Source organism: Dyadobacter sp. CY326, from assembly GCF_021390515.1.
In the GTDB taxonomy this organism is placed as follows: domain Bacteria; phylum Bacteroidota; class Bacteroidia; order Cytophagales; family Spirosomataceae; genus Dyadobacter.
This window is the reverse complement of sequence record NZ_JAJUXI010000002.1, coordinates 461371-576713: the sequence shown is the minus strand read 5'-3', so window position 1 is coordinate 576713 and position 115343 is coordinate 461371. Positions and strand designations below refer to the sequence as shown.

100 protein-coding genes (2 of these 100 only partly in view) are annotated in these 115343 nt (G+C 44.9%); 72 read left to right on the top strand and 28 right to left on the bottom strand.

All coding sequences use genetic code 11. The annotated features are described in order from the left end of the window. The 24 genes from LZG73_RS03025 to LZG73_RS02910 all read left to right on the top strand — a co-directional run. Positions 1 to 226 carry the 3' portion of an acetate/propionate family kinase gene (locus tag LZG73_RS03025; protein WP_233846051.1) on the top strand. It extends 1004 nt beyond the left edge of the window, so 226 of the gene's 1230 nt are visible here — the last part of the coding sequence; its start codon lies off the left edge, out of view; the stop codon is at positions 224 to 226. 151 nt (positions 227 to 377) lie between these two features. Continuing rightward, a complete protein-coding gene (locus LZG73_RS03020; RefSeq protein ID WP_233846049.1) occupies positions 378 to 989 on the top strand; it encodes a TetR/AcrR family transcriptional regulator in 612 nt (203 codons plus the stop codon). 61 nt (positions 990 to 1050) lie between these two features. Continuing rightward, entirely contained in the window at positions 1051 to 2367 is a 1317-nt protein-coding gene (locus LZG73_RS03015; protein ID WP_233846047.1) for a TolC family protein, read from the top strand. 40 nt (positions 2368 to 2407) lie between these two features. After that, positions 2408 to 3457 (top strand): efflux RND transporter periplasmic adaptor subunit, encoded by a 1050-nt coding sequence (locus LZG73_RS03010; protein ID WP_233846045.1) that lies wholly within the window; start codon positions 2408 to 2410, stop codon positions 3455 to 3457. 21 nt (positions 3458 to 3478) lie between these two features. Further along, a complete protein-coding gene (locus tag LZG73_RS03005) occupies positions 3479 to 6625 on the top strand; it encodes an efflux RND transporter permease subunit (protein WP_233846043.1) in 3147 nt (1048 codons plus the stop codon). Between the two features lie 449 nt (positions 6626 to 7074). After that, positions 7075 to 8280 (top strand): serine palmitoyltransferase, encoded by a 1206-nt coding sequence (spt, locus tag LZG73_RS03000; RefSeq protein WP_233846042.1) that lies wholly within the window; start codon positions 7075 to 7077, stop codon positions 8278 to 8280. Then, positions 8277 to 9398: a hypothetical protein gene (locus LZG73_RS02995; protein WP_233846040.1), complete on the top strand. Its 1122-nt coding sequence runs from the start codon at positions 8277 to 8279 to the stop codon at positions 9396 to 9398. The genes spt and LZG73_RS02995 overlap by 4 nt, the downstream gene beginning before the upstream one ends. Next, on the top strand, positions 9395 to 10420 hold the full coding sequence (locus tag LZG73_RS02990; RefSeq protein WP_233846038.1) for an NAD(P)-dependent oxidoreductase: 1026 nt from the start codon (positions 9395 to 9397) through the stop codon (positions 10418 to 10420). Before LZG73_RS02995 ends, LZG73_RS02990 begins: the two co-directional genes overlap by 4 nt. Positions 10421 to 10531: 111 nt before the next feature. Beyond that, a complete protein-coding gene (locus LZG73_RS02985) occupies positions 10532 to 13099 on the top strand; it encodes a DUF5686 and carboxypeptidase-like regulatory domain-containing protein (protein WP_233846037.1) in 2568 nt (855 codons plus the stop codon). Between the two features lie 23 nt (positions 13100 to 13122). After that, entirely contained in the window at positions 13123 to 13836 is a 714-nt protein-coding gene (locus LZG73_RS02980; RefSeq protein ID WP_233846036.1) for a sugar phosphate nucleotidyltransferase, read from the top strand. Positions 13837 to 13899: 63 nt separating this feature from the next. After that, positions 13900 to 14769, top strand: a complete 870-nt coding sequence (locus LZG73_RS02975; RefSeq protein WP_233846035.1) for a hypothetical protein — start codon at positions 13900 to 13902, stop codon at positions 14767 to 14769. Continuing rightward, complete coding sequence (locus LZG73_RS02970) at positions 14769 to 15731, top strand: CDP-alcohol phosphatidyltransferase family protein (protein ID WP_233846034.1); 963 nt, start codon at positions 14769 to 14771, stop codon at positions 15729 to 15731. Before LZG73_RS02975 ends, LZG73_RS02970 begins: the two co-directional genes overlap by 1 nt. Then, a complete protein-coding gene (locus LZG73_RS02965) occupies positions 15712 to 16767 on the top strand; it encodes a lysylphosphatidylglycerol synthase transmembrane domain-containing protein (protein WP_233846033.1) in 1056 nt (351 codons plus the stop codon). Before LZG73_RS02970 ends, LZG73_RS02965 begins: the two co-directional genes overlap by 20 nt. Next, complete coding sequence (locus LZG73_RS02960) at positions 16764 to 17477, top strand: HAD family hydrolase (protein WP_233846032.1); 714 nt, start codon at positions 16764 to 16766, stop codon at positions 17475 to 17477. Before LZG73_RS02965 ends, LZG73_RS02960 begins: the two co-directional genes overlap by 4 nt. Positions 17478 to 17534: 57 nt before the next feature. Continuing rightward, entirely contained in the window at positions 17535 to 18443 is a 909-nt protein-coding gene (locus tag LZG73_RS02955; RefSeq protein ID WP_233846031.1) for a PfkB family carbohydrate kinase, read from the top strand. Positions 18444 to 18458: 15 nt separating this feature from the next. Next, positions 18459 to 19031 (top strand): DUF4833 domain-containing protein, encoded by a 573-nt coding sequence (locus LZG73_RS02950; protein ID WP_233846029.1) that lies wholly within the window; start codon positions 18459 to 18461, stop codon positions 19029 to 19031. Positions 19032 to 19188: 157 nt separating this feature from the next. Beyond that, positions 19189 to 19935, top strand: a complete 747-nt coding sequence (gene cmoA, locus LZG73_RS02945; protein ID WP_233846027.1) for a carboxy-S-adenosyl-L-methionine synthase CmoA — start codon at positions 19189 to 19191, stop codon at positions 19933 to 19935. Then, positions 19932 to 20660 (top strand): isoprenylcysteine carboxylmethyltransferase family protein, encoded by a 729-nt coding sequence (locus tag LZG73_RS02940; protein WP_233846025.1) that lies wholly within the window; start codon positions 19932 to 19934, stop codon positions 20658 to 20660. Before cmoA ends, LZG73_RS02940 begins: the two co-directional genes overlap by 4 nt. A gap of 100 nt (positions 20661 to 20760) precedes the next feature. Then, a complete protein-coding gene (locus LZG73_RS02935; protein WP_233846024.1) occupies positions 20761 to 22047 on the top strand; it encodes an NAD(P)/FAD-dependent oxidoreductase in 1287 nt (428 codons plus the stop codon). A gap of 88 nt (positions 22048 to 22135) precedes the next feature. Then, entirely contained in the window at positions 22136 to 24529 is a 2394-nt protein-coding gene (locus LZG73_RS02930) for a GAF domain-containing protein (RefSeq protein WP_233846023.1), read from the top strand. A 35-nt stretch (positions 24530 to 24564) separates the two neighbouring features. Beyond that, positions 24565 to 25791 (top strand): Pycsar system effector family protein, encoded by a 1227-nt coding sequence (locus tag LZG73_RS02925; protein ID WP_233846022.1) that lies wholly within the window; start codon positions 24565 to 24567, stop codon positions 25789 to 25791. A 6-nt stretch (positions 25792 to 25797) separates the two neighbouring features. Beyond that, positions 25798 to 27831: a polyphosphate kinase 1 gene (gene ppk1, locus LZG73_RS02920; RefSeq protein ID WP_233846021.1), complete on the top strand. Its 2034-nt coding sequence runs from the start codon at positions 25798 to 25800 to the stop codon at positions 27829 to 27831. A gap of 7 nt (positions 27832 to 27838) precedes the next feature. Further along, a complete protein-coding gene (locus LZG73_RS02915; protein WP_233846020.1) occupies positions 27839 to 28702 on the top strand; it encodes an SdiA-regulated domain-containing protein in 864 nt (287 codons plus the stop codon). Next, entirely contained in the window at positions 28699 to 32487 is a 3789-nt protein-coding gene (locus tag LZG73_RS02910) for a metallophosphoesterase (RefSeq protein WP_233846019.1), read from the top strand. Before LZG73_RS02915 ends, LZG73_RS02910 begins: the two co-directional genes overlap by 4 nt. 73 nt (positions 32488 to 32560) lie before the next feature. Here LZG73_RS02910 and LZG73_RS02905 read toward each other — a convergent pair whose 3' ends face one another. The 3 genes from LZG73_RS02905 to LZG73_RS02895 are packed head-to-tail and all read right to left on the bottom strand — an operon-like array spanning position 32561 to position 34551. After that, the gene (locus LZG73_RS02905) at positions 32561 to 33571 is read right to left on the bottom strand and encodes a YsnF/AvaK domain-containing protein (RefSeq protein WP_233846018.1); all 1011 of its coding nucleotides are present in this window, start codon (positions 33569 to 33571) and stop codon (positions 32561 to 32563) included. A 49-nt stretch (positions 33572 to 33620) separates the two neighbouring features. Further along, entirely contained in the window at positions 33621 to 34004 is a 384-nt protein-coding gene (locus tag LZG73_RS02900) for a YsnF/AvaK domain-containing protein (protein ID WP_233846016.1), read from the bottom strand. A 13-nt stretch (positions 34005 to 34017) separates the two neighbouring features. Next, positions 34018 to 34551, bottom strand: coding sequence for a DUF4142 domain-containing protein (locus tag LZG73_RS02895; RefSeq protein ID WP_233846015.1), 534 nt, complete (start codon positions 34549 to 34551; stop codon positions 34018 to 34020). Between the two features lie 201 nt (positions 34552 to 34752). On the opposite strand from LZG73_RS02895, the gene LZG73_RS02890 reads away from it, so the two are divergent. The 5 genes from LZG73_RS02890 to LZG73_RS02870 all read left to right on the top strand — a co-directional run bounded on the left by LZG73_RS02890 (position 34753) and on the right by LZG73_RS02870 (position 40794). Beyond that, on the top strand, positions 34753 to 36129 hold the full coding sequence (locus LZG73_RS02890; RefSeq protein WP_233846014.1) for a PAS domain S-box protein: 1377 nt from the start codon (positions 34753 to 34755) through the stop codon (positions 36127 to 36129). After that, positions 36119 to 36541: a response regulator gene (locus tag LZG73_RS02885; RefSeq protein ID WP_233846013.1), complete on the top strand. Its 423-nt coding sequence runs from the start codon at positions 36119 to 36121 to the stop codon at positions 36539 to 36541. The genes LZG73_RS02890 and LZG73_RS02885 overlap by 11 nt, the downstream gene beginning before the upstream one ends. A 120-nt stretch (positions 36542 to 36661) precedes the next feature. Then, positions 36662 to 38431, top strand: coding sequence for a response regulator (locus tag LZG73_RS02880; protein ID WP_233846012.1), 1770 nt, complete (start codon positions 36662 to 36664; stop codon positions 38429 to 38431). A 130-nt stretch (positions 38432 to 38561) separates the two neighbouring features. Then, the gene (locus LZG73_RS02875) at positions 38562 to 40211 is read left to right on the top strand and encodes a glycosyltransferase family 39 protein (RefSeq protein ID WP_233846011.1); all 1650 of its coding nucleotides are present in this window, start codon (positions 38562 to 38564) and stop codon (positions 40209 to 40211) included. Between the two features lie 88 nt (positions 40212 to 40299). Next, the gene (locus LZG73_RS02870) at positions 40300 to 40794 is read left to right on the top strand and encodes a hypothetical protein (RefSeq protein WP_233846010.1); all 495 of its coding nucleotides are present in this window, start codon (positions 40300 to 40302) and stop codon (positions 40792 to 40794) included. A 340-nt stretch (positions 40795 to 41134) separates the two neighbouring features. Here LZG73_RS02870 and LZG73_RS02865 read toward each other — a convergent pair whose 3' ends face one another. After that, entirely contained in the window at positions 41135 to 41431 is a 297-nt protein-coding gene (locus tag LZG73_RS02865) for a hypothetical protein (protein WP_233846008.1), read from the bottom strand. A 165-nt stretch (positions 41432 to 41596) separates the two neighbouring features. On the opposite strand from LZG73_RS02865, the gene LZG73_RS02860 reads away from it, so the two are divergent. After that, positions 41597 to 42640: an aldo/keto reductase gene (locus LZG73_RS02860; RefSeq protein ID WP_233846007.1), complete on the top strand. Its 1044-nt coding sequence runs from the start codon at positions 41597 to 41599 to the stop codon at positions 42638 to 42640. A gap of 48 nt (positions 42641 to 42688) precedes the next feature. Here LZG73_RS02860 and LZG73_RS02855 read toward each other — a convergent pair whose 3' ends face one another. After that, positions 42689 to 43396, bottom strand: coding sequence for a response regulator transcription factor (locus tag LZG73_RS02855; RefSeq protein WP_233846005.1), 708 nt, complete (start codon positions 43394 to 43396; stop codon positions 42689 to 42691). A 562-nt stretch (positions 43397 to 43958) separates the two neighbouring features. On the opposite strand from LZG73_RS02855, the gene LZG73_RS02850 reads away from it, so the two are divergent. From LZG73_RS02850 to LZG73_RS02830, 5 genes are all read left to right on the top strand, one after another. Beyond that, on the top strand, positions 43959 to 46331 hold the full coding sequence (locus tag LZG73_RS02850) for a putative Ig domain-containing protein (RefSeq protein ID WP_233846004.1): 2373 nt from the start codon (positions 43959 to 43961) through the stop codon (positions 46329 to 46331). A 167-nt stretch (positions 46332 to 46498) separates the two neighbouring features. Beyond that, entirely contained in the window at positions 46499 to 46999 is a 501-nt protein-coding gene (locus LZG73_RS02845) for a hypothetical protein (protein WP_233846003.1), read from the top strand. A gap of 98 nt (positions 47000 to 47097) precedes the next feature. Then, a complete protein-coding gene (locus LZG73_RS02840) occupies positions 47098 to 47472 on the top strand; it encodes a hypothetical protein (RefSeq protein ID WP_233846002.1) in 375 nt (124 codons plus the stop codon). A 158-nt stretch (positions 47473 to 47630) separates the two neighbouring features. Continuing rightward, a complete protein-coding gene (locus tag LZG73_RS02835) occupies positions 47631 to 47837 on the top strand; it encodes a hypothetical protein (RefSeq protein WP_233846001.1) in 207 nt (68 codons plus the stop codon). 289 nt (positions 47838 to 48126) lie between these two features. Beyond that, on the top strand, positions 48127 to 48357 hold the full coding sequence (locus LZG73_RS02830) for a hypothetical protein (RefSeq protein WP_233846000.1): 231 nt from the start codon (positions 48127 to 48129) through the stop codon (positions 48355 to 48357). Here LZG73_RS02830 and LZG73_RS02825 read toward each other — a convergent pair. The 4 genes from LZG73_RS02825 to LZG73_RS02810 form a co-directional block, all read right to left on the bottom strand. Beyond that, positions 48351 to 49622, bottom strand: coding sequence for a replication-associated recombination protein A (locus tag LZG73_RS02825; RefSeq protein ID WP_233845999.1), 1272 nt, complete (start codon positions 49620 to 49622; stop codon positions 48351 to 48353). The two genes, LZG73_RS02830 and LZG73_RS02825, sit on opposite strands and share 7 nt — an antisense overlap. 102 nt (positions 49623 to 49724) lie before the next feature. Next, complete coding sequence (locus tag LZG73_RS02820) at positions 49725 to 50306, bottom strand: RNA polymerase sigma factor (protein WP_015815162.1); 582 nt, start codon at positions 50304 to 50306, stop codon at positions 49725 to 49727. A 162-nt stretch (positions 50307 to 50468) separates the two neighbouring features. Next, positions 50469 to 52103, bottom strand: a complete 1635-nt coding sequence (gene ade / locus LZG73_RS02815) for an adenine deaminase (protein WP_233845997.1) — start codon at positions 52101 to 52103, stop codon at positions 50469 to 50471. Further along, positions 52100 to 52999 carry an AraC family transcriptional regulator gene (locus LZG73_RS02810; RefSeq protein ID WP_233845995.1) on the bottom strand — a complete coding sequence of 300 codons (900 nt, stop codon included), beginning with the start codon at positions 52997 to 52999 and terminating at the stop codon, positions 52100 to 52102. Before LZG73_RS02810 ends, ade begins: the two co-directional genes overlap by 4 nt. A 155-nt stretch (positions 53000 to 53154) precedes the next feature. Between LZG73_RS02810 and LZG73_RS02805 the strand changes: the two genes are divergently transcribed. From LZG73_RS02805 to LZG73_RS02775, 7 genes are all read left to right on the top strand, one after another. After that, entirely contained in the window at positions 53155 to 54807 is a 1653-nt protein-coding gene (locus tag LZG73_RS02805; RefSeq protein ID WP_233845993.1) for a UxaA family hydrolase, read from the top strand. A gap of 100 nt (positions 54808 to 54907) precedes the next feature. Further along, complete coding sequence (locus LZG73_RS02800; protein ID WP_233845992.1) at positions 54908 to 55681, top strand: SDR family NAD(P)-dependent oxidoreductase; 774 nt, start codon at positions 54908 to 54910, stop codon at positions 55679 to 55681. A gap of 40 nt (positions 55682 to 55721) precedes the next feature. Beyond that, positions 55722 to 56585, top strand: a complete 864-nt coding sequence (locus LZG73_RS02795) for a fumarylacetoacetate hydrolase family protein (RefSeq protein ID WP_233845990.1) — start codon at positions 55722 to 55724, stop codon at positions 56583 to 56585. Positions 56586 to 56587: 2 nt separating this feature from the next. After that, entirely contained in the window at positions 56588 to 57418 is an 831-nt protein-coding gene (locus LZG73_RS02790; RefSeq protein ID WP_233845988.1) for an amidohydrolase, read from the top strand. 9 nt (positions 57419 to 57427) lie between these two features. Next, a complete protein-coding gene (locus LZG73_RS02785; protein WP_233845986.1) occupies positions 57428 to 57763 on the top strand; it encodes an L-rhamnose mutarotase in 336 nt (111 codons plus the stop codon). Positions 57764 to 57796: 33 nt separating this feature from the next. Further along, positions 57797 to 58579, top strand: coding sequence for an endonuclease/exonuclease/phosphatase family protein (locus LZG73_RS02780; RefSeq protein ID WP_233845984.1), 783 nt, complete (start codon positions 57797 to 57799; stop codon positions 58577 to 58579). 1 nt (position 58580) lies between these two features. Continuing rightward, a complete protein-coding gene (locus tag LZG73_RS02775; RefSeq protein WP_233845983.1) occupies positions 58581 to 59354 on the top strand; it encodes a (Fe-S)-binding protein in 774 nt (257 codons plus the stop codon). Positions 59355 to 59409: 55 nt separating this feature from the next. On the opposite strand, the gene LZG73_RS02770 is transcribed toward LZG73_RS02775, so the two are convergent. After that, positions 59410 to 59802 carry a hypothetical protein gene (locus LZG73_RS02770; RefSeq protein WP_233845982.1) on the bottom strand — a complete coding sequence of 131 codons (393 nt, stop codon included), beginning with the start codon at positions 59800 to 59802 and terminating at the stop codon, positions 59410 to 59412. Between the two features lie 242 nt (positions 59803 to 60044). On the opposite strand from LZG73_RS02770, the gene LZG73_RS02765 reads away from it, so the two are divergent. The 8 genes from LZG73_RS02765 (at position 60045) to odhB (ending at position 72674) form a co-directional block, all read left to right on the top strand. Then, positions 60045 to 61421 (top strand): lactate utilization protein B, encoded by a 1377-nt coding sequence (locus tag LZG73_RS02765; RefSeq protein WP_233845981.1) that lies wholly within the window; start codon positions 60045 to 60047, stop codon positions 61419 to 61421. Positions 61422 to 61425: 4 nt separating this feature from the next. Beyond that, complete coding sequence (locus LZG73_RS02760) at positions 61426 to 62013, top strand: LUD domain-containing protein (protein WP_233845980.1); 588 nt, start codon at positions 61426 to 61428, stop codon at positions 62011 to 62013. 103 nt (positions 62014 to 62116) lie between these two features. Continuing rightward, the gene (gene cmk, locus LZG73_RS02755) at positions 62117 to 62824 is read left to right on the top strand and encodes a (d)CMP kinase (RefSeq protein ID WP_233845979.1); all 708 of its coding nucleotides are present in this window, start codon (positions 62117 to 62119) and stop codon (positions 62822 to 62824) included. A gap of 1 nt (position 62825) precedes the next feature. Next, positions 62826 to 63896, top strand: coding sequence for an FAD-binding oxidoreductase (locus LZG73_RS02750; RefSeq protein ID WP_233845978.1), 1071 nt, complete (start codon positions 62826 to 62828; stop codon positions 63894 to 63896). Positions 63897 to 63911: 15 nt separating this feature from the next. Further along, positions 63912 to 67133, top strand: coding sequence for a hypothetical protein (locus LZG73_RS02745; RefSeq protein WP_233845976.1), 3222 nt, complete (start codon positions 63912 to 63914; stop codon positions 67131 to 67133). 102 nt (positions 67134 to 67235) lie between these two features. Further along, complete coding sequence (locus LZG73_RS02740) at positions 67236 to 68159, top strand: PorP/SprF family type IX secretion system membrane protein (RefSeq protein WP_233845974.1); 924 nt, start codon at positions 67236 to 67238, stop codon at positions 68157 to 68159. Positions 68160 to 68270: 111 nt separating this feature from the next. Continuing rightward, positions 68271 to 71033, top strand: coding sequence for a 2-oxoglutarate dehydrogenase E1 component (locus tag LZG73_RS02735; protein ID WP_233845972.1), 2763 nt, complete (start codon positions 68271 to 68273; stop codon positions 71031 to 71033). 48 nt (positions 71034 to 71081) lie between these two features. Further along, on the top strand, positions 71082 to 72674 hold the full coding sequence (gene odhB / locus LZG73_RS02730; RefSeq protein ID WP_233845971.1) for a 2-oxoglutarate dehydrogenase complex dihydrolipoyllysine-residue succinyltransferase: 1593 nt from the start codon (positions 71082 to 71084) through the stop codon (positions 72672 to 72674). A 60-nt stretch (positions 72675 to 72734) separates the two neighbouring features. On the opposite strand, the gene LZG73_RS02725 is transcribed toward odhB, so the two are convergent. From LZG73_RS02725 to rsmA, 4 genes are all read right to left on the bottom strand, one after another. After that, positions 72735 to 73061 carry a nucleotide pyrophosphohydrolase gene (locus tag LZG73_RS02725; RefSeq protein ID WP_233845969.1) on the bottom strand — a complete coding sequence of 109 codons (327 nt, stop codon included), beginning with the start codon at positions 73059 to 73061 and terminating at the stop codon, positions 72735 to 72737. Between the two features lie 91 nt (positions 73062 to 73152). Next, a complete protein-coding gene (gene dtd, locus LZG73_RS02720; RefSeq protein ID WP_233845967.1) occupies positions 73153 to 73605 on the bottom strand; it encodes a D-aminoacyl-tRNA deacylase in 453 nt (150 codons plus the stop codon). Between the two features lie 100 nt (positions 73606 to 73705). Beyond that, positions 73706 to 75058, bottom strand: a complete 1353-nt coding sequence (gene mgtE, locus LZG73_RS02715; RefSeq protein WP_233845965.1) for a magnesium transporter — start codon at positions 75056 to 75058, stop codon at positions 73706 to 73708. A gap of 68 nt (positions 75059 to 75126) precedes the next feature. Continuing rightward, complete coding sequence (gene rsmA / locus LZG73_RS02710) at positions 75127 to 75933, bottom strand: 16S rRNA (adenine(1518)-N(6)/adenine(1519)-N(6))-dimethyltransferase RsmA (RefSeq protein ID WP_233845963.1); 807 nt, start codon at positions 75931 to 75933, stop codon at positions 75127 to 75129. An 80-nt stretch (positions 75934 to 76013) separates the two neighbouring features. On the opposite strand from rsmA, the gene LZG73_RS02705 reads away from it, so the two are divergent. Both LZG73_RS02705 and LZG73_RS02700 read left to right on the top strand, forming a co-directional pair. Beyond that, entirely contained in the window at positions 76014 to 79628 is a 3615-nt protein-coding gene (locus tag LZG73_RS02705) for a PAS domain S-box protein (protein WP_233846474.1), read from the top strand. A 136-nt stretch (positions 79629 to 79764) separates the two neighbouring features. Further along, positions 79765 to 82650: an outer membrane beta-barrel protein gene (locus LZG73_RS02700; RefSeq protein ID WP_233845961.1), complete on the top strand. Its 2886-nt coding sequence runs from the start codon at positions 79765 to 79767 to the stop codon at positions 82648 to 82650. 89 nt (positions 82651 to 82739) lie between these two features. Here the strand turns inward: LZG73_RS02700 and LZG73_RS02695 are convergent, their stop codons facing one another. The 6 genes from LZG73_RS02695 to LZG73_RS02670 form a co-directional block, all read right to left on the bottom strand. Continuing rightward, on the bottom strand, positions 82740 to 83372 hold the full coding sequence (locus tag LZG73_RS02695) for a LysM domain-containing protein (RefSeq protein WP_233845959.1): 633 nt from the start codon (positions 83370 to 83372) through the stop codon (positions 82740 to 82742). 55 nt (positions 83373 to 83427) lie between these two features. After that, the gene (gene purE / locus LZG73_RS02690) at positions 83428 to 83919 is read right to left on the bottom strand and encodes a 5-(carboxyamino)imidazole ribonucleotide mutase (RefSeq protein WP_233845957.1); all 492 of its coding nucleotides are present in this window, start codon (positions 83917 to 83919) and stop codon (positions 83428 to 83430) included. Between the two features lie 36 nt (positions 83920 to 83955). Beyond that, positions 83956 to 85098, bottom strand: coding sequence for a 5-(carboxyamino)imidazole ribonucleotide synthase (locus LZG73_RS02685; protein WP_233845955.1), 1143 nt, complete (start codon positions 85096 to 85098; stop codon positions 83956 to 83958). Between the two features lie 101 nt (positions 85099 to 85199). Continuing rightward, positions 85200 to 85586 carry a type II toxin-antitoxin system VapC family toxin gene (locus LZG73_RS02680; protein WP_233845953.1) on the bottom strand — a complete coding sequence of 129 codons (387 nt, stop codon included), beginning with the start codon at positions 85584 to 85586 and terminating at the stop codon, positions 85200 to 85202. Continuing rightward, entirely contained in the window at positions 85587 to 85850 is a 264-nt protein-coding gene (locus LZG73_RS02675; RefSeq protein ID WP_233845952.1) for a hypothetical protein, read from the bottom strand. Positions 85851 to 85919: 69 nt separating this feature from the next. After that, the gene (locus LZG73_RS02670) at positions 85920 to 87980 is read right to left on the bottom strand and encodes a BatA domain-containing protein (protein ID WP_233845951.1); all 2061 of its coding nucleotides are present in this window, start codon (positions 87978 to 87980) and stop codon (positions 85920 to 85922) included. Positions 87981 to 88180: 200 nt separating this feature from the next. On the opposite strand from LZG73_RS02670, the gene LZG73_RS02665 reads away from it, so the two are divergent. Continuing rightward, positions 88181 to 88732 carry a YcxB family protein gene (locus LZG73_RS02665; protein ID WP_233845950.1) on the top strand — a complete coding sequence of 184 codons (552 nt, stop codon included), beginning with the start codon at positions 88181 to 88183 and terminating at the stop codon, positions 88730 to 88732. A gap of 55 nt (positions 88733 to 88787) precedes the next feature. On the opposite strand, the gene LZG73_RS02660 is transcribed toward LZG73_RS02665, so the two are convergent. Together LZG73_RS02660 and LZG73_RS02655 are read right to left on the bottom strand one after the other, a co-directional pair. Continuing rightward, positions 88788 to 89408: a DUF1684 domain-containing protein gene (locus LZG73_RS02660; protein ID WP_233845949.1), complete on the bottom strand. Its 621-nt coding sequence runs from the start codon at positions 89406 to 89408 to the stop codon at positions 88788 to 88790. A gap of 85 nt (positions 89409 to 89493) precedes the next feature. Continuing rightward, the gene (locus LZG73_RS02655; protein ID WP_233845948.1) at positions 89494 to 90039 is read right to left on the bottom strand and encodes a hypothetical protein; all 546 of its coding nucleotides are present in this window, start codon (positions 90037 to 90039) and stop codon (positions 89494 to 89496) included. A gap of 273 nt (positions 90040 to 90312) precedes the next feature. Here LZG73_RS02655 and LZG73_RS02650 point away from each other — a divergent pair, with 273 nt between their 5' ends. After that, positions 90313 to 90732, top strand: coding sequence for an OsmC family protein (locus LZG73_RS02650; protein ID WP_233845947.1), 420 nt, complete (start codon positions 90313 to 90315; stop codon positions 90730 to 90732). A 50-nt stretch (positions 90733 to 90782) separates the two neighbouring features. Here the strand turns inward: LZG73_RS02650 and hemW are convergent, their stop codons facing one another. Together hemW and LZG73_RS02640 are read right to left on the bottom strand one after the other, a co-directional pair. Continuing rightward, positions 90783 to 91913 (bottom strand): radical SAM family heme chaperone HemW, encoded by a 1131-nt coding sequence (gene hemW, locus LZG73_RS02645; RefSeq protein WP_233845946.1) that lies wholly within the window; start codon positions 91911 to 91913, stop codon positions 90783 to 90785. Next, a complete protein-coding gene (locus LZG73_RS02640; protein WP_233845945.1) occupies positions 91913 to 93946 on the bottom strand; it encodes a TonB-dependent receptor in 2034 nt (677 codons plus the stop codon). Before LZG73_RS02640 ends, hemW begins: the two co-directional genes overlap by 1 nt. A 308-nt stretch (positions 93947 to 94254) precedes the next feature. Here LZG73_RS02640 and LZG73_RS02635 point away from each other — a divergent pair, with 308 nt between their 5' ends. Beyond that, a complete protein-coding gene (locus LZG73_RS02635) occupies positions 94255 to 94713 on the top strand; it encodes an Atg14 domain-containing protein (RefSeq protein WP_233845944.1) in 459 nt (152 codons plus the stop codon). Positions 94714 to 94781: 68 nt separating this feature from the next. Here LZG73_RS02635 and ctlX read toward each other — a convergent pair whose 3' ends face one another. Together ctlX and LZG73_RS02625 are read right to left on the bottom strand one after the other, a co-directional pair. Further along, a complete protein-coding gene (gene ctlX / locus LZG73_RS02630; protein WP_233845943.1) occupies positions 94782 to 95738 on the bottom strand; it encodes a citrulline utilization hydrolase CtlX in 957 nt (318 codons plus the stop codon). A gap of 54 nt (positions 95739 to 95792) precedes the next feature. Further along, a complete protein-coding gene (locus LZG73_RS02625; protein ID WP_233845942.1) occupies positions 95793 to 97247 on the bottom strand; it encodes an arginine deiminase family protein in 1455 nt (484 codons plus the stop codon). Positions 97248 to 97505: 258 nt separating this feature from the next. Here LZG73_RS02625 and sufC point away from each other — a divergent pair, with 258 nt between their 5' ends. The 8 genes from sufC to LZG73_RS02585 all read left to right on the top strand — a co-directional run bounded on the left by sufC (position 97506) and on the right by LZG73_RS02585 (position 103889). Next, a complete protein-coding gene (sufC, locus tag LZG73_RS02620) occupies positions 97506 to 98264 on the top strand; it encodes a Fe-S cluster assembly ATPase SufC (protein ID WP_233845941.1) in 759 nt (252 codons plus the stop codon). A 59-nt stretch (positions 98265 to 98323) separates the two neighbouring features. Further along, complete coding sequence (gene sufD / locus LZG73_RS02615) at positions 98324 to 99643, top strand: Fe-S cluster assembly protein SufD (protein ID WP_233845940.1); 1320 nt, start codon at positions 98324 to 98326, stop codon at positions 99641 to 99643. 87 nt (positions 99644 to 99730) lie between these two features. Then, complete coding sequence (locus tag LZG73_RS02610) at positions 99731 to 100957, top strand: cysteine desulfurase (RefSeq protein ID WP_233845939.1); 1227 nt, start codon at positions 99731 to 99733, stop codon at positions 100955 to 100957. A gap of 45 nt (positions 100958 to 101002) precedes the next feature. Further along, complete coding sequence (locus tag LZG73_RS02605) at positions 101003 to 101383, top strand: DUF5618 family protein (RefSeq protein ID WP_233845938.1); 381 nt, start codon at positions 101003 to 101005, stop codon at positions 101381 to 101383. A gap of 12 nt (positions 101384 to 101395) precedes the next feature. After that, on the top strand, positions 101396 to 101830 hold the full coding sequence (locus LZG73_RS02600; protein ID WP_233845937.1) for a SufE family protein: 435 nt from the start codon (positions 101396 to 101398) through the stop codon (positions 101828 to 101830). Between the two features lie 24 nt (positions 101831 to 101854). Continuing rightward, complete coding sequence (locus LZG73_RS02595; RefSeq protein ID WP_221393148.1) at positions 101855 to 102166, top strand: SUF system Fe-S cluster assembly protein; 312 nt, start codon at positions 101855 to 101857, stop codon at positions 102164 to 102166. A 93-nt stretch (positions 102167 to 102259) separates the two neighbouring features. After that, positions 102260 to 102688: a BrxA/BrxB family bacilliredoxin gene (locus tag LZG73_RS02590; protein WP_233845936.1), complete on the top strand. Its 429-nt coding sequence runs from the start codon at positions 102260 to 102262 to the stop codon at positions 102686 to 102688. A gap of 91 nt (positions 102689 to 102779) precedes the next feature. Beyond that, positions 102780 to 103889 carry a VWA domain-containing protein gene (locus tag LZG73_RS02585; RefSeq protein WP_233845935.1) on the top strand — a complete coding sequence of 370 codons (1110 nt, stop codon included), beginning with the start codon at positions 102780 to 102782 and terminating at the stop codon, positions 103887 to 103889. A gap of 4 nt (positions 103890 to 103893) precedes the next feature. On the opposite strand, the gene LZG73_RS02580 is transcribed toward LZG73_RS02585, so the two are convergent. Then, positions 103894 to 106371, bottom strand: coding sequence for a PIG-L family deacetylase (locus tag LZG73_RS02580; protein ID WP_233845934.1), 2478 nt, complete (start codon positions 106369 to 106371; stop codon positions 103894 to 103896). 22 nt (positions 106372 to 106393) lie between these two features. Next, positions 106394 to 107020 carry a 4'-phosphopantetheinyl transferase superfamily protein gene (locus LZG73_RS02575; protein WP_233845933.1) on the bottom strand — a complete coding sequence of 209 codons (627 nt, stop codon included), beginning with the start codon at positions 107018 to 107020 and terminating at the stop codon, positions 106394 to 106396. Positions 107021 to 107079: 59 nt separating this feature from the next. Here LZG73_RS02575 and LZG73_RS02570 point away from each other — a divergent pair, with 59 nt between their 5' ends. The 9 genes from LZG73_RS02570 to LZG73_RS02530 form a co-directional block, all read left to right on the top strand. Next, on the top strand, positions 107080 to 108795 hold the full coding sequence (locus LZG73_RS02570; protein ID WP_233845932.1) for a C45 family autoproteolytic acyltransferase/hydolase: 1716 nt from the start codon (positions 107080 to 107082) through the stop codon (positions 108793 to 108795). Continuing rightward, complete coding sequence (locus tag LZG73_RS02565; protein ID WP_233845931.1) at positions 108792 to 110054, top strand: phenylacetate--CoA ligase family protein; 1263 nt, start codon at positions 108792 to 108794, stop codon at positions 110052 to 110054. Before LZG73_RS02570 ends, LZG73_RS02565 begins: the two co-directional genes overlap by 4 nt. Positions 110055 to 110086: 32 nt before the next feature. Continuing rightward, positions 110087 to 110698 carry a hypothetical protein gene (locus LZG73_RS02560; RefSeq protein ID WP_233845930.1) on the top strand — a complete coding sequence of 204 codons (612 nt, stop codon included), beginning with the start codon at positions 110087 to 110089 and terminating at the stop codon, positions 110696 to 110698. A 35-nt stretch (positions 110699 to 110733) separates the two neighbouring features. Then, complete coding sequence (locus tag LZG73_RS02555; RefSeq protein WP_233845929.1) at positions 110734 to 111366, top strand: hypothetical protein; 633 nt, start codon at positions 110734 to 110736, stop codon at positions 111364 to 111366. Between the two features lie 166 nt (positions 111367 to 111532). Continuing rightward, a complete protein-coding gene (locus LZG73_RS02550) occupies positions 111533 to 112225 on the top strand; it encodes a YdcF family protein (protein WP_233845928.1) in 693 nt (230 codons plus the stop codon). Between the two features lie 9 nt (positions 112226 to 112234). Beyond that, a complete protein-coding gene (locus LZG73_RS02545; RefSeq protein WP_233845927.1) occupies positions 112235 to 113293 on the top strand; it encodes a methyltransferase in 1059 nt (352 codons plus the stop codon). 47 nt (positions 113294 to 113340) lie between these two features. Beyond that, positions 113341 to 113823: a hypothetical protein gene (locus tag LZG73_RS02540; RefSeq protein WP_233845926.1), complete on the top strand. Its 483-nt coding sequence runs from the start codon at positions 113341 to 113343 to the stop codon at positions 113821 to 113823. 24 nt (positions 113824 to 113847) lie between these two features. Next, positions 113848 to 114759 carry a hypothetical protein gene (locus LZG73_RS02535; protein WP_233845925.1) on the top strand — a complete coding sequence of 304 codons (912 nt, stop codon included), beginning with the start codon at positions 113848 to 113850 and terminating at the stop codon, positions 114757 to 114759. Further along, positions 114759 to 115343 carry the 5' portion of a beta-ketoacyl-ACP synthase III gene (locus tag LZG73_RS02530; RefSeq protein ID WP_233845924.1) on the top strand. The gene runs 558 nt beyond the window's last position, so 585 of the gene's 1143 nt are visible here — the first part of the coding sequence; its start codon is at positions 114759 to 114761; the stop codon falls past the right edge of the window. Before LZG73_RS02535 ends, LZG73_RS02530 begins: the two co-directional genes overlap by 1 nt.

Genomic DNA, 115343 nt, shown 5'->3' with positions numbered 1-115343 from the left:
TGATCCGCAAATGCGCGAGCGTGTTTGCAAAGACTTGGAATTCATCGGTTTGGAAATCGATTTTGACAAAAACCGTCTAAAATCCGACGAGCTCAGAGAAATCAGCAAGGATGGTGCTAAGGTGAAAATCCTGGTTGTGCCGACCAATGAGGAGCTTGAAATCGCAACACAAAGTTATGCTTTACTGCATGAGGAGCCGCCGTGTGAACAAATAGAATTGTATTAAAATGATAAATAATGCGTTTAAATTATAGTTTTAAACGGTTGTTTAAATTATTTATTTAAAACGCTTGTGTGCTGGAATTTTTTTCCAGACATTTGGTTTGTATTGATACAACAAGGAATAAGACCCTGACAAAATTAAATAAGACAAGCAAGTGAAGTGTATAGGAGAAAAGAGCGAGGATAAGATCAAGGAGGCGGCCAGGAGGGTTTTTCTGAAAAAAGGTTTTGATGGAACAACGTCGAGAGACATTGCCCGCGAAGCCGACATGAACATTGCATTGACCAATTATTATTTTAGAAGTAAAGAAAAGTTGTTTCTTGAAATTTTCAGGGACGTCTTGGAAATGTATTTCAACAGCACTATCGAGATCTTGAACAAGAAAATTGATATCAAGACCAAGATCTCGGAAATGATTGACAACGATTACAACATGATGAAAGCGGAACCGGATCTGGTTATTTTCATCATGAATGAGATTCACAAGGAGCCGGACCGCTTGTTTCCTGAAATGGCGCTTTTCAAGAAAATACAGTCCACTTATTTTATCAACCAGTTAAAAGAAGGAGTTGCAGACGGAACATTGCGGGATATCAGTCTCGAAAATCTGCTGCCGCTCATGAAATGCGCAATTGAGTTTATTTTTCTGGCAAAGCCAATTCACAAGCGCCTTTTCGATATGGACGATGCTGGATTTGACATTTACGCTGAAACGCAGAAGGAGCATATCAAGGCCATGATTTGCAACTATCTGGTGATAGGTTAGATATTTTTTTGCTCAACGTTTAAACAAACATTTAAAATAAACATTTATTCTGTTAAATGCCATGAAACTAAAATTTCATATCGTAACCCTATTGTCTTTTTTGAGCATTGGAGGCGCCAGTGCCCAGGAATACAATCTTCCGCAGCTGCTCGGTCTAGCCATGAAAAATGATTTTAGCATCCAGTCAGCACGTCTGGAAGAAAAGAAGACCAATGCGAAAATTGACGAAGTGAAGTCCGCATTATTGCCAAGTGTGAATGTGTCAGGAGATTACAAACGCTATTTCAAAATTCCCGGCCAAGTGGTGCCGGCGAGTGCATTTGGCGGTCCGGAAGGGCAATACAGCACATTGGCTTTCGGTTTGCCTTACAACTTGTCCACAACTGCGCAAGTGACTCAGAATCTGTACAATCCGTCTGTTCGTTACGCCTTGAAAGCCGCGAACCTGAACCGCGAGCTGACCTCGCTGAGCACTGTTAAAACGAAGGAAGATGTGGCTTACAATGTCACAGACGCATATTACAATCTCGTAACGGTGGTGCAGCAAATGTCCTTTTTGGATAGCAATCTCATTTCGCTGGATCGCATGTATAAAGTTTCAGACCTTCTCTATCAGAATAAATTAGGCCAGCGGGTGGATGTTGACCGCATTCGCATCAACATTACCACAACGGAAACGCAGCTCGCCACATTGAAAGACAACTATAGTCAGCTGGTCAATCTCCTGAAATATTACACCGGCACACCACAAGCTGATTCAATTCGTATAGTGGTTAACGTTAGCGATGTTTCATTGCCTGGACAGCCCTCAGATTCGGAAACTAGGCGCACGGATGTGGCTTTATTGCAAAAGCAGCGCGATTTGAACGAATTACAGGACAAAAACATCAAGGCAGGATTTATCCCGACTGTAAGTGCTTATGGGACAGCGAATATGGCGTTTTATGCTAAAACAGGTGACAATTCAACATTTCAGGATGTGCCGGGTTACTGGGCTGGCTTAACGCTCAATTGGAGTGTTTTTGACGGACTGGCCAGAAGGGCTAAAAGAAGTCAGAATCAGATCGATAACGAAAAATTGAATGTTCAGCTGCGCCAGGTGAAGGAGTCCATTGCCATGGAAGAAGCCAATGCAAGAAACAAGTTTGCCGTTGAGCAAAGGAACATTAATGCTAAGAAAGAGCAGGTTGCGCTTGCTTCAAAGGTTTATAATCAAATCCAGTTGCAGTTTAAAGAAGGAACAGTCTCCTTAACAGACGTCATTCAGGCAGAAAACAGTAATCTGGATGCGCAAAGCAACTATTTGACTTCGCTCGTTCAATTGCTTAAAGCCGAGTTGGAATGGAAAAAAGCAACAGGTTCTTTAATTCAAAAATAACAACACTCATTTACTCCCATACTCATATAACATTAAGATTATGAAACGCTTACTAATATTCCTCGCCGTGGTTGCCGTGATTGGACTGACTGCTGCCAAGCTGCTCGATAACAAAGAAAAAACGGCCGAGAAGGTTTACGTTCCGGAAGCAGATCCGAAAGTCGGCGTGAAAATTGCCGTTGCTGAAATGCGCAAATTGTCACAGGACGAGTCTTTCCTGGGCTCATTTACACCAAACAGAAAAGTGGAAATCAGGCCGCAGGCTGGCGGTGAAATTGTTCGTTTGAACATTCAGGAAGGCCAGTTTGTAAAAGCAGGACAGTTGATTGCAAAGCTGGACGATGAACAATTGCGCTATCAGATTGAGGCATTGCAGGTTACATTGGAAGGTTATCAAAATGATTTAAAACGTTACGAAGTGCTTGTTAAAGGCGACGCTGTTCCGGCTGTGAACTTGGAACGCACGCAGTTGAGCATCCGCAGCACAGAAGCGCAGATCAAACAGTTGAAAAAGCAGATCAGTAACACAAGCATTATTGCACCATTCTCGGGCATTGTTACTGCCAAAATGGTTGAAAAAGGCTCGGTTGTGAGCATAGGAACGCCTATGGCTGAAATTACGGACATTTCCTTGCTGAAACTGGTTGTTAACATTCCTGAAAAATCGGTAAATGAATTCCGTAACGGCAAATCCATAGCAATTAAAACGGACGTTTATCCAGATGCGAATTTCACTGGAAAAGTGACAATGGTTAGTGCAGAAGGCGACGACGCGCACAATTATCCGGTTGAGATAACGGTTCAGAATTCGCAGAAAAATCCTTTGAAAGCTGGCATGTATGGCTCCATCGCCAATGCTTCCGAAGTGAAAGGAGCAGCGCTTGCGGTGCCGCGCCAGGCCATCACTGGCTCAGCCAAACAGCCGCAGATTTATGTGGTTGAAAATGGCAAAGCGAATCTGCGTGACGTTGCCATTGGGGCGACGACGAATGAATACTATGAAATTACAAAAGGCCTGAAAGCAGGTGATAAAGTTGTCACAAGCGGTCAGATCAACTTGCAGAACGGGACTTCTGTTATTGCGCAATAACCCACATTAGCCTGAGAAATCATGAAATTTATCGAAACCATATTAAAGCGTCCGTCCCTGATCATCGTGATGTTTGCGGTGCTGGTCCTGGGAGGATTGTTATCCTACACGCAGCTGAATTACATGCTGTTACCGGAATTTTCGGTTCCCACGATCACCATTACGACGGTTTATCCGGGGGCAGCTCCCACGGAAGTGGAATCCGAGGTGAGTAAGAAAATAGAAGACGCCGTTTCAGGGTTGGACAACATTAAAGAGGTGACTTCCAAATCATTGGAAAGTGCGTCGCTTGTTATTGTAGAATTTAAAGCCGGAACGGACATTGATAAAGCATTGGAAGACGCGCAGCGCGATGTGAACAACATGCTGAGCGACTTGCCCGATGATGCTGAAACGCCGTCACTTTCCAAGATTTCGCCTAGTGATCAGCCCATTATGCAGTTGCTGGCAACTTCCGCCTTGCCCAATGAAGTTTTTTATCAGCAGGTTGAAGACAAATATTTACCCATTTTAACACAGATCGAAGGCGTTGCCGAAATCACAATGACCGGTGGCGATCAGCGCGAGATCCGTGTCAATGTTAACAATGATAAGCTGAATTTTTACGGTTTGTCCCTTTTGCAGGTTTCGCAGGCAATCAACCAGGCTAACCTTGATTTCCCAACAGGAAAAGTTAAAAGCACGAGTGAAAACATGACTTTGCGTCTCGCAGGAAAATTCACTTCGCTCGATGACATTCGCAACCTGGTCATTTCCTCGCCCGTAACCGGCAGCCCGATCAGGGTTGGAGACGTTGCGACAATTTCTGACGGATTGACTGATGCAGAGAGCATTAGCCGTTACAATGGTGTGAACGGGATTGGATTATTTGTCAAAAAACAATCGGATGCAAATGCAGTAGAGATCAGTAAATCGATTCAGGCCAAATTGTCGGAAATTGAAAAGACCAATGCGAAGGACAAAGTGAAATTTGCAATCGCTTATGACAGCAGCATTTTTACATTGGAATCCGTGGAAGCGGTTACGCATGACTTGATCATTGCCGTGATCCTGGTGGCGGCTGTAATGTTGCTTTTCCTGCACAGTTTCAGAAATGCATTTATTGTAATGGTTTCCGTTCCTGCGTCGCTGATTGCAGCATTCCTTTTCATGAATTTGATGGGTTATTCGCTGAACCTCATGACATTGCTCGCACTTTCGCTGGTGATCGGGATTCTGGTCGATGACTCCATTGTAATTCTCGAGAACATTCAGCGACATTTGGAAATGGGCAAAAATCGCTGGGACGCAACCATTGAAGGTGTGACCGAGATCGGATTTGCAGCGCTTGCGATCACGCTGGTGATCGTCGTGGTTTTTGTTCCGATTACGTTTGTCAACTCCGTTATCGCGGATTTGCTGCGCCAGTTCAGCTTAACGGTTGCATTTGCGACAATGGTCAGCTTGCTGGTGAGCTTCACGCTTACGCCGTGGATGACCGCTAATATGGCCCGCATTGAGCATCTTAACCCAAAAAATCCGGTTCAGGCCTTCCTATTATGGTTTGAAAATGGCCTTACCAAATTGACCAAATGGTATCACGGCAGTTTGCAATGGGTTTTGAGACACAAACTGGCATTCTCAGGCATGTTGATCGCCATTTTTGCGATGACCGCTTGGGTAATGAGCCTGGGCATCATTGGTTCTGAGTTCGTTGCAGAAGGCGATCAGGGCAAGTTTTTGCTAACCATGAAATTGGATAAAAGCGCTTCACTGCAACAGAACAACCTCACTTCCAGACAAATCGAAGACTATTTGAGGAAAAAGCCAGAGGTGAAAACGATCTTTGCTAACGTGGGCGGGGCCAGCACAGGACTTAACAGCTCCGGACAAGGCGAAACCAATCGCACAGAGCTTACCGTGGAGCTGATCCCCGTGTCGGAACGTGCTAACGCGCAACCCACAGAGGATTACATGCTTGCCGTGCGTAAGGAATTGGAGCGGAAATTTGCGGGTGTGGAGTTCAACTCAGCAGCGGTTGGAATGGTTAATTCAGGCACATCTCCCATTGAGATATTCCTTAGCGGTGATGATCTGGATAAAATCCTGGTTTCTGCCAATGATCTTGCCAACAGATTGAGAAAAACACCTGGTGCCAATGACGTCAATGTTTCCGTAGAAGCTGGGAATCCGGAAGTTAGGGTCGAAATAGACCGTGAGAAAATGGCGAAACTGGGACTGGACATCCAGACTGTGGGCGCAACAATGCAGAATGCATTCGCCGGAAATGACGATTCAAAATACCGCGATGGCGGCGAAGATTACGACATCCGCATCATGATGGACGCATTCGACCGCAAAAATCCGGATGATGTGAAGAACATCAGCTTTTACAGTCCGGCGGCAAAGCGTCCGGTGCATCTGGCTGAGTTCGCGAATGTTAGTCTTAGCAACGGACCTTCTATTGTTGAGCGTAAAAACCGTCGTTCATCCGTAACAGTGACCGCTAATACTTTAGGGATTGGATCGGGAACATTGGTGAGCAATATTCAGGCGGGCTTGGTGAAAGAGCCGCTGCCTTCTGACGTAATTTTAACTTGGGGCGGTGACGCAAAAAACCAAAGTGAAGGGTTTGGATCGCTGGGACTGGCAATGCTTGCAGGGCTCATCTTGGTTTACTTTATCATGGTGCTGCTTTACGACAGTTTCGTTTATCCGCTGGTCGTGCTGTTCTCGATTCCGGTTGCGGTGGTTGGAGCGCTTCTGGCACTTGCATTATCGTCGTCCAACATCGGTATTTTTGCTCTTTTGGGTATGCTGATGCTGATAGGGCTTGTAGTTAAAAATGCAATTCTGATCGTCGATTTTGCCAACCAGCAAAAGGAGGCAGGGGTGCCCTTCCGGAAGGCAATTTTGATCGCAGGCGAAGAGCGTTTGAGACCAATCCTGATGACAACAATTGCAATGGTCATTGGTATGATTCCAATCGCCACCGCAACCGGAGCGGGAGCAGAATGGAAAAACTCGCTGGCATGGGTTTTAATAGGTGGGCTAACTAGTTCTATGATTTTGACCATCTATCTGGTGCCAATGATGTATTATCTGGTTGACAGGGCCGGAGAAAAATGGGCGTCGTTCAGATCCCGGTCTGGCACGACATCCCGGCGGGTCGCAGTTGAGGAAGTCTAGCACCAATAAACGTTAACATGAAAAAATCCCTGTTTTGAGGCTGTGTGCTTTTCGGGATCTTGAAAACAAAGTTGGTCAAAACTTGACATTTCAGGGACTAAGCGGGTAAAAAGAGCAAAATATTTTTTTTCATTTTAACGGTAAAATACAAAATGAATAGGGGTTTTGATGAACTAGTAATGCGGGTATCGGGTTTACCTCTTAACTTTGGTTACCAGTTGATCAAATCCCACCTTTTTCTTAATTGGTAAAGTAGTTTAAGAACGGGGTAATTGAAGGCGCAGACGGCGAAAACTGACAATGTTATCAAACTCAAGGTTCTAAAAATATTAGCATGGAAAATAAATACTACAACACCAACTGATCATTCTGATCACCTCATCAAGCCCCGGCTTGAAGCCAACAGGCACCCCACTAAAAGAAGCTGTTGATTCTGACATTAATTACTTATGGGTAAAAAATTAAATAAGCGCATTGCCGAATTTAAAGACGCGGCCATCATTCGATCCAAAGGTCTTTATCCCTATTTCCGTCCCATCGAATCCGGGCAAGACACGGAAGTTATCATCAACGGTAAGCCGGTCCTTATGTTTGGATCAAACTCGTATTTGGGGCTTACCTCGCATCCATACGTCATCGAGTCTTCGCAGAAGGCGGTGCAAAAATATGGAAGCGGATGTGCAGGTTCACGTTTCCTAAACGGCACACTGGACATTCATGAAGAATTGGAAATAAGACTGGCGGCGTTCACCGGAAAAGAAGCCTCGGTGCTTTTCAGCACAGGTTACCAGGCTAATCTTGGCGCATTGTCAAGCCTGACCGGCCGGAATGATTACCTAATCCTGGACGAAAGCGATCATGCTTCCATCATCGATGGCAGCCGGTTGTCTTTCTCAAAAGTGATCAAGTATGCGCATAATGACATGAATGACCTCAGGAAGAAACTGAGCCTTTTACCAGAAGAAGCCGTTAAGCTGATTGCAACAGACGGGATTTTCAGCATGGAAGGCGACATTGTTAAACTTCCGGAATTGAATGCGATTGCAGCGGAATTTGACGCATCGGTTTTGGTGGACGACGCGCATAGTCTTGGCGTAATCGGCAAGAATGGCGCGGGAACAGCTTCCTACTTTGGACTGACCGAAACCACAGATCTGATCATGGGAACATTCAGTAAATCCCTTGCATCATTAGGCGGTTTCATTGCAGGAGACGCTGCAACGATTGATTATTTAAAACACCGCGCACGCTCATTGATGTTCAGCGCGAGCATGACGCCAGCAGCAGTTGGCAGCACGATCGCAGCATTGGATATCATTGAATCCGAACCACATCATATCGAACGCCTTTGGGCCAATACAAGATATGCGAAGGAATTATTGCTCGTAAATGGTTTTGATTTGGGCAACACTGAAAGCCCGATTTTGCCGGTTTACATCCGTGACAACGAAAAGACTTTCCTGATGACCAAGCTATTACAGGAAGATGGTGTTTTTGTGAATCCGGTTGTTTCGCCAGCTGTTCGTCCTGAACATTCATTGATCAGGTTCTCGCTGATGGCAACGCATACATTTGGACAGATTGAGGAAGCGGTTGATAAAATGACTAAAATCTATCGTCAGATATGCCCTGAGGCAGTTATCGAAAAATTATGAAGCGAATTGCCCACGTAAACTCTCCCAAAGAACTGGAATTATTCATTGATTTTCCTCACGAATTATATAAGGAAGATCCCAATTATGTTCCGGAACTGTTTATAGCACAAAGAGATATGCTTTCTCCAAAAAAGCATCCCTTTTATGAACATTCGGAAGTGAAGCTTTTTCTGGCTTATGACGGAGACAAGATCGTGGGACGCGTTGCGGCAATTGATAACCGCAATCACAATGCATTTACAGGCAGAAAAGATGGCTTTTTTGGTTTTTTTGATACAATTAATGACCAGGAAGTTGTCGATTTGCTGATTGGGCAAGCGGCTGAATGGGTTAAATCAAAAGGGGCTGACAACCTGATAGGGCCCGTGAACTTGTCAACCAATGACACAGTAGGCTTGCTGATTGAAGGTTATGATAGGCCGCCGATGGCTATGATGCCTTACAATGCGCCCTATTACGTTCCATTGCTTGAAAAAACAGGGCTTGTTAAGAAGACGGACCTGCTGGCTTACGAGATCAATGTGAACACGGCCAACGACAAGTCGGTGAGGCTCATTGAAGCGCTCGAAGGAAGGTTACAAAGGAGCGGCATTACCATTCGCAAGATCAATTTGAAGGATTTTAAGAATGAAGTGATCAAGATCCGGGAGATTTACAACAGTGCCTGGGACAAGAATCTGGGCTTTGTTCCAATGACCGAAAAGGAATTCGATTACCTGGCCAACGATTTGAAACTGGTTCTCGATCCGAACTTTTGCCTCGTTGCAGAAAAGGATAACAAGCTGGTAGGCTTCGTGTTAGGGATTCCGGACGTGAACCAGATACAGATAAAGATCAAGCGCGGACGTTTGCTGCCAACCGGAATTTTTAAACTTTTGTTTGGCAAAAAAAATATTACCCGCATCCGCGTGCTCACATTGGGTGTGCTTGAAGGATATCGGAAAATGGGTATTGAAGCCTGTTTATACGGCCATATTATCAAAAACACTTACGGCACAAAAGTCACAGGTGGCGAATGTTCTTGGATGCTGGAAGGAAATTACTTAATGAACCACGCCATTGAGCAGATCAATGGAAAGCTGTACAAGCGGTACAGACTGTTGGAAAAAGAAATATGAAAGAGCGGGTTTTCATCACGGGCGCGAGCGGCTTTATAGGGTTTCACCTCGTAGAAGCAGCATTGGAAGCAGGCATGGAAGTGCAAGCGGCAGTGAGGCCAACCAGCGACCTGACGTTACTCAAAAAGCTCCAAAGCGACTCCGGAAAGAAAGGATTAGGTCCGCTTTCATTTGTGAATACCAATTTTGAATCAAGAGATGCATTAACAGAGTTGCTGGAAGATGGAAATTACACTTTCATCATCCACGCAGCAGGAATAACAAAGGCGAAGAAATCGGCGGTCTACAACAAGGTGAATGCAGAATACACATTGCATTTGGCGCAAGCATCAATGTCGGCAAACATTCCTTTGAAGCGATTTGTTTTTCTGAGCAGTCTGGCCGCTATTGGTCCGCTTGCTTATGCTGAACAACAGCCGATTACAGAAACAACATTGCCAATTCCGGTGACGGATTACGGCAGAAGCAAGCTGCTTGCAGAGCAATATCTGGAAACAGTTAGCGGCTTGCCCCTGACAATTATCCGTCCCACGGCGGTTTACGGACCGGGTGAAAAGGATCTTTTCATTCTTTTCAAAACATTGAGCAAAGGATTGGATGCATACATAGGCAATGGCCCGCAGCGGTTGAGTTTTGTTTATGTGAAAGACCTCGTGGCAGTTACAATGGCTGCAATGCTTGAAAATCAGCGCGAAACGGCGATTTATAATATTTCGGACGGACAGGCTTACGACCGTTATGCATTTGCAGACCGGTTCCGGGAAATCAGCGGGAAACAGATATTCAGGGCACATTTGCCGCTGTCTCTGGTGAAAATGATGGCGACCGCTCTTGACTTCATCTACGGATTTACCTCAGCAACCCCGGTTTTAAACAAGGAAAAACTGAAAGAACTCACAGCTTCAAACTGGATCTGCAGCATAGACGCTGCCCGAAACAGCTTGCACTACAAGCCGCAATACGACCTTAGGCAAGGAATGCAGGAAACGCTGATTTGGTATAAGGAAAACAAGTGGCTTTAAAAATTAGGTTGACGAATTGATCATTATGCGTTTGCCGGGCTTCGGCATCCGGGTTTCCGGCGCAAATGATGCATTGAAAAGTCATGAAAAAACACGTTATGATGTCCAAAAATGAAAACAATAACTAAGTCGATATGGTCAAAAGTTTTGCTGATCATCTGTCTTGTACAGGTTGCATCAGTAACTGCCATAGCGCAAAGCACCACGATTAAAGGAACAATTACAGATGCAAAAACGGGCGAAACACTGCCTTTTGTATCGATCCTCATTCCCGGGACTACAATGGGAACTGCCTCGGATGCAGACGGAAAATATGCACTAACATTGCGTGAAGAATATAAAACTGTCAAATTCACTTACGTAGGATATCTCAGCATTGAAAAACCGATCACACCCGGCATTGAGCAGGTGATCAACATTAAGATGGCGGTTGACGCCTCCATGCTGAAAGAAGTAACCATCAAGGGAAGAGGTCGTTACAGAAACAAAGACAATCCGGCTGTTCAGCTGATCCGCGAGGTGATCGCACATAAGGATCAGAACAAAATGGCGGCCAACAACTTTGTCGAGTATGAGCAATATGAAAAGATCTCGTTTGCGCTGAGCAACCTTTCAGATAACTTCAAAGAGAAACGCATTTTCAGGAATTACCAGTTTTTGTTCCAGGACCAGGATTCAACGGCCATGGGCGGCAAAAACTTGTTGCCAGCTTATATTCAGGAAAAACTGTCGCAGATTTATTTCCGCAAAAATCCATACACCATAAAACAATGGGTGCTTGCGAACAGAAGAGCAGAGTTTGATGCGAAATTTATAGATAATGATGGGTTAAGCGCTTATTTCAACAGACTTTATGAAGATGTCAACCTTTATGAAAATGATATTTCCATTGCAACAAACCTGTTGCTAAGCCCGATTGCAAACTCCGCGCCGACTTTTTACAAATTCTTCATTCGCGACACGATCAAAACAAACACGCCGTGGCTGGTTGAGCTTGGGTTTGTTCCAAGAAACAAAACAGATATGCTTTTTGAAGGCAAGCTGTTTATCACTTTGGATGGAAATTATGGCGTGCAAAACGCTTATCTTACTGTCAATAAAGACATTAATCTCAATTTCATGCGTGACCTGGAAGCGCGTTTGGAATATGAAAAAGGACCGGACGGACGTTACCACCCGGTTAAGACAACACTGGGAATGGAGTTTGCGCTCGGTGAGAAGAATGCAGGTTTTTACGGCCAGCGCGTTGTCAATTTCAAAAATTATACGCTTAATCAAAGCCGGCCCGACAGCGTTTATGCCGGTCCCGGGGAAGAAATTGCATTCAACCCCGAGGTGAAAACAGGGGAGGCTTATTGGGCGAATGCGCGCCACTTGCCTTTGGAAGCCATGGAGCTCAACATTTACAAAAATGTAGACACGCTGCAAACCATTCCTTCTTTCCGGAGAACAATGGACATTGCTACGCTCTTGCTTTCGGGTTACAAATCTTTCGGGAAAGTGGAAATCGGGCCGGTGAACACGTTTTACAGTTTCAATCCGGTGGAGGGTTTCAGGCTGCGTTTCGGCGGAAGGACCACGACGGATTTTAGCAAGCGGGTTTATTTTGAAACTTATGCAGCTTACGGTTTTAAGGATCAGAAGTGGAAATATTTCCTGAGCGGAACTTACTCGTTCAATAACAAGTCGGTTTACCATTTTCCGCTGAATTACATCCGCGCAAGTTACCAGCGCGACACCAAGATTCCGGGCCAGGATTTGCAGTTTGTGCAAGAGGATAACTTTCTTTTGTCCTTCAAAAGAGGCGACAACAACCGCTGGCTTTACAATGATGTTTACAAACTGGAATATGTACGTGAATTCGAAAGCCGCTTTTCCTACAAAATTGGTTTTACGCAGTGGAGACAAACGCCTGCGGGCATCCTGCGCTATGAAAGGCTGAACGATGAAGGCGAATTGGAGAATGTAGGCGGACTTAGTAACACGGAAGCCAATGTGGAATTGCGCTATGCACCGCACGAGCAATATTATCAGGGCAAGCTTTATCGCACGCCGATCATTAACAAATATCCGATTTTCACATTGCGCTACAATGCAGGTTTGAAAGGTGTTTTTGAAGGTCAAAACCGTTACCACAACGTTTCAGCCAACATTACCAAACGGGTTTATTTGTCTCAGTTCGGATATGCGGATGTGACTGCCGAAGGAAGTTATATTCTGGGTAACAAAGTGCTGTTTCCATTGCTGACCGTTCACCGCGCCAACCAGACTTATGCTTACCAGCTCAACAGCTATAACCTGATGAACTTCCTGGAATTTGTGAGTGATCATTACGCGAGTCTGGACGTTCAATATTACATGAATGGGTTCCTTTTTAATAAAATACCATTGTTGAAAAAATTGAAATTGAGAGAAGTTTTCAGCTTCAAAGGACTTATGGGCGGTCTGCGTGATGAAAACAACCCAGCAATGAACCCCGGACTTTTCCGCTTCCCGATCGATGAGCAAGGCAGGCCGATCAGTTACACATTATCGCGTGAACCATACATTGAAGGAAGCGTTGGGATTGCCAACATTTTCAAATTGCTGCGCGTGGATCTGGTAAAACGTTTCACTTATCTCGACAATCCGAATGTGTCGGAATGGGGCATCAGGGCGCGATTCAGGCTTGATTTTTAATTAGCATAACGACACCAATCAATATGAATTACGCAATTATAGCAGCTGGCGAAGGTTCGCGTTTGGCAAAGGAAGGTTTCACCCTTCCCAAACCAATGGTGAGTCTTTACGGAGAAATGCTGATAGACAGGCTGATAGGGATTTTCATGCGGAACGACGCAGAAAAGATCATGATCATTATCAATGAAGACTCCGCTGCATTGGAAAGTCATTTGTCCGACCTGAGCCTCACATTGCCGATTCACATTGTAAAAAAATCAACGCCGAGTTCCTTGCACAGTGTCTATGAATTGCTGGGAAGTGATCCGGAATTGAAAGCAATTTGTCTGACAACAACCGACACGGTTTTCAAGGAAGAAGAGTTTACGGCATACATTCAGGAATTTGCGCAAAATGAGCATCTGGGCGGCCTTATGGCGGTTACGAGCTTCATTGATGACGAAAGTCCATTGTTTGTAACGCTTGATAATGAGCAAAATATAACCGCATTCACTGACCAGAACAGCACGCAAACGAGCTTCGTTTCGGGAGGGATTTATTGCCTTAGAAAAGATGCCATTGCGCTTGTAAGTGAAGCCGTGCTGGGTGGCGTGAGCAGGATGCGCAACTTTCAACGCCAGTTGCTGGAAAGCGGCATTGAACTGAAAGCATATCCGTTTTCGAAAATAGTGGACGTGGACCACGTACAGGATATCCGCACAGCCGAGCTTTTCTTAAGCCCCGAAACTGCGGTTTGATTTAAATAAATAGAATTACTGACATCAATTAAAGGCAGGAGCTTTTCGCCTGCCGAAGCGTAAATGAGTGAATTAAATATTTTAGGTGTGCCGCGAAACCGCAAATTCTCGCCTAACCACATTGGAAATGACGATGCGATTTTTTCTTTGACGGCAAAGAAACTGGAAAAATTAGGTTGTAAGGTGACGATCAGCTTTGAAGATGATTTTCTGAAAAATGAAAACATTGCTGAGCAAAAAATCTTCACCATGGCCCGTCAAAAGGAAGTAGTCAAGAAGCTGCAAACATTGGAAGCAAATGGCACACAGATCATTAACTCTGCATTCGGGATTGAGAACTGTTTCCGGACAAACTTGACCTATGCACTTAGCCAAAACAACATTCCGGTTGCCGAAAGTTACATTGTGCCAACTAATTATACGGGCGATGATGTTTTCGATGCAATCACCGGGAAGGGTTACTGGATCAAAAGAGGCGATTTTCACGCGATCCATAAAGAAGATGTTTCATTTGCGGCGTCCCGCGAGGAAGCACGGGAAATATTGAGAGAATATGCATTGCGCGACATTCCTGATGCGGTGATCAGCAAGCATTTGATTGGTGATTTGGTAAAATTCTATGGTGTAAGCGGGACAGACTTTTTCTTCTGGTTTTATCCATATGACAACAACCACCATAAATATGTTGAATATCAGAACATTAACGGTGATTCGCATTATTATTCGTTTGACGCAGACCGGTTGAAGCAAGTGGCGACAGCGGCGGCCGAAGCGGTTGGAATTGATATTTACGGCGGAGACGCGATTGTGGGGAAGGATGGAGATTTCCGCATTATTGACTTAAATGACTGGCCCAGTTTTGCACCGTGCCGCGATCAGGCCGCAGAACACATCGCCGGAATGTTGTACGAGAAATTTACAAAAAGCAATTAATGGATCCAGTTATTAAAGAAAGCGCCGCTGACACTGAGGTTAATGCATTCCAGGCATCACTGAAATCCAGTGACACCGAAGAGCGGATTGACATCTGGTTTTATCGTCCCATTGGTTATCAGATCGCATTGTTTTGTGCCAAGATCGGGTTAAGGCCCAATCCGGTTACGATCATCAGCATTTTCTTCGGCGTCGCCGCCGGGATTCTGTTTTATTATCAGGAATTGTGGATCAATGTAATCGGGATGTTGCTTTTGGTGATTGCCAATTCGCTGGACAGCGCAGACGGACAGCTTGCAAGGATGACAAATGATAAAAGCCGGTTAGGCCGCATTCTGGATGGTGCAGCGGGCGATTTCTGGTTTATTGCCATTCACATTGCGCTTTGTTTGAGAAGTCAGAACGAGGGTTGGAGTGCCTGGATATGGGTGCCGGGTGTGCTTGCGGGCGCTTCGCATGTGGTGCAATCAGCCATGGCCGATTATTACCGCAATGTGCATTTGTTTTTTATCAAAGGAACATCCGGAAGCGAGCTGGATAACAGCCGTGACCTGCAAAAAGAATATGATAACCTGAGCTGGAAATCAAATTTCGGCATGAAGTTTATCGCCCGGTTTTATCTGAATTACACCAAATTACAGGAAAGCTTTTCGCCGAATTTGCAAAAACTGCTGGCAACAGTGCGGTCAAAATATCCAAATGGCCTGCCGCAAGCGCTCGTAACCGATTTTCGTGCGCATAATAAGCCATTGATGAAATACACCAACATTGTCCAGTTCAACACACGGGTGCTTTTCTTGTTCCTATGGTTGTTCCTGGATCAATCGTGGATCTATTTTTTCTTTGACATTTTCGTCCTCAACCCGATCCTGATTTACATGATCGTGAACCAGGAGAAAGTGAGCCGTTATTTTTATCAAAAGATTTTGACTGAAAAAACGAATGAGTACCAAGGCGTATAAAGCCCTTTTCATGGCGATCGGCATTATTTCACTGGGCTATATGATCTATGGCACGGGACCGATGGTGATTTGGGAAAATATAAACAGGACAGGCATCTGGTTCATCCCCGTTATCGGGAGCTGGCTGGTGATCTATATTCTGAATGCGTTGGCTTTCAGAGCAATTATCAAAGAACCCGGTTTGCCTGAAAGTAACCTCACATTCTGGTCGGTTTTGCGGCTTACGATTTCGGGTTATGCCATCAATTACATTACGCCATTCGTTGCCTTGGGCGGCGAGCCATACCGGATTCTGGAACTGAAACCTGCATTAGGCATTCAGAAAGCAACTTCTTCGGTGTTGTTATACAGCTTAATGCACATGTTTTCGCATGTCCTTTTCTGGCTGGCGTCCATTGTGCTGATCGTGGCAGTTGTGCCATTGAACAATGTGATGTTAGCGGGCTGCGGTCTGCTGCTGGTGACAGGTTTGGTTTTAGGTTATTGGTTTATCAATGTTTATAAAAAAGGATTTACGGTCAGCACTTTTCGGTTGCTAAGCAAAATTCCATTTATCAAAAACAAGGCAAATGCATTTGCGGAGAAGAATGCCGAAAATTTATTCGAAGTGGACGAACAAATCCGCATTTTATATGCCGAAAGGAGAAACATTTTTTACATCTCATTGTTTTATGAGTTCACGGCTCGCGTCATTGGCTGCGCCGAGATTTTCTTCACTGCACACGCTATCGGTCTGGGAATGAGCTGGTCAGAAGCATTAATCGTCAGTTCGGGATCATCGCTTTTTGCAAACCTGATTTTCTTCTTCCCCATGCAACTGGGCACAAGAGAAGGCGGACTGGCACTTGCCTTAGGCAGCGTGGGGTTTTTACCGGTTCAGGGTGTGTTTATTGGAATAGTAATGCGCATCAGAGAAATCGTATGGATCATTATTGGACTGTTATTGATTAACAAAAAGCCAAAGCATAAAGAATTAAGTAAAAGCGGACCGGTTTCAGGCGACCTGCAAACGGTTCCTGCAAGTCAACGATTATGATTAAAGGGATTTTATTTGATTACGGTGGCACGATCGACACCAACGGCCTGCATTGGGCTAATGTTTTATGGGAAAGTTACCAGCATAATCAGGTAAATATTGACCGGGAAGCATTTGCGGAGGCTTATAAATATGGCGAGAAAGCCCTGGCAATCAAACCAATCATTGAGCCGCATCATGTGTTTTATGATGTTTTGTTTCTGAAAGTTGAGCAGCAATTTGATTTTTTGAGACAAAAAGGATTTGAGCTGAATGATGAAGCAATTGAATCCATAGCACGCGAATGTGACCTTGTTGCACGCACTAATGTTGAAAAAGCTGCGCCCGTTTTGGCAAAACTCGCAGAATCATATCCGCTCGTGATGGTTTCGAATTTTTACGGAAACATTAATCGGGTTTTGCAGGACTTTGGCATAAGCGGTTATTTCCAGGCCGTCGTTGAATCTGCTGTTGTTGGCGTCCGGAAGCCCGATCCGCAGATTTATCAGCTTGGCATTGAACAACTTGCGCTGCCTGCCCAGGAATGTGTTGTCGTCGGAGATTCTTATTCCAAGGACATTAAGCCAGCCAAATCATTGGGCTGCAAAACGATCTGGCTGAATGTGAAAGGATGGGAAGATGCAGGCGAGACGAAGCTGGAAGTTTCGGACGCAGATATTGAGATTACCGATTTTGCGCAAATAGCGGATACAATCAGGATTTTGGGTTAGTTGTAAACTTTTGCCGGGCACCGACACCAGCCTTGGTAAAATTAAATTGAAAAGAACATGTACGACATTTGTACCATAGGGCACATTACTTTGGATAAAGTGGTAACCGCCCAGTCTGTCAAATACATGCCGGGAGGCACATCTTTTTACTTTTCGAAAGCACTTCGGGAGTTTGATGTGAATTACGTGCTGGTAACGGCTTTGGCAGAATCAGAGAACCACATCGTATCTGCATTAAGGAAAGAGAACATTGAAGTGTTCGCTCAGCCGAGTGAGCACACGGTTTATTTCGAGAATATTTACAGTGCCAATCAGGATCACCGCGTACAGAATGTGTTGCACAAAGCAGCGCCATTCACCACGGATCAAATGCCTGATTTAGAATCGAGAATTTTTCATTTGGGTCCGTTGCTTTCGGATGATATTACGGTCGATCTGCTGAAATCACTTGCCGAAAAAGGCACGGTTTCACTGGATATCCAGGGCTATCTCCGCTATGTCAAGGATCAAAAGGTTTTGTATAAAGACTGGGCCGATAAAAAAGAAGCGCTTCCGCATGTTTCGATCCTCAAAGCGAACGAGTTTGAAATGGAAGTGGTGACCGGAACCAGTGACGTGCGCAAGGGCGCCGAATATTTGGCGAATCTTGGTGTAAAAGAAGTGATCATCACATTGGGCAGCAAAGGCTCACTGATCTATAAAAACAATGATTTTTTCAGAATTCCAGCATACAAACCAACGTCGATCGTGGATGCGACCGGCTGCGGCGACACTTACATGGCAGGATATTTGAATAAAAGAATTCAGGGAGCAGGTGTGCAGGAAGCGGGTGAGTTCGGTGCGGCCATGGCCACATTGAAAATACAATCTTCCGGGCCGTTTTCGGGTAACGCCGCAATGGTTGAAGAAGTGCTTCAAAATGGAGAATGTGACCGCGAGCTGATCGCTCAGGCAATTTATTTATAGTACTCAACAAATTTTATGAAAAACGCAGTCAGTATTATCCTGGCCTTGGGCCTGCTGCTGTGTTCGTATACAGGAAGTCATTCTGCAGATAAAAATTCGAACGCCTCAGTTGCTGAGCCCGACGAGTTTCCCGTACCAAAGAACATCCCCGGACTACTTTTCTACATCCAGCGTGATCCCAATGCGAATACAATTGTATATCATCTTAATATGGATGAGCGCGGCCAGGTAAGTCGCAAAACACCCGTTGATGCATTCTGGATCAGATACACCGACGGAGGCGAAAGGAGAGATCTCAATTATTTACAGCGCAAGTTTGCATACGGCATTAATTCAAAGCCGATCGGGAACGCGGCCTTTGAGTTACGCTCGGTGGCTTATTCGAAAATGCCGCTCATTCTACGAAAAGACAGCAAGAACGAATATCACGTTTACGCAAACATTGACAAAAAAGAATGCATTCTCAGCCGCGTTTTCATCCGGATCGACGGCGGGACATTCTGGTCTCCCAATGTGCTTTACATTGAATTGAAAGGAACCGAAATAGCAACGGGTAAAACAGTTGTGCAGCGCATTAAACCGGTTTAATCCGGTAAAATCTTTAAGTATTGCTGGCAGCGAATGGAATTTGTCTTTTATTTATCAATTTTAAGGACAAATTCCGTGTCGCCGCTCAAACGGGCAGATGGCAGGGTTTTTGATCAAAATATTTCTAACGGCGAAATCCGGAAAACCGAACCTTACAATGAGTGAATTACCGCAGCCCGAGCGCGACAATGTTTTTGAAGATGAAATTACCAAAGTGTCGGACTTTAAATTTGGCACAACAGTCGTAAAAGTTTTTGACGACATGGTCAGCAGGTCAGTCCCGTTTTACAACGAGATGCAGCGCATGTTAGGAGAAATAGCGGCGGATCACGCCAAAGAAGGAAGTTTTGTTTACGACTTAGGCTGCTCCACAGGCACCACAATGATCGAAGTGGATAAGCTCATCCCGTCCGACATTCGCTTCATCGGAATCGACGAATCGACGGAGATGCTTGACAAGTGTGACATTAAATTGAAGGAGGCCGGTTTTGTCCGTCCATATGAGTTGGTCACAGGTGATCTGCACGAAAAGCTGCCGATTAAGAATGCTTCGGTTGTGATCCTTTGCCTCACATTGCAATTTGTTAGGCCGCTTTATAGAGAGCGGTTGTTGCGCAACATCTACGAAGGATTGAATCCCGGAGGAGTGTTATTACTGGTGGAGAAAGTGCTCGCGGAAAGCACGGTTTTTAACAGGGATTTTATCAAATATTATTACAATTATAAGCGCCGTAACCATTACAGCGAGATGGAAATTTCGCAAAAAAGGGAGGCATTGGAAAACGTTCTGATCCCTTACAAGCTCTCCGAAAATTTGCTTTTGTTGAAAGAAGCTGGGTTTGGAGATTGTGAGACCTTCTTTAAATGGTATAACTTTTCGGGATTAATCGCTTATAAAAAATGATCACTATTGGTAATTTCTTTTTCAGGTTCAGGAACATTTTATTCATTTTTCTTTATCTGTTGCTGTTCCTTCCTTCGCCTATGCTGTTTAAGCCAGAGCAGTTTGGAGAAAAATATTATTTGTTCCCGATCATTCTGGGGTTGCTGGTCACTTTTTCAGGAGAAATCATTCGCGGCATTACGATTGGGCTTGCATACATTATCCGCGGCGGGCGCGACAGGAGGGTTTACGCAGAAAAGCTGGTGACCGAAGGCATTTTCAAACATTGCCGTAACCCGCTTTATGTAGGAAACATTCTGATGCTTTTGGGAGTCGGGATTTTGTCCAATTCTTTGGTTTATGTGGGCATTGTTATGCCATCTTTTTTGTTCATATATCAGGCGATCGTGCTTGCAGAAGAGAATTTTTTACGCAACAAGTTTGGTGCTGATTTTGACAATTATTGCAAGAGAGTCAATCGTTGGATTATCAATTTCAGCGGCATGTCCGAGACATTCAATGACATGCGCTTCAATTATAAGCGATGGATTTTAAAGGAATATAACACCTTGTTCGTCTGGTTAATGGGGATCACGGCGATCATTCTGTTCAGATATCCCGAACTCACTCCCGATAGCGATACGCGCGTGAAGCTTTTCATAGGCATCGGCGTATTTCTGGGGCTGGTTTATGGATATATCAAATATTTGAAAAAGTCTGGAAAAATGACCGACAGCCTGGCCTAGCACGTTTCTCGATTCATTCTTACATAGGGGAAGCTAGCAAACTGTCGTCGGATTTCGGAGCGAATAAATTATGATAACCCCCTATTAACAGTAAGAAACTATGAAGATTGTAATCGTTGGAGGCGGCTTTGCAGGTGTTAATCTTGCCATTGACCTTGCGAAAAACAGCAAGTTTGAAATAACACTGGTTGATAAGAACAACTATAATTTTTTTCCACCGCTGATCTATCAGGTCGCTACGGCTTTTCTGGAGCCTTCCAGCATCAGTTATCCGTTTCGCAAGCTGTTCAGGAACAAGCAGAATTTCACATTTCGCCTCGGCGAACTGAAAAGCGTTGTAACCAACGAAAACAAGATCATTCTTTCCAATGGCGAGCTGGAATATGACTTTCTGGTTTTTGCCACCGGCGCAGAAACCAATTTCTTTGGGATGGAAAATGTCAAGCGCAATGCCACGCCCATGAAAACGCTGGAAGATGCCATTGGCATGCGCAATAAAATGCTGCAACAGATGGAGCTGGCCACCATATCCGAAGATCCCGTTGAAGTAAGAAAGCTGCTGACCGTTGTCATTGCAGGCGGAGGCCCCACCGGCGTTGAAATTTCAGGAATGTTTGCAGAAATGCGCAATGGAATTTTGAGAAAGGAATATCCCGAGCTTGCAGGAAAAGGAAGTGAGATTTATCTCGTCGATGGCGGCGACGCATTGCTATCGCCTATGAGCGAAGCCTCTCAAAAAGACACATACGATGCATTGCGAAAGCTCGGCGTAAAAATCAAGCTTAACACCCACGTTTCAGATTTTGTGGACGACAAAGTTTGTTTCAGCGAAGGCGAATGCATTGAAGCCAAAACATTGATTTGGGCTGCAGGTGTTACGGGGAAAGTTTTTGAAGGAGTCCCGCCTGAAGCCTACGGACGCGGTCGCCGCATGCTTGTGGACGCACATAACAAGCTGATCGGCACTTACAATATTTACGCAATTGGCGACGCCGCCTTGCAACAAACCGATCCCAATTTCCCGACGGGACATCCACAAGTGGCGCAAGTGGCCATTCAACAAGGAAAAACCCTTGCAGCCAACTTTTCACGAATTGCGGAAGGTCAGCCGTTGAAACCATTTGCATACAAAGACAAAGGATCGATGGCCATCATCGGACGCGCGAAGGCCGTCGTAGACCTGCCCGCGCCCAAAGTGCATTTCAAGGGCCTGATCGCCTGGCTAGCCTGGTTGTTCATTCACCTTGTGTCGCTGATCAACCACCGCAACCGGATGAAAACGCTTTACAACTGGATGATCGCCTATTTCACCAAGGACCAGTCCCTGCGGATGATCATCAAGCCTTCGGCAAGCATTAAAGTGCCGGAGCCAATTTTAAAAGAGTAATTTAAACGTTTAGCGTTGGCAGTGTGATAAAAAACGCGGAATTTTAATGGCCCGTCACCCAGCCAACGCGTTTTAACAAAACAAAATAATGGAACCGACTATCATTGATGTAGTTCAAGATACGCCATACGGTCTCCAAAAAGTTGATTCTTCCATTTCATTCAGAAAGTTTATCAGCTTCCTGGAAGAAAAAGCAGGACAGGAAAAGACAGTCAAGAAAACATTCTTCTCGATGGCACTGGATACGCTCAAGGCGAATCCAGCGTTCTCGGCTGATATCGAACTCAAAGATATCGGCAATTTCAGGGAAGAACTGGGTTTGGTTTACGGCATGCTCATGCCGCCTGTCGCCAATGAAGATGAAATTTTTTGGGCGTTGAGTGCACCGGTAAGTCCGGTCGTATTTTACGGAACGTCAGGCTTTTACAATCTCCTTACCGATACGACAACAGGCCATGTCCGCTGTGACATTGTGGACGACGGCGGCGTGAATGTGAAGCAAAAAATGCAAAAGCTGTATTCGTTTATTCTCGAACGGCTCTATCATTTTCCGCCTCTGCCACAAAGTGACATGATCCTTACGCTGACCGACGACGTTAGTGGCCTGCAAAAATATTATCGCGGCGTTTTGGACACCCGTTTTTGTGATGTTTATGCAAAAGGAAGTCTTCCCGAGCTCGATCTGGAAGCGATCCGCAAGCAAATGCTGGAATCCAATGACGTTTCGGTTTTAATGCGCCTTTTGCCATTCTCCATGTTCCGGTTTGAAGGTTTTTCCATCATCACACTAACCGACGTCACGGCCGAGCACGCAGTGGAGCAAATCAAAAACACAATCCTTAACCGCGCTTCCTACGACCCGCAGGCCTATTTCAAAAATGTAACCAATGCGCTGAAAATGCTGGTTGGCAATGCGCACATTGATTTCGGGGTGATGGCCGTTTTGCGCGTCAACAACAAGCTTGTCTTTGACAGGAGCACTGTGCTTTTCAGCAAGCTTATGACGGCCGCCACCAAAGATGATCGGGCAGAAGAAATGTATCTTTCCATGGCCAGCCAATATTTTCAGGCGCCAAAAGTGCTTTTCATGCGCAACCTGGCCATGGAAGACAGCCATGATTTCATTCGCATATTGAAAGAAGACGGCGTTGAAGCGTACGCGATGCTCCCGGTTTATTATGATAACAAGGCAGTTGGTGTGCTCGAAGTTTATTCCAAGGCAAAAAAGACCATCGACGAGCGCGTGCTGGCGCGGCTGGACACGGCGTTGCCGCTCATTGCGCAAATGATGAAAAATTACATTGATGAATTCAACATTGAAATCGACAATGTGATCCGTGAGAAATTTACCTCGTTGCAACCGGCCGTGCAATGGCGTTTCAGGGAAACGGCCTGGCATTATCTGCGGAATAAGGCAATGAATGTGCCGTCAGCGACCATTGAAAATATCCACTTTCGCAATGTTTTCCCGCTTTATGGAGCCGTCGACATCAGAAATTCAACGCTCGAAAGAAATGCAGCGCTCAAAGATGATTTGCACTTACAATTTGATTTATTGATAGAAACGTTTACGACTTTGAAGCAAAAGCTGGGCTTCGGGCTGGCTGATGAAATGATTTATAAATGCAAAAAATGGATCCAGGAAATCGATGACGATGCGACGGACAGCGACGAAATGCGGGTGCGCGATTTCCTTGAATTAGAGGCACATCCGTTTTTGATCCATTTTAAAGAAGCCAATATGTTGCAGCCTGTTGCCGGAGGCGAAGCGGATGACAGCGACGAATTGATCAGTGTTATTGACAAATATTTTGAAATAACAGACGAGCTGACCGGCGCTGCTTACTCGAACCGGCGCGCACTCGAAGCTTCCATGCAGAAAGTGAATGCATCTGTCAATCTTTATCTGGATCTTTTCCGTAAGGAAATTCAGCAATCCTATCCTTGTTATTTTGAAAAATTCCGCACGGACGGGATTGAATACGACATTTACATTGGTCAGTCCATTGAGCCGGAGCGGAAATTCAGTGAGCTTTATCTCAAAAACATCCGGTTATGGCAGCTTACTTCCATGGCCGCCATTGCCAAAATCACCAATGCGCTCATTCCGCAAATGGAAAAACCGTTGCAGACAACCCAACTGATTTTCATCCATTCCAGCAGCATTGACATCAGTTTCCGTGATGACGAACGCCGGTTTGACGTGGAAGGCGCATATAACATTCGTTATCAGGTTATTAAGAAAAGAATTGACAAAGTTCATGTCAAAGGCACTGGCGAACGGCTTACACAGCCCGGGAAGATTGCATTGGTTTATTTTAATAGTAAATCTGCCGAAGAATATGTGGGTTATATCCGCTATCTGCAAGAAAAGAAGACATTAAACGATGATCTGGAATTCCTGGATCTGGAAGAGTTACAGGGGGTTATCGGCCTCAAAGCCTTGCGGATAGGAGTGAATCTCCAATCCGAATGGAGCTGAAATAATAGAAGCGCTACTCAAAAATTTAATTTTATATGAATTACAACCATCGGCTTGATAAGGTAAGGCATCATGTCCACCATTTTTTTGCAACAAAAGAATTGGCACAACTGAATTACCACAATCTGGTGCACACCGAAGCCGTCGTTTCCAATGCTGTAAAAATCGCAAATCATTACCGGCTGGAGGACAAGGAAACGTTCATTGTGGTGACGGCCGCGTGGTTTCACGACACCGGTTACAGCAGTGGCGAAGCAGCAGGTCATGAGCAGCGCGGTGCCGAGCTTGCGGCATCATTCCTGGCTTCGGAGGAAATAGATGAGAGCGTGATAGCTGAGGTCAAAGGTTGTATTCTGGCCACGATATGGCCGCAAAATCCAAAGAATTTCCTGCAACAAGTCGTTTGCGACGCAGATCTGTTCCATTTTGGCACGACAGACTTCACCGACTGGAACAAGCTCGTGCGCAAGGAAGCAGAGCAGCGGTTGGGCAGGAAAATAGATAAGGCTGAATGGCGGAAAAGCACGATCGCATTGTTGGAATCGCATCGTTTTCACACCGATTTTTGTCGCGATCTGCTCGACAAGCAGAAGCAAAAGAACATTGCGAAGCTGAAAGAAAAGGAGCTTGAAACTTCCGTAGAAGAAGAAGCGCCGGCAAGTCCTGCATACGCCGAATCCGTCTTTGCCAATGCAATTCCGGAAATGGTTGATAAAAAACAAAAAAACGACCGGCCCGATAAAGGAATTGAAACCATGTTCCGGATCAGCTCCAATAACCACCAGCGGCTGAGCGATATGGCTGATAATAAGTCACATATCATGATCACAACGACTTCGATCATCATCTCTGTGTTGCTGAGTATCCTCATCCGCAAGCTGGAAGACAACACCTATCTGATCATTCCAACCATGCTGCTCCTCACTGTTTGTATGGTCACCATGGTTTTCTCCATATTGGCCACGCGGCCGACCATTCCGCACGGCACATTCACGCAGGAGGACATTGATACGAAAGATGTCAATTTGCTGTTCTTCGGCAACTTTTATAGAATGTCGTTCAGCGATTATTCCAATGGCATGCAGCGCATGATGAACGACCGCGATTTCCTTTACGGCAGCTTGACGAAAGACGTTTATTCGCAAGGCGTTGTGCTGGGTCGGAAATACAGGTTGCTGCGCATCGCTTACAACGTGTTTATGTTTGGGATTGTGGTTTCTGTGCTGGCATTCATTATCGCTTCCATCCTGGTTGAACATTGATCATTCATGGCACAATTTCGCTATTTCAACAGGGACATCAGCTGGCTCACTTTCAATGGTCGCGTTTTGCAGGAAGCTGCTAATGAGGTGGTTCCACTAATGGAACGAATTCGTTTTCTTTCGATTTATTCCTCCAACCTCGATGAGTTTTACCGGGTAAGGATGCCCTATTTGAAGAAAAAATCCATTCAGGATCAGGATGAGGACGCTTATAGCAAGGCTGGCGAAATCATTGATAGGCAGCAGAATGCATTCGGGCAGATTTTACGTGAGTCCGTCATTCCTGAATTGGCTAATCTGGGCGTCAATTTTTGTTATAAAGATGGCGTTCCGGGAAGCATTCTTGGTGCTGTCAATCAATATTTTTTTGCGCAGGTTGCGGGTTTTCTGCAACCTGTTTTTTTGACAAAAAACGCGCCTTTCTTCCCCGAAAACAATCAGCTTTATCTTGTCGCAATCCTGCGATTTCCACCGGATGAAGAGCATGTTGCCTTGGTCAACATTCCCACAGGCAATTTGAACCGGTTTTTGAAAATCACCCGAGACAAACAGGATCACATTGTTTTTCTGGAAGACATTATCAAACACAACCTCAAAAGTCTGTTCCCCGAAGCCATTGAAATTCAGTCATTCAACATCAAGATAACCCGCGATGCTGAGCTGGATATGATGGACGAAGATGGCGACGACGTTGCCGAAAAATTTGAGAAACAACTAAATAAGCGCGAGCTCGGATACGCAACTCGGCTGTTGTATGAACCTGGATTGCCATTGCGCCACCTCCAGAACATTATCGTGTCTTTGGACTTGAAAAGTGCTTCTGTGGTTCAGGGAGGGCGTTATCATAACCTTAAAGATCTTGCGTCATTGCCCGTAAGTCCGCCCGCGCAGACTTACCCAGCATGGCCGCCTGCAACCGCGGGCGCAAATGTGAATGAAAACACTTCCCTTTTTGACACCATAACCTCGGAAGATTTAATGGTGCATGCGCCTTACCAAAGCTATGACACCATTCTGCGGTTTTTCAACGAAGCTGCGATCAATCCGCTCGTAGAGGAAGTTTACACCACAATGTATCGGGTGGCGCATGATTCCAAAATTGCTTTTGCACTCATTAGCGCAGCAAAAAATGGGAAGAAAGTGACTGTGCTCGTGGAGTTGAAAGCAAGGTTTGACGAGGCTAACAACATTCGTTGGGCCAAAAAAATGAAGTCAGCCGGAGTGAAAATTGTGCATAGCGTGAATGCGCTTAAAGTGCACGCAAAGCTTGCATTGGTCAAAAGAAAACATGCAGCAGCGCCCTATCTGGGCCTTTTGGCAACAGGAAATCTCAATGAAGGCACTGCGAAATTTTACACCGACCACATTCTGCTATCCGCGCATCAGCCCATGTTGGCAGAAGCGGAAACGCTGTTTCGGTTTTTGAGCAAAAAGAAAAAACCCGACAGCTCCGACCTGATTGCATTTCAGCATTTACTCGTGGCGCAATTTAATTTACTGGGAAAATTCCTCCAACTTCTGGATCGTGAGATAGCGAATGTGCGCAACGGCTTGCCTGCGGGAATCACCATTAAGCTGAACAATCTGGAAGAAGAAGTGCTGATCAACAAATTGTATGAAGCTTCTAATGCAGGTGTAAAGATCAACCTGATAGTCCGGAGCATTTGCCGCATTGTGCCGGGCGTGGCCGGGCAAAGTGAAAATATCACTGTTAAGCGGATTGTTGACCGGTTTCTGGAACACGGACGCATTTTCATTTTTCATAACAATGGCCAGCCCGAAGTGTTCATGGGCTCCGCTGACTGGATGAACCGCAACATTTACCGCCGCATTGAAGTGTGTTTTCCAATTTATAACCCAAAATTAAAGGAGCGGCTGACGGAAATCATTGAATTGCAATGGCAGGACAATGTGCAAGCCGTGTTCATCGACAGCGAACTGAACAATGTTGCCATAGCAAAATCACAACCATTAATCCGCTCACAAGAAGCAATTTACAGGCTGTTGTCTCAGGAAACAGCCGATTTGAAAACGATATGAAACAATCATGATGGCCACATTTTTACAGCAACTAAGTTTACTGGCTTTAATGGGCATATCCCTTGGCGGATGCGACTCAACGAAAAAAGAAAAAGCAGTTCACAAAGACTACGACCTCAGCGACCCGGACAAATTCAACATGCCCGAAAGCCTGTTTGAAATTTCGGGAATCGCATTCAATCAGCAAAGCGCGGACACCGTTTATGCAGTCCAGGATGAAGACGGAAGGCTTTATCGCCTCGGCTGGGACAACCCAAGACAACACAGCGCAAAGTTTGCCAAAAAAGGTGATTATGAAGATGTTGCCATTTTGCAAGACAAAGTTGTGATCCTGAAAAGCAATGGGTTTTTATACACATTCCCGCTTTCGGAAGCCATTTATGAAGACCCTGAGCAAGTGCACGAGTTCAAAAAAATATTGCCGAAAGGAGAATATGAAGGCATGTATGGAGATGAAAAATCCGGGAAAATCTATATTCTCTGCAAAAGCTGCACACAGGACAATGCCAAGGCCAGCGTAACCGGTTACATTTTGGAGCCAGACAAAGATTCGACGCAGGCAACCGGAACATTTGCTATCAATGTTGATGAAATCAAGGCGCTCACGGGCAAAGTTTCCCGAGGTTTCAAACCATCCGGTTTGGCCAAAAACCCGATCACCAATGATTGGTATATCATTTCCGCAGTGAACAAAATGATGGTTGTGACGGACAGCAAATGGAAAGTGAAAGAGGTTTATCTACTGAATGGAAACATGTTTATTCAGCCAGAAGGAATTGCTTTTGACAAAACCGGAAACCTTTACATTTCCAATGAAGGCGATGATTTATTTGCAGGAAATGTTCTGAAGTTTAAAAAGATCAGCCGATGAAAAAAGCGCTTTTTATCGTAATGATCGGCATTCTGGCAATAGGAATTTTCTCTTGCGCAAGTTATAAAACGCAGTTTTCCAAAGACGGTGCAAATTGGGAAAAAGACGCGCCTTCGCCCGATTTGGTTTTGAAGCACACGATGTATTTGATCGGGGATGCGGGAAACGACTCCCCGGAAAGCCGTGCGCCGGTCTTAGAATATCTCAAAACAAAGCTTGAAACGGAGAGCAAAAACAGCTCGGCAATTTTCCTTGGCGATAATATTTACGAGTATGGAATGCCGCCTGCCGAGGATTCTTCCGACCGGAAAGTGGCTGAATATCGGATCACTTCGCAACTGGAAACACTCGATAAATTCAAAGGAAGACCCGTGTTCCTGCCTGGAAATCACGACTGGCGCGGATGGGGCGTGAAGGGTTTGAAGCGGCAGGAAAAATTTGTTGACAATTACATTAACGAAAAGCGCGGCGTCAAGAATAAGGAAGATTACGAAGATTATTTCTTGCCGCTAGACGGCTGCTCGGGCCCGGAAGCAATTGAACTCAATGATAATGTGGTAATTATCGTAGTTGACTCGCAATGGTGGCTTACGGATTGGGACCGGGATTCGAAGATCAATGATGGTTGTGAGATCAGAAACCGCGAGCAATTCCGATTTGTTTTCGAAAATGTAGTGCGAAAATACCGCAACAAGCATGTGGTTTTTGCGATGCACCATCCGCCTTACACTTACGGCCCGCACGGAGGCCGGTTCACGATCAAGCAACACATTTTCCCGCTTACCGAGCTCAATCCGGATTTATGGATCCCATTGCCGGGGCTGGGAAGCATTAGTGCGCTGTTCCGGGCAACCATCGGATCCAAGCAGGATATGGCCAATAAGCATTACAAGGATCTGCGGACGGCGGTGATGGCGGGAGCCAAAAAAAATGGAAAATTCATATTTGCCAGTGGACATGAGCACGCATTGCAGTTCATCGAAAACGATGGGCAAGCGTTTATTGTGAGCGGCAGCGGATCAAAAACCAGTCCGATCAGCTTAGGAAAAGGGTCGCAATTCGCATCAGCCAAATTGGGTTATTCGACGCTCAACTTTTATGAGGGTGGCGAAACCTGGACGAATTTCTGGGAGGTTACGCCCGATGGGAAGGATGCAAAGTTGATTTTTAGAAAAAAAATAAATGATAAGCAGACCATCGAACGCCCGGATTCCGCGGTTGCCTTTACAGAATACAATGCGCATCGCGATTCTTCGAGCCATTTTGTGACAAGCAATGTGGTAAAACCGGTGGGAGGTTTTCACAAATTTCTGTTTGGTGAGCATAACCGACCTTTATATGTTGAGAAATATCCCTTTCCCGTTCTCGATCTGAGCAAATTTAAAGGCGGCGTCATCCCCGTAAAGCAAGGCGGGGGCAACCAGACAAATTCACTGCGCTTGCGCGATGGCGAAGGAAAAGAATATGCATTGCGCGGCCTTACCAAAGATGTAAGCCGTTTTTTGCCGTTTCCATTTAATCAAATGATCGCTGCAAAATATCTGGTGGAAGACAACTTCTTGTCGACCAACCCATTTGCGCCGCTTTCATTGCCCGTTCTGGCGGAAGCTGTAAAGGTTTACCACACCAATCCAAAGCTTTATTATGTGCCTGCGCAGCCTGCGCTCGCCACTTATAATGCACTTTTCGGCGGAACAATGACGCTCCTTGAAGAGCGGCCCGACGGAAAAAAATGGAAGGAAGCTGCGTTTTTTGGCAATCCGGATAAGATTGTGAGCACGCCCGAATTGGTTGAGGAAATGCTTGAAAACGCCAAAAACAAAGTGGACGAGCCTTGGGCGATTCGCACCAGACTTTTCGATTTCGTAATTGGCGACTGGGACCGGCATGACGATCAATGGGCTTGGTCGTCGGTAAAGCAGAAGGATGGGACAACACTTTTCCGTCCGATTCCAAGAGACCGGGATCAGGCTTTCTCTATGTATGATGGTTTGCTGACAGGCGTTGCGAGGCTTTCGCTGCCGTTTTTGAAGCAGCTGCAAAGTTTTAGTCCCGAAATTCAGAGCTTGAAATGGACCACATGGAGCGCACGCCTGTTCGATCGCACTTTCCTGACGCAACTGAGCTGGGAGCAATGGGAGGAGCAAGCCAAATTCATTCAGCAACATTTGACAGACGAAGTCATTAACAACGCATTTGCTGCGTGGCCGGATAAGGCGCGGGAAATCTCGTCACCCGCATTGATTCAAAATATGAAAACCCGGCGGGATGATTTGTTGAAAATCGCAAGGACGCATTATGAGTTTGTTAGTGCGCATGTTAACGTCATTGGAACAGAAGAAGAGGAGCGGATCATAGTGGAGAGGCTCGATGAAAAACGTACAAAAGTGTCGGTTTACGAAACCGGGAAGGACCGCAAAATAAAACATTTAAATTATGAGCGGATCTTTGATGCAGATGTTACAGAGGACATTAACATTTATGGAAATGGCGATGATGACGAATTCATTGTAAAAGGTGATGTCAAGAAAGGCATCAAAATCAGGCTTATCGGCGGGTTAGGGACAGATTTGTTTGCCGACAGCTCACGCGTCAAATCCGGTGGTAAGAAGACTTTTATTTACGACGATCTGCGAAATAACACCGTAATTTCTGGGCCCGAGACGAAAGATAAACGTTCTGCCCTTTATCGATACAATGTTTACGACCGCAGAAGTGCGGACAGTAACTACGATATCACGATCCCATTCCCCATTTTGGGAGTTAACCCCGACGATGGTCTTCTCATTGGTGCAAGCGCAAGCATGACGCGTTATGGTTTTAAAAAAGAGCCTTATGCTTCATTGCAAACATTTGGCGGCAGTTATGCATTTGCCACAAAAGGTTTCAAGCTGAATTACACGGGTGATTTTATCAATGCGTTCAAAAAGTTTGATTTCTTTCTGGACACTTACTATCACGGCCCGACTTACGCATTTAACTTCGCAGGCATCGGAAATGAAACGGAAAGAATCGTCGACAATGCAGACTTTTATCGCGTGCGGCAAAGCGCATTCCATGTTTATCCTGCCATTAAAAAGCGGTTTGGAGGCAATGCGGGCTTTATTTCGCTGGGGCCTTTCTTTGAGATTTCAGACATTCAGCCGACAGGCGGACGGTATATTACAAGCGGGGAGAGTGGACTGCCGGGTGATATTTTCAAAACCAAAACTTTCACGGGTGGCAAGTTCCTGTTCAATTTCAGCAGCGTCGACAATATCTTTTCGCCGCACACGGGCATTCGTTTCAATGCAGGATTTGACTGGACAACTAATTTGCAAGACAACAACAACTTTGGTGCATTGCGCGCGAAGTTTTCTTTCTATAACAGTCTCGATGCAAGAGAAAACATCATTCTTGCCTCGCAGATTGGCACTGGGGTCAACTTTGGCAATGGTTATGAATTTTTCCAAATGCCTACATTAGGAGGGAAGCAAGGATTGCGCGGTTACCGAACCGAACGCTTTTATGGAAAAAGCAGTCTTTGGCATGATACAGACCTGCGTATTCGGCTGGGCAGCAGTTACAATCCCACATTGCCACTGACTTACGGTCTGTTCGGAAGCTTCGATTATGGCCGTGTGTGGCTGGACAATGATGCCTCTGAAAGCTGGCATTACAGCTATGGTGGCGGCATCTGGCTGGCTCCGGTTGACATTCTTACATTGGCAGTGGGCGCATTTATTCCAAAAGAAAAAAAGGAGGAAAAGCCACGTATCGCATTCCAGATCGGTTTTTGGTTTTAAAAAAATAGAATCTCTAACACAAAAAAAGACCCATATCACACTGATACGGGTCTTTTTTTATTTGAGCGACTTATCACCAAGCATCTCTTTCTCTTGATGTAAGTTTTTCGCTGTCGTCGTCAATGTTCAATGTGCGGTCTGTAACATCCTCACTTGTAACCTCGGTGCTGCGTACTGTGTCGCGAATGATCTCCTCTTTCTCCTCAACACTCTTATTAACACTCACTTCTTCCACTACGCGGGCATCTTTGCTTACCATCGAAACTTCGGCATGCTCAATCACTTCAATTGTTCCTTCCTGGAATGTAGCAAAATCAGCCTCAGTTGCCTGGCGGTTAACCGGCCTGCGGTTGATGTCAACGCGCTCTTCACGTAAACGGATCGTTTCTTCAACTGGTCTTTCAATGATGCGGCTTCTCAGGCGCACACCGCCGGTTGTAACTTCACGTTTGCCAACATTCAATGTTTCTTCAATAACAGGAATTGACTCAGCAGAATTAATGTCTGCATCCGCAGTAACGCGATAGTCATCCGTTGTATCAATAGTTCCTGTTGAATCCAGCGTGTTCGTTGTGCCCAGCGAGCTCGGTGTATCCAATGAACTAGGCGTATCCAGCGAGCTTGTTCCCAAAGTTTCAGCACTGTAAAGCGTGTCATCCTCGTCTGTAACTGTTGAATATGGCGTTGCACCAACACGTGACGCATTTCCAGTGTCGTAAATTGAATCCACGCCAGTTGATGAGCCAGCAAATTCATTTACGTCCACTGCACCGCAGTCGTCCAGGATATCAGCTGCTGTCAATGCTTCATCTGCGCTCGTTGCGTGCACAGTAACGATAGAACCACGGCTGCCTGCTTTTGTATATCTGTCAGACTCATCTTCGTCGTCGAATAAACGAGAAAAGAAGTTGCCGATTTTGCTTCCTGTTTCGGTTTGCTGACCGTCTGTGATGCGGTCTTCGTCTGCTTCAATGTTATGATTAACGTCAATTTGGCTTATGTCAAAGCCATTTGAAATAAGGGTTTCCTTAGCTTCCTGCGCCTCTGCGCTGTTCTCAAAGATTCCGATTACTGTTTGTGACATGGTTTCTAATTGTTAAATGGTTTAAAAGATAGTTGTTGATAAAGTGTAATTATTCGCCTGTATTAAGCTTTTCGATCTTGTTGATGATCAGTTCTTCTTTCCTTACTGTGTGCGTACTTGAATGCATTTCCTGCGAAGTATTTCGGGTAATGTGAAGTTCCTCCACGAGCATCAGCTTTTTTACTATCACTGCTTCTTCCCGCATTACCGAGATAATCATGGTGTCACCTTCATAGCGCACTGCTGGCGGCGCAGTTTCCACATATTGATTGATTGCCTTTTTTTCAATGCTGATATGCTCCTGATTAAGTGGAAATTCCAACAAAATGTCCTCTTCGGTCACTTCTTTGTCGAATGTGTAGCGAGCCTTTTCGATAACTTTTTTTTCAACTTTCAGCTGTTCCTCTATGATCGGGATAACGGTTTCTTCCATAACAATGCCTGATTTACTTGCTTGTCGAGTCTTTCAATGAGCGGGCCATTTCCAAATGCGCTCTTAATTCCGGCAATTTTTCTGCTGCCCAGCTTTTCAATTCAGCGCTTCTTCCATTGATTGACTGTGTTTCAAAAAGATTTACAGTTTCCAAATGTGAGGTCACCATCATTTTCACATAAGTCGTATCAAATGCCGTTCCCGATATTCCTGAAAGTGTGTCCAGTTTCAGCTGCATTTTATTTGAAAGCGTTGTAGGCAGGTCAACATCATTTTTATCAGCAAGCGACATTAGTTCTTTATTCATTTCCGTGTGGTCGCCTACCATGTCCTGTCCATAGTTTTTGATCGCGGTAACAGTTCCCTCTGAGGAAGCGACTTGTCCGGCGTTAACTTCGAATAATCCGCCGTCAGCAGCTGTCAGTAAAAACTGTTTATCCATTTCTGCGATCACCTCCGTGCTGCCATTATTGTCATCATCGTCATTGCATCCTGCGGCTGCCAACATCATTGCTGTAATCACAAAATGAAATCTGTTTAATTTCATATGGGTTTGGTTAAGGTTAAGTAAAGTTTGTTGATGAAGATGCCTGGTGCTGAATAATAATTGTGCCAGCAGTGCTTGGGCAGGCAGGCTGAATGTGCTACATGTTGTCGTGATTTTTTAGTCATATTAATTCTACCCATTTTAAAAAAAAATATTAGATTGCCGTATATATTGGTGCGCACCCGGACAACCTTCCGTTCAATGAGTAATTATAAGCAGGCAGAAAACGAGAGAAGCGACATTGATTCTTCCGGAGTGTCCTATCGCGATCTGTTTCAGTACAATCCGCAGCCCATGTGGGTTTATGACGTGGAGACATTCGCCATACTGGACGTGAACGAGGCGGCGGTTCGCCATTATGGATATAGCAAAGCAGAATTTTTGCAACTAACAATCAAGGACATTCGCCCTTGCTATGACATCCCGGTCGTGGAAGCAGCAGTGGAGGCTGTTCGGCAGCATGATAAGCTCTACACCACAGGCATTTACAGACATAAAAAAAAGGATGGCAGCATCATTTATGTCACACTCCAGAGCAATATTATATACATTAATGGACGCAAAGCAGAGCTGGTGCTCTCGACCGATATTACTGAAAAACGCAAAACCGACGAAAAATTCAGAGCAATTTTCGAGCATACGCGTGATGCCATCATCATCAGCAACGACGACGGCCATTGTCTGGATTTCAATGATGCAACCGTTGCATTGTTCGGCTACACCAAAGAGGAATTAAGCCGGATGAGCCTTTTTGACTTTATCGTTTTGCGCGAAGGGCAAGATTCCAATGACGTATGGCGGCGGTTTTTGAATGGGGAAATACTGGAAGGGACAACCCAAGTCAGGCACAAGGCAGGCAATATTATCATCGCAAGTTTCAATGCACAGCCCGACATTCTTCCCGGAATGCACCTTTGTATTTTGGCTGATGTTACAGAGTCCGTACTCAAATCCAGCGATCTTACATTGAGCAATGAACGTTACAAGCTCATCCTGAATGCGGCCAATGAAGCCATTTACGACTGGGATATTTTACAAAATAAAGTGGAGTGGGGAACCGGATTCAAAGATATTTTTGGTTATGATCTGCAAGTGCACGCCAATCGCATCTGGTCCGAGAATATTTATGAAGAAGACAAGCTGCGCGTGCTCGATGAGATCATCACTGCCAAGGCCGACCCCGGTTGTGCAATGACAGTTACAGAATGCCGCTATATAAAATTCGACGGAAGTGTCGCGCTTGTAGAGCACAGGATCATTTTTTTAAGAAATGAAAGTGGCGTAGCAATCCGGGCAGTTGGCTCGGTGCGGGATATTACAGATTATAAGCAAAACCTGCACCGCATTCAGCTTCAAAATGAGCAATTAAAGGATATTGCGTGGATTCAGTCGCATGTTGTGCGCGCGCCACTTGCCAGATTAATGGGGCTGGTGGAGCTGCTAAAAATGGGTGAATATGGGGAGTTGGGGAAAGATGTTGTCCTTAATCTTGTACATGACTCGGCGGCTGAGCTGGACAAGGTGATCAAAGATATTGTCAGTAAGGCAGATAAAGTTCAGATAAGACATGAAGACTGAACTAAAAATTCTTCTGGTGGATGATGATAAGATCATGCTCTTCCTGCACGAAATGTTCCTCAGAAAAAGCGGCATTTTGTACGACACGGTTTTGTGCTATAACGGACTGGAAGCGCTGGAATATCTGGATGCTTATCCGTCGCAAGACACTGTTTTTCTGATCTTGCTGGACATTAATATGCCTGTGATGAATGGGTGGGAATTTTTGAATAGCATTGAAGACCGGCGATATATAGGACGCGTCAATGTCGTGATGGTGAGCTCGGCGACGGAAGAATCCGAAATGCGGAAAGCCCATTCATTTAAGCAGGTGATCGATTATCAGCAGAAACCGCTCAGTGTTGAGATGTGTAAAAAAATGAAGGAATGTGAAATGCTGAAAGGTTTTTTCGAGGATTTTGCCGCTAAATAAATTTATCCAAAATATCCAACTAATAGCTGCGCGCCCGGCTGCAACATTGGAAATAATGAGCAAACGGTTTGTTACATTTATCCAGGCGAAGCATTCAACGATCTATAAATATTACAGTTTTTGAAAAATATTGAATACACCGAGCCTTTCGAGCGGCTTTGGGAAAGCGAAGTTGAGGCGGAAGGCACCTTCAATAATAAGCTATTTTGCATCACCTTCCTGATCTGCAACCCTGCATCTTGCATAGGTTTTTATCTTTCCGGGGACCCATTCTTTTTTACGTTATTAGTCACGCATTTCATTTCAAGCAGTATCATTTTAGTCCTGCTGGTTTTGAATCACAATAAGCTGATTTCTGGTCAGCGGATGAGCTTTTATACGCAACTTCTGCTTATTGGTTTCTACGCATATTTGCTTTCGCAGCCGCACATGTCTTACGCGCAATCGTGCCTTAATCTGACATTGGGCGTAATTTTCGCGGGGTTGATTTTGCGATGGCCGGTGCGATATGCCCTGATTTGCAGCGCATTAAGCATTACACTTTATCCGCTGGCCATTTACACAGGAGCAACCACTTCACTGAAAACATTTTTTGAAGACGGAGGCATTTTCCTGCTCATGGCGCACGTTCTGTTTCCTTTGGTCATGAAACTGAGTATGGCAAAGGACAAGCGGGAATATTATTATCGCTACAATCTGGAACAAAAAAATGAGGATTTGGAAAGACAAAAAACCATTGCCGAAAAGGCGATGCGCGCTAAATCCGACTTTTTATCCATCATGAGCCATGAAATTCGCACGCCACTGAATGGGATTGTGGGCATTGTGCACATTATGACGGAAGACGGCGGCAAGGGCGAAAACCAGCAGGAACTTTTACAGACGCTCAAATTTTCATCTGACCATTTGATGGGTGTTGTGAATGATGTTTTGGATTTCAATAAAATCAATTCCAATCACGTGCAGCTGGACCCGGTGCCATTCGACCCGACCCTGCTTTTTGAAAATCTGCGGAAGACATTTGTCCCGCGAGCAGATGAAAAAGGGCTAGCACTTATTTTTGATATCGATAATAAATTGCCTGCACGCATTACCGGCGATATGATCCGGTTGAACCAGATTCTGACAAATCTCATTCACAATGCTATAAAATTTACGGCCAAAGGTCATGTGAAGTTGGTTGTCCGCGAGAAGGGCCGCAGCAATGAAAAAGTGCAATTGCACTTTGCAGTGGAAGACACGGGCATTGGCATTGCCACCGAAGAGCAGCAAGGCGTTTTTGAGATTTTTACACAGGTTAAGCCCAAAGTGCAGCAGGAAAATACCGGAACCGGCCTGGGACTTGCCATTTCCAAAGAGCTGCTGCGACTTTTTGGAAGTGAAATGAATTTGAAAAGTGAAGCCGGAAAAGGAGCAGAGTTCTCATTTGATATAAGTCTTGCTTATTCCGAAGATGCGGTCGTGCTTCAACCCGCTGAGACGCAGATCGTCACCGCAGTGGCTTACCCGCAGACCAAAGTGCTTGTGGCGGATGATAACAAAACGAACCTCACCGTTGCAACCATGCTTTTGAAGCGCCGCGATATACTGTTCGAAACTGCAAGCAATGGGCAAGAGGCTTATGAAAAATTTGCCGACGGCGGCTTTAACCTGGTGCTTATGGATCTGCGCATGCCCGTTTTGAACGGTTTTGAAGCAACCGCGCTCATTCGTCAGGTTGATAAAAAAATCCCGATTATTGCACTCACGGCTTCCGCTTTTGAAGATGAAAAAGAGCGTGCGATGAGCAGCGGGTTCACGGGATATCTTACCAAACCGTTTATTCCAGAAGACTTTTATAACTACATTTTCCCTTTTTTGGGCGTCCAGACGGCAAAAGTGCATTCCTAGCAAGTTTGTATTGAAATGGCATTGTTTGTGGTTGAATTCAATGTTCGTTGATCCCGATTAATGCTTCTGTTTCGTAAGTTTGCCACATTCCCTAATTTGAGATTAATAAGGGTCATGAAAAACGAAACGTATGCATGATGTTGAGCCGGGACTGAAACGTTATTTCCTTTGGTTGCTGTTTGTGGGAATTGCATTGAATGTGCCCGGCTTATGGCTGGAAATCATAGAGCCCGATGGTGCACTTTATGCCACCATTGCAAAGCATATGGTGCTTCACAATGATTGGATTAACCTGTGGGGCGATGGGCATGACTGGCTGGATAAGCCGCATTTCCCGTTCTGGATGGCTGCAATCAGTTATAAAATATTCGGCATTACCAGTTTTGCTTACAAATTCCCTGCTTTTCTGTTTTGGCTTTCAGGCCTTTTCTACACGTTTCTGACTGCCCGCGACCTTTTTAATGTTTCCGTCGCCCGCATTTCTGTTTTGATTTCCGCCGTTGCGTTGCACAGCACATTAGCCAATTTTGATGTCCGTGCCGAGCCTTACCTGACTACTTGCATTGTGGCGGCGGTGTGGCACATGTTATGCGTTTATCAGCACAAACATTGGCTCCACATTGCCGCAGCGGCTTTTTTTGCGGCCTGCGCCATTATGACCAAAGGTATTTTCGTGCTGCTCACCATTGGCGGCGGCTGGGTCTTGTTCTGGATTTTTACATCGCAGTGGAGGCAGTTTTTCAATTATCGCTGGTGGTTAATGCTGCTCCTTTGCTTCATTTTTATCCTGCCGGAGCTGTACAGTTTGTATGCGCAATTTGACTTGCATCCTGAGAAAATCGTGTTTGGAAAAACAGGTGTTTCAGGACTGAAATTCTTTTTCTGGGACAGTCAGTTTGGTCGTTTTTTCAATACGGGGCCAATTAAAGGCAGCGGAAATGTGACCTTTTTTATGCACACAACGCTTTGGGCATTTCTGCCCTGGTCCATTGGCCTGGTGGCAGGAATCGTTTACCTGATTCGTTTTGACACGAACAGAAATCCCATCCGCTGGATTATTTACGGGAGCACATTATTGACCTTTTTACTGTTTTCACTCTCGCGTTTTCAGCTGCCGCATTACATTGTGATCTTGTTTCCTTACTTCTCCATCATAACTGGCTATTTTTTATTCCAACAGGCAGAAAACGTTAAACTGGGGGTGCTGGCAAGGATTCAGCAAGTGCTGGTGTTTTTGTTTGCTTTGCTTGTCGTTGGGCTTGCATATTTTGCTGGTCTGCCAAATGCTTGGGCTGTGATTGGCTTCGCCGTATTATTTGTAATTGAGGCCAATATTATTTCTTATCAAAACCCTTTGCAGCGCATCCTATACAGCGGCTATGCATCGGCTGCGGTCATGTATGTTTTCCTTTTCTCATTCTTTTATCCTTTTTTACTGCGTTACCAATCTGGTCGTTATGCAGCGAAGACGATCTGGTCCACGAATGCAGATGCACCCGTAACAGCCTTCAAGTCATTCTCTTATTCGCTCGAATTTTATGCGCCGGGGGATGTGCAACTTACGCACACAAGCGAGCAGTTGAAGGCATTTTTAGCAAAAAAACCTTGCTTCATCTACACAACTCCCGACCTCGCGGACAGTCTTGTGAAATCCGGCTTGTCTGCAAAAGTCCTGACCGAGCCAGAATATTTCCGCATCACGAGGCTTAAAGGCAAGTTCCTGAATCCCGCCACCAGAAGCAGCGTGGTCGAACACCGCTCATTGCTATACGTTCGTTGAATATTAAGCGTCTAAGAATTAATATAATGGCTGGAACAATTATTGTTACTAGTTGGTGAAATCATATCATCAACGAAATCTCAATATCATGAAAAAGTTAAAAATTACAGCCGCTGCGTTAATGATCGCCTTGTGTGGAACAGCATTCGCACAGACGACCAGCACAGGCTCAAAACCAGCGAGTTCGCAGGGAACTGTTAAAGATTCAACACAAACGCAAGGCAGCAGCGCACAAGGAACAGCTGCTTGGCCGCAAGCCACAGGAACATCGGGAAGTACAACACAAGCGCCTGCAATGGACACCACAGGCAAAACAAATAAACCTCAGGGCGCAGGCACCAGCGAAAACACTGGCCAGCCACAAAGCAATGGAACATCCACTTCCGGAACACCTAATCAGCAGGCGCAAGGCAGCAGCGCACAGGGAACTGCGGCATGGCCACAAGCCACAGGCACATCGGCCAGCACAACGGAATCAACGGTGGGAACAGTTACAACGGATGGCAATGCCGACACGAAAAAGAAAGATAAGCGACGCAAGAATAAGGACAAAGAAGATAAGAGCGCATCAGACCCGCGATAAGCATATGACAATAAGATATAGCACACACTTGACATTTATTAAAACTAATTCTATATTGTAATTACAATTGTTTGGTTAATGGGTGTTAATGGTCGTTGCGAAGATTTTATTGTTATGAAAAGATTCAACAGTTTGATGGCTTTGAGGTGGCTGATATATCTGCCGGTTATTTTTCCCTTGTGTATTTTGGCAGGAGCTTTGAAAGGGATTTTCGAGACAACCGAAAAAATTTTCAAAAGAATTTTGCTCGATATAGAGCTGATTTAGGGAAGAATAGAAAAAAGGATCAAGATGGCGTTCGGGAGGGCGCCATCTTTTTTTTGTGCTGCATTAATGCGTTTTAGCGCCAATCGGGTTTTGAAATTAAAATTACAATGAAGTAAACCAAGGTGAAAGCCGAGAAGATCAGAATTGGTGTGCCGGGAACCCAGAGTATGAGATTTGCCAGCGAGATTTTGCCCGAATTCTTGACACTATAAGCGACAATTACTACGATGGCGAGCACGATCCCGATCAAATTAACCCAGGTGTTGTGTCCCGAAGCATATTTAAGTGTAATTGCATCGTAAACCGCGTTTGCAATGACCAGCACAATGGCAATGCAATTGATAATAACTCCTGCTGTGAACCAGAACATAATGGCAAGTTTTTTATAAGACGTGTGAAATGGCGCAAGTTATCGGCTGCAACTGCCTCATTCATAGCAAGAATTATTTTATGGTAAGGTCGATTATGCAACGGCTTCTTTTGAATTAGGGCTTAAATGAATAATTTTCAATCAGAACCAAAATCAGCTTCAAATATGGAATACAGACAATTAGGCGCATCAGGATTAAAGGTTCCTGTCCTGAGCTTCGGCACGGGCACTTTTGGTGGCGGCGGTGACTTTTTCAAGGCTTGGGGAAGCACACAGGCTGATGAAGCGGCACGTTTGGTGAGTTTGTGTATGGACGCAGGGCTGACGTTTTTTGACACAGCCAATGTTTATTCACAAGGACTTTCTGAGGAAATTCTTGGCAAGGCGATTATCGGTTTGCGTGATCAGATCATTCTTTCAACGAAGGCGACATTCAAAATGGGAAGCGGGCCTAACGACTTCGGCTCATCGCGTTTTCATTTGATCAAATCATGCGAGGACAGTCTCAAAAGGCTGAAAACTGACTACATTGATATTTACCATATGCACGGTTTCGACGGCAACACGCCCATTGAAGAGACATTGAGTGCATTGCATGATCTCATTACAAGTGGAAAAGTGCGTTACATTGCTTGTTCCAATTTTTCAGGCTGGCACTTGATGAAATCGCTTTCTGTTTCTGAGCGATACGGCTGGTCCAAATACATTGCGCACCAGGCACATTACTCACTTTTGAGTCGTGAGTTGGAATGGGAATTAATGCCGTTAGCGCTGGATCAAAACATCGGGACAATCGTATGGAGCCCTTTGTCAGCTGGTCGGCTTAGCGGCAAATACAGAAGAAACGAGCCTATGCCTTCGGATGCCCGCATTGCGCAGGGCGGGGGAGAGGGCCCGCAGGTTCCAGAGGAGTTTTTCTTTAATTTAATTGATGTATTGGATCAGGTTGCCGAAGAAACAGGAAAGACTGTTGCGCAGGTTTCCCTTAATTGGTTGTTGCAGAGGCCCACTGTCAGCAACATTGTTGTAGGCGCACGGAATGAGGAGCAGCTTAAACAGAATCTGGGTGCCGTAGGCTGGAACTTGTCCTTGGAGCAGGTTAAGAAGCTGGATAAAGCGAGCGAGCGGTCACCCATTTATCCTTACTGGCACCAGCATAAAAATCCCGCGCTGAATCCGTTACCAGATTTTTACAGCAAGCTAAAATAATAATAATGAGCACATTAAGGTAACCTGGCAAGTTCGAATTGCGCCAGGTTATTTTATTTCGGGAATGTACAATCCGTGCTGCATTGCATAAACAATGAGGTCGGTTGTCCTTTTTACTTTTAACTTATCCATCACGCTTCGGTGATAATACTGAACTGTGTGTGCACTTAGTTTGAGGTCATATGCAATCTCTTTGATCGTCCGGCCGCTGCAAACTTTCCGCAAAACTTCCTTCTCACGCGGCGACAAGTGCAAAACGATCTGCTCCTCGGTGAACACGCTGTTAATCAGGTTGTCGCGAATTCCTTTGCCAATGTATTGCTTACCGGAATTCACTTGTAAAAGTGCTTCTTTAAGTTCGTCCAAGGAGGTTGATTTGGGAAGGAAACCATTGGCACCTCTCCGTATTGCGTGCTTGATCGTTTGCACGTCGGTCACGTAGGAAAGGATAATGATCTTCATGTCTTTCGGCATCCTGGCTCTGGCCATATCCAGCAGTTCCAGCCCGGTAAGCCCATTAATCATCCAGTCCATAATCAGGATATCGGGTGGACGTGCCGTTCTGTTCGCCAAAAATTCGTTGCCGTCGCAGTATGTCTGAACATCGTTAACCTCAGGCATTTGCAGGAGTAAGCGTTGTAGTGCGTCAGTCAGCAGCACCAGCTCATCGACCATTACAATGTTCATCGAACTATTTTGTACACTATTGATCGCGAAGTTCGATCGGCTTTGAATGTTTGTCATCTTCGTTTCCATGTCAGAGGTGGTCACACAAGTTAAATTCCTGAAACATCAATCAGAAAGTAATTGGGTGGTTAAATCATAAAATACTCAAATGTAACCACTTAGGCAATTAGGAGCTGTTGTAAGTAACTCTATGGCAATTTAACAATAACTTATATAAACTTGTTGTGGACAAAATTAATTCTACACCCGCAAAAATTTGGGGGGTTCAGAATAGTGAAATTATGCGGGGAAAATTTGACTTTTTAATGGATACATTTGCAAATAACTACTATTTACCAGTGTGAATTAATGCAAATGCAGAGCCGACTTCCACAAGTATTTGTAAGCTATTATCGAATTTATCATCAACCTTAAAACGAGATTATTTGTGTAGATTTTTTACTTCTACTGGTTTAAATACCAAGATTCTGACACCTTTTCAAGCCGTTTGCGGCTAGCATACCCCACGATAAAAAGATCTGAGACACCGGAACACCTACAATTTAGGTGGCTGACCCACTATATCCTAAAAAAACCAACGCTCAATTATTTCACATAACGGTCCTTTATATCTATCTAAATTTTTACAACCATGAAGAGTTTTACTATTAATGTTTTTCAAGCCGCGGCTAGTAAAATAAGACCAGCGGCGCTGTTAGCATGCTTGATCTCACTCGGGGTCGTCGGGCTTTCAAACGACGCATTTGCCCAAAAATACCGAAGGGTTTACGCGATTTCACAAACAAATAGTGGTGCGGGGGACATCAACCAACCACAAGAAGCAGTTGACGGTAATTTAGCGACAAGCAGCTCCTTGGAGTTTCCAAACAACTTATTAGGAGGGCAACCAAATTTTCAAGCACTAACCTTCCCAAGTTCACCGACGGAAAATGCACCTGTGGCAACTGACCAGGTTCACATTAAGTTAGGAATTGATGCGAGCCTTTTGTCGCTCGGAGGCAGCGTTTCTATCCAGGCTTATGATGGAGGCACTGCTGTTGGCACCCCTGTTACCATTACTTCGTTGCTATCAGCATTAGGCGGTGAGGCGCAGTATGATTATGTATTCGCGCCCGGCGTTGACTTTACAAGTGTTAGGATAAGCACTAATGCTCTTCTCGATCTCGGCGGCGACCTTGATATTTATGAAGCTTACATTAACAAAGATGCAACTTCTGAAATCGCATGTAACGGAGTTGCAGATATTCTTAATGGAAATGCCGGCGCGCTGGTCGGTGGCATAAATGGCGTTATTACTCCTGGGAATGCGGCTGATGGTAACGACGCATCACGCGCAATTCTAACAGCTGCGGTTTCGGCAGCGGGTGCAAAAACTTACGTTACACCAATTTTTAACTCGGTGTCGCCAGCGGGTGACATCATAAGAGTGCTGGTTGGCTCGCCTACTGTGCTTCTGGACGCATCTGTGCTCTCAGAAAAAATCGCAATTACAACTTATCTTGGGAATATCGCCACCAATGTTTTCGCAAACAACCCGCTAATTAATATCAATCTTTTGGGTGGTGGAAGCTTTCAGGAGATATTGGTTCCGGCGTCAACACCATTTGATCGCATTGAAGTGTCCCTTGCCAACGGATTGGTTCAGGCGCTGAGTTCGCTTGACGTTTATGAAATCGGAACCGCCATTGCGCCGCCGACAGTGACAACATCCAATGTGACAATTTACAGTGGAAAGACGGCTGAGTTAGCAGCAACATTTAATGGCAGCGGTGTATTGTGGGAACATCCAACTTTTCCTTCCAGCACAGCTAATCCTTACACAACTCCTGCACTTACGCAAAGCACATCATTTACTGTTAAGACAACTCGCGCGGGTTGCACAAACCTTTCTGCTGCCGCCACCGCGAATGTAACTGTTCTCAATCTGACGGTTGAAGATCTGCCTGGTGGAATTTTAGGCACACCTTATCCCTTCTCAACGCCTATTGCAGTGGGAGAAGCGGGACGCGATTTGTCTTATGCCCTTGTCGCTGGCCAGGGAAATTTACCAAGTGGTTTGACACTTGATCCATCAACAGGCATAATTTCCGGAACACCTACGCAATCCGGCACTTTTAATTTCAAAGTGCAGATCACAGATGTAACGGGCGGAGGACTGATCGACGCTGGGACCTTTGACTATGACATTACAATCGTTACTAACCTTGCACTTAAAGGAGGTTTTTATCCAGCAGGGAATATTGGAGACCCTTACTCAAAGGGAATCCCAGCTGGGCTAGGTGCATCTGGGGGGGTTGGTCCTTACATTTATGAAGCAGTAACACCAGCTGATCTGCCAACCGGCATGACCCTATCTACAACCGGTACACTTTCTGGCACTCCCACGGAAAATGGCAATTTTACATTCACAGTCAGAGTGACTGATTCGGAAGGCAATTTTGTTGAAGATGACTTTGAGATCGAAATAGGAACGCTTCCTGTAACACTCGTTAGTTTCAAAGCCACTTCCGAAGGTCCGGTTGCATTGCTTTCCTGGTCTACAGCGACTGAAACAAACAGTGACCGTTTCGAGATCGAGCGCAGCAACAATGGCAAGAAATGGGACAGAATTGGTTCTGTGGCGTCAAACCATGAAAGTGCACAGCAACGCTTTTATGATTTCAAAGATGCGCAGCCTCTGGACGGACAAAATTTTTACCGTCTGAAAATGGTGGATCGGGATGAAACATTCGCATATAGCCACATTGAAAACGTGAACTTTGCAGGCACAGCATTCATTTATCCAAATCCGGTGGTGAATGCAGAAAACATTAACCTCAACCTGACAGACTGGTCGAAGGTTAAGCTTGTGAAAGTGGTCAATGCGCAAGGCAAAACGGTATTTGAAGCTTCAAACGCGCTGACAACCGGAATCAGCACCAGAAATTTGAGCTCAGGCACTTATGTTGTGCAGGTTCTACATATAAATGGAACAATATCCGCACATAAGTTTGTGAGATTCTAGTCCTGTTCAACACGATACACATGCAAACCGCTGATCTGATTCAGCGGTTTGTTTTTGTTTACACCATTCGCGTCAAAAAAATTTTAAGGCAATGCAATTGAAGCTGCGGATCGGTATATTTGCGTCCAGCAGCATCTCACGAAACTCAACCCATTAACAAATTACCTATGCCAGGAAGAAGAGGCAAAAAAGCCAAATTCAAAAAGTTCCTAATTCCTTTATTGAAGTGGATCAGTGCCATTGTCCCAGTTTGTGCATTTATATACATTCTCTACTATTACAAGCAGTTCGATTTCCTCAAAGAAAAGCCGGTTGTTAAATCGAAAACGGAAGTGCTGAGCCAGGCGGATTCCCTAAGCGCTGTCAGCAGCGAGAATAAGGCTAAACTTTTAGGGAAAATCAAGATTCTCGAAAATGAGTGGCATTCCGTGGGTGGAATCGCAATTCACAGCATGGTGATCGAAAACAACGCTCCTACAACCATTAAAAACATTGAAGTGGAGTTTAAATATCTTTCCGAAACGCAATCTGTAATCACTTCGAAGATCGTTACTATTAAGACGCCGCTTCCTTCCAAGAAGGCAACGAAAGTTTCGGGTATCAGCGTCGGTTATGTCAACAACTCAGTCGTAGGTTGCGACACGAAGGTGGTTAACGCCACAATCTGATTTTCTGGTTTTTATCAACACTTTCGCCGCTCAGCTTCCTGCCGAGCAAGGCATGATTTTGTTCATCAACAGATCATCCTTCTATTAACAGGCGAAACATGATGAATCCGGAAACAACAAGGCAGCATCTATACAAGATTCAGGAATTTTTGTTCCAATATGAGGGAATTGAAAAACACCCTGAATATGATGAGAACCAGCAGGCTTATTTGAAAGTCCTGAAATTGCTTGCAGAGGAGAAAGGACTCGATGTTATCAGTAAAGAATTCAGCGATCCGGAGACTTCCTTTCAAAGCACATTAAACAGGTGGAACCCCATTCTCACTTACCTGGTCACCGACGCGCTGTCGGAGTTGGAGCCCGATAAAAAACACAAGCTCTTCCAAAAGAAAGTCTCAGACATGACGGGTTACGAATTTCAGAAATTTCTTGGCTACCTACGCCATGAGAAGCTGTTAGGCAATGAGTTATAGCGGCTCATATTCCACACTTTTCAACAAAAGCTGCTAGTAATTCTACAAGTATTCGACCTAGCAGGTGTTTAAATGCGTCCAGCATTCATTATCGCGCTGGTACGATATTTTCTTTTTAAGTCATCAGAAACGACAACCTGACTTGAACAGAAAAGATTATGACACAGCTACTTCAAAATATTTACGCCATTGCACCTTATGTGTTTGTCTTAGTGCTTTTAGGAGCGACTTTTGGCGGAGTTTGGCTCATTGCTCAGTTAAGAAAATCCTCAGGTGATAATCTCCAACAAGAACACTATTCTGTTGCTGACCGCATGTTTATGAAACGCAATGCGGCGCGATTAAGAAATATAGAATTCCACTGAAATATTTCATACACTACATATAACTACTTGCAGTTAACACCACTATGAGATGCACCTTCTTGGTGCATTTTTTGTGTCTGGACCCCATAAAAAAACATCCCAGATACAGGGTATCCGGGATGTCTGATTTTACTCAACGTTATTTGATATCGAGTCGCCTGGACATCAATAACAAATTTAATACAATCTTAATTAATAACGTGCTTTTTATTCCGGAATTAACATTTTTTATAGAGATTCTAAGTAAGTCCGGTGCAATTTTGCCTTTATGCCTTCAACACTCAACCTCATGAAGAAAAATAAGCCAAAATCTAATCTTTCGACAAATAATTCATCACCGGATACAGAGCCAATCCTTTCCTCGGATAGTGAAGCTCTCGCAGCGAAAGAAACGGATGACAATCTTGAAAAATTGGCGAAAAAACTGACTGAAGAATGGAATAAGCCCGTTAAGGCGGGCAAAACGCCGGATTTGTCATTCGCTAAATTTGCGGAAAGGCTCCCAAAGAAGGATCAGTAACCATACCAATCGCCCCACCAGTGCTGCAATTTTTTGCGGATTTCCTCTTCTCTGGCATTTAGTCCGGGCTCAAAAACCTTCTTGCCTTTTAGCTCATCGGGCATAAAGTTCTGCTTTGCGAAATTGCCCTCGAATTCATGTGAATATTTGTATTCTTTACCATAACCAATCTGCTTCATCAACTTGGTAGGCGCATTGCGCAAATGCAGCGGAACGGGCAAGTGCGCCGTGTTTTTTGCAAGCTCAATTGCGTCGCCGATGGCCATGTAACTTGCATTGCTTTTGGGAGAAGTGGCCAGGTAAATCGCCACTTGCGACAGGATTATGCGACATTCGGGATAGCCGATCACATTCACCGCCTGCATACAAGCATTCGCCATGATCATCGCCGTTGGATTTGCATTTCCAATGTCTTCGGAGGCCATAATCAGCATTCTGCGTGCTATAAACGAAGGATCTTCACCCGCCACGATCATACGCGCCATCCAGTAAACCGCTCCATTAGGATCGCTGCCTCGCAATGACTTAATGAATGCAGAAATAATGTCATAATGTTGCTCGCCGGATTTGTCGTAACGCGCAATGTTTTGCTGCGCCACTTCGGTGACCCATTCATCCGTGATCTCAATGTCCGTTTCCTGCCCTTTTCCCAAAATCACAAGTTCAAGCAGATTGAGCAACTTGCGCCCGTCACCGCCCGAAAGGCGCATTAATGCGTCGTACGAAGTAAATGTTACATGCTTTTCTTTCAAGAATTGATCTTTTGTAAGCGCTCTTTCGATCAGTTCCTTCAATTCCTTTTCACCAAAAGCTTCCAGAATGTAAATCTGGCTTCTCGACAAAAGTGCCGAATTGATCTCAAAAGAAGGGTTTTCCGTCGTCGCGCCGATCAATGTCACTTGTCCTTTTTCCACGGCGCCCAGCAATGCATCCTGCTGACTTTTGTTATAACGGTGAATTTCATCAATAAAAAGGATCGCTGGAAACAAGCCGGATGGGCGCGCGAGCACTTCCCGTAAGTCTTTCACACCTGAACTAATCGCGCTCAGGTTGTAGAACTGTCTTTTGGTGGTTTCGGCAATGAGTAATGCCAATGTTGTTTTTCCTACGCCGGGCGGTCCCCAGAAAATCATGGAAGGAATCGTGTTTTGCAGGATTGCTCTGCGCAACGGGCCGTTGGGGCCAAGTAATTTTTCCTGGCCTACGAAGTCGTCCAGCGTCCGCGGACGAAGGCGTTCAGCGAGTGGCGTGGTGATCAGCGACATGCAAATGGTCTTATTTCAGTTTGTTAATGATAGTAAATATTTAACAAAAAAAGCGTGGCTTAGTTCGCCACGCTTTCCCGTCCAAATGGATGTAAATATTGATCAGAAGGTCAGTCTGTCAAGCGTCATTTGCTTTTTCAGGTTTCCTAATGCGCCAAAAACCAGGTTATAAACAGACTGGATGTTGATTTTCATCAAATCTGCAATTTCGTGGTTGTTCAAATTCATGTAAAATTTCAGGAAAATGGCTTCACGCTGACGACGCGGCAACCCGTTGATCGCTACGTTTAAATGCTGATTAGTTGATTCAAATTCTTCTTCCGAAATCAGGTGATTTTCGTGAGAAGGCGTGTTAATGTGCCAATATTCTACTGGAATGTCTTCATTGCTTGTATGCTTTTGCTGCGCATTCAAGTGGCGAACCAATTTTCTTTTAATAGACGCCATAAGATAAAACCGAACGGAAGTGGTGTCACCCAGCGTCATTCGGTTTCTCCAAAGTTCTACGAACAAGTCGTGAATGCAATCCTTAATCAATGGTTTGTCAATTGTAAACTGTGAACAATACTGATAAAGAATGTGCACGTAAGAGCGGTACAGGCATGCATAAGCATTTTCATCGCCTTTTCTGAACTGATCCCAAAAACAGAGTTCTTCTTCTTGCTTGTAGCGTAGGTGAGCCATTGTTTGGAAAGGATTTTGATTGGGGTTAGGAATTAATGTTAGTAATAAGGGTCATTATTACACTTGTAAATATATTTATAAAAAAACGTATTAAAAAAATATTTTCGTCAGAAAATTCTATTTCAAAGGTTAATGTTACTATTTCGTTAAATATGTAACCATTTAAAGACTTAATGAAACAAAATTGAAATTTGTGCCGTCAAACAATCCTTTATCGCTTAATTTGAGTGAAGGGATCACGAGCAAAGCCATAAAAGAAAGTGTCATAAAGGGCGATTGCAGCGACGAGAGCAGCTCTTCCTTAACAAAAAGATCAAGTAAAGTGTATGCAGCGGCGACTTTATAGCCGTCCATATCCGTCATAATTCCTGCGATGGGAAGCGGCAGCAGATGCTGTTCGCCCTTTCCGACAGCCGACACGCCGCCTTTGGCTTCAATTATCAAATTTACAGCGGCAGCAATGCTTTCATCATCACAACCGACACATATAATGTTGTGCGAATCATGGCCAACAGATGATGCAATTGCGCCGGTTTTCAATCCAAAATTTTTGATAAAAGCAACGGCAGGGGCAGCGTTTTCATAACGGTTGATGACTGCGATTTTAAGAATGTCCCTCTCCGGATCTGAAAGGAGCTCGTTAGCGTTTTGTTTGGCAGGCATAATGAGCTCATTGGTAATCAGTTGTCCCTCCAACGCTTCAATCACCCGAATTTTCGCTCGATCTGCATTATCCGCGAAGCATTGAAAATCGGAAGGTTGTTTCGCTTCGCAAACAAATTGATTCGGATGCGCGCTGCGCAAATCCGGGATAAGCGAAATGCCGTCTTTTGCGACCAGCTCGCCATTGATCCAGGTTTCAAGCACATTGAATTCGTGTAGATTATCCACCAAAATGAAATCAGCCGGATCATTTTCTCTTAATAAACCAACCCGCAGGTTGTAGTGCAGCACGGGATTAATGCAGGCCGCGCGCAAAATCGCCCAAATGTCGTAACCAAGCGCAAGCGCTCTTTTAACCAACACATTAATATGTCCCGCAACAAGATTGTCGGGATGCTTGTCATCTGAGCAAAACATGATTTGCTCGGGAAATTCAGCGATCAAAGGAATCAGCGCGTCGAAATTCCTGGCAGCGCTTCCCTCCCGAATCAGGATTTTGACGCCATAACCAAGCTTTTCCAGCGCCTCTTCATAAGTAAAACATTCATGATCCGTGCTGATGCCGTGCGAAGCATATTTCCGCGCAGCCTCGCCCCGAAGCCCCGGCGCATGCCCGTCCACAACCTTATTATAGTATTTTGCCCAATTGATCTTCGCCATCATATCCGGATCTTCGTTGATCACACCCGGAAAATTCATGACCTCAGCCAGATAACCAATATCTTCATTCGCAAGCAATTGGCCCACCTGATCCGCATTAATAACCGCACCCGCCGTCTCGAAAGTCGTCGCAGGCACGCAAGAAGGAGCGCCAAAGCAGAATTTAAAAGGCACGCGCTTGCCATCCGCAATCATATATTCGACGCCTTTCATGCCGAGCACATTGCCAATTTCGTGCGGATCGGAGACAGTGGAAACCGTTCCATGCACAACCGCCAGACGGGCAAATTGTGCAGGCGTCAGCATCGAGCTCTCTATATGTACGTGCGCGTCCGTGAAACCGGGCAAAATGTAAGGCAATGCTGGATTTTCCGGTCCTTTGATCGCAATGCTTTTCACACTTCCATCTGCAATGTGCAGCTCGGCTTCGGAAATGGTTTTTTCAAATATATTGACAATGTTGGCGATCATCATGCAGCGGTTAAATTTGGCAGGTGACTTGGGATTTTCCTGAATTCTTTTTGGTAAACCAATGGACTTTTGCCCGTATGGAGTTTGAAATATTTATTGAAATTGGCAAAGTTATTAAACCCGCTTTCATAACAGATCTGCGCCACGGGAAGCTTTGTCTCTGACAATAATTTGCAGGCGTGGCCGATCCTTAATTCAAGCAAAAATTGCGAGTAAGTCTTCCGGCTGCGACTTTTGAAATAGCGGCAAAATGAATGCGGGCTAATGTTTGCGATTTCTGAAATCTCTTCAATCGAGATCTTTTTCTGAAAATTGCTTATTGAATATTGATAAATGTGGTTGATTCGTTCCGTGTCGTATTGATCATATTCCTGCTGATAATGCGTGTGTGATAAAGTTTTGATTTCACCGCAATGGGCCAAATTTTCAAGGATTTGCAAAAGAGAGATGACTGCATTGCCGCCTTTCTGATCCAGTAATTCCTGCAAAAGCATTTTCACTTTTTCAGTGCCCTCACCCAATAGTTTCATCCCGAAGCGTGCTTTAAACAATAATTCGCGAATGGACTTATTCTCAGGAAGATCCAGAAATGCATTGCCGAAAAGATCAAGTGAAAAATGGACGACGGTTGCCTGAGCATAGAGCTGACTTTCCCGTTGAAAATATTTCTCGTCGCAACGCCAGTAATGCGGCAAATTGGAACCAATAAGCAGGAGATCACCACTCTGAAAATTTTGAATGTTGTCACCCACAAACTGAGTGCCCGAGCCTTGCTCAATGTGAATGAGTTCAAGCTCCGGATGATAGTGCCATTTGTTATAAAAATAGAGCACAACATCCCGGCGAATGCTGAAAGATTTTTGCAGGCCTTTTGGGACTTTTAGTAACTGCGGTTTCACAAATAATTACAAAAAGATTCTATTATGAGGATATATATGCCAATATAATTGAAAATTTTGCCATAATTACGAATCAATGTATTGAAATATTTCTGTTCATTTGTTGATAAATTCAATAACCGGGCTTTCGGGTTTAAACTTATTTAGAGCAGACTATGGCGTCACAGCTTTTAAAAATACATCCTTCTGACAATGTGATCGTTGCTCTGCGCGACTTGCCGGTGAATGCCGACGTGGCGTGGGAGGGAAGTCATTATGCATTGCCTTACGGCGTCTCGGCAAAGCATAAATTTGTAACAGAGGACATTGAAACGGGTGGTGCTATCATTATGTATGGCGTGCTTGTGGGCCGCGCATCGCAGCCGATCAGGAAAGGCGAACCGATCACTACATTCAATCTTAAACACGATTCACAGGATTACAGCACGGCAAACCGCCAGCCTTATTCCTATATACAGCCGGATGTTTCGAAATGGCAAAACCGTACATTCAGAGGATATCACCGTGAAGACGGCCGCGTAGGAACTTACAATTACTGGCTCGTGGTGCCATTGGTTTTTTGTGAAAACCGCAATGTGCTCATTATGAAGGATGCTTTCGAGCGGGAGCTTGGTTACGCACAAACCGACATTTACCGGGAGCACGTCCGTGATTTCCTGCATTTGTATCAAAACGGCGATATGCGGACCATCAAAAGCATGGAAGCATTCACTGAGCGGGAGCCAGTAAGGAGAAAACCAGAACGGCCGTTCAAGAATGTGGATGGAATCAAATTCCTCACACACGAAGGCGGCTGCGGCGGCACGAGAACGGACGCCAACACGCTTTGCGCCCTTTTTGCAGCTTATGCGGTGCATCCCAATGTTGCAGGAATCACGGTTTTAAGTTTGGGTTGCCAAAATTCAGAATTAAAAACACTGGAAGACGAGATCAGGAAACGTGATCCGCATTTTAACAAACCGTTCTTTGCATTTGAGCATCAGAAAGGCACTGAATATTCACTGATGGCTGGCGCGATTAAGGAAACATTTTTGGGTGTGACCAAGATCAATGAGTTCGAAAGAAGCGACGCACCTTTGTCCAAGCTTTCGGTCGGACTGAAATGCGGCGGTTCGGATGGATTTTCAGGCATATCGGCTAATCCGGTGCTTGGCCATCTTTCTGACATTGTTGTAGGATTGGGCGGACAAACGTTGTTAGCAGAATTTCCTGAACTGAACGGCGTTGAACAAGAGCTCATTAACCGTTGCGTGACAGAGGAAAAAGCTGCGAAATTCGAAAAACTAATGCGGGATTATGCAGGAAAGGCAGAGGCGGTTGGCTCTGCATTTGCATTCAATCCGTCTCCTGGAAACATTAAGGATGGCTTGATCACCGATGCAATTAAATCTGCCGGCGCTGCCAGAAAAGGAGGAAATGCATACATTACTGATGTGCTGAATTACACAGAAAGAGCCACAGAATCGGGTTTGCAACTGGTTTGCACACCAGGAAACGACGTGGAAGCAACAACCGGCCAAACAGCCGCGGGAGCCAACATCATTCTTTTCACAACCGGATTAGGGACGCCCACCGGAAACCCGATTTGTCCCGTTGCCAAAGTGGCAACCAACACCACGCTCACCAACCGCATGCCTGACGTGATCGACTTTGATTGCGGACCGGTTGTAGATGGCGCCCAAAGTTTAGAACAGAATGCAGAAGCATTGCTTGAATATGTGATCCGCGTAGCCAGCGGCGAACAAACCAAAGCCCAGCAGCTCGGCCAGGATGATTTTATCCCCTGGAAAAGGGGAGTTTCACTATAATCCATCAATTGCCGGGGGCTTCTGCCCCCAGCAATGAAGAGAAATAAGGAGTAAAGACTAGCCAGAAGGCCCTTTTCCAACAATAACTACAATAAACTTCATGTTTGATTTAAGCGGAAAAACAGCATTGGTGACCGGAGGAGCAAGCGGAATTGGACTTGCAATCTCACAAACTTTTGCAAAACAGGGCGCATTGGTTCATATACTAGAACTCAATATTGAGCTCGCTAATCAGGTTGTGAATCAGATCGTTGCTGATGGCGGACAAGCGGAGGCGCATGCTGTCGATATTTCAAAACAAGCTGATGTGGTGAATGTGATCAACGCCATTGCGACCAATCAGACGATTAATATTTTGGTAAATAATGCCGGCATTGCGCACATTGGAAAAGCGGACACGACCACTGAGCTCGATTTTGACAAGATAATGAGCGTCAATGTGAAAGGCGTTTACAATTGCCTTATGGCCACCATTCCGCATTTGAAAAACAGTGGCGGTGGCGTGATCCTGAATATGGCATCCATTGCAGCCACGGTTGGCATTCCGGACCGGTTTGCTTATTCGACGGCCAAAGGCGCAGTTTTTTCCATGACATTATCGGTTGCGCGTGACTATATCCACGACGGAATTCGCTGCAACAGCATTTCTCCCGCCCGTGTGCACACGCCATTTGTAGACGGATTTATCTCAAAAAATTATCCTGGAAAAGAGGATGAAATGTTTGAGAAATTATCCAAAACACAACCAATTGGCAGAATGGCCAAGCCGGAAGAAATTGGCGCGCTGGCATTATATCTCTGTTCAGACGAAGCCGGATTTATCACAGGCTGCGATTATCTGATCGATGGAGGATTTGAAAAATTGAATAACTAAAACAAAAGCCGACGGCAATGCTGAAAGCTGATATACAATTATGAAACTATTCCGATTTGGCGCTTTTGAACAGGAAAAACCTGGTGTAGAACTTGCAGATGGCAAGCAACTGGACGTGTCTGCATTTGGTGAAGATTATAACGAGAAATTTTTCGCAACAGACGGGTTATCACGTCTCACCGAATGGTTAAGCACCAATTCGGCAAGCTGCCCCGAAATTGCGGCAGGTTTTAGATATGGTTCCTGCGTGGCGAGGCCTTCCAAGATCATTTGCATTGGCATGAACTACGCCAAGCACGCCTACGAATCCGGGGCGACAGAACTGCCGAAAGAGCCGATCGTATTTTTCAAATCAACCTCTGCATTATGCGGACCAAATGATGATGTGATCATTCCAAGAGGTTCGGAAAAAACGGATTGGGAAGTGGAGCTGGCTTTTGTCATTGGAAAAAGAGTAAGTTATGTTGAAGAGGCGGATGCATTGAATTATGTGGCGGGTTACACAGTTCATAACGACTATTCAGAACGGGCGTTCCAAATGGAGCGCGGTGGACAATGGGTTAAGGGAAAAAGCAATGACACATTTGCTCCGCTTGGGCCGTATTTGGTTACGCCGGATGAAGTGGGCAATGCAAATGATCTAAATCTTTGGTTGACATTGAACGGAAAGAAAATTCAGGACAGCAGCACCTCCGACATGATTTTTCAGGTTCCGTTTTTGATCAGTTATCTGAGCCAGTTCATGACTTTACTGCCGGGTGACGTTATTACAACCGGAACTCCGGCTGGCGTTGGATTGGGAATGAAGCCGCAAATGTATTTGAAAGCAGGCGACATTGTTGAGCTTGGCATTGAGAAATTAGGCACACAAAAACAGGAAGCAGTTGCCTGGAAGCCACTTTAATTATGGTCATTGACGCGCATCAGCATTTCTGGATTTTTGAACAGGAACGTGATTCATGGATAACCCCGGAAATGTCTGTTATTCAGAAGAACTTCCTGCCGGCCGATCTGCAACCGGTTTTGAAAGCAAATCGCGTGGATGGGTGCGTGGCAGTGCAAGCTTCGCAGTCGCGTTCCGAGACGGAATTTTTATTGCAACTGGCCGAGGCTAATTACTTTATAAACGGCGTTGTCGGCTGGGTTGACTTGCAGGCAGACAACTTGTATGATCAGCTTGAAAAATATTCGCAGTTTGAAAAACTAAAAGGTTTCAGACACGTGGTGCAGGGTGAGGCCGAAGGGTTTATGTTGCAGCCTGGTTTTATCAAAGGCGTTGGTCAGTTGGTTGCATTTAATTTTACCTATGACATGCTGATTCGTCAGGATCAACTGAAAGAAGCATTCAATTTTGCCGTGAAGCTGCCCAATGTGCATTTTGTTCTGGATCATATTGCAAAGCCTTTGATCAAAAATGGTGAAATGCAGCCTTGGGCAACGGACATCCGCAATCTTGCCGAGCTTTCCAATGTCAGTTGCAAAGTGTCCGGAATGGTAACCGAAGCGGATTGGCAAAATTGGGAGAAAGCCGATTTTCGTCCTTATCTAGATGTCGTTTTTGAAGCATTTGGAATGGAAAGGTTAATGTTCGGCTCCGATTGGCCCGTTTGCCTCGTCGCAGCAGAATATGAAGGCGCGAAAGGAATTTTGACTGATTATTTGAGCATGTTTTCGGACACTGATTTGCAAAAAGTGATGGGTAAAAATGCGATTGAATTTTATAATCTTGACATTTAATTCAATGCTATGAAAAGATATTGCCTGGCCGTGGATTTGGTAGATGACCCTGCGATGATCGCTGAGTATGAAGCATATCACAAAAAAGCAAGGCTCGAAATCGAGAAAAGCATTCTCGACGCGGGGATCACCCAAATGGAAATTTACCGGATCGGCGACCGCATGTTCATGATCATGGAAACGGAAGACGATTTCAGTTTTGAAAATAAAGCACAAATGGATGCTGCCAATCCGCAAGTTCAGGAATGGGAGCAGCTGATGTGGAAATATCAAAAGGCCATGCCTTCTGCTAAGCCCGGCGAAAAATGGGTTTTAATGGATAAAATATTTGCCCTCAAAGAATAAGGAAGAGGTTTGTGACTTAGCGTTCTAAAAGGTTTGCGTAAATTAATTTATCTGTTATTAATTGCCAGTTTGTCTTGCACATTGCTCGCCTCAAAGCCCCGAAAGGCCGTTTTGGTGAAAGTGATGAGTTTCAACATCCGGCATGGCCTGAATAATGCTGAGGAGTCTAATTTAAGGGACATTCTCAGGATTATCAGCGAGCACAAACCCGATCTGATTGCTTTGCAGGCAGTTGATAGTTTGGTAGGCGATGGCAAAGTGCAGTTTCAGCTCAGACAAATTGCGGTGCAGACGGGCATGCATTATTTGTATGGCGTTGCAGACAAATCAGAGAACGGTTCGCAGGGAGTGGGCATACTTTCGGTTTGGCCATTTGAAAAAACGCAGACCATTAACCTGCCTAAAACAGGCGGCGCGGACCCGAAGATTTTGTTATGCGGGCTTGTAAAGCCAGCACGCGGACTGACATTCCGTTTTTGTAACTCGCGACTTGAATATGCGTCCATGATGGACAGGGCGCTCCAAGCCGCTTACATTAATCAAATGCTGGTCAACAGCGTTCAGCCGGTGTTAATTGGCATGGACATGGGCGCGCGGCCAAACGAACAGCCATATTTTTCTTTCCGGAATAAATGGCAGGATGCAGCTCAGGGATCGCAATTGCAGACCTGGAATGAGGGCTTACCTGGTGACCGGTTTGATTATATTTTTGCGCTGCTCAACAGCAAAATCAGGATCAGAGATTACAAGGTCATCAGAAATTACCCGGAAGTTTCCGACCATTATCCCATACTTGCCACCATTGAATTTTGGTAAAATGAATTACTCGGATTTGAAGATCGGATTATTTATTCCCTGCTATGTGGACCAGTTTTATCCGCAAGTTGGGATCGCGACGCTCGAATTGCTTGAAAAATTGGGTTGCACCGTAACATTCCCCCTCAGCCAGACATGCTGCGGGCAGCCAATGGCCAATTCAGGATTTGAACATCTGACCAAAGATTGCGACCGCCTTTTTTACAACCAATTCGCTGAGTGTGATTATGTCGTGTCGCCATCAGGAAGTTGCGTGCTGCACATTAAGGAACATTTGAAAGTTGATAATAAGCTGGACGAGTCCAAAGTCTTGCGCAAAAAAGTTTACGAGCTCGTTGAATTCATTGTCGATATTTTGAAAGTGGATTTCATAGAAGCCGAATTTCCCTATCGCGTTGGATTGCATCAGGGCTGTCACGGACAGCGGGGTTTGCATTTGTCGCAAATGTCGGAATTGAATGCGGTGCCATTTTCCAAGCCCGTTTCCCTTTTAAAGAATGTCAAAGGTTTGCAACTGGTAGAACTGGATCGGGCAGATGAATGCTGCGGATTCGGTGGGACTTTTTGTGTAAGTGAAGAGGCAGTTTCGGCAAAAATGGGCAAGGATCGCGTTTCAGACCACATTCGGCACAATGCAGAATATATAACCGGATCGGATATGAGCTGTCTTTTGCATCTGGAAGGAATTTTGAGGAGAAGCAAAAGCAATGTACAAGTCAAGCACATTGCCGAAATTTTGAACAGTGCTTTAAAACAAATGCCGATCCCTGCATAGGAACCGGCATTTTACAAAGTTTACGGGAATTTCAGAATCTGAGAAGAGCTCGTTGTTAGTTGATGGAAGAAACAACGCGGCTGGTTGTAGTCAAAATATCAAATGATTGTGTAGCCTTCTCTTTACCGTCCGTGATTTCGAATGTGTAAGTTCCATCCATCAAAGTCGATAAGTCGAAATATTTCAAATAGTTGTTATCCACGCGTCTGCTTTCTGAAAAAAGTACATTTTTGTCAGTGTCCAGAATGCGAACGGCTACATTTTTTGAAGCCGGATTATTATATGAAACGCGGAATTGCATTGGTTTGATCTGAAGAACTGTCAGTTTGTTAGAAACCGTTTCAGTTTTTTCAGTTGCGATGTTGGTTTGTGCATTAACTGTCAATGCTGAACCTGATAAAAGCAAGCCAGTCAAGGCTGCGATGAGAAGCGTGTTTTTAGTTTTCATAAGAGTGAAAATTTAATTGTGTCTAAAAAAAGTTAAACTAAACTTGTTTCAGACTCCGATGCCCTGATCGAATAACTTTGTGATTCAAAAGTATAAGATATTGCAATACAATAAAATAGCTTTTTGGCGCTAAATAAAAAGTTGTTTATTAAACAAACAGCAAACTTGGAATAGTGCAACGAATGTGAAAAGTACAATTCTTATTCTTTATAAAATACTATTACCAAATTGTTAAGATAACTATGTCTAAAACAATTATTGAACATTCAGCGGCTTCGGAGGTCTTTAACAGGGACGAGCCTTACGTGGATTGGCACGACGAAACCTTATGGTTTGTCCGTCAAAAGCGGGATAAATCTTCCAAACTATTGCCTGAATGGGAGCAGTTGCGGGAAGCGGCGTCCGGGATCAAGAACTATGTTTTGTCACATATGGACGAGCTGCTCGTTGCCTTTGAGGAAAAAGCAAAAGCCAACGGCGTTCATGTTCACTGGGCAGCAGATGCGGCCGAGCATAACGAGATTGTGCTTAACCTTTTGAAGCAGCGCAACATTGACAGGATGGTCAAGAGCAAATCGATGCTGACTGAAGAATGTCATATGAATGAGTTTTTGACCAAAAACGGAATTGAAGTTATTGACACGGATCTTGGTGAGCGGATTGTGCAGTTGCGCAACGAGCCGCCGAGTCACATTGTGCTTCCGGCCATTCATTTAAAGAAGAAAGACATTGGCGACCTTTTCCATGAACACCTTGGAACAGAAGCGGGCGCAACCGATCCGCAATATTTGACAGAGGCTGCAAGACAGCATCTGCGTGATAAGTTCTTGACCAGGAGGGCAGCACTGACCGGGGTCAACTTCGCGATTGCCGAAACAGGCGGCTTCGTAGTTTCCACCAACGAAGGCAACGCCGATATGGGCGCGCACCTGGCCGATATTCACATTGCATCCATGGGTTTTGAAAAAATAATCCCCAAGCAACGCGATCTGGCCGTTTTTCTGAGATTATTGGCAAGAAGCGCCACGGGGCAGCCGATCACCACTTACAGCAGTCATTTCAAAAAGCCGAGAGCAGGGCAGGAAATGCATTTAATCATTGTCGACAACGGTCGCACCACGCAACTCGGACGCGCCGACTTCCGGAATTCATTGAAATGCATTCGCTGCGGTGCATGTATGAATACTTGTCCGGTTTACAGAAGAAGCGGCGGGCACAGTTACCACAATGCCGTTGCCGGACCGATCGGCTCCATTTTGGCGCCGAACCTGGACATGACCAAGAATGCGGATCTGCCCTTTGCAAGCACATTATGCGGCAGTTGTTCCAATGTTTGTCCCGTAAAAATTGACATTCACGACCAGCTTTATAAATGGAGGCAGGTTTTGGTAAAAGGCGGCCACGTGCCTCAGGCGAAGGAACTGGGCATTAAGGCGATGTCCGTTGTGCTGTCCCAGCCAAGATTTTACCAATGGTCGGGCAAGCTGGGTCGCTCGCTGATGCGGACGATTCCTTTTGTGGTCAACAATGGAATGAATCCCTGGTTCAAACAGCGCGAAATGCCCGAACCGCCGAAAGAAAGCTTCCGCGACTGGTATATCCGCAATAGAAAAGCGTAAAAAAATGACATCACGCGAGAAAATTTTACAGCAAATCAAGCTCAACAAGCCCGCCGAAACGCCACTTCCGGGAATCACGCGTTTCGACAGCTTATATGAAAGCACGGAAGCGAAATTCGTTGAAACGCTTACCGCGATTTATACGGAAGTGATTGTGGTGAAGGATTATGCCGAACTTCTTGCCAAAGCGGAAGAGCTTTATGCATCCGTTACAAACCGCGCGTCAACCATTCCTGCATTGAGCAGCTGGACAGATTTCAGCTTGAATGACCCAGACCCACACGCATTGGAATTGATCGAAATTGCGATTCTTCAAGCCGAGTTCGGCGTTGCGGAAAATGGCGCAGTCTGGATTTCAGAAAACCATCTGGCGCACCGCGCATTGCCTTTTATTACGCAAAATCTCGCTTTTGTAATTCCCAGAAATGCCATTGTCAACAACATGCACGACGCATACGAGCGATTGGTGGAGACAACGGGCTGGGGATGTTTTATTTCCGGCCCTTCCAAAACGGCTGATATTGAGCAATCATTGGTCATTGGCGCGCATGGTGCTCGAAGTCTGGTCATTTTTTTAATTGAAGAGCCTTGATTTTTTTGGGATAAAATAAATTTGCAAAGACTGTAAAAACTTGGGCAAAAAAGCCTTCCAGCCCATTCTTTCTTCTACTTTTGCAAATACTAGATTTATCCTTATGCCCAAAATAATTGTTGCAATTGATGGCTATTCCAGCTGTGGCAAAAGCACAACTGCGAAACTCGTTGCCAAGCAACTCAACTATCCATACATTGACACTGGTGCGATGTATCGTGCTGTAACACTGTATTTTATACAAAATCACGTCAGCCTTACCAATCCAAGAGAAACGGAGATCGCGCTGAATAACATCCATATTTCTTTCCGTCGGCATGCCGAGCTTGGTCGCAACGACACTTATTTGAATGGTGCCAATGTGGAGGACGAAATCCGTAAAATGTATATTTCTGAAAAGGTCAGTGACGTGAGTGCGATTGCGGCGGTGCGGCACGCATTGGTTGCGCAGCAGCAACGGATGGGCAGGACGAAGGGCATCGTTATGGACGGTCGCGACATCGGGACCGTCGTGTTTCCGCAAGCTGAACTGAAAATTTTTATGACCGCAGATCCATTGATCAGGGCGCAGCGCAGGCAGCACGAACTAATGGAAAAGGGCGAGCTGATCGGAATCGAGGAAATCGCCGAAAACCTGAAAATGCGGGACTTTATCGACACAACCCGCGCCGAAAGTCCATTGCGGCAAGCAGCCGATGCCGTTTACGTTGATAATTCAATGATGACATTAGACGAGCAGGTGGAGCTGGTCGTGCGCCTGGCGGACGAGCAGATCGGGCTGTTGCTTCGGAAAAAGGCTGGCAGAGCCTGATATGGAAGCACACAATTATGATTATCTGGTTGTGGGACAAGGCATTGCGGGAACTTCGCTGGCCATGCATTTAATGGATCTTGGCAAAAAAATCCTCATTGTCAGCGATTCTAAATCCCCTTCTTCTTCCAAAGTTGCAGCAGGAATTTTCAATCCGCTGACAGGCAAAAAGCTCGTCAAAACGTGGCTGGCAGACGACCTGTTTCCTTATGCCAAAGGCTTTTACGCCGATCTGGAAAGCAGACTGCAAGCCAAATTTGTGTATGAAACGCCCATTTACAGACCGTTCCGCTCCATCGCTGAGCAGAACACCTATCTTGCCCAAACTGCCGACCCTAAAATCGCTTCTTATGTAAAGCAAAGCGGCGATCCGGCTGATCTATCCGCTTACGTTCGCGCCGATTTTGGCGGTCTGGAAGTGATTAAAGCGGGCTGGATTGACCTTCCTGTTTTGCTCGAAAAAAGCCGGGAATATTTTCTCGCTAATGATTCATTTTTGGACGAAGCATTCGATATCAATGCGCTTTCTGTTTCTCCGCAAAACGTTTTTTGGAAGGGAAAAACATTTAAAAAAGTCGTGTTGTGCCAGGGGTTTTTTGCTTTGGAAAATGCCTTTTTCAATTGGCTCCCATTTGCTCCGGTCAAAGGTCAAATCCTTGATATCGAGACCGTAATCCCTTTGCAGAATTACATTGTGAACCAGGGCATTTTCACGTTTCCAATCAATGCGCGCACTTCTCGGGTCGGGGCAACTTATTCCTGGGATCCGCTGGACTGGAAACCAACAAAAGAAGCGACTGCGGAATTGAAAGAAAAACTGGATGCAATGTTCAAAATTCCTTATCAAATTAAATCGGAAGTTGCGGGAATCAGACCGTCTGTAAAAGACCGCCGACCACTGATCGGCGTGCATCCTGAACATCATAATGTCGCTATTTTCAACGGATTAGGGACGAAGGGTGTGACGCTGGCACCATTTTTTGCAAACGAGCTCGTCCAACATTTGGAAAACGGCAAAGAATTGAATCCGTTAGTTAATATTCAGCGCTATTTTTCGTTATATTTCCGTTGAAGTCAGCCTTACACTATGAGCATAAAATCTATATACAAGTTAACCTTCTCAGTCGGTTTTCTAGCGGTTCTAGGATTATTTTCCGAAGCAGTCGCGCAGCGTTATCCATCGCAGGAAACGTTTGGGAAAAACAGGGTCCAGTATAAAACCTTCAACTGGAAGATTTTTAAAACAACCAACTTCGAAATTTATCATTATCAGGGCGGCACCGCTCTTGCGAAACTTACTGCGCAATATGCTGAAAGTGAGTTTGATAAAATTACAGATGTGCTCGGTTGGACGCCATATAGCCGCGTGAAGATTTTTCTTTACAACTCACCTGCCGAATTAGAGCAAAGCAACATGGGGCTTTCTACATTGGACAACCTCAATGAGCAAAAACTGGATCTTTCTCAGTCGCGCGTGGAAGTTGCCTACACTGGAAACCAGGTTACATTTAGGCAAAAGCTTGTAAAGGACATCAGTTTGCTTTTTGTCTACGACATGCTTTATGGTGGAAATATGAAGGAAGCTTTGCAAAGTTCGCTGCTTCTGACGCTGCCTGAGTGGTTTATGTCTGGAACTGCCGCCTACATTGCGGAAGGCTGGTCTCCCGAGCTGAACGATTACATGCGCGATTTCTTCAAGAACCGCAATGTGCGCAAGCCGACTTTAATGACTGGAAATGACGCAACATTGATCGGACATTCTATTTGGAATTACATTGCCGAGCGTTACGGAAAAGACAAAATTTCGGACATTCTCAACCTCACTCGCATTATCCGCACGGAACAAACCAGCATTACAAGCACGCTGGGCATTCAGTCTTATAACCGCTTCCTGCGTGATTGGAGGGCTTATTATTTGAATCAAACCAAAAACGCCGAGCAGTTTTACACAGATCCAAATCCTACATGGAAATATAAGCTGAATGAGTTCAGCGTTTCGGATGCCAGCGCCGTGATCAAGGTTTCTCCTGACAAGAAATTCACAGCTGTTAGCGAAATCAAAAATGGTCGTTACAAGGTCTATATATTTGATAGCGAGTCGGGCAGTAAGAAAATAGTTCGCCAGGGCAAGCTAGATTTTATCGGTGGAAGGGTGAAAACGCAGCCGCCGCTTTTGGGTTGGTCGAGAAACAATGTGCTTTCCATTCTGGCCACTGAAAATGACCGCAAGAATTTTTATATGTATGAAAATCTTGGCACTAAAAAAGTCAAGGTTAAGCTGAAACGCAACATTCGCGGACTGGATCAGATCGTGGATATGGATGTTTCGCATGACGGCACAATGCTCGCCGTAAGTGCTGACAAGGGCGGGCAGAATGACCTTTATCTAATTAGTGTCGCCAGAGCTTCTGCATTGCCATTGACCAGTGATCTTTACGATGATCTTTCGCCTCGCTTCGTGCAGGGCTCGTCGCGCAGGGTGGTTTTTGCTTCAAACAGGCCATTGGATTCATTGGGAACGGGCGATAAAGGCAATTACAAATCGATAGCAGGCGCATTTACGATTTACGAACACGACGGAACACCGAAGTCTGATAATCTGGTGAAACTTGTGCAGGCCGATGTTAAAACCAAAGTTACTCCGGTTTACGCCGACGAAAACGATGTCGTTTATCTTTCCAATGCGAAAGGCGTGAGCAATCTTTTCAGGTTCAATCGCGCTGGCAATTCGACTTCACAGCTTACCAATTACATTCAAAACATCCGGAATGCAGACTTGACAACCAAATCTGGCGGCGGACTGGCTTATACTTATTTAAATGATGGATATTACACCGCAGCGTTTAAAAATGGATTTGACATCAACGCGACGGTTAACACGCCAGCATTGAACAGCATTGAACACGTAGCAGCTGCATCGGGAAGTGCGGGTGCGACGCCAAATGCAGTGAAAGTGGATTCGTCGATTGCAGCGAAACCTGCCGGAACGCCGAAGATTGCTTTGAAAGAAGGCGAAGTCGACACGGACAACTACGAGTTTGATGAAGATGTTTTAAAAGCATTCGAGTCAAAACAAAGGAGAGGAAATTTCCCGGCTGCTTCCAGCGCTTTGACGCGGACAAAAGCAACGCGTGAAAACATTGCGATCAAAGGGCCTTATAATTATAAGGGGCTGTTTATCACCAATGATGCAAACTCAGACTGGCGCATTGATCCAATTCGTGGATTTGGTTACGCGCAGTCCATTTCAATGAATGACCTTTTGGAGAATCACGTCATTACAGCCGGACTTTTCATCTCGTCGAATTTCAGGAACAGCGATCTTTTTGCAGAATACAACAACAACACTTACCGCATTGACTTTGGCATGCGGATCGACAGAAAAAGCCTTTACATTGATTCGGAAGGTGCTCCTCAGAAATATCGCTTCAATCAGCTGATATTTACGGCTTCTTATCCATTCTCGACAACAAGCCGATTTTCATTATCGCCCATGTTCAGCTCCACGCGCCTGATCGATGTTTATTTATTGCCAAATCCTGATCTCGCTTCCAATTACGGCGGTTTGAGAAGTGAATATGTGTATGATAACACAAGGGTTAATGGCATGAATATGATGGAAGGAACGCGCTTTAAAATTCGTTATGACGCGCAGTTAGGTCTGTCAAACAGCAACGAAAGCTTCAACCGCGTAAGCCTAGATTTTCGTCATTACCAAAAAATTCACCGCGATCTGATTCTGGCCGTTCGTGCGGCAGCGAGCCATTCAGGTGGAAAGGCGCCGAAGCAAAACATTCTTGGCGGGATGGAAAATTGGCTGGGCAACAAAAAAGAAACGCGCACCGGCGCAAATCCACTTGACTTCCAGCGCGATAACCGCGACATTTTCTTTGCAGATTTCGCTACAAACCTCCGTGGGTTTAAGTTGAACCGCTTATCGGGAACGAGTTACATGCTTTTAAATGCTGAGCTTAGGATTCCTTTGGTTAAATATCTGTATCGCGGAGCAATCACTTCCAGCTTCCTGCGTAATTTCCAGATCGTTGGTTTCGGGGACATTGGAACCGCCTGGACGGGCAAGGGGCCATTTAGCGAGAACAACAGCTTGAACACACAAATCATTGGTAGCGAGGACGATCCGTTCCGGGCAACTGTAACAAACTTTAAAAATCCTTATTTGATGGGTTACGGAGTTGGCGCCAGAACGACATTGTTCGGCTTTTATGCCAAGTTTGATTATGCATGGGGCGTTGACAACGGTTACACCAACAAGGCGATTCCTTATGTGACATTGGGTTATGATTTTTAATTAGAAAATCAGTATAAATTTTAGTTTTTTGGTCTTAATGAATGGCAAGGGATAACATCTCTTGCCATTTTTAGTTTAAACAATGTCAGTCAATTGATTTTCATGAACACACATCATTCCTTAACCAAAGTAAACCTCCTGATCGTGCTTTTTCTGAGCGCAAGTTTTCAACAGGTTTCTGCCCAAAGAGAAGTCCTTTACGAACAATATCTTCAAAGTCCGATGACGATAAATCCGGGCTTTACGGGCGTCAGGGAGACATTCAACATGACCGCCATGTTTCGGCGAAAATGGTTTAACATTCAAAATTCTCCTTCCAGTCAGACCTTCACTGCTGACGGAACTGTGGCCAATGGGAAGTTTGGGATAGGTTTCATGGCACTCAATGACCAGACGAGTTATTTCACAACCACCGGCTTTTCGGGCTCATTTGCATATCATCTTGGCATTTCGGATAACTGGAAATTAGGGCTTGGCGCGCAGGGCGGAATCAATGTGCTGCCCGTTGTCGATTTCAATTCGCCGCGCAATAATACGGTCCTTGGCAGCTTTGGACTCGGGGCGTGGCTCCGTTCCGATCGTCTCTATTTTGGGTTGTCCAAGCCCGAGTTATTATCGCAGAATTTCGGCAATCAGGCAATAACCAGCGTTTATCGTCGTCCATTATATATCATGGCAGGCGGCAGTTACGATTTGAATGACGATTTGATGCTCCTGCCGCATATTTTGTTGGTGCAGGAAAAGGACCATGAGCTGCGCGTCGACTTCGGCGCAAGGTTTTGGTTTGACGAAAAAGTAGGCATCGGCGCTTCCTATCGTGCTGGTGGAGGCTATCAGTCATTTTCGCAGAAAGTGAATTATGTTCAAGTGTCCGCAGAAGTGCAGGCAGGAAGGAATATCAGGCTGGGATATTTTTACAGTTCAAGACAGGCGGAGCAGATTTATGCTTCGTATTCGGGGCCAAAAGGCATTCATGAGCTGATGCTCAAATTTGTGCCAAGCCCTAATGGATTTCAGAGATACTAGTGCGGCCAATGCGTCAGAAAACGTTTTAAGCCAAGTTAAAAGGATAATTTATACGTAATGTTTTAATAAGTCTCGTACCTTTGTGCGGTTAATGAAATACTCACTTTTGTGATGGATAAATACACATATATAGCAAATTCCGACGGCGCTTATATAGAGGAATTGTACAATTCCTATAAGCAGAATCCAGCTTCCGTAGACGAAGGCTGGCAAAAATTTTTCGAAGGTTTCGACTTCTCTCAGAAGTATCCTGTTAATGGCAACGGACATGCAAATGGCGCTGCAAACGGCAAAGAAGCAGCGACGATAACCAAGGCAGATCCTTCCCGCATTCGCAAGGAAATGGAAGTGGTTCACTTGATTCGCGGTTTCAGATCCAGAGGGCACTTACTGGCTACAACTAACCCGATTCAAAAGCGTAAAGATCGTCAGCCTCAGCTTGATATCGCTGATTTTAACCTTGGCGAAGCGGATCTGGATTCGGTTTTCGAGGCAGGCGTTGAGGTTTTTGGAAGGCCAGCAACATTGCGTGAGATCGTCGATTCCCTGAAAACGATTTATACCAGAAACATTGGTTTCGAATATTTATACATCCGCGACCGTGAGCAAAAGAGCTGGTTGCGCAAGAAAATTGAAACCGAAGCATTGAATATGAGTTTCTCTATCGATGAGAAAAAACATATTCTTTCCAAGTTGAATGAGGCGGTTGTTTTTGAAAATTTCCTTCACACGAAATATTTAGGTCAAAAGCGTTTTTCCCTGGAAGGGGGCGAGACCACAATTCCTGCATTGGATGCGATGATCAACAAGGCCGCAGAAATGGGCGTTGTGGAAGTGATGATCGGAATGGCACACAGAGGTCGTCTGAATGTGCTTGCCAATGTGATGCAGAAAACTTACGGACAGATTTTCAATGAGTTCGAAGGGAATTTGCCGGATCAGGTTTGGGGAGATGGCGACGTAAAATACCATATGGGTTTTGCAAGCCAGATCACAACCAAAAATGGCGAGAAAGTTCATTTGAAACTTGCTCCGAATCCATCTCACCTTGAAGCGGTTAACCCTGTTGTAGAAGGTTACATCCGCGCCCGCGCCGACGGCATGTATGACAGTGATTATGACCGCGTTTTACCGGTTTTGATTCACGGTGATGCAGCCGTTGCAGGTCAGGGAATTGTGTATGAAGTAACCCAAATGTCTGCGTTAAATGGCTATTACACAGGTGGAACCATTCACTTTGTAATCAATAACCAGGTTGGTTTCACAACCGATTTTATCGACGCAAGATCAAGTATTTACTGCACTGACGTTGCCAAAATCGTTGATGCGCCTGTATTGCACGTGAATGGTGATGATCCTGAGGCGGTTGTATTCTGTATGCGACTTGCTGTTGAATATCGTCAAAAATTCAACAAGGACATCTTCATTGATATGGTTTGTTATCGCCGTCATGGTCATAACGAGGCGGACGAACCGAAATTTACGCAGCCGGTTTTATACAAATCGATTGAAAATCACCAGAATCCAAGAGAAATTTATCAAAAGACTCTTGCGGAACGTGGTGACGTAGATGCGCAGCTTGCGGCTAACATGGACAAAGAGTTCAAGCAGCTGTTGCAAGAGCGTTTGGATATGGTGAAGCAAAAGGCACTGCCTTACACATTGCCAAAACTGGAACAGGAATGGCACACTTTGCGCAAATCGAAACCAGAAGATTTTGAGAAATCGCCCGAAACCGGTGTTCCTTTGGAGACTTTGGAAAAAATCGGAAAGGCTTTGATCAGCACGCCTGAGAATTTCAGTCGTTTGAAGCAGATTGATAAGTTGCTCAAAGATCGTGAGCAAATGATCTTTGACAAAAAAGAAGTGAACTGGGCGACAGCAGAATTGCTGGCTTACGGCTCCATATTAACGGAAGGAAATATTGTAAGATTAAGCGGTCAGGATGTGCAGCGTGGAACGTTTTCACACCGTCACGCAGTGCTTCGCGATGTTGAAACCAATGAAGCTTACAGCAATCTGGAACACATCGAGGAGGGTCAGGGCCAGTTCATGATTTACAATTCACTCCTTTCTGAATACGGTGTGTTGGGTTTTGAATTTGGATATTCCATGGCAAACCCGAACGCATTGGTTATCTGGGAAGCGCAGTTTGGTGACTTCGCTAATGGAACGCAAGTTATTATTGACCAGTTCGTAACCTCTAGTGAAACCAAATGGGATCGCTGGACTGGATTGGTGATGTTATTGCCTCACGGATATGAAGGACAAGGACCGGAGCACTCCAATGCACGTCCGGAGCGCTATTTGCAGCTTTCTGCGAATTATAACCTGATTGTCGCAAATGTAACAACGCCTGCTAACTTCTTCCATTTGCTTCGCAGACAGTTGAAGTTCCCATTCCGTAAGCCATTGGTTGTGATGTCTCCGAAGTCAATGCTGAGACATCCATTGTGCGTTTCACCGGTTGAAAGTCTGGTCAATGGTTCATTCCAGGAGACCATTGGAGATGCATATGCAAATCCTGAAAAAGTGAAAAAAGTGTTGCTGTGCACAGGAAAGCTTTATTATGAGCTTTACGAAAAACAGCAGGCAGACAAACGCGAGGATGTGGCAATCATTCGTCTGGAACAAATGCATCCATTTCCGCAAACCCAAATTGATGCGCATTTGGCAAAATATACAAACGCAAGCGTGTATTGGGTGCAGGAAGAACCATTCAACATGGGCGGCTGGACTTTTATGTTGAGAATGTACAAAGGCGCGAAACCATTGCAAGTGATTGCCCGCCAGTCTAGCGCTTCGCCTTCGACAGGTTTTTCGAAAATTCACGCGAGAGAGCAGGCCGAAATCATTAGCAGAGCTTTTGAATGATATTCCTATAAATTAGACACTTAGTTCGATAACAAGATTGCACATAAAATGGCTGAAATTGAAATAAAAGTACCGCCCGTTGGCGAGTCCATTACAGAGGTTACAATTGGGAATTGGTTCAAAAATGATGGCGATTTTGTGAAGATGGATGAGGTCATTTGTGGGCTGGATTCTGATAAAGCGACTTTTGAGTTGACTGCGGAAGCAGAAGGTGTTTTGCATATCAAAGCACAGGAAGGCGACACGTTAAACATCGGCGACCTGATTGCGACGATTGACGGCGCATCGAATGGAGCGCCGAAGGAGGCTGCACCGAAGCAGGAAACGGCCGCAGCGCCAATTCCGGCACAAGCTGCTCCTGAAAAAATAGAAGACAAAGCTGGCGAGCCGGCTGCTGCCGTTGCACCTGCTGCAAGTGCCCCCGGCAAAGCATATGAAATGAAAGTTCCTGCGGTGGGAGAGTCCATTACAGAAGTTACCATTGCTTCTTGGAGCAAAAAAGATGGTGACCATGTGGAAGTGGACGAGATCCTTTGCGAACTGGAATCCGACAAAGCAACATTCGAATTGCCGGCAGAGGCAGCAGGGACATTGAGAATTGTTGGAAAGGAAGGTGAAACATTGTCGATCGGCGCATTGATCTGCACTATTGAGGCAGGAGCTGGTGCACAAGCGAATTTAGCCGCTACTGCACCGCAGGCGCCGCAAGCCACTGAAACAGCAGGAGCGGATAAAGCATATAGTGAAAAACACGCCTCGCCAGTCGCTGCTAAGATTTTGGCCGAAAAAGGAATTGATCCAAAAGATGTTAACGGATCTGGTTCAGGTGGCAAAATAATGAAGGATGATGCGCTGAAAGCCGGAAGCAAACCAGCTGCTGCGCCAGCCGCACCTCAATCTGCGGAAGCGAAACCAGCTGCACAGGCTGCACCGGCAGGAGCAAGAGGTCAGCGTCGTGAGAAAATGTCGTCACTTCGTAAAACCATCGCACGCCGTTTGGTTGCTGTGAAAAACGAAACCGCAATGCTTACCACTTTCAATGAAGTGGATATGAAGCCAGTGATGGATGTGCGTTCGAAATTCAAAGATAAATTCAAAGAAAAGCATGAAGTTGGTTTAGGCTTTATGTCATTCTTTGTGAAAGCTGTAACCGTTGCATTGAAAGACTTCCCGGTTATCAATGCTTATATGGACGGCGACGAGCTGATTTACAACGACTATGCCGACATTTCAGTGGCCGTTTCTACGCCGCGCGGATTGGTTGTTCCTGTCATCCGCAATGCTGAAACATTGTCGTTTGCAGCCGTGGAAAAGGAAATTGTTAGATTAGCCGTGCGTGCACGTGATGGAAAACTTGGACTAGATGAAATGTCAGGTGGAACGTTCACAATCACCAATGGTGGGACATTCGGTTCCATGCTTTCGACACCGATCATCAATGCGCCGCAATCTGCAATTTTAGGCATGCACAACATTGTAGAACGTGCAGTTGTGGTTGACGGACAAATTGTTATCCGCCCAATTATGTATGTGGCGCTATCTTATGACCACCGCACAATTGATGGCAAAGATTCAGTGAGCTTCCTCGTTCGCGTGAAGCAGCTTTTGGAAGATCCAATGCGATTGCTGCTTGACATGTAATTCGCACTTGATAAAAATAAAAAGAGAGCCTGGTTTATCCGGGCTCTCTTTGTTTATGGACTAGCTTAACTTTTCGTTATCCTTATGCCGGTCTTTATCCCGCTCCGTTTTCTTAGCCATATTTTTTTCAAAAGCTTCTGTGAGGTTAATGCCGGTTTGGTTTGCAAGGCAGATTAACACCCAGAGCACATCAGCCATCTCATCGCCCAAATCCTTGCCAAGATCAGATTTTTTGAAGGATTGATCGCCATATGTTCTGGCCATGATCCGGGCAAGTTCGCCAACTTCTTCCGTTAAAATCGTCATATTGGTCAGTTCCGAGAAATAGCGAACGCCGTATGTTTTGATCCAGTCGTCGACTTGGGATTGTGCTTCTTGGAGGGTCATTTCTTTTATTTTGAATGATTGAATGAGTGAATGAGTGAATGATAATGCTGTAATCAAAAATGCTGGTTAAGAATAAGTTCTGACCGTATATTTATATCCGGTTTTTGGAGTCTATGATGATTGTTACGGGGCCGTCGTTTAGGAGGGCGACTTTCATGTCGGCGCCGAAGATGCCTCGTTGGATCGGTTTGGTGAGTTCGGCTTCCAGGAATGTGATCATTTTTTCGTAAAGCGGAGTCGCAACTTCTGGTCGGGCTGCCTCAATGAATGATGGCCTGTTGCCCTTTTTTGTGCTCGCATGCAGGGTAAATTGGCTAATTAGTAAAATGTCGCCATTGACTGATTTAAGGTCAAGATTCATTTTATCGTCTTCGTCTCCAAACACGCGAAGACCAACAATCTTTTTCCCAAGCCACTCAATATCTTCCTGACTATCAAGATGGGTAATGCCAAGCAATACCAAAAATCCCTTCCCGATCTGACCCTCAACCTTCCCTTCAATCGTGACAGACGCATGAGAAACACGCTGAATTACTGCGATCATTGTAACTTGATTATAATTAAAAGCCTGCTGTAAAAAGCTTCATAAAACGGATCTGCGTCAAAATTCCCACTCGCCAGCTAAACTATCAATCGCCAAATTTTTACAAATTCAATAACAAATGCGCTAGGCCGAAATAGACGCCGTAGCCGATTAGATCATTTGCAGTTGTGATAAATGGTCCGGATGCGACGGCGGGATTGATGCCGATTTTATCCAATAAAATAGGCGTGACGGTTCCCATGAATGAGGCCAGAAAAACGACTGACATTAAAGCTGTGGAAACAACCAGTGCCAGCGAGACATCATTGCCAATCAGTAAGTTAAATCCAAAAACAATGCAGCTTATAATGAGTCCATTGATAAAGGCGACGGCAAACATCCTGACCAATCGCTGACCGACTGTCGCGTCCAAACCCGTCTTGTCAGCCAGACTTTGCAGGATTATAGATGAAGTCTGAATGCCGACATTGCCGCCTGTGGAGCCGATGATTGGGATAAATGCAGCCATAGCGGGGATTATTTTCAAATCGCCTTCGAAAAAACTGATGAATTTGGCGGCAAGAATTCCACCCATCATCCCAACCAAAAGCCAGGGAAGACGCGCTTTTGTCTGCTGCCAGATGGTGTCATCCTCCTCCACATCACCCGTGATCCCCGCCATTGCCAACGTGTCGGAACTGGCTTGCTCGGTGATCACATCAATGACGTCATCAATCGTGATCCGACCTAAAAGTTTGCCCTGAACATTCACAACAGGCAGTGCGTCAAGGTCATAGCGCTGCATTAGCTCTGCGACTTCTTCCGCGGGACGATAGGTTTCTACGAAAATGACATCTTTATCATACAAGCTTTCAATAAGCGTATTTTTATGCGCGAGGACGATTTTTTTCAGCGAAAGAATGCCAAACAATTTCCCAAAATCATCGACAACATAAACGGCATACACTTTTCCAACATCTTCTGCCTGTTTGCGAAGCTCTTCAATGCATTCATTTACAGTCCAGTTAACATTGGCTTTAACCAACTCTTTTTGCATTAACCCACCCGCAACGTCTTCATCATAATGCAGCAAATCCAAAATGAACCGCGCCTGCTCGCGATCTTCAAGCAAGGCAATGACTTCTTCCCGAACCCGAATAGGCTGTTCGTTCAGCAAATCCACCGCATCATCAGAATCAAAAAGATTGACAAAATGTGAAATTTCTTCCGACGTGAAAACTTTCAGGAACTCGCGGCGCTCATTGGGATCCATATCCGCCAAAATCTCGGCGCCACGCTCCACATCAAGCTGCGTAATCAGGAATTTCGCACTTTCGGTTTCCAGCTCAGACATTAAGCCGGTTATATCCGCTGGAAAAAGGCTTTCTGTTTCAGTCCTGATGGCCGCAGAATCCTCTTTCTCAACCAGTTCCTGAATGTGCTCTACATATTCCTTCGTTAATTCAAACGTCATTTTTTACTGGCTTTTAACAATTATGGGAACGGTCCTGAGCAAGACTTTTTTACTAAATGCAATGTATTTTAGATCTGCGGCTGCAACTCCTGGGCAAGTTTCGTAAGCGTAACGAACTCTGCAACACTTAGTTGTTCGGCTCGCTTGGTCAGCAAGGGATGCTCCGGAAATTCGCCGACGGGTTTTAACGCATTACGAAGTGTTTTCCGTCTTTGATTAAAAGCAGTTTTTACAACCCGAAAAAACAATTTCTCATCGCAATCCAATGCTGCAACCGCATTTCTGCGCAATCTGATCACACCGGATTGCACTTTTGGAGGCGGATCAAATGCGCCCGGAGGGACCGAAACCAAATAATCAATGTCGTAGAAAGCCTGCAAGAGAACGCTTAATATGCCATAATCCTTGTTTCCAGGAGGTGAGGCAATGCGCAGAGCCACTTCTTTTTGCAGCATGCAAACGATCTCCGGAATTTGATCGCGGATTTGCAGCGCCCTGAAAAATATCTGTGAAGAAATGTTGTAAGGGAAATTTCCAATGATCGCGAAAGGCTCCGAAAAGTAATCCGCCGGATTGAATTTCAGGAAATCGCCTTCAATGATGCGAGGCGTTAATGCTTCGTAATGTTTTTTCAAATAAGCGACCGATTCGGTGTCGATTTCGATCACATGCGTTGTGAATTCCGTTTTTTGTATAAGAAACTGCGTTAGCACGCCCATCCCCGGACCAATTTCCAAAACCTTGTCATAACCCTTGTGTCCGGACATTCCGTCGACGATCTGTCGTGCAATGTTGAGGTCTTTCAGGAAGTGCTGGCCAAGATGTTTTTTGGCTCTTACTTTGGAATCGTCGCGCTTTTTATAATTTGTTTTCACGAACCAAAATTACTGCTTAATTCGTAGATTTATCGAATAAAGAATAGGAAGGAAACTTAAAAGTGCGATTGCCCGATACTATGGAAATGATCTTGTCACAGACTGATTGGCAGACTATACACGCTACACTTCAGCATCTAAATCTGATTGGAATAACCTTTTCACACGACTTTGTGATCCGGAATGTCAGTGCGCATGCGCTGATGAAAACGGGCTGGCAAGAGTCTGATCTGGTGGGGCATAGCATTTTCGATAAGCTTATCCCGAAGGAGGAGGAATACGAAATCCGGCAAATGCTGGAAGAGGGAATTCAGGGAAAAAGGAAATTGGAGCAAAGAGAAGTGCCTTTTTTGGCTCAAAAAGGAACATTAAGGACCTTTTCGATCAACAGCGTGCTGATGCACAGCGAGCATAACGAGGTGGAGTGCGTGACGCTGGTAGGCGACGACATTACGCGCCGCCGCCGGATGGAATCGGCGATTGCGAAGTCGAACTCGCAGTTGCAGGATCTGGTGGACAACACGAGTGACCTGATCCAGCTTGTTGCCATTGACGGGAAGTTCATTTTCGTCAATAAAGCCTGGCGTGAAGTGCTGGGTTATGGATTAGATGAAATTGCGTCCATGCGGATGGAAGACATTCTGCATCCGCAGCATAAGGACCAGGCGCTGGCGCAATTAAAACTCATAGAACAAGGTAATGCTAATCCGAATTTCGAGACGGTTTTTCTTAGTCGTGAAGGCAAAAAGGTCTTTGTAGCCGGAAGCGTCAATTGCCGTTTTGACAATGGAAAACCAACCGCTTTTCGCTGCATATTAAATGATTTTACCGAAAAAATAAGAGCTGAAAAAGCGCAGAGTTTATATTACAGCATTGCAAACTGGACGGTTAACACACAAAATTTAGACGATTTTTACCAAAGCATTCATGAGGAACTGGGCAAGATCATTGACGTAAAAAACTTCTTCATTGCGCTCTACGATCCGAGCAAAAGCTACATTTATTTCCCTTATTATGTTGACCAATATTTCCAGGGGAATGTAAAGTTCACGAAAAGAAGACTCGGTAATGGTCTAACAGAATACGCGATTGCGTCCAATAGACCGCTTTTTTTGTCAGGAGACAAGATTGAGGAACTGGCAAAAACGAACAGTTTGTATTTGTACGGCGTGACGCCAAAATTGCTTTTGTGCGTGCCTTTGCGCGTGGGCGATCGGGTGACTGGAATTATTGGCGTAAAGTCTTATGACGACGCGCATGTGTTTGATGCGAGGGATCTGGAATTGCTTGAATTCATCTCCGGGCAGGTCGCGATGGCCATTGCCAGAAAGCAAAGTGAGGAAGAACTGAGCAAATATCTGGCACGTCTCAATGCGATTTTCGACAGCAGCTCGCATTTGATCTGGTCTGTGAACAAGTCATTGCAGCTGACTTCATTTAACAGAAATTATGCGGATCTGATCCAGAATCAGCTAGGCGTGAGGCCGTCATTGCAGTCCAGCGCTGAAAAATTTGGCTGGCGAATGGTGGGCAACAGCAACCGCCGAACGCTGGAAACGAAATACAGACAAGCATTAAAAGGCGAGCCGCAATATTTTGAATTTAAAATTGAGCGGAAAGACCAGGGCGAAATGTGGCTGGAATTTTATCTCAACCCCATTCATTATGCGGACGGAGTTATTGAGGAAGTTTCCGGCATAGCGCGTGACATTACGAGGCGGAAGGAAGCGGAGTTGTCATTAAGGCACAGCGAAGAGCTTTTCCGGGGAATTTTTGAAAACCTGCAAGATATTTATTGCCGGATTAACAGACTTGGCGAGATCACAATGATCAGCCAGTCGGTGTTGAAAAGGCTTGGTTATTTGCCGGGTGAGGTGATCGGGCATAAAATCACTGAATTTTTCCCTGATAAAAAGCGGATTCACTCCGCATTGATCCGGTTGCGTCGGAGCAAAAGTCTGCGCAATTTTGAAATTTCGCTTTACCGGAAAGACGGCACGGAGCGGCAGTTTATGATCAACATGCTGATGTTTACCAACGACAAAGGCAAGCCGACGGAGATCGCTGTGCTGGCAAGGGACATTACGGAATTGAAACGCAATGAGCAGGAATTATTGAAAGCAAAAGAGCATGCAGAACGTTCATTGAAGGTTAAGGAAGGTTTTTTGGCCAACATGAGTCACGAAATCAGGACGCCGATGAATGGTGTGATTGGCATGATCGATTTGCTGGGCGAGACGCCGCTGGATGTGGAGCAAAAAGATTACGTGCTGACAATCAAGCGATCATCGGAAACATTGCTCAACATTCTGAACGATATTCTGGATTTGTCCAAAATAGAAGCGGGCAAGATGGAATTGCACGAAGCGCCAATTGCAACCGAAGAATTGTTGCTGAAACTGGTTTCGTTATTCGGGCAAACGGCGAAGAGCAAGGGCAACACGCTTACTTATCACATTGCGCCTGAAATCCCGAAATTCATTATTGCTGATCAGACTCGCTTGCTGCAAATCTTGTCAAACCTAACATCCAATGCATTGAAATTCACGGATCACGGCGAGGTCCGGGTCATTTTGAGTTCGGTGAAAAAGGATGGGCTTTTTAATAAAATCAAAGTAGAAGTGCAGGATTCCGGCATCGGAATCAGCGCCATGGACCGCCAGATCTTGTTTACATCATTCACCCAACTAGACAATTCTTCACGGAAGTCTTTCGGTGGAACGGGGCTTGGACTAGCCATTTCAAAACAGCTTTGCGAGTTAATGAATGGTGAAATTGGCGTTGAATCCACCTTAGGATCGGGGAGCACGTTCTGGTTTACATTTGAGACAAAAGAGACGTCCATTGCGCAGGTCAGCACGATTTTGCAGATGGAGGAAACGCCGATCGAAAATGTATTCAAAGATTATCATCCGACCATTTTGCTCGTGGACGACAATGCTGTTAACCGCAAAGTGGCCAATGAAATCTTGAAAAAATCGGGCTGCGTGGTTGATCTTGCGGAAAGCGGTTATAAGGCCATAGAAATGGTTGAGGCCAAACGGAAAGTTTCGGCCGCGAGCTATGACATCATTTTCATGGACATTCAAATGCCTGATATGGACGGCGTTGAAACTTCGCAGGAATTGAAAAAACGCTTTCCGGATTCCATGCCGCCGATCGTTGCCATGACCGCTTATTCCATGAAGGAAGATCGCGACCGGTTTATGAGTCAGGGCATGGACGATTACATTGCTAAGCCCATTCGCGCGCAAACATTGATTCTGAAAGTGAAGGAATTGTTAGGCAATGTGGAGGGTCGCAAGCTGGAATCGAAGCAAAGGGAAATTGCGCAAGTCGTTGCATTGCCTGTTTTAGACAAGGAAATTATCGACCAGCTGAATGGCATTGGCGGCCCGGAATTGGTTTGGTCTGTGTTTGAAGACTTCGTTACAGAATCCAACGAACTTGTCGCAGGCGCATTGGAAGGTTTTGCCAAAGGTGACATTGCCACTGTGAAAAGCAACCTGCACACATTGAAAGGGAGCGGCGGGACAGTGGGCGTGGCCCAGGTTGCAGAAATTGCGCGCGACGCGGAATGGCGCTTGAAGTCGGATGACACGAGCACGCTTGCAGAGGCGCTCCCGCAGCTGGAAAATGCCTATAAAAAGTTTCTTGCGAGCTATGAAGGCTTGTTAAAGGAGTGGTTAAAGTGAAATTTTCCATCGGGACATTCTCCCGATTGATCTATGAAGTAAGGCGGTTCTGTCGATTGTAAAGGTTTGTTGTCAAGAGTAATTAAACTTTGATCAAAAAGGATGCTCTAAAATACAATAAACCTTTACAGAACTCATGAACAGACTCACATCCCTATTTGCGCTCATAATCTTACTGACTGTTACAGCGTTTGCGCAAGCGCAGAATGCGCAGGTTACCGGCATCGTGCTGGACAGCGCGAACAAGTCACCCGTTGTAGGCGCATATGTGGCCGTGACACGAAACACACCCGACGCCAAGCCGGAATATGTGACGACGGATTTAGATGGTAAATTCGTTTTTGGCGGCTTAATCAAGCAAGCCGTTTATCAGGTGAAAGTTTCCTATTTAAGTTATAAAGACGCTTCACGCACAGTAACATTGACTGACGATGTGCAGGATTTGGGCACATTCCAGCTTACTGAGGCCGTTGCCAATCTCAAAGAAGTGAAAGTCGTAGGCCAGGTTACGGCCATAGAACAGAAAGGGGACACGACGCAATTCAATGCGGCTGCATACAAAACCAATCCCGACGCAACCACCGAAGATTTGATTCAAAAAATGCCAGGAATAACTGTGACTAATGGAACGGTTACGGCTCATGGTGAGACTGTTAACAAGGTTCTTGTCGATGGAAAACCGTTTTTTGGAGAAGATGCAGCATTGACATTAAAGTCGCTTCCGGCAGAAATTGTTGACAAAATAGAAGTTTTCGACAAACTTTCCGACCAGGCGCAATTCACTGGCTTCGATGACGGCAATGGTCAGAAAACGATCAACATTGTCACCAAAGCGGACCGCAAGATGGGACAATTTGGAAAGGTTTTCGCTGGTTATGGACTGGATAACCGTTATCAGGCAGGCGGGAATGTAAGCTTTTTTAAAGGAGATCAACGCATTTCGGTCATTGGATTGAGCAATAACATCAATATGCAGAACTTTTCAAGCCAGGATCTGATCGGAGTGACTGGCGGTGGTGGAGGCGGTGGCCGAGGCGGATCGGGCGGCGGTGGCGGCGGTTCTTCCAACAATTTTCTTGTTGGAAATCAAAGCGGAATTACGGGCACCAATTCCTTTGGATTAAATTATGCCAACAAGTTTGGCAAAAAAGTGGATGTGACCGGAAGCTATTTCTTCAACCGCACAGGAAATACCAATGCGCAAACCAAGCAGGAAGAATATTTTCTTTCAGGCGGCACGGGCAATCAGTTCTATGACGAAACGAGCCGCACATCCAATATCAATGCTAACCATCGACTTAACTTTCGCGTTGAATACAATATCAATAAAAACAACTCACTGATTATCACGCCGAGACTCAGCTTTCAGGACAACAATGCATCGAGTGTAAAGGCCGGACTCACGACATTGGGCAATGGAAGCAATATTAACAGTGTCAATAACAATCAGACAAGCGGAAACAAGGCTTATAATTTCAATAACGATGTTTTGTTTCGGCATTCTTTTGACAAAAAAGGCCGCACGATTTCGGTGAATTTGAATACGCAAGTGAACGACCGCAATGGAACAGGCAACCTGTTTTCGAGAACAATGTTCTTTGACAGTTTGGGCCTTGCAGCTCGTGGCGACACGCTAGATCAGCAAAGCTTCACCTATTCCGACGGCGTAACATTGGGCGGGAACTTCATTTATACTGAGCCAATCGGGAAATATAGTCAGCTTCAATTCAACTATGGCTTGACTGTCGCCAACAGCGATTCCAGAAAGGAAACTTACAACATGAGCTTCGACGAAAACACTTACTCGGACCTTGACTCACTGCTTTCAAACACATTTGACAATCGCTATGTGACCAATCGTGCGGGAGTTGGATATCGTTATCGCAAAAACAACTGGTCAGCGAACTTTGGGCTTGACTTCCAAAATACTGGATTGTACAGCGAACAATTGGCTCCGATCAATGCAAAGGTCGACCAGTCTTTTACAAACTTGCTGCCGAATTTCATGCTGAATTACAGATCGAAATCAGGAACGCAATTCCGTACATCATTCCGCAGCTCAACGAATCAGCCTTCGATTTCCCAGTTGCAAAATGTGATTGACAACAGCAATCCATTGTCACTCACAGCGGGAAACCCGAGCCTGAGACAGGAATATCGCAACATGTTTAATGTTCGTTATTCGTTGGCCGGCGCAGAGAGACCTTACAATTTGAATGCAATGGTTTTTGTAACGCAAACCAATAATGCGATTGTAAATTCGACGACAATCGCCCAGGAACCGACCGAAGTGGCTAACGGCATCATTCTGGAACGTGGCGCAAAACTGACCACACCGGTTAACGTGGACGGAAGCTGGAACGCGAGAACCTTCCTTGCATACGGAAAGCCGGTTGCGCCGCTAAAATTGAATGTTAACCTGACGACTGGTTTCAATTATGTACGATCGCCGGGTTTGATCAACAACATTTCCAATTTCTCGAACACATATGCCGTTTCCCAAGGCCTTGTTTTGAGCAGTAATGTGAGTGAAAATTTGGACTTCACAGTTTCATATTCAGGGAATTACAATATTGTCCGCAACACGATCCAGCCCAACCTGAACAACAATTATTACACGCAGGGAATTACAGGACGTGTTAACTGGATCTTTGGAAAAGGATTTGTTGTGCAAAGCGACATTAGTAACCAATCCTACCGCGGGCTGGGAGAGGGTTATAACCAGAATTTCACTTTGTGGAACGCAAGCGTTGGGAAAAAATTTCTTAAAAACAATGCAGGCGAATTGAAATTGACTGTTTTTGATATTTTGAAACAAAACAACAGCATCACTCGCAATGTAACCGAAACTTATGTGCAGGACATAACTAACCGCGTGTTGACACAATATGCAATGCTGACATTCACTTACACGCTAAGAAATTTTGGTAAAGCGCCCGTTCAGGAAAAGCAGAGACGCCGAGACGTTGACGGTGGCGGATTTGAAGGTGGAGGGAGAGCTAACAGAGGCGGTTTCAATTGATTTTTATTCCTAAACCCCATCATTGCAATACGAAAAAGCCCGGGACGAATGCACGTTCCGGGCTTTATATGTCTTAAAAATGCTAAGCGTTATTTTTTTGTTGGAAAAGGAATGATCAGTTTTTCTCCTCGCTCCGAAAAATCCCTCGTTCTGCCGTTTGCTTTCATAATGGCCTCTTTGGTAACCCCGTATTTGCTTGCAACAACCCTTAGCACATCGCCAGGCCCAACCGTATGCACGGCCTGAACCTGAATTTTGAGTTTGGTAACGTCCGATTTTAGCTCCGTACTTGACGAATTTAGCCCTTTCAGCGTTTCTTGTTTTAAATTATATCGAGCTGCAATGCTTGAAAAGCTTTCGCCGCTTTTGACCGTGTGCGTAATTTGCTCACCGCCAATGGAAGAAGCCGAAACAGTCGGAGTTGTCTCTTTTTCCGCTTCTTTTGGTTTTTCTTTCTCTTTTTCGGAAGCCGCTGGCGCCGGTGTTTCCAAAACTGCTTCCGGCTCGTCGGTTATTGGTTCGCCTACGCTTTGCTCGTCAATCGTTGAGTCCACAACAACGGAAGTCAGCTCTTCGGAATTGGACGAGCTGTCTGAAATGTATTCATAACCCACATACAACATCGCCAAAACCAAAAGCACCAACACAAGCAGTGTAACAATGGGAAGGTTAGACTTTTCGGTCGGACGGACATTTCTTTTCTTAGGGAATTCGTCTTCCATGGCTAGGAATCAATGTTTTGTGGTGCGAATTTTTTACGAAAATAGTAAAGAGCTTCTACTTTACAAGGTGGCTTTTCAACTCCTCGTTCATTGCAGCGACCTTTTCTTTCAGGCTTTCTTTAAAAATATCAAGCCTTTTGCCAACTTCCGGATCGCTCGCTCCGATAATTTGTGCTGCCAGAATTCCGGCATTTCTTGCGCCGTCTAATGCAACTGTTGCAACCGGAACGCCCGATGGCATTTGCAAAATAGACAGCACCGAATCCCAGCCGTCAATCGAATTGCTGGACAAAACCGGAACGCCGATAACGGGCAATGAGGTGAGCGAGGCAACCATTCCCGGCAAATGCGCCGCGCCGCCTGCTCCGGCTATAATTACTTGTAAACCACGGCTTCTGGCAGACGAAGCGTATTCCAGCATACGTTCTGGCGTCCTGTGCGCGGAGACGATCTCCATTTCAAATGCAATGCCAAGCTCGAAAAGTGCATCAGCTGCCTGCTGCATAATTTTCCGGTCCGAAAGGCTCCCCATTATTATTCCAACCATTGCAAATTCGATTTGTAACTGTAAATGTATGAAACGCTACAAAGCAGATTTCGTACTGATGACACGTATATTTTTCTTGACAAAATCAACCTTGCTCTTTAAAGCCGCCAAATCGGCATCCATAATGGTAATGTGGCCCATTTTTCTGAATGATTTTGTGATCGCCTTCCAATAAAGGAAAGGGAAAACCTGCTCTGTTGCCAATAGTTTCTCCATTCCTTCATAAACCGCCGGACCTTCATAACCTTCTTCGCCAAGTAAATTGACCATTGCGGAAGGTCCGTAAGCCTGCGTGTCACCAAGCGGCAAGTCCAAAATTGCCCGCCAATGCTGCTCATATTGAGAAGTTGCATTCGCACGGATTGTGTGATGGCCGCTGTTGTGCGGACGAGGCGCCACTTCATTGATCAGAATTTCCCCATCGGGCGTCATGAAAAGCTCAACTGCCAAAAGCCCGACAATTTGAAATGCTTCGGCTGTTTTCCTTCCAATTTCCTGCGCCTTCCGGTCAATGGATTCGCTGATTTCTGCCGGGGCAAATAAATATTCCACAAGGTTCAATTCCGGATGAAAAACCATTTCCACAGTTGGGAATGTGGTAATTTCGCCTTTTACATTTCTGGCTAGGATTACGGCCAGTTCTTTTTCAAATGGAACAGCTTTTTCGAGCAAACCGGGTTGGTCAAATGCTTTTTCAATGTCCGCTTCCGAAGTCAGCCGTTGCACGCCGCGACCGTCGTAACCATCTTTTCCGAGTTTGTGGAACGCGGGTAAAAATGAAATGTGGTGAGAGACGTCTACCCGGTTTTCTGTCAGAATAAAGTCGGCGGTGGGCAGGTTGTTATCTTTATAAAATTGCTTTTGAATGCGTTTGTCCTGGATCTTGCGGATAACGGCTGGTTGCGGGTAAACCTTTTTGCCCTCGCGTTCAAGCGTTTCAAGCGCTTCAACATTTACTTTTTCAATTTCTATTGTAATGACATCCAGGTCTTTACCAAAATTGTAAACCGTGTCATAATCTTGTAAAGAGCCTTGCTGGAAGTGTGGAGCAATGTTTCTGCATGGAGCCTCCGCGTCGGGATCAAGAACATGAATGTCCAGATTCCAGTCAACAGCGGCTTGTAAAAGCATCAGTCCTAATTGGCCGCCGCCAAGAATTCCAATTCGCGATGAGAGCATTTAAAGTTTCGGTAGTGGTCTCACAAAATTGGTGTAAAAACCGCTAACATAAAACTGGATGGGGATGTTTTGGCAACAATGTTTTGAAATAAGAACGCTGATTAAGCCAGAATCAAAGAATTTGAAACGCGAAGTCCGGGAATCATTCTGAAATCTCTCAAGTTTAACGTGCGCAATTCTAGATCATAAACTAATGCGGTCGCAGCAATCAGCGTGTCGGAAACACTCAGTTGATGCGATAATGCAAACATATGACTAATGTCAACGGCAGTTTTTGCCACAGACTCGTTCAAATCAAAATGAACAAAACCATTGAGGGTCTTCTTGATTTTTGCGAATTCAGCCTTATTCAGGCATCCATTATACAACTCCAGAACAACAATGGTGTTAATTGCCAAATTTAGTTTGCCTGTAAAGTCGACGAACTGAATGGCATGCGGCTTGTTTCGGAGATAATCAATCAAGATGTTGGTGTCAAGCAACAACATCTACGGCTTTGTAGTTTTGCGAATTTTACGAACATATTCCGCGGAATCGGAAATGTGCGAGAAGGGCTTCACATTGGGATCATTGGCCATTTCCAGCTCTTCGTCTGTCAGCTCTGAATTGATCACGCGACCAAACTTGGAAGGATCAAGCTTTTGATAAATAAAGCCAGGCTCATTGAGAACGGAAGGGCGTTTGGGTAATCCAGAATATTCACCCGCATTTGAAATGCCGCGGACAGCGTCTTTTGATTTTATAGTGCGCATAATTGTAAGTTTTTTTTCAAAAATAATATTTTTCTCTTAAAACAAAAACTCCAACTATTGTTTCAACAATCATTTCAAAAACCGGATCAAGGCTATCTCTGCGATCAGGAAGAAGAGGGCGCCGTAGAGGAAATATTTCCAGAGGTTGGTTCCCATATTTTGTTGTTGGAATGCGGTGGAGAAGGCGTCGTCGTCGATGCGGTCGAAGATTTGAATGTTTTTTTGACCGGCAAAAGTTGCCCTTAATTCATCAGGAGAATAATATTGAAGCTTTGATTCGGCATTGTTGTGGTTGAGTGCGATGATCTGCTCTACTTTATTATCCTTTATCAAATCAAAATAACCAGCGTCCAAACCTTCGCCAAGCTGGTCGCCCTGCGGGATTTCGAGTAAAAGCTGGTTACCCGCAATTCGTTGGACGGGAATCACTTCTGTTTTGTTTCGGCGCAGTTTGTAAACCGAATTTGGCTGAGCGTTTTCAATGTTCAGACTGATCGGATTTTCGTCAAACTTAAATGATGTGCGCTGCGCGCGAACACTGGACGCGGCGATTTTATACATAATAGGAACGAAAATGGCGTGTTGCGCGACATTGCCAAATTCCGGATTCAACGGTGCAGCGAACAGATAAACCCTGCCCGTTCCAGAAGTCACTTGATTCAGGTAAGTCTGTCCGTTGCGAAGCGCAAGCAGCAATTGTCCTGCATTAGCCCAATTCCAAACTGCGGAAGCGGACGGTAAATTGAGGTTAATTTCTTGTCTGACAGACTCTTCAAACACATCGCTGAAAAATGGATTGTTGCGGTCTGGCGCTGCCAATGCAATAGGAGCAGGAGCACTTGTTTGTGACGCTGTGATCCCGTTAATGCCCATGCGCGACAGGAATGCATTGTAACTCGGCGCATTTGGCGCAGCTGGCGGAATGATTGTCACACTGCCTCCGCTTCGCACGAGGTCTTGCAGATCCTGTGGCAAAGAGCCGGAAAGTGATGTAACGCCTTCCAGCACAACAAGATCCGTGTTTTTGATGAGGCCCGGATCGACGTTTTGAGCGCTATAACTTTGCAGTGAAAACAGGCTGTCGTTGGCGTAAACATTCTCAATGTAATTCCCAGGTGATTTTTGTCCATATATATGCAGCACGCGAATGAGCGGCGAAGCATTTAGCACAAAATAATAATCATTATCAAAAGTGACGGGGAAATCATCAAATGTGATTTGCCCTTTTTTGTATCCTTTTCCTTTAAGATTAAAATTGAATTTGGCCGTCGCACTGCCATTTGCGGGCACATTGACGGAAGCTGTCGACGCCTGCGTGTTGTCAAGCGTTAATTTTAAAACCACATTCCTGGCCACTTCACTGCCCGAATTGCTGACCTTTACAAAGAGAATGTTGTTTTGCAATTCACGAATAAAAGGTGTGTTAAGCCACGTTGAATCCACAAAAACGTTTTTTTCGGCCGTTGCCTGGACTGGCACCAGAAAAAGCTGATTGGTTGTGTCCGTTTTCAGCTTGGCAAGATCGCCGGCCGTGCTTTTTTGAAAATCAGAAAACCAGAAAAGTTGATTTTTACCCGGATGCTGATGACGCGCCATGAGGTTTTCCTGACGCTTATAAATTTGCTCAAAAGTCCTCGTTGTGTTGGATAAGCCAATGGTCGTAAGCCGGTCGCGAAGCTTTTCAGAAGCGTAAAGTCCCTGTTCCTGGGCCGAGAAATCGTTGGTAATCAGTTGAAGCGAAGTCACATTTTTGAAAAGGCCCAGCAATTCACTTAACCGTCCTGTTGCAATGTCCAGATAGCGTTTGTTATTGAGCTCGCTTTCCATACTTAGCGAATTGTCCAGATACAGGCTAGTGATCCCTTTGCGATCAACGGCGACTTCATTTTTGGCGGGCAAAAATGGCTGAGCAAAAGCCAGCGCAAGGCAAGTAATGGCCAGCACACGCGCCGCAAGCACAAGCCAATGTTTAACCTGCCTTACTGAACGCGTCTTCGTTTCGACAGCTTTTAGGAACGCAACGTTGGTGAAATAGACCTTTTTGGTGCGCCGGAAATTGAATATATGAATCGCAATTGGAACGGATATTGCCAGAAGACCCCACAAAAATGATGGAAAAAGAAAACCCATTTAGTCGAAAATATTTTCGTGTTTCTTGTTCAACGCAGTTAAGAAAGACAAATTACACTAAAATCTCGTAACAGTTTTTTATTTACAAGGCTTTCTCATATGTCGATAGCTTTTTTCTAACTTTGCACTTCATTTTTTGCAGCGGCACATTGTTAATCGCGTCTGCAAAGAATAATAGCATTGTTAATTTAAACAGAATTATGGCCAAAGTTTCGGTGAACAAACACCAGCCCGTCTACCAAATGCCTACGAACCCGGCGGCGGTTCGTACGAAAAGATACGCTTTACCAACAAAGAAATACATCACCCTTGCCATGCGTTATTTTTTTAAAACGCAGTTGAAATGGGGGCTTATTCCATTGGCGCTTATATTGATTAATGCGGTTTTAAATCTTACCGGCGTTTATCCGAACCTGTGGATTTATATCACGGTTTTTGTGGGAGCACTGCTTTATGTTCTTTTTTGGGTGATCCAGTTTACGGGCATTACCCAGCTTGCGCAATACAAGCCAATGTTCGAGAAGTTTGCTTACGAGATCGACAACCGTCAGATTTTGATGAAGCTGAATCAAAAAGAAGGAAGCGTGATGAAGTGGGAGCAGATCGTGGACGCGTATAAGGACAAAGATGCTTATGTGCTGATCATTTCAAAAGGTCAATTTTTGCATTTGCCATTCAATATTTTCACTTCGGAGCACGATATCAAGGTTTTCGAGCGAATTATGAAGCAGAAAGAGCTGCTGAAAGCTTAGAAGTTTATCATCGCAAAAAAAGTCCCGATCTGTGCAGATCGGGACTTTTTTTATGCTATTTCAATGTGGCTTGCTGATGGTCTTTTCCGAATTTCTTTTCGCCTGCCAAGATTGCCACCGGCAAGTGGTTTGGGCTTGGCGGAATCGGGCAGTTGTAACCGTCGCTGTAAGCACAGTAAGGATTATAAGCTTTGTTGAAATCCAGTATCAATGTGTTGTTCTTGATATCGGTTGTTTTCAAGTCAATGTAACGACCGCCGCCATAAGATTCGTCACCATTGGTTTTGTCTTTAAACGGAATAAAAAGATAGTCTTTGTATTTGGCAAGCGATTGCAAACTCAGGCTTCTGTAAACGGTCAATGTTTGCTTTCTGCCATGCAGCCTGAATTTCAGCTTGCCGTATTTTACATAAGTTTTATTTACTCCGCTGTAAGTGGGCATTTCGAAAGATTGCCCACGACTTTTTTCAAACTTTGCCACCACCCGAAACGAAGAATCAGGCTCATAAAATTGTAAAAAGGGTAGATCCACCGCTTTCAACGGAGAGTTGGCGGCGTGTAAAAATTCTTCTTTGTACTTTTTTCGATACTTATCTGTCTCTTGTTTAAAGTCTTGCGCAAATGCAAAAGAACCCAACAGCAACATTAACCCGAGTGTGTTTATAACGCGTCTCATACTTTGGTAAAAATAAATCCGGCAAATATTTACCGGATTTTATAAAAAAAATCTCAGAATCACAATGCACATTAAAATATTGTGCCTATTTCAATGAGATCTTGCGGATGTTTGATTCGTCAATATTATATGCTTTTACAACCGCATTATAGTCGCTGTAATCAACTGTTCCAGCCGTGCGCAATGCGAAATCCGATGGGATAATCACAACACGGAAGTTTTGATCTCTCGTGTAAGTTGCCGGAACATTGGCCAGGTTAACGGTTCCATCCAGAAATACGGAGAAGTCACGGGATGTCCTGTCGAAATTGTAAGTCAGGATGCCATTGGGAAGGAATGCAGTCTGAGGCAGTAAGCGGTAACTTTTCAAAGTTTGTCCGTTGACGTCTGTGTCTTCCCAGTCAATGTAAACCAGCACGGCATCCGATTCAAGGACTTCCACACCAAGTTTAGCGTCTGCGAAGGTTAGGCCAAACTGATAATCATCAGCGGCAAGGAAATCCACATCTACGAGGTCAAAAGTCGTCCCTACGATTGCATCTCCGGTGGGGCCCTGCGGTCCTTCCGGTCCTTCGCAGCTTTGAAATAATACAGTTACAGCGAGCAGAAGGGGAAAAAGTATCTTTTTCATGGTTTTAATAGATTAAATTGAAATTATGGATTGTAATATGGTTTTTAGATGTGTACGCAGCAGTAAAGTTTAATGCCAAGGCTGTCTGTTAACAATTCTTAACGAAAAGACACATGCCGCGCGGATCAATGCCATAGTGAGGAACAAGGTAAGAAGCCGCTTTATTGCACGCTATATTAATTTAATAATTTGCGTAAATCGGTTATGCTTGCTACTTTTCGATGAAACGATCCGACTATAAGGATTAAATTTTAACTCTAAAAAAACATTTATATGATTAACCGTAAAGCAACCGCCGTTTGGAAGGGAACTGGAAAAGAAGGAACCGGAACAGTTAGCACACAAAGCACGGTGTTGGAAAATACGCAATATTCGTTCAACACCCGTTTTGCTGAGGGAAAAGGGACCAATCCTGAGGAACTGATCGCAGCGGCTCACGCAAGCTGTTTTGCAATGAAACTTAGCTTTGAGCTGAATGCAGCGGGTTTTACAGCCGACGAGTTGAATGCAACGGCAACTGTAACATTGGATCCTGCAAAAGGACAGGTTACAAAAAGCGCGATTCAATTGAAAGCAACAGTGCCGGGTGTTTCTGCTGAACAATTCGCAGAGATCGCTGATAAGGCTAAAAAAGAATGTCCGATTTCACAATTGCTGAATGCGGAAATTACATTGGACGCTGAGTTGCTTTAATAAGCAAAATATGCCGGGCGGGCTCCAAAAGCTCGTCCGGTAAATAAAAACTACGATTCTTCAATAAAAAGATCGCTGGCGATCCTGTCAGCAAAAAGCTTCCCCGATTCTGTCAAAAACAACGATTCAATGTCTTCGCGGATCCAGTTTTTCTCCTTCAATTTTTGCAATTCCTTCTCATGGGTTTTTACAAAGGCGCCATCAGACAATGTTTGAAGTTTTGCCTTGTTTACGCCCCATTTCGTCCGAAGGCCAGTCAGTAAATATTCGTTGGTTTGATCCGCAATGGAAAGCAACTCATAAGTCGCTGGAATGATCTGTTTTTGAATGGCTTCCAGATAGCGCGCGTTGTTCGAAACATTGTATTCCCTGCTTGTTCCATTGTAAGAATGTGCACTTGGCCCAACGCCCAAGTACGGCCGTTGCTTCCAATAAGAGCTGTTATGCATGCTGTAAAAGCCATTTCTTGCGAAATTGGAGATCTCATATTGCTCATAACCATGCGCTGCCAGCGACTTTACCAATATTTCAAATTGCTGCGCAGCAAACTCCTCGTCAATGGGCTTGATCTTTTTCTTTTTAAGCCAGCTTCCAAAAGCCGTTTGTGGCTCAATGGTAAGGCAATAGGCTGAAATATGCGCAATGTCCAATGCAAAAGCCTGTTGCATATCTGAAACGAGAATGCTGTGATCCGGTGCGGGAATGGCGTAAATCAGATCAATGGAAATATTCGTAATCCCAATTTCCTGAGCCGTTTTGACCGACTGTTCCGCTTCTGTGGCAGAATGAACCCTGTTGAGAAACTTCAAATGCGGTTCGTGAAAAGATTGAATGCCAATGCTCAGTCTGTTAATGCCCGCATTGTTAAGCTGGTGCAGCTTATCCGCATTTAAATCGTCCGGATTGGCTTCCAGCGTGATCTCCGCATCGGGCTCAACCTGGAAATGCTTATGAATAGTGTTTAATAATAAGTTTAGTTCCGCGGCGTCAAGCAGGGAAGGAGTGCCTCCGCCGAAATAAATGGTTTCGATGGGCGCGTGAGGCAGGTAATTTTTTCGAAGGAGGATTTCCTGGGCTATCGCTTCCACAATAGCCCGCTTATTGGATGTGTTGGTGCTGAAATGGAAGTCGCAATAATGGCAAGCCTGTCTGCAAAAGGGAATGTGAAGATACAAATGCATTATTTAGAGTTTTTCTGCCATTCCCAGCCAACCTTCACGCCAACCCACAAATTGTCTTTCGGCGCGCTGTTGTAATAACGGTTACCAAATGCATTCAAGTCATAACCCAGGCTGTAAATGCCCGCATGGACTTTTTCTGCCGAGGCCGACAATTCGCTGTACAAATGCTGTCCCCAGCTTTTTTTCCAGCTTACACGTGCAATCCATTGGTTATAAGGTGTGTTTTCGACTGTGTTGGCGTCATTTAAATAAAACGAACTGCCGTGCTGATAAGTTACAAAAGCCGAAAATCCATATTTGAACAAGGCGTCCAAACCGGAAGTTTGGGAGAACTTCGGAATGCCCGGAATGCGTTTGCCGCTCAAATCGACCTCCGCCTGCTGCAAGTTTTCAAAAGTGTATTTCGTCGCCGTTCCCGAGTTCCACAATTTGAGCATTAACGGAAGTTGTGGATCGGAAAGAAGTTCATAGGCAACTGTCCATTCCAGACCGTTTTGTTTTGTTTTTCCGGCATTGATAAAAAACTCAGCGCCAGCCTCATCGGTCCTGCGCACAATGGTTTCTTTCAAACCAAAATGATAAACGCTGATTTCTCCGGTAAGCACTTTGCCGACTTTTCTGATGCCAAATTCCGTGTTCATGCCTTTTTCAGCTTCCAAGTCGCTTCGAAAACCGCCAGCCGACGGCCGCACTTCCTGCAATGTGGGAGGGGAATAACCGCCGCTGTAAGATGCAATGAGTGCCCAATTTTTTGCTATAACCTTATTTGCTGCAAATCTTGGAACAAAAATTCCGTCAAATTTCCGCTCTTCCTTGCTGTACGGCAATGCGAAAAAGCGTTCGTATTTATATTTCAAAGTGTTGTAACTGGCCCCTGCGCTCAATGTCAGATCTGAGAAAACCACTGCTTCGAGCTGGCTGAAAACTGTAAGTGCCGTGGTGCGGATGTCTTCCACGGTCTGTTGCTTATCCGGCCTACCGCCAATGTTGTCATAATTGCGCTGCGCCGATTTTCCATATTGCCATTCAAAACCTGTTGTCCAATTTGTCCGCACTTCGCCAATCTGCGCGCGGTTTTGCCAAATATTCCTTCCGCCAATGCCATTTTCATCCCGTTTTTCGTAATTGGAAATGAATGGATTGGCAAAATCTGTGTAAGTCAGATATAATGCATTGGATTGTGTCCAGCTGTCTGAAAGCTGTAATGTGTAATTTCCACCGATTAAGGCGAGTTTGGTATATATCGCGGCTTGCTGCGCCTCGCTTCCCGAAACGGTTGGCGTGGATTGTCTGGCTAGTTTGGGATCTCTCTGATATTGGGCAAGATTAATGCCGCCCGGCGTTTCGTAATAAAGGTCAGAATACATTCCCAACAGCGAAAGGTTTCCTCTTTCTCCCAACTTGGAAGACGATGTGAAACGGATCGCATCCCTCGCCATTTGACTGTGATTGCGATAGCCATCTTGCTCGCTATGACCATATTGAATGGAGACGTCGCCTACCTGAACCGTTGAGTTTCTGCTTTGGAAACCATATTTACCAAAACTCACACTCTGCTCAATCCGGTTCGTAGCATTGTTATCCGTCCGACTTTGAAGCAACACAACACCGCCCGTCCCCGCGCCGTAAATGCTGCTTCCTGGGCCTTTGATGATTTCCATATTTTGCACCGCACCATAATCCAGAGAATTCAATGGTGTGTTGCCGCTCGCATCCGTAAATGGGATTCCATTCCAGTAAAATTTCACGTTCCTGACACCGAAAGGAGAGCGAATCAAACTTCCACGCACCGAAAACCGATAACTGCCCGGCGAGCGCTCCTCCATTTTCACGCCCGGAATGGTGTTAACCGCATTCGCCCAGGTGGTTGTGGAAAATCGTTCGAGTGTTCTCGGATTGATAAGGGCAACCGTTGCCGTCGTCGACAGCGGATTCCTTCTCGATTCGAACGCATTTACGGTGACTTCTTCCAAATTCCGGGCGGTTAGGGAGTCGCTTTGGGCAATCGCCTTTCCCGGATTATTAAAAATCAAGAAGCTTATTAAAAGGCTAGGAACGTAATATTTCAACATAAACGAGTGGGATGCTATTAATAAAATACAAATCTGATCACTAAAAGGAATTATACAAAGGAATTTACCAGCATTAACTTGGAAGGCAGAAACGAAGTTCAGGTGCGACTATACAAAAAATCAATGCCGCGTATTCGGCATTCGTGACATTGCCCATAAAATTCTACAAAGTCATGCATATACGCCGTATAGTGGTCTGGCAAGTTTTTTGTAGAAGAATTTGTAAGGGAATAGCTTAAAAGTAAACACTAAAAATTAAACACCCAGTTATGAAAAAGATCACTTTGATGGTTGCTGCAATGTTGACCATGGGCATGCTGAGCCTAACCAGCTGTTCAGAAAAAACAAAAGATTCTGCAAATGAAACAGTTGAAGAGGCAAAAGAAGACATGGACGACAATGTTGCCGAAGCAAAATCAGACATTAAAGAAGCTGGTGACGACTTCGAAGCAAAAGTGAAAGAAGATAAAGAATCATTGAAATCTGAGATCGACGAAGCAGTTGCCAAGCTTGATAAAAAAATAGAAGATGCTGACGCCAAAATGGAAAAAGCAACGGATAAGGAAAAAGAAAAGTGGAGAGCACGCAAAGCAGAATTGAACGAAGAAAAAGAAGATCTTAAAGCTTCCTGGAAAAATGTTCAGGACGAGACTGCCGAAAAGTGGGATGGTTTCAAAGCAGAAACAAAAGAGAAAATTGCAAAAGCGAAAGCTGATATCAGAGATTAATTGTTCTATTAGGGTTACGAATTTCAAAAATGCTCCTTTTTTGGGAGCATTTTTGTTTTAACCATTGGTCACTTCATAGGCAAATGGATCTCCGTCATCATGCAACGCGCCGATCCGCCGCCGTTTCCCTCTATAATGTTCAGATCGGTGTGTAAAATCCGGGCATAATCGCTCAGAATCTGGTGCTGATGATCGGTCAGCGACTCGTAGGCTTGGGTGGACATGATCAAAAACTTTTCAGCCTTGGTGTTGCGCACAAACAGCATATTTCCTGCGAAATGGCGCACCTGATCCAATGTTATTTCAATGATGTATTTTTTGGTTTCTTCCAATGCGGCCCGCACCATTTGTCGCTCATCCGGATCTTTAATCGCTTCCAGACAAATCACAGCAAAAATATCACCGACGCACATGATCACATTGGTGTGATAAACAGGCTTGCCGTTTTCGTCTGAGGCAGAAAATGCAATAATTTCATAACCCAATGCGTCAGCAAAAGCATCAAGCACTTCGGGATGTGTGCGGGGGGAGAGGCAGGCATAAGCGATTTTATAACGCCTGTCGAAAACCATGCTGCCCGTTCCTTCCAGAAACTTGCCTTCCTTTTCAAAATAAGTCAGGTCAATGATCTCCTCAATTTTAAATTGCTCACTCAGTCTTTCGATGATGTCCGGACGTCTTTCCGTCCGTCGGTTTTCGGCCATCAGCGGATACAAGACCACTTTCCCGCTTTGGTGAAAAGAGACCCAGTTATTTGCAAAAACAGCATCCGGACGAAGCAATTCATCATTATCGTCAAAAATATGCAGCTCAATGCCAGCTTTTGCAAGTTGATCGATCATGAGGTCAAACTCTTCCCTGGCGATCTGGCGGGTTGTTTCGCTGTTGTTGTGTGCGAAAAGGTCCTGCTGAAATTCATTGCTTTCAGCGGTTTCGTTGTTGAAGCCAAACTGCACCGGCCTGATCATCATGATCCGCGAGGTGGCTTGTGGCTGCGTTTGGACGGATGATGTAATGACGCGCATAGGAGTTGAATTTAAGTCAATGCAATTTACAATTGAAACGCGGCGAATACAATATTAAAATTCCCTCGCAATGGGCATGCTCATGCAATGTGAGCCGCCGCGTGCCCGGGAAAGCTCGGCAGAAGGAAGCGTGATAAAAGTGTCGGTCAATGTGTCGGGCGACAGCTCGTCATTCTCGAATTTTTGCAGTAAATCTTTGGCACTAATGACCTGATAACCCTGCTTTCTGAACGCGTCCAGTGTCTTGTCATTTCTGTCATAACCCACGACCACACCATCGTTTAAAGCCAGCAAGTTGCAGGAATCCGTCCACTGCTCTCGCTCACCATAAGGAAATTCGTTGTTTCCGGAATAAATAAATTTAACTGGCTCTTTAACGCCCAAATCGTCGACGCTGATTGAGGTCAGCAAGTCTTCCAGGTTGTCAATTTCCGTTGGCTGCTGCACATTGTCTTTGGTAAACTGCATAATCCGGAATTCCTTATTTGTGTCCTGCGGCGCGAAGAAGTGAAGCAAATCTTTCTTCTTTGCCTCGTCGCCCAGGCGGGCAAGTGATCCCAGGAGCACCCAAACATTCTTCTTGACCTGTGTAAAAATCGTGTCAATGTGCATATAATCCCGCTTTTTCGGAATTTTCACAATGGTGATCTTGGAAACAATATTTTTTCCAAAAAGTAATTTCATCACTTGCTGCGCGGCATAAAGGGACGTCCGCTCGCTGCATCCGATCACCAGGTGATTCGGCGCGACCATCATCACATCGCCTCCTTCAAGCGTGCAGCGTTGAAAATCACTTGCTTTTTCATCGTCTGGCAATAAAAAGTGACGTTCATTTTCCGGAATCTCAATGATGCGCTCTTTGACATTGGCAAACATGGGATGATAAAAGAAGACAAACTGTGACAGAATGGACTCACGCGTCCGGGCAGTTTTGGCAGGTTTATTAAGCAAAATATGGTCGTTGATCACAATGCCAATGTCACGCATAAAGATCAGATTAGGCAGTGGCGCGAACAGCATTCGCTTGTCAGAATAGGAGCCGGAGATAAAAATCCGGGCAAGCTCATGCGGGTCAAAGGCATTTAATTCCTCCTGAACCTTGAACGAACAGCGCTCAATGCCACAGATCGCAGCAGTTAATTTTACGCGGACTTCGGCGTTTTCGAGAATCTCGCCGAGGAGTTTCTGCACATCCACCACGCATTCAGACGCAAAGTAGTTTTCCCCACCTGGAATGAAAAATGAGCGTGTGACATCGCCATCAATGTCAGCCAGTTTTCCCTTGATTTTTTCCGGGTCGAGGAAATATAAAAGGAGCTTTACATAATAGTCATATTCGTCGCGCCGCATGGTGTCCAGATGCACAATGTCTTCAAACAGCCAGTCCTGGGCCTTGCTGGGAACCACTTTTCCCAGCCCGCGATCGGGGCTGTGGATGAGCAGCCGCTTTAATTTGCCGGTTTCCGTAGAAACATTGATCACAGTTCCAGCTGTAAATTCTGTCGTCATAAAGGGTTGATTGAAGCCTGTCCTGCGCAAAGTAATTGTTTCTTTTTCAATTAAAAAGATGCGCTTCGGCAACGGTCTCACTGGCAGGCCGTTTGCATTATAAATATATCTTTTCGGGGAACAAGGCTTTGTTTAAAAAGGTTGTAGAATATATGCAGTCGATGACTGCAGGCCTTTGCCGCAATTTTCTTTTACGCTCAAAGCGTGTTACTTTTGCGGTAAATTCACCACGAACTGTATTTTAAGAATAAATAAGTTATGCTCTCTATTAATGACTTGCGTGCCTCAATTGAAGGTAAGGAAATATTAAAAGGCATCAATCTGGAAATCAAACCGGGAGAAGTGCATGCGATTATGGGCCCTAACGGCTCAGGAAAGAGCACTTTAGCATCTGTTTTGGCAGGAAGAGAAGAATATGAAGTTACAGGCGGCTCGGTTGTTTTTGAAGGAAAGGACATTCTCGATATGGCTCCTGAGCAAAGAGCAGCGGAGGGCATCTTTTTAGCATTCCAGTATCCTGTTGAAATCCCGGGTGTTACGACCATTAACTTTCTAAAAACAGCTGTTAACGAAATCCGGAAATATAGAGGAGAAAACCCGCTTGATGCTGCGCAGTTCCTGAAAATGGTCCGCGAAAAAGCCAAGCTTGTTAGCATGAACGACTCACTTTTGAAACGTGCTTTGAACGAAGGTTTTTCAGGCGGTGAAAAAAAACGCAACGAGATTTTTCAAATGGCGGTTCTTGAACCGAAACTGGCGATTCTTGACGAAACAGATTCCGGATTGGACATTGATGCATTGCGCATTGTGTCGGAAGGCGTAAACTCTTTGCGTTCCCCAGAGCGCGCCACGATTGTGGTAACGCACTATCAGCGTTTGCTGGATTATATTGTTCCTGATTATGTGCACGTGCTGTATAAAGGAAGGATTGTGAAATCCGGTCCGAAAGAACTGGCTTTGGAATTGGAGGAGAAAGGATATGACTGGATTAAAGCCGAAGTTGAAGCCGTTGGTTAAGAATGCTTTGAGGGCTTCCTCGAAGTGCTTAACATTTAAAGCACCATATTAATAAATCAATGAGTATCGAAACAATAGATTTGAAAACGAGGCTGGTCGCGGATTTTCACGCCCGTGAATCTGTTTTGAATGGTGAGGCTTCATCGGCATTGCACCAGAAAAAACGCGCGGCAATGGCTCAGTTCGATAAATTGGGATTTCCAACTCCAAAAAACGAGGAATGGAAATATTCGAATGTTAAGGATCTGATAAGCGTTTCTTATAATTTCAATTCAGACAGTTCCCTTGAACTGGCAGATCTGGAAGACTTGAAAATTCCTGCGCAGGATGCCAATATTGTCTATTTTGTAAACGGACATTACCATCCGGCGCTTTCACGCATCATTTCTTCACAAGATCAAATTACGATCAGTTCGCTTTCGGAGGCATATAAGAAGAATCCTTCTTTGGTCAATTCCTATTTCAATGAATTGCTGAAAGAAGACCAAGACGCTTTTACTTCGCTTAACACGGCTTTCGCACAGGATGGGATTTTTATTCACATTCCTGATAATCAAACGGTTGAACATCCGGTGATCCTTCGGTTTGTAAGCGACGCCAGGGCGGAAAATGTGGGCAGTCAGCCAAGAAATATCATTGCTGTTGGTAAAAATGCGCATGTCAAGCTTGCAGAAGCTTTCCGGACATTAGGTGGTGCCCGCTCATTTACCAATTCTGTCACTGAAATATTTATCGGAGAAGAAGCTGGCGTTGAATATTATAAAGTTCAGAATGAGAGCGATAACGCATATCATGTGGGCACAACACAAGTGCGCATGCTGGACCGCTCGCAGTTTTATGCAGGAACTGTGACTTTGAATGGTCGCTTTACCCGCAACAATTTGAACATTATACTTGATGGCGAACGTTGCGAAGCGCATATGTACGGACTTTATTTCCCGGACGGCACGCAGCATGTTGATAACCACACCGTTGCTGATCACCGTAAGCCAAATTCAGAAAGTAACGAGCTTTACAAAGGGATTTTGAGAGATAAGGCAAAGGGAGTTTTTAATGGAAAAATCTTTGTTCGTCAGGACGCTCAAAAAACCAATGCTTTTCAATCTTGCAAAAACATTGTTTTGTCCACCGAAGCGACAATGAACACCAAGCCCCAGCTTGAAATTTATGCTGATGACGTGAAGTGCTCGCACGGAACCACGACTGGACAAATCGATGAGGAAGCGCTTTTTTACATGCGTTCACGTGGCATTTCCCGGCCGGAAGCAATGGCATTGTTAATGTTTGCTTTCTGTGCTGATGTTGTTTCACAGATCAAGATAGATTCTGTTCGTGAGTATTTGGAAAACGTTATCGCTCAGAAGCTTGCGTCGAAATAAATAGCCCGGTTTTACTGGGATCAAAATTTTACTATTACCCAACCTGTCATTTTTTGGGTTGGGTTTTTTTCTTAAATACACGTCACAATGAGCAACAATCTCGATATAGCATCCATCAGAAATGACTTTCCGATTCTGAATGAAATCGTGAATGGAAAGCAACTGGTATATTTTGACAACGCTGCGACGACGCAAAAACCGCATTTGGTTTTAGATGCTTTGTCTGGTTATTATGAACATTACAATGCCAACATTCATAGAGGAATTCATCATTTGGCAGAAAAGGCGACTTCTGCATTTGAGCAATCGCGCCGTCGTTTGCAGACATTTCTGAATGCGCCGCTTTCTGAGGAAATTATTTTTACATATGGCACCACGGATGGCATTAACCTCGTCGCGTCAAGTTATGGCCGCACATTTTTGAAAGCTGGTGATGAAGTGATCATTTCAACCATGGAACATCATTCGAACATTGTTCCCTGGCAAATGCTCTGTGAAGAAAAAGGCTGCATTCTGAAAGTAATTCCTATCAACGACGAAGGTGAATTGTTGATGGATGAGTATGAGAAGTTGCTGACAGATCGGACTAAATTTGTGTCAGTTGTGCATGTTTCCAACTCGTTGGGCACGATTAACCCAGTTAAAGAAATTATTGCGAAAGCCCATGCTGTGGGTGCGAAAGTGCTTTTGGATGGCGCGCAGGCGAGCTCGCACTTGCATTTGGATGTACAGGATTTGGATTGCGATTTTTATTCATTGTCACTGCACAAAATCTACGGCCCGACCGGCATGGGGATTTTGTATGGCAAAAAAGAATTATTAGACGCAATGCCTCCCTATCGCGGAGGCGGTGAGATGATTAAGGAGGTTACTTTTGAGAAAACGACTTACAATGAGTTGCCATACAAATTCGAAGCTGGAACGCCCAACATTGCGGATGTTGTAGCATCGAAATTTGCTCTGGATTATGTGGACACATTGGGCAAATCCAACATTGCGGCTCACGAAAATATGTTGCTGCAATATGCGACGGAAGCGGTTAAAGAAATTGAGGGGCTGAGAATTATTGGTCAGGCAAAAGAAAAAGTGAGTGTGCTTTCATTCGTTATTGATGGCATTCACCACCAGGATATGGGCGTGTTGCTTGATCAGCAAGGCATTGCCGTTAGAACGGGGCATCATTGCACGCAACCGCTCATGCGACGCTTCAACATCACCGGAACCACCCGCGCCTCATTTGCTGTTTATAACACAACCGACGAAATTGACTTGTTAATACAAGGTTTGCATAAAGTGAAGAGAATGCTCGGTTAATCTTGGTAAGTTAAGCTTGAATTTAAACCAAAACTATATACACATATGCCCAACACAGTACAAGAAGCAAAGCGTTATCTCGACAATGCAAAGGAAATTTTAAGAGAGAAAGCGCAGAAAGAGGATGGATTTTATCAGGACAAAAAATATGTAAAGCTGGCCGGACACGCTGCTTATACAGGCGTGCTGGTTGCATTGGATGGGCTTTTGGAAAATAAAGCCAAAGGAAGAAAGGATGTCGATTGGTATAAAGAGAGGTTGGCTAAAATGGATAAAAAGGCGCTCAATGCATTCAATGGAGCCTACGACACACTTCATTTGGCGATGGGTTACGACGGAAATCCGGTTGCCGAAGTTTCCAAGGCAGGACTCGAAACAGCCGAATCCATAATTCGATGGGTGGAAATGAGAACGGCTGCCGCATAATTTAAAACTACAATGACCATAAACGAGATACAGGACGAACTAATTTCGGATTTTGAATTGTTTGATGATTGGGAGAGCAAGTACGAGTATATTATTGATCTCGGAAAAGAATTTCCTCCGTTGGAAGAACAATTTAAGACGGAAGAAAATATCATTAAAGGCTGTCAGTCAAGGGTTTGGCTGAATGCTTATTTAGATGGCGAGTTGCTGAAATTTGAGGCAGATAGCGACGCAATTATCGTTCGCGGATTGGTAAGCATGCTTGTGAAGGTTTTATCGGGACATACGCCGGAAGAAATTGCTAGCGCTAACCTTTATTTTATGGAGCGCGTTGGATTGCATCAGCATCTTGCACAAACCAGATCGAACGGACTTGCATCCATGTTGAAGCAAATGAAGACTTACGGGGTCGCTTACCAGGCAAAGTCATTTAATGCAGCCAGTTAATTTAGATTTGTAAATAACAATAAAATGTCAGAGGCAGAATTAAGGGAAGAAGTTGTTAAGGCCATTAAAACCGTTTACGATCCGGAAATTCCCGTTGATGTTTACGAACTGGGTTTGATTTACGATTTGAAAATATTCCCCGTGAACAATGTGTTTGTATCCATGACCTTGACGTCGCCTTCTTGCCCATCGGCGGGAACATTGCCAGGAGAGGTGGAGCAAAAGATCCGTGAAGTTGAAGGCGTGAATGATGTTAGTCTTGAATTGACATTTGACCCACCTTACACAACGGAAATGATGTCGGAAGAAGCCAAGTTGGAACTCGGGTTCATGTAACGCTTTTCCTTTTCATATTTAGTGCATCGAAGGTCCGAGGCACCTGCCGAAAGCCAATAATATAAATATCTCGTAACTTTAATTTTTAGAAATATGTATCCACCACAATTAGTGGCTCCAATGAAAGCCGAACTTACACGCGTAGGTTTTCAGGATTTGACAAGTGCTGAGGAAGTTGATAACTTCATGCAGACCACAAAAGGAACAGCTTTGGTTGTTATCAATTCAGTTTGTGGATGCGCGGCTGGCGCAGCCCGTCCGGGTGTGACGGCAGCATTGTCTCGCAGCGAAATTAAGCCTGATCATTTGGCAACAGTTTTTGCTGGTGCAGATGTAGAAGCAACTGCGAAAATGCGTGAATACACATTGCCATATCCTCCATCTTCGCCAGCAGTGGCGCTTTTTAAAGATGGCGAGCTAATCCATTTTGTTGAACGTCATCACATTGAAGGCCGTTCTGCTGAGATGATTGCACAACATTTGCAAATGGCATTTGAAGAGTTCTGCGCGGAAGAAGCGTAAGGAACTTCAATACATTATTAAATATGCGGCTACTTTCGATTAAATTTGAAAGTAGCCGTCTCTTTTAGAGATCTAATTTCAGCCCGATTTTATGCGAGGACATCGTTTTTCTAAATTTATACCAGCCGACCAAGGCGCCAACAGCAAGTTTGATCAGCTTTTTGACATATTTCAGCAACTGCTGCTGATGACTTCCGGCGATGTGACTGAGGCAATGTCGTGGCTTAGCGAGCTGGATCGCCAGTATACTTTGACCAATGATTCTTACGGGATCGGCGACTTCTTCGACGACCTTAAAAAGAAGGGTTACATCAAGGAGGAGCAGCAAGAAGGCGAAAGCAAGATCATCATGACGCCCAAGGCTGAAAAAAGCATTCGCAAAAGTGCTTTGGATGAGATTTTTGGGAAACTAAAACGCTCTAAAACCGGTGGAAATCACCACACGCCGCATATGGGCGTCGGGGATGAGTTGAGCAGCGACATTCGTCAGTTTCAATTCGGCGACACGCTGGATCAAATTGCAATGACCGAGTCCATTAAAAATGCGCAAGTAAATCACGGCATCGGTGATTTTATGTTGATGGAAAATGACCTGGAAGTCGTTGAACGTGAGCAGAAAACAACCACTGCGACGGTTGTAATGATCGACATTAGTCATTCCATGATTTTGTATGGAGAGGACCGGATTACACCTGCGAAAAAAGTGGCGCTGGCATTGGCGGAGCTAATCAGAAGCAAATATCCGAAGGACTCATTGGACATCATTGTCTTTGGAAATGATGCATGGCAGATCCAGATTAAAGATTTGCCTTATTTGGAGGTCGGGCCGTATCATACGAACACAGTTGCAGGTCTGGAACTGGCGATGGACATTTTGCGCCGTAAGAAAACGCGTAACAAGCAAATTTTCATGATAACGGACGGCAAGCCAACATGCCTGAAAGAAGGCATTCGTTACTATAAGAACAGCTTTGGCCTCGATCGCAAGATTATCAGCAAAACGTTGACGCTTGCCGCACAATGCCGGAGATTGGACATTCCGGTTACAACATTCATGATTGCAACCGACCCATATCTCAAACAATTTGTCCAAAACTTCACGCAAGTCAACAACGGACGCGCTTATTACAGCAATTTGCAGGGATTAGGCGGTTTTGTGCTAGAAGATTTTCAACGCAACCGGCGCAAAAACGTCAAATAACGGCTTACTTTTTACCGGCGGATATCATGTTAGCAAACAGCCGATATGCGCCGGTAACACCAGCCGGCAGCTCCCGGAAAAACGACAAACCCGTATAAATGTAGTGTCCTTTTCCATACTGCGCGTAAAGCACGCCCCCTTCCTTTAATGTCTCATCTTTGTCATTGGCAGAAAATAATGCCTGATAATTCGCTTTATCCCAACTCTGCGCAAAATATAAACCGCGTTCCTGAATCCAGCCGTCAAAATCCTTTTGTGTGATCTTGTTTGGATAATTTAGCAATGGATGTTCAGGTAAAAGAAAACGCATTTCTGCATCTTCTTCGGCAACCCGGTCGCGGCTTAGTTCCAAGGGATAAGGACCAATTTCCTTCACTTTCCGGTCACCAGGAATTGTATATTGAACCACCATTGTTCCGCCTTTTTTGACATAATCCATCAGTTTTGGCTGAGCATTGGCGAGATAACCCTCTGTATTGTAGGCTCTAACACCCACAACAATTGCATCATAAACGCTCAGGTCTTTGGCCAAGCCTGCTTCATTCAGCATCGTAACCTGACAATCCATTTGTCGCAAAGCAGTTGGAACGTCGTCGCCGGCGCCAGCAATGTAACCGATGTTTTTGACAGTCGTTTTAACATCAATCCTTGCCAGTTTCGCTTCCGAACTTGGGAAAATGGTTTGACTTGGAATATGCTGGTAAGCGATTGTTCTAAGTGATCTGTCATAAATTTTTCCGTCAACGGTGGCAGTTGCTCTCAACTTCGCTTCCTGATTGTTCGCAGGTGGCGTGATGATGAAAGAGAAATTTTGCTGCTGATATTTGCCCGACAACTTAAACTCAGCGGATTCCGGCACTGCCTTCCAACCAGCAGGAATTTCCGGTTTGACCGATCCGCTGACATTTTTTCGCTGCGCCTCCACAACGATGGTCACCGATTTTGGTTCAAGAGAGGGAAATATGAACACCGGCTCCGTGATTGTCGCCGTCACTGCCGGACGGATTTCAAATGCTCTGTAAATTTCACCTTCGGCCGGATCTGTGCTTTTGTAAATCCACGGGCGCGACAATGTGAATGGCTGCCCGCCAATTTGAAATTTAAATGTTGTTACAGTTTCAGGCCTGTTCTCTGGAAATCCTATATCTTGTTGATTATCAATCTGAAACAAGCCTTTGTCAATCGGTTTTTCTAGCCAGTAAGGTTGCGTCACTTTCAGGTTAGCGGGCAAAACCGGATTTACCGCAAATATTTCCAGTTCATTATCGGCAAGCGTCATGTTCACTGAGCTGTCTTTTTCCTTTCCGGTCCAATGCAGGGCGACAAGTTTGACGGGATAATCAGATCTTTTTACAACAGAAATCTTAACGGCCGCCGTGTCTCCGGCAACTTGCGAATAATCGTCTGGATTTGTCTCAAACCAAAGTCCTGCGCATTGCAAAATGAGCTCCTTAACCTCTTCTTTTTTTGCCTGAACGTAAATATTTGTTGAATCGAGTCGAATTAACGCTGCATTGATTTTCAACAACTCGGGAATGGAGGCCGAAGGTTTATTGACTGAGAAACTTTTGATCGCGTTTGTAATCATGGGCTGAATCCTGTCTCCTCCTTTCACACGTTTCCAGGAAACATCAATGCCGTCAAACAAGCTTTTCTGCGCTGGTTCGCCGACTTTGTGCAAAAAATAATCAATGCGCGCGCCGCGTTGCGGCGAACTTCCAAAGCCCTGGCTTTTGTGCTGGCTGCGGCTTTGGGCTGCAATTTCGGTGTAAGAAGTTCCCAAAACCGGATTATAGCCGCCAATCTCAACGGAAATGAACGGACTTTTTTCTTCGGTGGGTTGCTTGTTGGTAAAACCCGGTGTGTAAGTGTTCCAGACGAGCCTTTTCGCCTGCCACGGTTTTACAAATTTCAATTGATCGGGATAGGATTTTGGATCAGCTGCGAGGCTGAAACCTTGCTCAGCCAGAAAAGCAGAAGTCTGGTGGTGACCGTGACCCGCGCGCGGATCAGGCGGAAAGCGGGTGATAATGACATCCGGCTGAAATTTGCGGATCATCCAGACCACATCGCCCAGCACTTTGTCTTTATCCCAAAAATTCAATGTTTCTTCGCGCGTTTTGGAAAAACCAAAATCATATGCTCTTGAAAAAAACTGCTGGGCACCATCAATGCGGCGCGCGGCCAGCAACTCCTGCGTGCGGATGACACCAATGTTATAACCTTGCTCCGCTCCAATGAGATTCTGCCCGCCATCGCCTCTGGTCAGGGACAGGTAACCCGTTCTAACCAATTGATCCTTCGATAAATACGAGAGCATCAGCGTATTTTCGTCGTCGGGATGCGCGGCAATGTAAAGCACAGATCCCAGCACATTCAATTTCTTGATGTTTTGAAAAATTTCACTGGAAGACTGTGATGGAACTTGTGCGGAAAGTTGGAAAGCGGACAGAAAAAGGATAATTGTAAACAGTCGGGGCATAGCAGGGTTAGGTTTTTGTATTTCAAATGGTCCAGGCCAACACATAATTATTAAATGTTTCAAACTGCACCATCACGGAATTACGCGTATTTTCTTTCAGAATAGAAACCTGAATTTTTCCGTTTTGGTTGCTGGCGAAAGGATTTGTAATAATATGTTTTTTCAAATCAAGATCCGCGTCGCCTGCATATTTAAACACAGCCTCTTTGGCGCACCAGATCAAATGCAGCAGCAAATTATTATCCACATTCACCCATTGCTGTTCCAACGCATTTAGAAAATAATCAGATCCTTTGGAAATTGACGGTTTCATCAATTGCAAATCGACACCAACGGGCTCACTATCATGAATATACACGCTCACATAATCTCCCGAATGAGACATTGAGATTTGATGCTTGTCACCTTCAATATGCGGTTTGCGGTTTGTATCGTAAGCAATCAGCGCGGCTGCGGGAAGCATTTCTTTCAACAAAACGCGACAAGCCAGCCACTCTTGTTTTCGTTTATCGTTCCGCTTATCGTCGAGCGGATGCAATGCAGATTCGGGCAAATCAGCCATATCCTTCAATGTTGGCCAACTTTCGGTAATATGCCAGAGGCCAAGCGATGCGTGTTGTGAAATGCTTTTTATATAACTGATGCCCATTTATTGCTATTTTTGATATTCGACCGGAACCACCAATCCTTTGCCCGTCTTTCCCGCTTATGTGGCCCAAAAGTACAGTTACCAGATCCGTATTAAAAGTCTTTGGAATTTTCCTGCTTGTTGTTGGAATCGTGTTCGGCATTTTTCTTTGGCGCATCCACGTGCCGGCTCCCAAACTTGAAAGTAATAAAACCGCCGAAAGTTACAAGCGCGTAAAGCTGGGCGAAGACCATTATGCCGTTGGAAATTGCTGGCTTAAAAAGAATAAAGAGGGGATTTGGGAAATGTATCTTGAAGGAAAACCCTACGAACGCGGGCTGATTTACGGTATTCTTGCAAAGGAATTGATGGAAAAACAGGAAGTCCATTTTGTAAATCAAATCAAAGAATTGATTCCGAGCAGTTTGTTTTTACAAGTTTTGAAAGGCTTTGTCGGATGGTTCAACCGAGACATTTACAAGTATATTCCTGATGAAAACTTGCAGGAGATCTACGGTGTTTCGCAGTCTTTTTCGCAGCAGTTTAATTACATCGGGCCAAAATATTACCGCATTCTCAACTATCACGCCGCACACGACATTGGTCACGCATTGGCGGATTTGAACATGGTGGGCTGCACTTCGTTCGCGGTTAACAATGCATTGACAACAGATTCCACGCTGCTCATCGCCCGAAACTTTGATTTTTACATGGGCGACGCTTTTGCAGAAGACAAATTGATCGTGTTCATGAACCCCGACAAGGGATACAAATTTGCTTCCTACGCGTGGGCAGGCCTTACGGGCGTGGTTTCGGGAATGAATGAAAAGGGCATAACTGTGACATTAAATGCTTCGAAATCAGACATTCCGTTCGCTGCCAAGGAACCGATTTCTATTTTGGCAAGAGAGATTTTACAATATGCAGGCACCATTGAGGAAGCAACCAAAATTGCCAAAAGAAGTGAGACCTTCGTTTCGGAGTCGTTGCTAATCGGTTCGGCGGCAGATGATCAGGCGGCAATTATCGAAAAATCACCGCAAAAAATGGACGTTTTTGAATCCGGCAAGGATTATCTGGTTTGCGCAAATCATTATCAGGGAAATGCTTTTATCAAAGATTCTGTGAACATTGATAACATCAATGGCTCGGACTCAAAATCCAGGTTTGATCGGATGAACCAGCTTCTAATACGTTCATACCCAATGAATGTTGACAAAGCGGCTGCAATTTTGCGAGACCAGAAAGGCGTGAATGACAAATTTGTCGGTTATGGCAATTCCAAAACATTGAATCAGCTCATTGCGCACCACGGAATTCTTTTTAAACCTGAAAAAAAAGAAATGTGGATTTCGACGCCGCCTTATCAACTGGGCGAATTCATTTATTACAATCTCAATGATGTTTTTGCGAAAAATGGAATTTTCAAACCAAACGACGCGCATAAAATCGCCGCGGACCCCTTCCTGGCTTCCAGCGATTACAAGAAGTTCGAGGCATTCAAAGCGACCAAACAAAAGATCACGAAATATGTGTTGATGGACATTCCTTTTGAGCTGTCCAAACAGGATGAAGTTTCTTTTGTAGCCAACAACCCGCAAAGCTTTCTTACTTATATGTTGCTGGGCGACTATTTCCAAAAGAATAAAAACTCAAAAAAGGCCATTAAATATTACGAGGAAGCATTGAAACACGATGTGTCGTCCGTGAATGAAGAAAAATCCATCGAGCATAAAATTTCGGAAGCCCGTAAATTCAAGTATTCGATCGTTAGTTATAAATCTGATTCCAAATGATCTCTGAAATGATCCGTGAAACGCAGGAGCAAAAACTAAAACACTTGCTGGCCTATGTTTCGGCACACTCTCCCTATTATCAAAAAATTTTCAGAAAACACGGCGTCGATGTGGACAGCATTGTGACCGTTGCCGATCTGGCAAAACTTCCTTTCACAACAAAAGACAATCTCGCGGCTGCAAATGATGATTTTCTGTGCGTCCCAAAAAGCAGAATTGCGGACTATGTGACAACTTCCGGCACGCTCAGCGATCCCGTTGCTTTTTATCTCACCGACTCGGACATTGAACGGCTTGCTGATAATGAATCTGAATCCTTTCGTCGTGCCGACGGGTCCGAGCATGATATTTACCAGCTGATGACGACCATTGACAAGCGTTTCATGGCCGGGCTCGCTTATTGGATGGGCGCAAGAAAACTTGGCGCAGGAATGATCAGGGTTGGTCCGGGCGCTCCGTTTCTGCAATGGGAGTCCATTCAGCGCTTTTCGCCCACTGTAATCATTGCCATTCCATCATTTATTCCACGACTGATCGATTACGCTGTTGCGAACGGCATCGATTACGCTTCATCCAGCATCAAATCGGTGATATGCATTGGTGAACCCATCCGTAACCCTGATTTTACTTATAATGAACTGGGAAAACGCATCACTTCCCAATGGAATGTGAAACTGTATTCCACTTATGCCTCGACCGAAATGGGCGCAGCTTTCACGGAATGCAGCGAAGGCAAGGGCGGACATTTGAATGAAGATCTGCTCATTCTGGAAGTGGTGGATGAAGAAGACAGGGTGGTTAATGAGGGCGAGCTGGGCGAAGTGGTGATTACGACGCTTGGCGTTGAAGGCATGCCGTTACTGCGTTACCGCACGGGCGACCTGTGTCACGTCTATTACGGCCCTTGTCTTTGCGGAAGAAAAAGTCCGCGTTTAGGGCCGGTCGTGGGAAGGAAACAGCAGATGATCAAATTTAAAGGAACGACCATTTTTCCGCCTGCCATTTTTGATGTGCTCGATATGGTGCAGGAAATTGAGCTTTATCAGGTTGTTGTTTCAAAAAATGAGTTTGGAAACGACGAAATTACCATCCTGCTTCCTATGCAGTTGCAGACCACATTTTTTCGCGAAAAACTGCATTCGTTGTTCAAGTCTAGGCTGCGCGTAACCCCGTTATTTCAGTTCATAACCGCTGAAGAACTCACTTTTAGAATATACAAACAGGAGAAACGCAAACCTGAAAAATTGATATATATTTGAATCCTCTATTACCATAAAATAAAATAATTAACATGAAAAAGTTCGTTTACGCAGCTGTAATGGCCATTGCTGCAATCGGTGCAAATGATTCCTTTGCCCAAAGAGTTGACTTGAAAAGCGGAGATGTAGGTGGTTTGTCAGGTCAAAAAACATTGAACATTGAATACGATTATTCAGAATTCGGAGTTGGAAAATTTGCAACGGAAAAGGAATATCTGGACAAAAAAACTGCCGAATACAATGCCAAAGAAGCCGGCAAAGGCGACACCTGGAAAAAGGCGTGGGCAGACGACCGCAAAGCGCGTTTCGAGCCGAAATTTGAAGAGTTGTTTAACAAAGGATTAGCGGATAAAGGCTTGCAAGCCGTTCAATCTCGTCCGGATGCGCAATACACGCTAATCGTCCGCACAAAATTCGTTGAGCCAGGATTCAATGTTGGCGTGATGCGCAAGAATGCATACGTGGATTATGAAGTTGATCTGGTGGAATCTGCCAACAAATCGGCAAAGGTGGCGCAGATTAACATGCGCAATGTGCCTGGCGGACAGTTTGGTGGATTTGATTTTGACACTGGCGTCCGCATTGCGGAATCATACGCAAAAGCCGGAAAATCGCTTGCCGCATTTTTGGATAAAAAGCTTTAATAACAATCTATCTTTCATTTTAACTGTATCGTGTTATGAAAAAGTTGTTACTTCTTGCATTCGTTCTGTTGAATGTCGGTTTTGCTTCTGCTGAAAATACAATGGCGGATCTTTTCAATGGCAAAACCAAACTCGTGTTCCTGGGGCTTGATTTTACTCAGGCAAAATATGTTGGCAGAATCGGTTTTACAGATCCGGCCGCGATCCAGAACCAGCACATGGTGAGCTGGAATAACCTGATCGAAATGGAGCCAAAGAAATTTTCGCTTCAAAAAGCCTTTAACCTGAAAGACGACCAATATGCTTCAAAAGTGGAGGATATGGTAAAATTCAACAAAGCTGCAAACGTCGCAGACAACATTACCGAAACCGAAGCAACGCTTACAGAAGATCAGGTTAAAAAGTCCGTTTCCAAATATTCGTTGAGTGAAAAAGACGGCATAGGCCTGGTTTACGTCGTAGAAAGTTTGAGCAAAACTGCCGAGAAGATGACGGTTTGGGCAACATTTATCGATCTAAGCACTAAAAAAGTCCTCTATACGGAAAAAGTCGAAGGCAAAGCCAGTGGTTTTGGTTTCCGGAATTACTGGGCTGGAAGCGTTTACAAGATCAACCAGGAAATCGATTCCAAGCTTTATAAAAAGTGGAGCAAGTCTTACAAAGTCTGAAAATTAAATAGAATTGCTTATTTTTAAACGGACGATTGATTACCGATACCATAGCATATTTTTTGTAAGCTGTGACTTGTTCGCCATTTTGGAGAACGCTTCACAGCTTACTCTTTAACTGATAACCCATATCGTGCGGATTCTATCTCTATTTTTTCTGGCGCTAATGACAATGCTACTTTCTGGCTGCGGGGCACTATTCTATCGCACGGCCGAAAAAGCGTTTCAAAAAGGACTTAAAGAACAGCCTTACGACGCAGTGATTGTTCCGGGCTTCCCGCACAATGGCAAGAAATGGGACATGATCCTGCAAATGCGCATCCATTGGGCGCATTATCTGTATACGAAAGGTTATACCAAAAACATTATTTTCTCAGGGTCAGCAGTTGCCACGCCTTACGTTGAAAGCAAGGTGATGGCAAGTTATGCGGAGGCGCTGGGCGTGCCGCGTGAGCATATTTTTACGGAAGAAAAGGCAGAGCACAGCACGGAAAATGTCTACTATTCCTATCGCCTTGCAAAAGACCTGGGTTTTACAAAACTTGCACTCGCTACGGACCCGATCCAGACCAGTTACATGCGTAAATTTATCAAACGCTTTCAGCTGCCAATCGGATTGATGCCCACCGTTGTTGACACGCTCAAAGTAATGAACCTTTACGAGCCGAAGGTTAATTTTACACCTGCAGTGCGCGAAGGATTTGTGAAGCTTTCGGACAGAGAGAACTTCTTTCAGCGGTTTAGAGGGACAATGGGCAGATATATTACCTGGCACGAAGAAGATCTCAAAAAGAAAAAACACCGCAGGAAGTTCAAAGACAGGATGATACCCGCCTCTACGGCAAAAAATGAACCATAATAGCGTAGAATGAAAAAAGAATTGTCGGCAATTGACGCCAAGTATGAAGCACAAAAAATAGCATTTGGACCCATGTATTTTCAGGCGGTTGTCGCCCTGCGGGATCTGGGAATTTTGCAATTCATCAACAACAATCGAAAAGGGGTAAGCATTGAAACGATCATTGAAAAAAGCGATGTTTCAGAATATGGCGTCACTTTGCTATTGGAAGCAGCGGAAGTGCTCGGTGTTGTCGAAATCGAGAATGAAATTGTAAAAATAAGTAAGGTTGGCTTCTTCCTGTTGAAGGACGAAATGACGCGCGTTAACATCAATTTTATGAATGACGTGTGCTATCTGGGCGCCAAAAGCATGACTGAAAGCATAAAAAACGGACAGCCGGAAGGACTGAAAACGCTAGGAGACTGGCCCACCATTTACGAAGGCTTGTCCGTTTTACCCGAACCGGCAAAAACTTCATGGTTTGAATTCGATCATTATTATTCCGACAATGCATTTCCGGAAGCATTAAAAATTGTTTTCAGGAATCATCCAAAACTGATTTTTGATGTGGGTGGAAACACCGGAAAATGGTCGTTTGCGTGCTGTAATTATAATCCCGATGTCAGGATAAAAATCCTTGATCTCCCTGTACAGCTGAAAGTTGCAAAGGCCAATGCTGCTGAAAAAGGCCTAACCGACCGCATTGACTTTCACGAGATTAACCTGCTTGACCAAGAGCAAAAAATTCCCGAAGGCGCGGACGTGATCTGGATGAGCCAGTTTCTCGATTGTTTCTCCAAGGAACAAATTATCCAGATCCTTGAAAATGCTTATCAGGCAGCTTCGGAAAACACAACATTATACATTCTCGAACCGTTTTTCGACAACCAAAATTTCCCTGCGGCGCATCATAGCCTTGTCGCCACATCGCTTTATTTTACCATTATGGCTAATGGAAACAGCAAAATGTATCGCATTGAGGTGATGAAAGACCTGGCCCGGAAAGCTGGGTTTGAAATCGTGGAAACCTATCCGTTGATCGGTGACAGTTATCACACCATATTGGAATGCAAAAAGAGGGTTTAGGGAACGAGGAATAGGCTTTTTTAGCATTTATTTATAAGCATAATCGCATGACACGAACTTGGATCATATTGTTTTTCTGCCTGGTTTTCTGGTCCGGATTCGCGGTTTTGCAATTGGACAGACAGGCATTTTATAAAACGTTATCCAGTGGCGACGAAGCTTCGATTGACAAAGCCATTGCTGGTTTGGAAAAACAGAAATTAACTTCTCGTGTTAGCGCTTACAAAGGCGCGTTAATGATGAAAAAAGCCGGTTTCATCAAAGGTGCCAAAGGGAAAGTGAAGACTTTTAAAGAAGGCGCCGCATTGCTGGAAAACGAAATTAAGGGCAGTCCGGATAATATGGAATATCGGTTTTTGAGGCTTACTGTTCAGGAAAATGCACCCAAGATTTTGAAATATAATAAGCAACTTGACGAAGACAAGCAGGCGATTGTTTCTAATTTTGATAAATTAGAAAGTGATTTAAAAGCAGTAATTTCGGATTATGCAAAGCATTCCAAAGTTTTGCAAGCGACAGATTTGAAGTGAATTTAGTAAATAGGATTGCAGTAAATGGGAAAGATTCTTGTCGTAAATTACTCACAAACAGGACAGTTGAATGAAATCATTGACCAGTTTTTATCTCCATTTGATCCCGCCAGCATTGAGCGGCATTTGATCCATCCTGCTAAGCCCTACATTTTTCCCTGGACTACGGAAGAATTTTTCGACAAGATGCCCGAATGTGTGCAGGAAGATGTAATTCCTTTAAAGACCATTCCATTTTCCGCAAATCGTTACGACCTCATTGTGCTGGGATATCAGCCATGGTTTTTATCGCCTTCACCGCCCATAACCTCGCTGCTCAAAGACGCGACATTTCAGCAAATCATGCGGGACACGCCCGTTGTGACCGTGATTGGCGGGCGGAATATGTGGCTCAATTCGCAGGAAAGCATTAAAACGCTCATTATCAAAGGTGGCGGAAAGCTTGTAGGAAACATTCCGCTGATGGACCGGACGTCTAATCTCATCAGTGCATTTACGATTTTACATTGGATGCTCACGGGACGGAAAGATAAGAAATGGGGTGTCCTCCCGTTGCCAGGCGTAAGTCAGCAGGATATTGAGAGCGGTGCAAGGTTTGGCAGCATTGTAAAGTCAGCCTGGGAGAAGGGCATTTACAGCGAACTCCAACATAACATTTTGGCCACCGGGCTCATTCAAATTCCGACAGACATCCTTTTTATAGAGCAGCGTGCGAAAAAACTTTTCAGAATCTGGGCTAATCTGATCAAGACAAAAGGCACTACACCAGCCAAGCGCAAGCGATTGGTTAGCCTATTTAAATATTACTTGCTCATCGCACTTTTTATGGTCGCTCCGGTCATACTTTTCGTATATAATTTGCTGATTGTGCCCTTCACCGGAAACGCGATTAAGAAGAAAAAAGAATACTTTTGTGGGGTTGAAACCAAATTATAATGTCAGAAGCATACATTACCAGAATTGCCAAGTTTTTACCCAATGAGCCCGTTCCAAACGAAGAAATGGAAGCGTATTTAGGCTACATCAACGGAAAACCATCCAAGTCAAAGTCAATCGTTTTACGCAATAATGGAATAAAAAGAAGATATTATGCGCTTAAAAAGGACGGAACGGCGACCCACACCAATGCTGAAATGGCAGCGCTTGCAGTGGCCAATCTGTTCAAAAACAATGCGTCTGAAATCAAAGATGTGGAATTGCTAAGCTGCGCCACATCTAGTCCCGACCAGCTGATGCCTTCACACGGATCAATGGTGCATGGTTATTTGAAAGAGACCGGTCCGATCGAGGTGGTTTCACCTTCCGGAGTTTGTTGTGCAGGAATGCATGCATTCAAATATGCATACATGTCTGTGAAGCTTGGTGAGAAGGAAAAGGCAGTCTCCTGCGCATCGGAGCGACTTTCACCGGTTTTGCGAGCCAGTCAGTTTGAAGACGAATTGCAGCAATTGCTAAAACTCGAACGCAATCCGTATTTGGCATTCGAAAAGGATTTTTTGAGATGGATGTTGTCCGACGGT

Coding starts and splice junctions, on each gene's coding strand:
- LZG73_RS02625 (WP_233845942.1), bottom strand. CDS start 97,247: ATGACGACAGAATTTACAGCTGGAACTGTGATCAATGTTTCTACGGAA.
- LZG73_RS02705 (WP_233846474.1), top strand. CDS start 76,014: ATGGAAATGATCTTGTCACAGACTGATTGGCAGACTATACACGCTACA.
- LZG73_RS02575 (WP_233845933.1), bottom strand. CDS start 107,020: ATGGGCATCAGTTATATAAAAAGCATTTCACAACACGCATCGCTTGGC.
- LZG73_RS02875 (WP_233846011.1), top strand. CDS start 38,562: ATGCATGATGTTGAGCCGGGACTGAAACGTTATTTCCTTTGGTTGCTG.
- LZG73_RS02610 (WP_233845939.1), top strand. CDS start 99,731: ATGAGCAACAATCTCGATATAGCATCCATCAGAAATGACTTTCCGATT.
- LZG73_RS02580 (WP_233845934.1), bottom strand. CDS start 106,371: ATGCCCCGACTGTTTACAATTATCCTTTTTCTGTCCGCTTTCCAACTT.
- LZG73_RS02740 (WP_233845974.1), top strand. CDS start 67,236: ATGAACACACATCATTCCTTAACCAAAGTAAACCTCCTGATCGTGCTT.
- ppk1 (WP_233846021.1), top strand. CDS start 25,798: ATGGCACAATTTCGCTATTTCAACAGGGACATCAGCTGGCTCACTTTC.
- ctlX (WP_233845943.1), bottom strand. CDS start 95,738: ATGCGCGTCATTACATCATCCGTCCAAACGCAGCCACAAGCCACCTCG.
- LZG73_RS02785 (WP_233845986.1), top strand. CDS start 57,428: ATGAAAAGATATTGCCTGGCCGTGGATTTGGTAGATGACCCTGCGATG.
- LZG73_RS02585 (WP_233845935.1), top strand. CDS start 102,780: ATGCGAGGACATCGTTTTTCTAAATTTATACCAGCCGACCAAGGCGCC.
- LZG73_RS02835 (WP_233846001.1), top strand. CDS start 47,631: ATGACACAGCTACTTCAAAATATTTACGCCATTGCACCTTATGTGTTT.
- LZG73_RS02925 (WP_233846022.1), top strand. CDS start 24,565: ATGAATTACAACCATCGGCTTGATAAGGTAAGGCATCATGTCCACCAT.
- LZG73_RS02845 (WP_233846003.1), top strand. CDS start 46,499: ATGCCAGGAAGAAGAGGCAAAAAAGCCAAATTCAAAAAGTTCCTAATT.
- LZG73_RS02560 (WP_233845930.1), top strand. CDS start 110,087: ATGAAAAAGTTCGTTTACGCAGCTGTAATGGCCATTGCTGCAATCGGT.
- LZG73_RS02555 (WP_233845929.1), top strand. CDS start 110,734: ATGAAAAAGTTGTTACTTCTTGCATTCGTTCTGTTGAATGTCGGTTTT.
- LZG73_RS02545 (WP_233845927.1), top strand. CDS start 112,235: ATGAAAAAAGAATTGTCGGCAATTGACGCCAAGTATGAAGCACAAAAA.
- LZG73_RS02885 (WP_233846013.1), top strand. CDS start 36,119: ATGAAGACTGAACTAAAAATTCTTCTGGTGGATGATGATAAGATCATG.
- LZG73_RS02840 (WP_233846002.1), top strand. CDS start 47,098: ATGATGAATCCGGAAACAACAAGGCAGCATCTATACAAGATTCAGGAA.
- LZG73_RS02980 (WP_233846036.1), top strand. CDS start 13,123: ATGAATTACGCAATTATAGCAGCTGGCGAAGGTTCGCGTTTGGCAAAG.
- LZG73_RS02565 (WP_233845931.1), top strand. CDS start 108,792: ATGATCTCTGAAATGATCCGTGAAACGCAGGAGCAAAAACTAAAACAC.
- LZG73_RS02590 (WP_233845936.1), top strand. CDS start 102,260: ATGTATCCACCACAATTAGTGGCTCCAATGAAAGCCGAACTTACACGC.
- LZG73_RS02550 (WP_233845928.1), top strand. CDS start 111,533: ATGACAATGCTACTTTCTGGCTGCGGGGCACTATTCTATCGCACGGCC.
- LZG73_RS02595 (WP_221393148.1), top strand. CDS start 101,855: ATGTCAGAGGCAGAATTAAGGGAAGAAGTTGTTAAGGCCATTAAAACC.
- LZG73_RS02950 (WP_233846029.1), top strand. CDS start 18,459: ATGAAAAACGCAGTCAGTATTATCCTGGCCTTGGGCCTGCTGCTGTGT.
- LZG73_RS02830 (WP_233846000.1), top strand. CDS start 48,127: ATGAAGAAAAATAAGCCAAAATCTAATCTTTCGACAAATAATTCATCA.
- LZG73_RS02800 (WP_233845992.1), top strand. CDS start 54,908: ATGTTTGATTTAAGCGGAAAAACAGCATTGGTGACCGGAGGAGCAAGC.
- LZG73_RS02900 (WP_233846016.1), bottom strand. CDS start 34,004: ATGGAAGAAACCGTTATCCCGATCATAGAGGAACAGCTGAAAGTTGAA.
- LZG73_RS02930 (WP_233846023.1), top strand. CDS start 22,136: ATGGAACCGACTATCATTGATGTAGTTCAAGATACGCCATACGGTCTC.
- spt (WP_233846042.1), top strand. CDS start 7,075: ATGGGTAAAAAATTAAATAAGCGCATTGCCGAATTTAAAGACGCGGCC.
- LZG73_RS02665 (WP_233845950.1), top strand. CDS start 88,181: ATGGCCAAAGTTTCGGTGAACAAACACCAGCCCGTCTACCAAATGCCT.
- dtd (WP_233845967.1), bottom strand. CDS start 73,605: ATGATCGCAGTAATTCAGCGTGTTTCTCATGCGTCTGTCACGATTGAA.
- LZG73_RS02995 (WP_233846040.1), top strand. CDS start 8,277: ATGAAGCGAATTGCCCACGTAAACTCTCCCAAAGAACTGGAATTATTC.
- sufD (WP_233845940.1), top strand. CDS start 98,324: ATGAGTATCGAAACAATAGATTTGAAAACGAGGCTGGTCGCGGATTTT.
- LZG73_RS02795 (WP_233845990.1), top strand. CDS start 55,722: ATGAAACTATTCCGATTTGGCGCTTTTGAACAGGAAAAACCTGGTGTA.
- LZG73_RS02915 (WP_233846020.1), top strand. CDS start 27,839: ATGATGGCCACATTTTTACAGCAACTAAGTTTACTGGCTTTAATGGGC.
- LZG73_RS02890 (WP_233846014.1), top strand. CDS start 34,753: ATGAGTAATTATAAGCAGGCAGAAAACGAGAGAAGCGACATTGATTCT.
- LZG73_RS02765 (WP_233845981.1), top strand. CDS start 60,045: ATGTCTAAAACAATTATTGAACATTCAGCGGCTTCGGAGGTCTTTAAC.
- purE (WP_233845957.1), bottom strand. CDS start 83,919: ATGGTTGGAATAATAATGGGGAGCCTTTCGGACCGGAAAATTATGCAG.
- LZG73_RS02855 (WP_233846005.1), bottom strand. CDS start 43,396: ATGGAAACGAAGATGACAAACATTCAAAGCCGATCGAACTTCGCGATC.
- LZG73_RS02960 (WP_233846032.1), top strand. CDS start 16,764: ATGATTAAAGGGATTTTATTTGATTACGGTGGCACGATCGACACCAAC.
- LZG73_RS02775 (WP_233845983.1), top strand. CDS start 58,581: ATGAATTACTCGGATTTGAAGATCGGATTATTTATTCCCTGCTATGTG.
- LZG73_RS02870 (WP_233846010.1), top strand. CDS start 40,300: ATGAAAAAGTTAAAAATTACAGCCGCTGCGTTAATGATCGCCTTGTGT.
- LZG73_RS02660 (WP_233845949.1), bottom strand. CDS start 89,408: ATGAGACGCGTTATAAACACACTCGGGTTAATGTTGCTGTTGGGTTCT.
- LZG73_RS02540 (WP_233845926.1), top strand. CDS start 113,341: ATGACACGAACTTGGATCATATTGTTTTTCTGCCTGGTTTTCTGGTCC.
- LZG73_RS02965 (WP_233846033.1), top strand. CDS start 15,712: ATGAGTACCAAGGCGTATAAAGCCCTTTTCATGGCGATCGGCATTATT.
- LZG73_RS02725 (WP_233845969.1), bottom strand. CDS start 73,061: ATGACCCTCCAAGAAGCACAATCCCAAGTCGACGACTGGATCAAAACA.
- LZG73_RS02700 (WP_233845961.1), top strand. CDS start 79,765: ATGAACAGACTCACATCCCTATTTGCGCTCATAATCTTACTGACTGTT.
- LZG73_RS02655 (WP_233845948.1), bottom strand. CDS start 90,039: ATGAAAAAGATACTTTTTCCCCTTCTGCTCGCTGTAACTGTATTATTT.
- cmoA (WP_233846027.1), top strand. CDS start 19,189: ATGAGTGAATTACCGCAGCCCGAGCGCGACAATGTTTTTGAAGATGAA.
- LZG73_RS02975 (WP_233846035.1), top strand. CDS start 13,900: ATGAGTGAATTAAATATTTTAGGTGTGCCGCGAAACCGCAAATTCTCG.
- LZG73_RS02985 (WP_233846037.1), top strand. CDS start 10,532: ATGAAAACAATAACTAAGTCGATATGGTCAAAAGTTTTGCTGATCATC.
- LZG73_RS03015 (WP_233846047.1), top strand. CDS start 1,051: ATGAAACTAAAATTTCATATCGTAACCCTATTGTCTTTTTTGAGCATT.
- LZG73_RS02850 (WP_233846004.1), top strand. CDS start 43,959: ATGAAGAGTTTTACTATTAATGTTTTTCAAGCCGCGGCTAGTAAAATA.
- LZG73_RS02940 (WP_233846025.1), top strand. CDS start 19,932: ATGATCACTATTGGTAATTTCTTTTTCAGGTTCAGGAACATTTTATTC.
- LZG73_RS02820 (WP_015815162.1), bottom strand. CDS start 50,306: ATGGCTCACCTACGCTACAAGCAAGAAGAAGAACTCTGTTTTTGGGAT.
- LZG73_RS02535 (WP_233845925.1), top strand. CDS start 113,848: ATGGGAAAGATTCTTGTCGTAAATTACTCACAAACAGGACAGTTGAAT.
- LZG73_RS02735 (WP_233845972.1), top strand. CDS start 68,271: ATGGATAAATACACATATATAGCAAATTCCGACGGCGCTTATATAGAG.
- LZG73_RS02680 (WP_233845953.1), bottom strand. CDS start 85,586: ATGTTGTTGCTTGACACCAACATCTTGATTGATTATCTCCGAAACAAG.
- mgtE (WP_233845965.1), bottom strand. CDS start 75,058: ATGACGTTTGAATTAACGAAGGAATATGTAGAGCACATTCAGGAACTG.
- LZG73_RS02750 (WP_233845978.1), top strand. CDS start 62,826: ATGGAAGCACACAATTATGATTATCTGGTTGTGGGACAAGGCATTGCG.
- LZG73_RS02635 (WP_233845944.1), top strand. CDS start 94,255: ATGAAAAAGATCACTTTGATGGTTGCTGCAATGTTGACCATGGGCATG.
- LZG73_RS02865 (WP_233846008.1), bottom strand. CDS start 41,431: ATGTTCTGGTTCACAGCAGGAGTTATTATCAATTGCATTGCCATTGTG.
- LZG73_RS02685 (WP_233845955.1), bottom strand. CDS start 85,098: ATGCTCTCATCGCGAATTGGAATTCTTGGCGGCGGCCAATTAGGACTG.
- ade (WP_233845997.1), bottom strand. CDS start 52,103: ATGATGATCGCCAACATTGTCAATATATTTGAAAAAACCATTTCCGAA.
- LZG73_RS03010 (WP_233846045.1), top strand. CDS start 2,408: ATGAAACGCTTACTAATATTCCTCGCCGTGGTTGCCGTGATTGGACTG.
- LZG73_RS02955 (WP_233846031.1), top strand. CDS start 17,535: ATGTACGACATTTGTACCATAGGGCACATTACTTTGGATAAAGTGGTA.
- LZG73_RS02760 (WP_233845980.1), top strand. CDS start 61,426: ATGACATCACGCGAGAAAATTTTACAGCAAATCAAGCTCAACAAGCCC.
- LZG73_RS03005 (WP_233846043.1), top strand. CDS start 3,479: ATGAAATTTATCGAAACCATATTAAAGCGTCCGTCCCTGATCATCGTG.
- LZG73_RS02805 (WP_233845993.1), top strand. CDS start 53,155: ATGGCGTCACAGCTTTTAAAAATACATCCTTCTGACAATGTGATCGTT.
- odhB (WP_233845971.1), top strand. CDS start 71,082: ATGGCTGAAATTGAAATAAAAGTACCGCCCGTTGGCGAGTCCATTACA.
- LZG73_RS02770 (WP_233845982.1), bottom strand. CDS start 59,802: ATGAAAACTAAAAACACGCTTCTCATCGCAGCCTTGACTGGCTTGCTT.
- LZG73_RS02790 (WP_233845988.1), top strand. CDS start 56,588: ATGGTCATTGACGCGCATCAGCATTTCTGGATTTTTGAACAGGAACGT.
- LZG73_RS02570 (WP_233845932.1), top strand. CDS start 107,080: ATGTGGCCCAAAAGTACAGTTACCAGATCCGTATTAAAAGTCTTTGGA.
- LZG73_RS02745 (WP_233845976.1), top strand. CDS start 63,912: ATGAGCATAAAATCTATATACAAGTTAACCTTCTCAGTCGGTTTTCTA.
- LZG73_RS02910 (WP_233846019.1), top strand. CDS start 28,699: ATGAAAAAAGCGCTTTTTATCGTAATGATCGGCATTCTGGCAATAGGA.
- LZG73_RS02600 (WP_233845937.1), top strand. CDS start 101,396: ATGACCATAAACGAGATACAGGACGAACTAATTTCGGATTTTGAATTG.
- LZG73_RS02670 (WP_233845951.1), bottom strand. CDS start 87,980: ATGGGTTTTCTTTTTCCATCATTTTTGTGGGGTCTTCTGGCAATATCC.
- LZG73_RS02675 (WP_233845952.1), bottom strand. CDS start 85,850: ATGCGCACTATAAAATCAAAAGACGCTGTCCGCGGCATTTCAAATGCG.
- LZG73_RS02990 (WP_233846038.1), top strand. CDS start 9,395: ATGAAAGAGCGGGTTTTCATCACGGGCGCGAGCGGCTTTATAGGGTTT.
- LZG73_RS02695 (WP_233845959.1), bottom strand. CDS start 83,372: ATGGAAGACGAATTCCCTAAGAAAAGAAATGTCCGTCCGACCGAAAAG.
- LZG73_RS02605 (WP_233845938.1), top strand. CDS start 101,003: ATGCCCAACACAGTACAAGAAGCAAAGCGTTATCTCGACAATGCAAAG.
- LZG73_RS02935 (WP_233846024.1), top strand. CDS start 20,761: ATGAAGATTGTAATCGTTGGAGGCGGCTTTGCAGGTGTTAATCTTGCC.
- LZG73_RS02860 (WP_233846007.1), top strand. CDS start 41,597: ATGGAATACAGACAATTAGGCGCATCAGGATTAAAGGTTCCTGTCCTG.
- cmk (WP_233845979.1), top strand. CDS start 62,117: ATGCCCAAAATAATTGTTGCAATTGATGGCTATTCCAGCTGTGGCAAA.
- LZG73_RS02650 (WP_233845947.1), top strand. CDS start 90,313: ATGATTAACCGTAAAGCAACCGCCGTTTGGAAGGGAACTGGAAAAGAA.
- LZG73_RS02895 (WP_233846015.1), bottom strand. CDS start 34,551: ATGAAATTAAACAGATTTCATTTTGTGATTACAGCAATGATGTTGGCA.
- LZG73_RS02905 (WP_233846018.1), bottom strand. CDS start 33,571: ATGTCACAAACAGTAATCGGAATCTTTGAGAACAGCGCAGAGGCGCAG.
- hemW (WP_233845946.1), bottom strand. CDS start 91,913: ATGCATTTGTATCTTCACATTCCCTTTTGCAGACAGGCTTGCCATTAT.
- LZG73_RS02825 (WP_233845999.1), bottom strand. CDS start 49,622: ATGTCGCTGATCACCACGCCACTCGCTGAACGCCTTCGTCCGCGGACG.
- sufC (WP_233845941.1), top strand. CDS start 97,506: ATGCTCTCTATTAATGACTTGCGTGCCTCAATTGAAGGTAAGGAAATA.
- LZG73_RS02970 (WP_233846034.1), top strand. CDS start 14,769: ATGGATCCAGTTATTAAAGAAAGCGCCGCTGACACTGAGGTTAATGCA.